This is a genomic window from Rhizobium sp. BK112, from assembly GCF_014193215.1.
Classification (GTDB): Bacteria; Pseudomonadota; Alphaproteobacteria; order Rhizobiales; family Rhizobiaceae; genus Rhizobium; species Rhizobium anhuiense.
Genome location: NZ_JACHYZ010000005.1, coordinates 168,706 through 278,562, shown reverse-complemented (window position 1 = coordinate 278,562; position 109,857 = coordinate 168,706). Strand labels below are relative to the sequence as shown.

The window sequence follows — 109,857 nt, the reverse complement described above, 5'->3', positions numbered from 1 at the left end:
TATCGGCAAGCACCTTGCCATCGTTTTCGATGACCAGGTAATGTCGTCACCGGTCATCGATGCGGCGATCACCGGCGGTGAGGGCCGGATTTCGGCAAACTTCTCCGAGGATGGCGTCCGCGACCTTGCCATCATGCTGCGCGGCGGCGCCTTGCCGGCGACGCTGACGAGCGTTGAGGAGCGTAGCGTCAGCCCGACATTCGGCGCCGATTCCATCTTCAGCGGCCTTATTGCCGGCCTCGTCGCCGTTGTGCTCGTCGCAGCGCTGATGATCGCGCTTTACCGTATTCTCGGCGTCATCGCCGTCGTCTCGCTCTTCTTCAACCTGATCCTCATCGTCGCGGTGCTCAGCCTTGCCGGCGCGACGCTCACCTTGCCGGGCATTGCCGGCATCGTGCTCATCGTCGGCATGGCCGTCGACTCGAACGTGCTGATCTACGAGCGCATCCGGGAAGAAGAGAAAACCACCCATTCCTTTGCGGAGGCCGTCGGCCGGGGTTTCTCGCGCGCATTCGCAACGATCGTCGACGCGAATGTCACGATCTTCATCGCCGCCATTATCCTCTTCTTCCTCGGCAGCGAAACCATCCGCGGTTTCGCGGTGACGCTGGCGGTCGGCATCCTGACGACCGTCTTCACGGCTTTCACGCTGACGCGCTCGATCGTCGGCGCCTGGCTGAGACGGCGCCATCCCCGGCATCTGCCGAAGAGTGTCCTGACCCATCTTTTCGAGCATGCCAATATTCGTTTCATGGGGATCCGCCGTTATGTCTTCACGGCCTCGGCGGTTATTTCGCTGATCGCCATGGCCGCTTTTGCCACCGTCGGTCTGCATCTCGGCATCGATTTCACCGGCGGCTCGCTGATCGAGGTAACGGCGAAGCAGGGCAATGCCGACATCGCCGATCTCAGCTCGCGTCTGAATGATCTCAATCTTGGCGATATCAGTGTCGAGCGTACCGGCGGCCCGGCGAACGCGCGGATCCGCATCGCTTCCCAGGGCGGCGGCGAGAATGCCGAACAGTCGGCGGCGACGCTGGTGCGCGGCGAGCTCCAGGAGGATTATGATTTCCGCCGAGTCGAGGTCGTCGGCCCCGCCATCTCGGGCGAATTGACGATGATGGCGACGCTCGGCGTGCTGGCAGCGCTGGCGGCGATCCTGATCTACATCTGGATCCGCTTCGAATGGCAGTTCGCAGTCGGCGCCATCGTCGCAACGCTGCACGACGTCATCATCATGCTCGGTCTTTTCGTCCTCACCGGCATCGAGTTCAATCTGACGAGCATCGCCGCGGTCCTGACCATCGTCGGTTATTCCCTGAACGACACGGTCGTGGTCTATGACCGCATGCGCGAGAATCTCAAGCGATACAAGAAGATGCCGCTGCCGATCCTGATCGATGCCTCGATCAACCAGACGCTGTCGCGCACCGTTCTGACCGCGGCGACGACGCTGCTCGCCTTGCTCGCACTCTATCTCTTCGGGGGCGACGTCATCCGCTCCTTCACCTTTACGATGCTCTTCGGCGTCGCTCTCGGCACTTTCTCTTCGATCTATATCGCCGCTCCTGTATTGATCGTCTTCCGGCTGCGGCCGGAGGCTCCCGACGGGGAAGAGAGCAACAAGACGGATGCTGGTGTAAAATCCGGCACGGTGGTTTGAAAACATGGCAAAAGGCATAGAAATCCGCGCTGCGCATTTCCCCGGGCGCGCCCCGATCGACACTTACGGCAATGGCGGTTTCCGTTTTGCCGACATGTCGCATCGCGGCTCGATCCTTTGCCTGCCTTCCGGCATTCATGGCTGGGACATGGATATGTCGAAACCGCTGTCGCCGGAAAATTTCCGCCGTGTGCTGGATGAGGCTAGTGATATCGAAGTTTTGCTCGTCGGCACCGGAACCGAGCTTCGCCGTCTGCCCGAGGAATTGAAGCTGGCGCTGAAATCGCGCGGCATCTCCTCCGATCCGATGAGCACCGGGGCTGCGGTGCGCACCTTCAATATCATGCTCTCGGAGCAGCGCGCCGTCGCCGCGGCATTGATCGCGGTCTGACGATGACGGAAGCGAATAGTACGACGAACCAGGAGATCTGCCTGGCGATGCTGCGTGACAGCGATCGCGACCGCTATCTCGCCTGTCTGCTGTCGCCGGAGGAAAAGCGCGGCGCGCTTGCAGCGCTCTATGTCTTTAATGCCGAGCTTGCCCGCGTCCGCGATCTCGTGCACGAGCCGTTGCCTGGCGAAGTCAGGCTGCAATATTGGCACGATCTGCTGGAAGGCAGCGCACATGGCTCGACGGCGGCCAATCCCGTCGCCTCTGCACTTCTGGCCGCGATCGAAACGCACCGTCTGCCGCGCAAGACGCTGATCGACATGATCGAGGCCCGCACTTTCGATCTCTATGACGATCCGATGGAGACCCGTCTCTCGCTTGAAGGTTACGCCGGCGAGACGGCATCCGCCCTGATCCAGCTGGCAAGCCTCGTGCTTTCGCCTGAGGAGGCCGCACGATCGGCCGACGCTGCCGGCCATGCCGGCGTTGCCCAGGCCGTCGCCGGGCTATTGCTGCTGATGCCGCTGCATCGCCGCCGCGGCCAGGTCTATATTCCGCTGCAGATCCTGTCGGCAACCGGTCTCGACCGCGATACCTTCCTTGCCGGCGACGACAGGGCGTGCATCTCCGCCGCCATCGAGGCTTTTGCCGGTCTTGGTCGCGAACATCTGGCGAAGGCGAGAGCGGCAGGGCCGATTGCGGCAGCCGTGTTTCCAGCCTTCCTGCCGACGGTGCTCGCCGAACCGGTGCTCGTCAAGGCGCAAAAACGCGGCGCCTCGCTGTTCGACCATCCGCTGCAGCCGCCGCAATGGCGCCGCCAGCTGCGGATGGGGCTGGCTGCGGCACGCCGGAAAATCTGACATCGGTCAAATTCGCGCAAGTCTCGCGCGGTACAACACTTCCACCGCTACCCTTTGATCGGAGACTCGGCGTGGGCATTATCGTCTGGTGCGTTCTTTTCGCCATCGTTGTTTTCTTTGCTTTTGTGGCCACACGCATGGCCGCGCAGAACAAGGAAGATGGCCTGCATGACACGGGCCTCGCCATCATCGAGTTCGGCCGCGCCTTTCCGACCGAGGCGATCCGCCAGTTGCAGGCGACGGAAAACGGCCAGGCAATCTTCGTACGCCTGCACGATAACAAGGCGGGCTTCATGCGCAACATGTCGCGCCACTTCGCCTGCCATCTGATCGAGCCGGGCCGCGTGCGTGTCGTCGGTTCGGAAACGGGCAGGGGACTGATGGTCGACTTCCTCGATGCGCCCCATCACAATGGTGATTTTGAATTCGCTTCCGCCAAGGAGGCTTCCGAAGTGTCGCTCTGGCTGCTCGGCAATTATATTGCCGAGCCGGATAAGGACCTGCCATCCGGCAATCTGCCGGCGGCGAACAAGCAGTAGAAGCGCCGGTCAGGCGCTCTCGGCAAGCGTCAGACTCTGGCCAAGCCAGGCGGCGCAGTCTGCCAGCGCGCGGCGCGCGATCAGTTGCCGCTTCATGATCGTCTTGTCCTTGCCGCGGAAACGCTTGACGCCTTCGGGTTTTACGATCGAACCGGGTTGGAGCTCCGGAAACAGCCCGAAATTGATGTTCATCGGCTGGAACGATCGTTTACCCGGCTCCTCGTCGGTGACGATATGACCACCGGTGATATGGCCGAGCAGCGAGCCGAGCGCCGTCGTCGCCGGCGGCAGCGAGATCGCTTCGCCCTTGCGTTCGGCGGCGGCGAAACGCCCGGCCAGCAGCCCGACGCTGGCGCTTTCGACATAACCCTCGCAACCGGTGATCTGACCGGCAAAGCGCAGGCCGGGCCGCGATTTCAGCGTCAGCGACGGGTCGAGCAGGGTGGGGGAGTTCATATAGGTGTTGCGGTGCAGGCCGCCGAGACGGGCAAATTCTGCATTTTGCAGACCCGGGATCATCCGGAAGATGTCCGCCTGTGCGCCATATTTCAGTTTCGTCTGAAAGCCGACCATATTGTAGAGCGTGCCGAGCGCATTGTCCTGCCGCAGCTGCACGACGGCATAGGCCTTGACCGTCGGATTATGCGCGTTCGTCAGCCCCATCGGCTTCATCGGCCCGTGGCGCAGCGTCTCGCGGCCGCGTTCGGCCATCACTTCGATCGGCAGACAGCCGTCGAAATAGGGCGTGCCTTCCCATTCCTTGAAACCGACCGTGTCGCCTGATACCAGCGCGTCGACGAAGGCATTGTACTGCGCCTCGTCCATCGGACAGTTGATGTAATCCTTGCCGGTGCCGCCGGGACCGACCTTGTCGTAGCGCGACTGATACCAGCAGATATCCATGTCGATGCTCTCGCGGTAGACGATCGGCGCGATGGCGTCGAAGAAGGCGAGCGAATCCTCGCCCGTTTCCGCCTGGATAGCGTTTGCGAGCGACGGCGCCGTCAGCGGTCCGGTGGCGACGATGGCGAGATCCCAGTCGCGGGGCGGCAGGCCGGTGATCTCTTCCCGCACGACCGTGATGAGCGGGTGCTCGTGGATTGCCTTGGTCACGGCCTCAGAGAAGCCATCGCGATCGACGGCGAGTGCGCCGCCGGCCGGCACCTGGCATCGATCGGCAGCGGCCATGATCAGCGAGCCCGCCATGCGCATTTCGGCATGGATGACGCCGACGGCATTGCTAGTCGCATCGTCGGAGCGGAAGGAGTTGGAGCAGACGAGTTCGGCCAGGCCGTCGGTCTTGTGCGCATCGGTGCCGCGTACGCCGCGCATTTCATGCAGGATGACGGGAATGCCGGAACTGGCGATCTGCCAGGCGGCTTCCGAACCGGCAAGCCCGCCGCCGACGACGTGGATGGGGGAATAGGAGGAGGTCGTGTTCATCCCGGGCTGATATCATGTCGGCAGGTGCGATCCAACACCCCGGAATCAAAAACGGCGCCTGATGGCGCCGTCTTGGAAGCATCGTGCCCGTTATTAACGGAACGAGCGGGATGCGATATTGCGGATGTCGTAGCGGCTGACGCCGATATCGGACAGGGTCTGGTTGGAAAGGCCGCCGAGTTCGTTGAGCGTACGGCGGTAGCTGAGCCAGCTTTTTGCAATGCGGATCGGGTTCATCGTTTTCTTCCTATGTCCGCGGGACGGCGGGATCGCCTGTCTCTCTGCGGTTGGTGTTTATATAGGCGATATCGGTCCTATTGTGCAGTGCAAATAAAAGGCGTCTGCCATGCAATTGTGCAATGTGATGCTCGTAAATTGGGCGGTGAATATTTTTTGAGCGGGCTAAAGAAGCGGAAAAACATGCAACCGCGGTGCCAGCCGCATGCAGACAAAAGAAAACGCCCGCTGTGGGTACAGCGGGCGTTTCAATCGAGAACAATCGCGCTTGGGAGGAGCCGCGATCGCCTGGAATTAGCGGGCAGAAGCCTCACGGGCAACGCGATGGATATCCGAACGGTCGATGCCGAGATCATGCAATTCGCGGTTGGTCATGCGGCCAAGTTCCGTGACGGTCTGACGATACTTGCGCCAGTTATTGAAAGAGCGAGAGAAGTTCATGTTAAGCCCCTTTCCGAGGGTTTCATCTGCCGGCAGCCACCGATCGGCGCTGACCTCTATTTGATGACTGGAATATATGTTGCGGCGCAAAAGACTAAAACAGCCAAGTTTTCAAATCACCTATGCGGCATACGCAATGCTCCAGGGGTATTTGACGCAGACTTACCGTTTTTTGGTCAACGAATAGGCAGAATGACTCTTGGGGAAGCAATCCGGTTGAGAGCGACCAATGGCGTGCCGTTGTCGAAAAACGCCGCGCTCTCCGGTGAAGCCGCCCGCCCAGCCGGAGCAAAGAAGTGTTTCGCTTCAAATTGGAAGCCGCCCATTTGTCTGCAGGCTCGGTGGGGCGGTGTGGCGATAATGTGGCGCGACGGCGCCATGCGAGGGAAAGCCCCGGACCGTCAATGCTTTAATCGGGCTGTCGCTCAACAAAAACGCCCGCCGGGGGAGGATCCGGCGGGCGTGTTATGGTGACTGGCAACTGGGAGGAGGAGTGTTGCCAGCCTATCGCAGCGCGCTGGGAGGAGGAGTGCGCAGCTGCGAATCTCGTCACGGACAAGCATCCGCGGGCGTCCGGCTGATGCCGGGCCGGGGCGCCATCCCCGTGCTTCGATACCTCAAACAAATAGTATGACTAATGATTATTTTGCAGTGCAATAAATTCATGAGTGGTATGCGTAATGCGCATGCCTCTCCGTTCATATGTCTATATTAGCGCTTCTGACGTTAGCGGCCGGTTAACACTCGATACAAGTTAGACCAATGAGGAACTTGTATATTTGCCGCAGGAGCGTTTGCGAACACCTCTGCTGCGTCTATAACGGCGAGAGCCGCAGTGCCGGCGTCGCGGAAATAAGGGGTGGAGCATGTATCGCGGCAGATTGGAGCGGGATCTCTCCCTCTGGGTGGGCAAGGGCCTGCTCGGTCAGGAAACGGCAAGCGCACTTCTCGCCGAATATGACAGCCGCCCGGCAAGTTTCAGCCTCGGCAGGGTGCTGATGGCGCTGGCGGCGGTGCTGCTTGCCGCTGCCATCCTGCTGGTCGTCGCCTCCAACTGGGAGGCCATCCCGCGCCTTGTCCGCGTCGGCGGCATCCTCGCGCTGATCTGGGTGGTGCACATCGCCGCCGCCCGGATGCTTGCCCGCGGTTCGACAGCGGCCGCAAGCGGCTTGCTGGTCATCGGCGCGATGAGTTTCGGCGGCGCCATCTCACTTGTCGGGCAGATGTATCATCTCTCCGGCGACGAGCAGACGGTGATGTATCTCTGGTTCGCCATCGCGACGATCTCGGCAATCCTGTTCCGTTCGGGCGCCGTGACCATCGTCGCCGGCTTCCTCTCCTGGGCGTCGTTCGCCGTCTACCTGCAGAATAACGACACGCATTGGATAGGCTTCGATCCCTGGATGGCGCCCATCATGGCGGCGATCACAATCGCCCTGGTGCGGTATACCGGCGCCGAGCGGGCCCGCCATCTGGCCTATCTGCTTTTGATCGGCTGGCTCGCCTGGCTCTATACTCTCTATGAGGAGATCGCCGTGGCGCTCGCCTTCGCGATCGGCGGCATGGTGGCCTTCGTCCTGACGGCGTTGCCGCTCCCGCGGATCGCCTCCCTGGTCAGGAGCGCCGGTGCGGCCCCGGCCTTCTACAGCTTCCTTGTCGCCGCGATCGGCTTCCTGCTGCTGCATATCGAGATCGAGGACGGCTGGCGGCTGGTGGTGCTTGGCGTGGCGACGCTTGCCGCTTCCGTGCTGGCAATCGCCCTGCATGGCAGGAATAACGGCGCGGTGCGTTATCTCGCCTACACCACCTTTGCCGCCGAGATGCTGTATCTTGCCTCCGTCACCGTCGGCTCGATCCTCGGTACGTCGAGCCTCTTCCTGTTCTCCGGTCTCGTGGTGGCACTTGTCGCGTGGATCGTCATCCGTCTCGAGCGGCGTTTTTCGGCGAATGCACAGTCGGCGAATGGACAGGGGGAGCGCGCATGAGCTCGTTCATGGCAAGGCTGCAATCCGGTAGGGGTTATCTCTTTTCGGCGATCATCGTCGCCGGTCTGCAGACCCTTATCCTCGGCACGATCATCCAGAGCCGGGCGTCTATCCTCAGCAATGGCGCCGAGGTGCTGCTGAAGACGGCGCCCGTCGACCCGCGCGATTTCCTGCGCGGCGATTACGTCGTCTTGAACTACGACATTTCTTCGGTGCCGGTGCAGACGGTTTCCGGTGGCATTCCGGCCGAGCCCGGCGAACGCGTATTATGGGTTCGGTTGAAGAAGCAGGAGGACGGTTTCTGGACGGTGATCGAATCGTCCTTTCATGAACTGTCGCCGCAGCCGGAGACCGTGATCCTGCGCAGCCAGCCATTCTACAGCGGCGGACTTGCCGCCGGCGACAGCATCCGTGTCGAATACGGCATCGAGCGCTATTACGTTCCGGAAGGCGAGGGCAAGCCGATCGAGGAGGCCCGCAATGACGGCAATGTCGCTATATCAGTGCGGGTTTCGCCTGATGGAAGCCCGCAGATTCGCAGCCTTCTCGTTGACGGCAAGCCGGTTTACGACGAGCCGCTTTACTGATCCGGCGGCACTTCTTAGCAGGGCGGCTTCTGAAGCGCAGATCGCTGTCATTGACCGTTCATTTTTCCTTTGCCTCGGCCAAATCGGGTGATATAGAGACGCCGCGCTCCGGAAGGCCTCATGCGCAGGCATAGGCATGCGGTTTTGTGAACGCGGGTATGGTGAAATTGGTAGACACGCCAGATTTAGGTTCTGGTGCCGCAAGGCGTGGGAGTTCAAGTCTCTCTACCCGCACCAAGCTGTTTGCAGGCGGGAGACTGAGAATCGGTTGTTCCAGAACAATTGAAAGTTGTCCCGAATAGCCCGCGAGTGCCGTTCCGCTTTGGGCGGAATGATACGGAATTGGAAAAGCCACGCGCGGCACGCTGCCGGCGTCGTGCTCATTGAAACGAACGGCGTCTGGGCACGGCCGCCACGACATGAAGGTAGGAAGACATGCAGGTTATCGAAACGCTCGCTGAAGGGCTGAAGCGCGAAATCAAGGTCGTTATCCCGGCCAAGGACATGGAAGACAAGATGAATGAGCGTCTTGCCGATGTGAAGGACAAGGTTCGCATCAACGGCTTCCGTCCGGGCAAGGTCCCCGCTGCTCACCTGAAGAAGGTCTATGGCAAGTCGATCATGGCCGACCTCGTCAACGAGATCGTCCGCGAGCAGCCGGCCGCCATCCTGTCCAGCCGCGGCGAAAAGTCGGCCACGCAGCCGGAAATCGCCATGACGGAAGACAAGGACGAAGCCGACAAGATCCTCGCCGCCCAGCAGGATTTCGAATTCACGCTCTCCTATGAAGTGCTGCCGCCGATCGAACTGAAGTCGGTCAAGGGCATCAAGGTCACGCGCGAAGTCATCGACATCTCGGACGACGAAGTCAACGAGCAGGTCCTGAAGGTCGCCGAAAGCGCTCGCGCCTACGAGACCAAGACCGGCAAGGCCGCCAACGGCGACCGCATCACCATGGATTACGTCGGCAAGGTCGACGGTGAAGCCTTCGAAGGCGGCACCGACCAGGGCGCCGAACTGGTGCTCGGCTCCGGCCGTTTCATTCCTGGCTTCGAAGACCAGCTCGTCGGCGTCAAGGCTGGCGATGAGAAGACCATCACCGTGACCTTCCCGGCCGACTATCCGGCCAAGAACCTCGCCGGCAAGGAAGCGACCTTTGATGTCACCGTCAAGGATGTCGCAGCCCCCGGCGCTGTCGAGATCAACGACGAACTCGCCTCCAAGCTCGGCATCGAATCCGCCGACCGCCTGAAGGAAATCGTTCGTGGCCAGATCGAATCGCAGTACGGCTCGCTGACCCGCCAGAAGCTGAAGCGTCAGATTCTCGACCAGCTCGATGAGATGTACAAGTTCGAGACCCCGAACTCACTCGTCGACGCCGAATATAACGGCATCTGGAGCCAGGTGAACAACGACCTCGCCCAGTCCGGCAAGACCTTCGAGGACGAAGACACGACCGAAGAAAAGGCACGTGAGGAATACAAGACGCTCGCCGAGCGTCGCGTCCGCCTCGGCCTCGTTCTCTCCGAAATCGGCGAAAAGGCCGGCGTCGAAGTCAGCGAAGACGAAATGCAGCGCGCCATCTACGATCAGCTGCGTCAGTATCCGGGCCAGGAAAAGCAGATCCTCGAATTCTTCCGCAGCCAGCCGGGTGCCGCCGCTTCGATCCGCGCGCCGATCTTCGAAGAAAAGGTCATCGATCACCTGCTGACCGAAATCGACGTTACCGACAAGAAGGTGACGAAGGAAGAACTGCTCGCCGAGGAAGAAGGCGAGGCTAAGGCCGAGACCAAGAAGGCCGCGCCGAAGAAGAAGGCTGCCGCCAAGGCCGAAGCAGTTGACGCCGGTGAAGGCGAAGAAGCCGCACCGAAGAAGAAGGCTGCTCCGAAGAAGAAGGCGGCTGACGAAAGCGCCGAATAATCGCTTTTCAGTTCAGAAGTTTGGAAGGCCTCGCCATCGTGCGGGGCCTTTTTCTATTATCTGGGGCAGTTTCATTCTCGCCGCCTGCTCCATTGTGCCTATTCATCCGGAACAACAAAGAGTTGCAATAAAGTATAATTCGATGCAGATTTCGCTGATGGTGGGGAGGACCTGAAGATGACTGCAAAGCATGACATGAAGAAGCTTGTGGAGGAAATCTATGCTGTGCGTGACCGCGGCGATATCGAGGGCACGCTGGCGCTGATCGGCGAGGGGTGCACCTTTCGCATGGCCGGTAATACACGGCTGGCGCCCTTTTCGACTGAAGCAAGCGGGCATGCCTTTCGCCAAGCGATAACGCAGCTCATCACGGTATGGGATCTATCGAATATCAAGACATCAGGCATCTATGTCGACGAAGATGAGCACATGGTCTTTGCCCACCGCGAAGGCGAGGTCAGGCACATCCCATCGGGCGTGAGCTTCCATACGGAATTCGTCGACAAGATCCATTTCCGGGATGGGAAACCGGTCAAGATCGTCGAATTCGTCGACACGCTGCAAGTGGCCGAGACGAGCCGGATCATCCAGCTCGCTTAAACGGCCTCCAAAGTCCGAGCGCTTCAAAGCGCGTTGTCAAACTTGATTTGGGGTTTGGTGCGGCCGACAGGGCGTCGGCCGCCGTTAAGATTTAGCGCTCAATGCGCTGTCAGTTGCGCGACTTTCCTGACATGGTTGACGGCTGCTGCGCCGCCGGCGGTCTGGGTGAAGAGGTGGAGCGTTTCCTCTTCGTCGTCGGCGACAGGCGTCAGGGCCTGATCCATATAGGTCTTCGACTTGGCATCCCTTGAAATCAGGAATGCCGAAATCGTCAGGCCAATGATCGTGCCGGCGAGCGAGGCATGTTTGCGGAAGGTTTCCCAGGCGAAGCGCGGCCAGAACACCAGCGGATTTTCGCGCGGCAGGTCCGGGCGACGCTCCGACGGCGTCTTCAGGCGCAGCAGGCCGCTTTGCAGTGGATGCACGTTTTCCAGCGGCACGGTGGTCGCGAAGGAGACGAGAACCTTGACGAGCCTTGCAAGCGGGACGCCGGTTGCCACGGCGCGGCGCAGCAGCGTCTTCATATGATCAGGCGAATAATAGAGCGACCAGGCCTCGTGGTAGATGTCTTCCCACTGCTGCTTGCTCATCTTGGGATGCGCGGTGCAGACATGCTCGACATCGTAGATGTTGAGATCGGCATCCATCTCGACGCCCTTCTTCCATAGGACCTGATGGTCCTCGGAGCCCGGCAACGGCGTCAGGATGAAGAATTCGATGACGTCGAGCGGCAGCTCTTCCTGGATGATCGTAATGTCGCGGCGGATCGATTCCGGCGTATCGGCGGGGAAGCCCAGGATATAACCGGCAAGCGTCATGATGCCCTGCGCCTTCCAGGCGAGCAGCATCTTGCGGTATTCGGTGATCTTGTTCTGGTTCTTCTTGGCGGCGGTCAGATTGTCCGGATTGACGTTTTCGAGGCCGATGAAGACACGGGTGACACCGGCGCGGCGGGATTTCTCGATGAAATTCGGGATCTTGTGGCAGAGCGTGTCGACCTGGATCATCAAGCCGAGCGGAATGCCGTCGCGCTCCTTGAGCTCGATCAACCGGTCGAAGATCGCTTCCCAATCCTTGTTGCGGGCGAAATTGTCGTCAGTGATGAAGAATTTGTGGATGCCCTGCGCCCAGTTCATCCGCACCAGCTTTTCGACGTCGTCGGCCGAGCGGAAGCGCGATTTGCGTCCCTGCACGTTGATGATGGTGCAGAACGAGCACTGATAGGGACAGCCGCGTCCGGCATCGAAGCTGGTGCTGAGCCCGAGCGTGCGCTGGATATTGTCTTTCGGCAGGAAGGGAACCGGCGTGCCGCCGATACCGGGAAGGTCGTTCATGAAATTGTAGAGCGGCTTCAGCTCGCCGGCGGCGGCGTCGCGCAGCACCATGTCGAGCCGGCCCTCGGCCTCGCCGGCAAACATCGAGATGCCCATGTCGCGGCAGGCATCGAGCCCGACCGCCTTGCCATCCAGCATCGACAGGCAGCCGGAAACATGGAAGCCGCCGATGGAAACCGGCAGGCCGGCATCGCGGAAGGGCCGGGCGATATCGAGGGCGCGCGGATACTGGTTGGTCTGGACACCGACGAGCGCGATCATCCCGAAATTGTCGTGACGCTTGAACTGCGCCAGCAGTCCGGCAAAATCGATCCGCGTATTGGTCTCGTCAATCACGGTGATGTCGATCGCCGTATCGTCTCCGAGCACCTTGCGCTCGGCGCATTCCGCGGCGATGCCATAGAGTGCCGCGAGCGAATTGGAGGGAATCATCGCCCGCCACCAGCGGATGACATAACCGTCATCGTCATAATGCGACGGCTTGATCAGGATCAGCTGAAAACGTCTGCGGGCAGCTTCCAAGACTTGGGACAAGAGTATCTATCTTTCTTTAGAAGCTTTTGCCCGAAGGCAAAATGGATTTGAAGACATCTATCAGGCACGGCGTATCAATGCGATTTAGGCGGTCAAACTAAGGCGTAAAAAAAGACACGGCGCGTAAACGCTTTCGCGAAACTTGTCATTCCTCAATATACTACCCGATATCGAGCAGCAATGCGCGGTGGTCGGAGACCTCAGGCGCCTCGACCACCTCGAATTTGGCAACCTTCACCGCCGGTGTAACCAGCATGTAGTCGGCAAAGCGGCCCTGCTTCAGATAGTAGGAGGTTCGCGTGTCTACAAGGCCGTTTCCGGTGACGAGATCGGAAAGCCCGAGTCTGGCGAGCATGGTGAAGGTCGCGCTGTCGGGCAACACATTGAAATCGCCGCAGACGATCAGCCCTTCGTCACCGGGCCAGACGCGCTCGATGAGCCCGACCAGCGCTGCGGCCTGCGCCTCGCGCGCCGCCGTGTCATCCTTGCCTGCGGGATCGCGCAGGCCATGCATGTGGGCGATGGTGACGGTCGAAGCGTGCTCATGGCTGAAGAGGCGGATGCAATGGGCGTTTCGCGGCCGGGGATGGTCGCCCCAGCCATCAGCGGAAAAATGGCCATGCACGAAGTCCAGCCCCTGGGCAATGACGGAATGGGTCTTGCGCACGAAGGTCGCAAGCCCGAATTCGGCGGCAATGGCGGTATCGCCGTCGGACAGCTCGCCTCTCGATGTCGGGCAGAAGAAGCCGTCGTGGCCGGGCAGGGCGGCGCTGACCTCCGTGAATAGATTGAGGCGCTGTGGCAGCTCCAGCCCTGCATCCCGATAGATCGACCATCCGCAGCCCGTACCCGGCGCCCGCAGCACCTCCTGCAGGCACAGCACGTCCGGATCTGTCTGCCTGACATAGCCGATCAGGGCCTCATGCAGCCTGCCGCCCCACGCGTTCAGCGAAATGATGCGCAATGTCGTTCGGCTCCGTTTGGCGGCCGGATCTGCTGTCTACACGGCGAGCTTTAGAGTTCCGACTTGATGTCGCCCATCCGGTTCCAGGCATCGAGGCCGGCGATCTTGTAGGCTTCGGCAAGCGTCGGATAGTTGAAGGTGTTTTCGACGAAATATTCGACCGTCCCTTTGAGATTGAGCACCGCCTGGCCGATATGGACCAGCTCGGTGGCGCCTTCGCCGACGATATGCACGCCGAGCAGACGGCGAGTCTTCAGCGAGAAGATCAGCTTCAAAAGGCCGGTGTCGAGGCCCATGATATGACCGCGCGAGGTTTCGCGGAACCGGGCGATGCCGCACTCATAGGGAATACCGCGCTCCTTCATCTCCTCTTCGGTCAGGCCGCAGGTCGAAATCTCCGGCACGGCATAGATGCCGTAGGGGAAATATTTCGGCGGCTCCTTGGCGACCGCGCCGATCGCGACGCGGGCGGCGATGCGGCCCTGTTCCATCGAGGTCGAGGCAAGGCTCGGAAAGCCGACGACGTCGCCGGCGGCGTAGACGTTGGCAACCGATGTCTGGAACGTCTCCGGATTGACCTTGAGACGGCCGCGGCTATCGGCTTCGAGGCCGATGGCCGGAAGGTTCAGCGCGTCAGTCGCCCCCATGCGGCCGGCGGCGAAAAGCACCATGTCGGTCGTCAGGCGTCGGCCACTGTCGAGCGTCAGCTCGACCTTGCCGTTGTCGAGCGTCTCAACCTTGTCGGCCTTCTGGCCGAGCAGCAGCTTCATGTTGCGGTCGCGCAGCTGATAGGTGAAGTCCTCGACGATTTCCTTGTCGATGAAGTCGAGCATCGTCGCCTTCGGGTCGATGACGGTGACGGCCGTGTCGAGCGCGCTGAAGATCGTCGCATATTCGATGCCGATGACGCCGGCGCCGATGACGACCATCGATCGCGGCAACTCCTGGATGTCGAGCAACTCGTCGCTGTCGAGTACAGTCTTGCCGTCGAAAGGTATGTAATCGGGACGGAACGGCTTTGTGCCGACGGCGAGCAGCACGCTGGCGGCGGTGACCTGCGTGGTCTCGCCGTCATCCTTGATCACCTGCAGCGTCGACGCATCGATGAAGCTCGCCTTGCCGCGAATGTGCTGCACGCGGTTGCGGGCGAACTGGTGTTCCAGCACCTCGACCTCGTGGTTCAGCGTGATCAGCAGGCGGCGGCGCAAATCATCTGCGCTGATCTCTTCCTTGACGCGGTAAGACCGGCCGTAGAAACCGCGTTCGCGCCAGCCGGAGAGGTTGAGCGCGGTCTCGCGCAGCGTTTTGGAGGGGATGGTGCCGGTATGGACGGACACGCCTCCGACGCGTTTGCCCTGCTCGATAACAAGCACTTTCTTGCCGAGTTTTGCAGCTTGGATGGCGCCGCGGCGCCCTGCGGGACCGCTGCCCACCACAACGAGATCGTACTGAAGCATCATCAAGCCCCGGATTGGAAAGGAATCATTTTGCGACGCAAAATGTCGCCCGTCCATCGTTAGCCGGTCAATGTTACAGATTGTTTTACGGCCGCCTGATTGGTCCTGACGGGCGCTTTTTCGGGCAAGTGAGCCCTTCGGGAAACAGCTTTACGCCATGATGTCGGCGCGCGACGGTTTTCATGCGCGGGTGATGTAGTCCGCGGAAATATCGCTGACCTTGGTAACGCCGAGCAACGCCATATTGCTGTGCAGTTCCGTCTTCAGGATGTCCGCCGCCTTAAGCACGCCCGGTAACCCCGCGACGGCTGCGGCATAAAGGAACGGCCTGCCCACGAACACGAAACGGGCCCCGAGCGCGAGAGCCTTCATGATATCAGTTCCACGCCTGAAACCGCCATCGACCATGACGGCAACGCTGTCTCCGACACGTGCTGCAATCTCCGGAAGCACCTGAAGCGGTGAAGCGGTGCCGTCAAGCTGGCGGCCGCCATGGTTGGAGACGATCACTCCATCCGCCCCGGTGTCGGCAGCCCGGGCCGCGTCGTCAGGATGCATGATCCCCTTGACCACAAGTTTGCCGGACCACCTGTTGCGTATCCGCTCCAAATGATTCCAGTTGAGGTGGTCGCGCCTGCCGAAATCGCGCGTGACGTTCGAGGAGATGATCGGCGCGCCTCTTGTGGCATAGGAATTTTCAAAATGCGGAATGCCGTGCCGAACGATCGTGCGCAAGAATGTGCCGGTGGTCCAACGCGGGTGCGAGATGCCCTGCCATGCCAGGCGCAGACCTGGACGCAAAGGCGTCGAAAATCCGGCCCTTACATTGTTTTCCCGATTTGGCAGCGTGGCTGTGTCCACGGTCAGCAGAAGTGTGCGCAAGCCGGCGGCGCCGACGCGATCGATCAGAGCATCGATACGATCGGGTTCGCCGGGGAGATAGGCCTGAAACCACGCTTGTGGCGAAACCGCAGCGATCTCTTCCAAGGGGATAAGTGAGGAACCGCTTATAATCATCGGGATTCCCGACTGTTCCGCTCCCCGCGCGAGCACGATGTCACCTCGATAGGCCATCAGCGCGCTGATACCCATCGGCGCGATGCCGAATGGTGCGGCATGGGTCTTGCCGAAGAGGCTCGTCTCGGTGCTGCGTTTCGAGACGTCCCGAAGGACACGAGGCCGGAAGGCATAGGCCTGGAAAGCTTCCGCGTTATGCCGCAGCGACGCATTGGTCTCGGTCGCGCCGGCGATATAACCGAACAGAGGCTTTGGCAGATGTCGCCGCGCCTTCATTTCAAAATCATCGAGGCAGAGCACGTCGCGGCAGAGCCGGGTCGATCGATCGGTGTTGCCGCTGCGGATCGTCATGGAGCTTCATCTTCTCGGTATTTCGGGCGGGCATTGTTCAGACATGGTGGTTGCAGGATTGCATACAATCCCGCACGACCAACTGCTGTCAACTCCAGCATTCCGCAGTCTTCCCACGCCGATGGGCCGCCGCAGGATCGACGTGCGGCGGCCTTGCACCTCGTCGGCGGTCGGTCCTGGCTTTTGTTCAGATCAGCTTCAGCCCCTTCAGGCTGACATGGCCGTCCTTGCCGATGATGACATGGTCGTGAACGGTGATATCGAGCGCCTTGGCGGCATCGATGATCACCTTCGTCATGTCGATGTCGGCGCGCGACGGTGTCGGGTCGCCGGAGGGGTGGTTGTGGACGAGGATCATCGCCGTTGCCGAAAGCTCCAGCGCGCGTTTCACCACCTCACGCGGATAGACCGGCGTGTGGTCGACCGTGCCGCGCCCTTGCACCTCATCGGCGATCAGCACATTGCGTTTGTCGAGAAAGAGGATGCGAAACTGTTCGCGGGTTTCGTGCGCCATGGCGGCATGGCAATACTGGATGACCGAAGACCACGAGGACAGGACCTGTTTGCTCCTGAGCTCGCTCTTCAGGGTCCGATGGGTCACAGTCGAGATCAGCTTCAGGTCGAGCGCCACGGCCTCGCCGACGCCCTTCACCTCCGTCAGCAGCGCTGCTGGCGCACCGAAGACGCCGGAAAGCGAGCCGAATCGCTCGATCAGCGCCTTGGCGATCGGCTTGGTATCACGCCGCGGGATCAGCCGGAAAAGCAAGAGCTCGAGGATTTCGTAGTCGGCAAGCGCGGTGTCGCCCAGTTCGCGGAAGCGGTCACGCAACCGCTCGCGATGACCATGATAATGTTCTTGCGCGGCGAGCGAGGCGGGCAGGGCGGTCCTGCCATTCGCCGCGGACGGCTTTTGCGGTCGTCCGCCGAAGAACGAGCGTTCGTCGGCGGCAATGGGCTCTTGCGTTGGGAAAGGCAACTCGTCGTCGGAAGATGTCGCAACAGGTCCCTTCGCCATCGGATCGTTACCCGTTGTGCGACGGCAGGCCCGGGCGGTCGAGCCCGCCCGGCGACAGCGTGAAGATCTCGCAGCCATCGGAGGTGACGCCGACCGTATGTTCGTACTGGGCCGAAAGCGAGCGGTCGCGGGTCACCGCCGTCCAGCCGTCGGCCAGCACCTTCACATGCGGTCGGCCGAGGTTGATCATCGGCTCGATGGTGAAGATCATGCCTTCGCGCAGTTCCGGCCCCTCATTGGCGCGGCCGTAATGCAGGATGTTCGGCGAATCATGGAACAGCCGGCCGACACCGTGGCCGCAGAAATCGCGCACCACCGAACAGCGCTCGGCCTCGGCATAGGTCTGGATCGCCTCGCCGATCGCGCCGGTGCGGGCGCCCGGCCTGACGGCTGATATGCCGCGCATCAGCGATTCATAGGTGACCTCGAGCAGGCGCTCGGCGGCGCGCTTGATCGTGCCAACAGGATACATCCGGCTCGAATCGCCGTGCCAGCCGTCGAGCACGAAGGTAACGTCGATATTGACGATATCGCCTTCGCGCAGCGGCTTGTCGTTCGGAATGCCATGGCAGACGACGTGATTGATCGAGGTGCAGGTCGATTTGGTATAGCCGCGATAGTTCAGCGTCGCCGGATAGGCGCCGTGCTCCAGACCGAAATCGAAGACGAATCGGTCGATCTCATCGGTCAGCATGCCGGGTTTGACGATGTCGGCAAGCGCATCGAGGCAGCGCGCGGTCAGCTGGCATGCCCTGCGCATACCCTCGAATGCTTCAGCGTCATAAAGCCGGATGGCGCCGGTATTCTTCGGCGGCGCGGAAGAGGCTTCGATATAGTTCACCATTGCAGGGCCTTAGCGGAGATTATTAGATTTGTTCATAATGCAGCTATGCCGGGTTCGTCCATCGCGATCAACCGCCAGGACGAGATTTCTGACCGGATCGGATCCGTTTGGCGTGCAGCTTTCCAAATCGGTCCGAGGCCAAATCGTTGGACCGGATGGAATATCCACAATCTTCCCAAGGGGATAGGATTGATTGCCTGAAATCTCCCCGTTACTCACCGATTGGTGACAGCGGGGAAGGGGCATTCATGCTGAACGAAGCGATTAATCTTGAGATCTTACCGGAGGCCGCCGGCGAGCCGGAACGGCGCGTGCGTGATCGCGGCGCCACCGAACGCGCCATCCTTGCCGCCGCCAAGGGTCTGCTGGCCGAGCAAGGCTTCCAGAATTTCGGCATCAACGCGGTCGCCCGCCGCGCCGGCTGCGACAAGCAGCTGATCTATCGCTACTATGGCGGCCTCGACGGCCTGGTCGAAGCGATCGGCGCCGATCTCGGCACATGGGTGAAGGATCGCATTCCGGAAGACACCGGCGGCATGTTCCTGCTCACCTATGGCGACCTGATGGAGCGGCTGTCGCTTCTTCTTCTCGATGCCTTGAGAGATGATCCGTTGATGCGCCGCATCCTCGCCTGGGAAATATCGGAAAACACCGAGCAGGTGAGGCGGCTGTCCGAAGCGCGTTCGAAGGCGCTCGCTCTCTGGCTGGAGCGCATGCGCGGCTCGCTGGCGCCGCCGAAGGGCGTGGATGCAGCAGCCGTCAACGCCGTCGTCATCGCGGCGATCCAGCACCTCGTGCTCGCTGCTGCAGCCGGCGGGCAGTGCGTCGGCCTGTCGCTGAAGACATCCAAGGATTGGGAAAAGGCGGCGACGGCGCTGAAGCGCATCGTGCGCGGCGTCTACGGTTGAGATCTGCTCATCCACAGGGGGCGGGTTTCGCGTTAACCTTAACAAATGGTTTGCGTTGCGCGGGCCTGGTTAAGCCGACAGTGTGGCGGTGAGCAGAGATGGTATGAGTGAGAGTGCCCGAGTTGACGCCCATGGGAACGAAGATCGCTAAAGCCGCGTTTCTGGTGACGGCGATGATGTTTTTCGCAGTCCTGGCGCTGGATATTGCAATTCCGACGCTGGTGCTTTGCATCATGGCATTGTCAACCTGGTTGGTCTCCCTCGATCTGCCCGTCGCGCGCAAGCATGGAGGAGAGGCCGCATGAAGTGGTTTCTGATCTTCTGGGCCGGCCCCATCGTCTTTCTGGGCGGATGGTACTGGCTCTCCTATTACGACATGAATTTCGGCATCTTCATGCTGTCGCGGCAGGTCCATGACCTGACGTTCGAGCTTTACGGAAAGGCGCTCGGCATTCCGCCGGAGACGATCCCACCGCTCGTGGCCCGCGCGATCGCGGTCGACAGCCTCGTCGTCTTTGCCATCCTCGGCTTCAGAAAGCGCAAGTCGATCATCGCCTGGTGGACGGCGCGTCAAGCGCTGAATTCGTCTCCCGACCTTGCCAGCAAGGAAAGCCTGTCGAGCGCGCCCTGAAGGATGAAACTTGCCGCGGCCGAATCGATCCGTTCGGCCCGCTTGGCGCGCGAGACGTCCATTTCGAGCAGCGTCCGTTCGGCCGCGACCGTGGAAAGCCGCTCGTCCCAATAGACGAAGGGCAGCGCCGTCTTCTGCTCCATGTTGCGCACGAAGGCGCGCGTCGCCTGTACGCGCGGACCCGCCGATCCGTCCATATTCATCGGCAGGCCGATGATGAAGCCTGCGACCTTTTCCGATTGTGCAAAGTCCAGCAGCGTCTGCGCATCGATGGTGAACTTGACGCGCCGGATCACCGTGCGCGGCGTGGCGAAGCGCCGCCCGAGATCGGACATCGACAGCCCGATCGTCTTGGTGCCGAGATCGAGGCCGGCAATCGCCTGTCGCGGGGCAAGCGTCTCGGCCATTTCCTCGATCGTCAGCACCGTCATCGCCATGTCATCCCGTCAAAAGAAATTGAAGTCGCCGCCGCTTTTCTTTGCGGCCGCATAAGATATGTCCTTAGAGCATGATGTTGAAAAGCGTGAGCGCTTTTCGGACCTGTTTTTACATCACGTAATAAAGGAGACATTTCATGAAGATCACCTGGCTCGGCCATTCCGCCTTCCGCATCGAGACATCAAAGGCGAAGATCCTGCTCGACCCGTTCCTCAGCTATAACGCCTCCTTTTCCGGCCAGGATATCAAGGATGTTTCGGCAGGCGTCACCCACATCCTGCTGACCCATGGCCATGGCGATCACGTCGGCGACACCGTGGCGCTTGCCAAGGAAACCGGCGCCGTCGTTCTCGCCAATGCCGATCTCGCCGCCTGGCTCGGCTCCAAGGGTGTCGACAAGATCGAGATGGGCAATACCGGCGGCACGATCGCGCTCGGCAGCTTCTCGGCGACCTTCACCAATGCGCTGCACTCATCTGCCCAGATCACCGAAGACGGCGTCTCGCACGCGCTCGGCAACGCCAACGGCCTGATGCTGCACTTCGACGACGAAGCCTCGATCCTTGCCATGGGCGATACCGACATCTTCTCCGACATGGCGCTGATCAATGAATTGCACCAGCCCGATATCGGCCTCGTGCCGGTCGGCGACCGCTTCACCATGGGTGGCGCGGTGGCGGCACTTGCCTGCCGGCGTTATTTCAACTTCAAGACCGCGATCCCCTGCCACTATGGCACCTTCCCGATCATCGACCAGACGGCCGAAAAATTCGTTGCCGGCATGGAGGGATCGCAGACGGATGTGAAGGCGATCAAGCCCTCCGAGAGCCTGTCGATCTAGCAAAACCCCGTTGCGTAAGGCGGACATGGCCTTTATAGCGGGTAGGAAAAATCCTATCCGGAGAATGCCATGTCCGTCGATCTTGCCACCGTGAAGCGCGTCGCCCGCCTTGCCCGTATTGCCGTCTCCGAGGATGAGGCAAATCGCATGGTCGGCGAGCTGAACGGTATCCTTGGCTTCGTCGAGCAACTCTCCGAAGTGAATGTCGATGGCGTCGAGGCGATGACGTCAGTCACCCCGATGGCGATGAAGAAGCGGAGCGATGAGGTGACAGACGGCGGCAAGGCGGCCGATATCGTCGCCAATGCGCCCGTCACCGATCATAATTTTTTCCTGGTGCCGAAAGTCGTCGAATAAGGCTTCGAAGCCTCTTTCCGACCCTGTTGCCATTTCCAGATCTGAAGCGAAAACACGATGAGCGAACTCACCAGCCTGACCATTGCCGAAGCCCGCCAGAAGCTGCGCGCCAAGGAAATCACCGCGACCGAACTGACCGAAGCCTATATCTCGGCGATCGATGCGGCCAATGGTCAGCTGAATGCCTACATAAAGGTCACGCCGGATCTCGCCCGCCTCATGGCGAAGAATTCCGACGCGCGCATCGCCGCCGGCAAGGCGGGCGATCTCGAAGGCATTCCGCTCGGCATCAAGGATCTCTTTGCCACCGTCGGTGTGCACACCCAGGCCTGCAGCCACATTCTCGATGGTTTCGAGCCCCGTTATGAATCGACCGTGACGCAGAACCTCTGGGATGACGGCGCCGTCATGCTCGGCAAGCTTAACATGGACGAGTTCGCCATGGGCTCCTCCAACGAGACGTCGTATTACGGCGCGGTCATCAACCCCTGGCGCTCCGCGGGTTCCAACCAGCAGCTCGTGCCCGGTGGCTCCTCCGGCGGCTCGGCCGCAGCCGTCGCCGCTCACCTTTGCGCCGGCGCCACCGCGACCGATACCGGCGGCTCGATCCGCCAGCCGGCAGCCTTCACCGGCACCGTCGGCATCAAGCCGACCTATGGCCGCTGCTCGCGCTGGGGCACCGTCGCTTTCGCTTCCTCGCTCGACCAGGCGGGCCCGATCGCCCGCGACGTGCGCGATGCCGCCATCCTTTTGAAGTCGATGGCAAGCGTCGATGCCAAGGACACGACGTCGGTCGATCTGCCGGTGCCGGATTATGAAGCCGCGATCGGCCAGTCGCTGAAGGGCATGAAGATCGGTATTCCCAACGAATACCGCGTCGATGGCATGCCGGATGAGATCGAAGCCATCTGGCGCCAGGGCATCGCCTGGCTGAAGGAAGCCGGCGCCGAGATCGTCGACATCTCGCTGCCGCACACCAAATACGCCCTTCCGGCCTATTACATCGTCGCTCCCGCCGAGGCATCCTCGAACCTCGCCCGTTACGACGGCGTGCGCTACGGCCTGCGTGTCGACGGCAAGGATATCGTCGACATGTACGAGAAGACACGTGCCGCGGGCTTCGGCAAGGAAGTCAAGCGCCGCATCATGATCGGCACCTATGTGCTGTCCGCCGGCTATTACGACGCCTATTATATCCGCGCCCAGAAGGTCCGCACGCTGATCAAGCGCGATTTCGAACTCGCTTTCGATGCCGGCGTCGACGCCATCCTGACGCCGGCAACACCGTCGTCGGCCTTCGGCGTCGCCGATGAGAACCTCGCCGCCGATCCGGTGAAGATGTATCTGAACGACATCTTCACGGTGACGGTCAACATGGCGGGCCTGCCCGGCATCGCCGTGCCGGCCGGCCTCGACCAGAAGGGCCTGCCACTCGGCCTGCAACTGATCGGCAAGCCCTTTGATGAGGAAACCCTCTTCAAGACCGCCCATGTCATCGAGCAGGCGGCCGGCCGGTTTACGCCCGCCAAGTGGTGGTAACCGACTTAACGATCCATTTGCGCCGATCGCAAGGCGGTCGGCGCCCGGCCTTTTTCCTGATCGACAGGCCATTTTTTCATATTTGTTCCTTCGAGCCGGAACTCAGCGCCTCGCGTTGTCCGTAACCATCATTCAGTCGATCTGACGGAGGCCGGTGCGAACTTGTCGGCTAACGCTGATAAGACCTGCTGTCGATGAGGAGGACTTCCCGCTCGTTGATATGTCCGTGAAGAAACCTTGTACCTTTAGGGATCGGTATCAGGCCGCAAAATCGGTGCATGTTGACCTCGCGCCAGATGCTCAAGCAGTTGACGCGTGATGGGTTGGAGTTCTTCAACGGCTCGAGAGCAAAGCAGAAGTCGTCGCGTCGCCCAGGCGTCAGTGAGTCTGACAAATGCGATCGGCATGGTGCGACGGCAGCGGCGCGCGGCGATCTCGGGAACAATGCCAAAACCCACGCCATCCGCCGCCATCCTGCAAATGCCCTCAAAGGTTCTGAGATGCACGCGCGGCTGCAACCTATGGCCCGCGCGGGCCGCGTGGTCATCGACATGCTGCTGAAGCGCACCTGCAAAGCCGATCTGGTCCTCGCCGAGGAGTTGAGAAAAGGCGATCCGCCTTTCCCCAGCCATGGGGTGAGTGCTTGACATGACGGCGACGAGACGATCGACCGCAAATGGCGATGTTGTCAGCGGTGACGTCTCGATCGCATCGGAGACGATCCCAATCTCCGCCAGTCCGCCTGCTATTGCCTTGACGATCTCGGAACTCGGCCGCTCGGAGAGATCGACGTCGATGCGGGGATGCGCCGCCAGCCACGGTCCAAGACGGCCGGGTAGAAATTCGGCCATTGCCGCGGTATTGGCGAGGAGCCTGATCGTGGCCCGGACTCCGCGCGCATGCTCTGACAATTCCGCCTGCATCGTTGCCACTTGGCGCAAAACGAGACGGGCATGATGCGCCAATGCTTCTCCGGCCCGCGTCGCGCTGACGCCCCGCCGCCCGCGATCCAGAAGCGATACGCCGCCGGATGCTTCCATCTGACGGAGTCGCTCGCTTGCCGCAGCCAAAGAAAGATTGGCCGCCGAAGCGCCATGCGTGATGCTGCCAGCCTCCACAACGGCGAGAAAGAGACGTAAATCTGCAAGATCGAAGCGCATGGCGCAAAGATAACACACGGTCAGGCTTCGGAAAAACCGAAGCCTGACGATGGAAGTTCCCGATTGTGGCCAAGCGTCGTATTGCTCTAAGTGGCAGCATGGAGCAGATCAATTTCACCACTGTCGCAATCGCCGTCATTTTCTTTGTTGCCGGTTTCGTCAAAGGCGTCACGGGCATGGGCTTGCCCACAGTGGCCATGGGTGCACTCGGCGCGCTCCTTAATCCATTGACGGCGGCCGCGCTGCTGCTCGCGCCATCCTTCGTCACGAATGTTTGGCAGCTTCTTGCCGGTCCACGATTTGGGGCGCTTCTGCTGCGACTGTGGCGCATGATGGCGATGATCGTCATTGGCACGCTGGCCAGCTCCACCCTGCTTGCAGGCGGTAATGCCGGCCGCACCACAATAGCTCTCGGGCTCGCGCTGGTTTTCTACTCAGGCTACACGCTCCTTGCTCATCAGCACCGCGTGCCCTCCCATTGGCAGCCTTGGGCATCGCCTCTGATTGGGCTGGCAACGGGCGTCATGACAGGTGCTACGGGCGTATTCGTCATTCCCGCCGTTCCGTATCTTCAGGCGCTCGGTTTCGAGCGGGACGAACTGGTTCAGGCATTGGGCCTATCCTTCAGCATTTCGACCATTGCGCTTGCTATCGCCCTTCTCTCCCATGGGACTCTGCCAATCAGCGCACTGACGACGTCGGTGCTTGCCGTCATCCCCGCCCTAGTTGGCATGGTGGCTGGGCAGGCGATCCGCACGCGGATCAGTCAAGATGTCTTTCGGCGTGGATTTCTCGTCTGTCTCCTGATTCTGGGACTGGAAATGGCGCTTCGGCCCCTTCTGTCGCAATGACCGCTTGTGGTGGCACGAGGTGGATGTCAGTTGCTGACAACCCGGTCACGCTGCGTCTGAAGGACCTCGGGGGCCTTGAAACCCTTGCCGGCAAGGCAGGTCACCTGACCATTTGCTTCGCGACTGAAGAAGGCGGGTGCCGTCTCGGATTTCGAGGTGGCGCCTGTTATAGAAAGAAGACTTTGCGGGGAGGGCCTCATGCCGAACAATGATCTTGCGCGATTGATCGAGGCAGCCGATCGCCTCGCTGCCGGTGGGTTCACCATGGGCGCGGATTGGCAGGCGGTACACGAAATCTGCCAGCGTCACGAAGGTGAACAGCCGTTCGACTGGGGTCACGCGCTCTGCCATCGCATCGAGGGCGACGACTGGAATGCCGATTACTGGTATCGTCGCGCCGGAAAGAGACGAGGCGCCGGCTCGATGGCCGACGAGTGGTCGGCGATGCGGACGGAACTCTCTGCAAAGGCTGGAGGCTAACACCCTGACTACGCCGGTTGGAGCATAGTCAGGGTGGGTTGCCCGATTACCTGTTATTTAGTTGCGACCTGACCAGCCTCAATCCTTTTTCGGTGATCCGGTAGGGTTGGCCGCTCGAGGACTTGATGGCCCTCAGCTGCTTCAGCCTGCGGAAGAGATCGAGATCGACGCCGGGATAGAGCCAGCCATCGCGGGTGAAGCAACTGACTGCCTCGATCTTCCTGTTGTCGTCGCGAGAAATTTCGATGCGGCCGCCTTGGGCCATGAGATGCAGGATGCGCTGCTCCGTGCGAGAAATGTCCATGTGTTGAGATCCGGTATCGCGCCCGGCAGGGCGCACAAAAACGATCTGGCGCTCATTCGAACGTCAGGGCTTCGTTTTTTTCGGGCCCATGCGCGCAAGAAAACTTGCGGGCAGGGCCTTTACCGGGTCTCAGGCAGGCTCAACATAAAACACCTCGATAAGCTTTATTATTCAGCCGGGAAAATTCGGTCAAGAGCGTGCTCTCAGGTTAAAACCGGTCGAAAACCGCAATTTCCAGCCATCATCTCCTTGGAGCCACTGGTAAATTTCGCGACTCAATGGTCTAGTTGAGGGGTAACGCGGAGGTGTCGTTGATCCACATTCGCAATGCCCGCGATGGTGAAGCGGAGCTATTGAGCGAGATCGGGCTCAGGGCCTGGCAAAATGCGATGGCGTCGATCGGCGAATCGGACGCGATGATCGATGCAGCGCGCAACGCCTTTCGGAACTTCGTGGAAAACGACTGGCTGACCATCACCGTCGTCGAGCAGAACGGCCAGGTCGCAGGCTGGGCGGCGCGCGAGCGATTGGACGAAACCATCTCGGATTTCTGGATCGATCCTGCCTTCACCCGCCAGGGGCTTGGTTCGGCGCTTCTCGTCCGCATCGAAAAGGAAATCTCCGATCAGGGCTTCGAGAAGGCGGCGATGCAGACCCATTCCGGCAATAGCGAGGCGATCGGCTTCTTCCGGAAACACGGCTACAGCATCCACTGGCTCTCGGTCGCCTATAATCCGAAGCTCGACCGCGACGTGCCCTCTCTTGGACTGACGAAACAGCTCGTTTCCGATGGCGGCGGATACGGGCAGGAATTCTGACGTTTGAAAGGTGCTGCAGGAGGCGGAGGATTGCTTACTGCCGCCGGGCGTGGTTCTCGGCTCATAGCGGGCTATTCGGACGTCACGCAAAAATTGTTGCCTTCGGGATCATTCAATACGCTGTAGGCATCCGTCTCGCGGACGAATGTCGCCCCGAGGGATAGGAGCCGTTCCACTTCTTTTTGCCGGTCCGGAGCGGCGATATCGAGATGAACACGGTTGCGGGCGGTACGCTCTCCCTGGCGAAGGTGGAAGCAGAGGCGTGTTCCGGGACCATCGACCATCACCGTCGGATCCGTTTCCGGTGTCAGCCCCAATGCGGCAAGGCGGGCCAGCTCGGCATCGTCATAAGGCATCACTTCGTAGCCATCGAGCGCCGCCGCCCAGAAACGAGCAACTCGCCAGGGATTGTCGCAGTCGATGACGATTTCTTTCAGCCTTGCCATGACGCTTCTAAAACTTACCGGATCGACGCTCGGAGACGCGCTCAGCGATCGCCCCGCCGATGGCCGGCAGCAATGCGAAAAGCATGAGCTGTGGTGTTCCCTGCAACGTCAACAGGCCGGAAATGGTGAGCGCGAGCAGCAACCCTGCCAGCGTCCCGACCAGATAGGGCAGATAACCCTTCAATAACGCCTCCGTGTCGCGATGGTCCAAATCCAAGCGGCATTCGGACTCAAGATAGAGATCACAATGGTGTCGACAACTGGGGCGGTCGAAATTCGTCTCGATCGCTCGGCTTATGCGGATGTCGCCGCCCCCGGTGCAGACGGCATCTTGGCACAGACAGAAGCCGCCGACGGCAACTCTTGCGCAAGGGAAAGCCTTGCACCGCTACGCCATTTCCGTTACCTCACCAGTGGAAAAGAACAGCCTGCAAAGAGTATCAGATGACCCTTGTCGACGTCCGCACGCCTGATCCGAAACGCTTCATCCCCGGCGCCACCGGCGACTGGGAAGTCATCGTCGGCATGGAAGTCCATGCCCAGGTTCTGTCCAATTCGAAGCTCTTTTCCGGCGCTTCGACGGAATTCGGCAAGCCGCAGAATTCGAACGTCTCGCTGGTCGATGCCGCCATGCCCGGCATGCTGCCCGTCATCAACGAGGAATGCGTCAGGCAGGCGGTGCGCACCGGCCTCGGCCTGAAGGCCGAAATCAACAAGCGCTCGCTCTTCGACCGCAAGAATTATTTCTATCCCGACCTGCCGCAGGGCTATCAGATCTCGCAGTTCAAGGATCCGATCGTCGGTGAGGGCAAGATCGTCATTTCGCTCGGGCCGGATCGCCAGGGCCAGTTCGAGGATATCGAAATCGGCATCGAGCGCCTGCACCTGGAGCAGGATGCCGGCAAGTCGATGCATGACCAGCACGCGACCATGTCCTATGTCGACCTGAACCGTTCCGGCGTCGCGCTGATGGAGATCGTCTCCAAGCCCGACATGCGCTCGTCCGACGAGGCCAAGGCCTATATGACCAAGCTGCGCTCGATCGTGCGCTACCTCGGCACCTGCGACGGTAACATGGACGAAGGTTCGATGCGCGCCGACGTCAACGTCTCGGTCCGCCGCCCGGGCGAGGGTTTCGGCACGCGCTGCGAAATCAAGAACGTCAACTCCATCCGCTTCATCGGCCAGGCGATCGAATATGAAGCCCGCCGCCAGATCGGCATTCTGGAGGATGGCGGCACGATCGATCAGGAGACACGCCTCTTCGACCCGAACAAGGGCGAGACGCGCTCCATGCGCTCCAAGGAGGATGCTCACGACTATCGTTACTTCCCCGATCCGGACCTGCTGCCGCTCGAATTCGACGATGCCTTCATCAAGACGCTCGAAGCCGATCTTCCCGAGCTGCCCGACGACAAGAAGGAGCGCTTCGTGCGCGAGCTCGGCCTGTCGATCTATGACGCTTCGGTGCTCGTCTCCGAGAAGGCGATTGCCGATTATTTCGAAGCGGTCGCCGCAGGCCGTGACGGCAAGACGGCGGCAAACTGGGTGATCAACGATCTGCTCGGCGCCTTGAACCGCACCGGCAAGGATATCGAGCAGACGCCGGTTTCGCCGACCCAGCTCGGCGCCATCATCGATCTCATCAAGGCGGGAACCATCTCCGGCAAGATCGCCAAGGATCTCTTCGAGATCGTGCTCACCGAAGGCGGCGATCCCGCCGAGATCGTCGAGACGCGCGGCATGAAGCAGGTGACGGATACCGGCGCGATCGAGAAGGCCGTTGACGAGATCATCGCCGCCAATCCCGATCAGGTCGAAAAGGTCAAGGCGAAGCCGACCATGGCGGCATGGTTCGTCGGCCAGGTGATGAAGGCGACCGGCGGCAAAGCCAATCCGCAGGCTGTCCAGGCCCTCGTCAAGGCGAAGCTCGGCATCGAGGAATAAGCGGTGTACTTCGTCCGCACCGCCGGCGAACGCGACGTGGAGAAGGTGCGCGCCCTGCTGGCGGAGAGCTTTCATGCTACCTATGACGACCTCCATGGCGCAGCAAAGGTGGATGATCTCATCGCCCATCTCTTTGCGGCGGCGGCGCTGAAGGCGCGGCTGGCGCGGAAGGATGCCGAATTCCTCGTTGCCGATGACGGCCGCAATATTGGCGGCATGGGTTATGCGGCAATGTCGCAGCAATTGACGAAGACGGTCATGCTGCATCTCCTCTACGTCAGGCCGGCGCTGCAGCGCCAGGGTATCGGCCGCGATATCTTCGCCGAGCTCGAAACCTGCTTTCCGGATGCGGAGATCATGCGTCTCGAAGTCGAACCCCAGAATGCAGCGGCGATCGCCTTCTATCTCACGCACGGCTTCACCGAGGTCGGCCGCAATGAGAACAGTGGGGCCGGGCAATCCGGCATTCCCGCGCTGATCTTCGAAAAACCGCTCGAAGGGCATTGAGGCCGTGGCGGGGGAATTGCCCGACATACTCATTCGTCAGTGCCGGCGCTCGTGGCAATCTTTGCCGCCGATGCGCTCGGCGGTCATGGCGATACCACGGAAGCTGAAGCCTTCCCGGATTATGCCAGGGCCTTTGCCGCAATCGAAGCTTCGCCAGACCAGATGCTTTACGTTGCAGAGCGCGGCGGTGAGGTGGTTGGCACGTTCCAGACGATGGTGACGACGTCGCTGACCAGGCGTGGCTCCTCGGCGATGATTATCGAGGCGGTGCAGACGCGGGCCGATCTGCGCGGGCAGGGGATCGGTGCCGCGATGATCGAATTCGCCATTGCCGAGGCAAAAGGCCGCGGCATGCGGCTGGTGCAGCTGACCTCGAATGCCCTGCGTAGGGATGCCCACCGTTTCTACGAAAGGCTGGGCTTCAGGGCCTCGCATCTGGGCTTCAAGATGGCTTTGAAATGACCCGTGGCTGTCGTGGAATCGCTGGACAATTCGGCTTCGCGACGGCATAAGCGAGGGAATGAATTCTGGTTTGGCCCGCACCCGGCGGGCACAAGGAAAAGACATGTGGAATCTTCTGGTTCAAACCTTCACCTGGTGGAACAGTCAGACGATGGGCACGCGTTTTGCGACCTGGCGTTTTGGCAAGCGTGTCGGCGAGGATGAATTCGGTAACGTCTATTACGAAGGCGGCATGTCTTCCTACGGTCTGCCGAAGCGCTGGGTGATCTACAAGGGTTATGCCGAAGCCTCCGCCATTCCGCCGGGCTGGCATGGCTGGATGCATCATCGCACCGACGTTCCCCCGTCCAAGGAAAACTACGTCGCCAAGGAATGGCAGAAGGGGCATCGCCCCAACCTCACCGGTTCGCCGCAGGCTTACCGTCCGCCGGGCTCCATCGCCGTTCCGGGTGAGCGGCCGCGCGTCACCGGCGATTACGACGCCTGGACGCCCGGCAACTGAGACGGCTCGAACGGGCAATCCCAGGCCCGGCTTTTGGCCACAATTGACCTTTACCCGCAGGTTGGCCGCGCTTGACCGCGGCCGTGAACTGAAAATGTCTGGAGACGGGTACATGAAGCTCTTCACGCGGAACATGGTGCTGCGTGCCGCCGGATCGCTGCTGGCGCTCTCGGCCCTGCTTCCGCCAGTTGCGGCAAATGCCGCACGCATCGAAAATCCGGTTGCCGTCTTCTCCGGCCTCGACAAGATCACCGGCCGCATCACGACCTTCGACGTCTATGTCAACGAGACGGTGCAGTTCGGCGCGCTGCAAGTGACACCGAAGGCCTGTTATTCGCGCGACCAGGCCGAAGCGCAGAAGATCGACGGTTTTGTTGAGGTCGATGAAATCACCCTCGACCGCAAGATCCGCCGCATTTTCACCGGCTGGATGTTCGCCGCCAGCCCCGGCCTCAATGCCGTCGAGCACCCGATCTACGACGTCTGGCTGAAGGACTGCAAGACGAGCTCGGACGTCCCGGCGCCTGACGGCGCCAAGGCGACAGCCCGCTAACGCGACCTGACGGCCGCGTTATGCTGTGGGTGTCTTGTTCCCCTTGAAAAGACCCTTGGCAAAGCGAAGCGCACCGGCGAGCACGATGAAGACGAGAACGCCGGCCTTCTTGAAGAAGGCGAGAGCGAGTGCCAGCAATCCTACCTTCGCGGCAATCTTGGCGCCCGCGCCCGCAGCGATCATTCCCGCCATCCCATAGGCCGCGATCTTGTCGCCCTCGACATAGTCGCCATAAGCCATTCCCTTGTCGAACTGTACGAGCTTGGTGACGGTCGGAATGACGCCTTCGATCTCTTTCAACTGATCGACGCCGGCGACGAAGTTGAATTGAAATACGCCCTGGCGGCCGAACACACGCACGGAATAATTCAGTGTGTGCTGCGGCTGCGTGTCGTCGCCGAAGATCAGATCCCGAGCCCAGTGCATCGCATGCGCAGATCTGTCATAGTGCGGCGTGGAGGCCCAGCCGACAAGCGTGATCTTCTGAAACCCCTGCTTTTCGCGTTCGGCGTTGTTTTCGCGGATCGCGTCTTTGATGTTCTGCAGCAATTCGTCGTAGTTGGTCGTGGCGGCATCGGCGTCGGAAACATAACCGTCAGCATTGTATTCGACGGTGGAACCCCAGGCCTCGATATCGGTCGGCGCGTATTTTGCCGGGAAGATCATCCCCATCGTTCCCGCCGCCGCCGGCGGGTTTCCCCAGATATCGACGAGCACCGTCTTCGCGTCGGCAGGGCTGAGATAGTAGAAGTCGGCGGGTACGTTCAGCGTTGCCTTGGCTTCAGGCAGCTTGATCACGCCCTGCTGAAAATCGAGCTTCTCAAGCAATGGCTTTTCTGCGTCGGAAAAATCGCTCCTGTTCGCAAACATCTCTTGGTAAGGGCGTGCGCCGGCCTGACTCGTCAACAAGGCGAAAAGAATCGCGGCTGCAAAATATCGTTTCAAAATTCTATCCCCCGTTGCATTCCGGAGCCTAGCCAAACCAGGTGGAAAATCAACGTTTGGATGAATCAATCGGGCTTAAAACTTAAGGTGCGGCGACTCCATCGCCGTCGCAAGCATTACGGCATAATCGGCCTTCGGAACGTCGATCGCTCCGAACGTCTTCAGGTGCTCGGTGGTGAATTGCGTGTCGAGCAGGGTGAAGTCCCTTTCCCGTAGCCGGTCGACCAGATGCACGAGGCAGATCTTCGAGGCATCCGTGCGGCGCGAAAACATACTTTCGCCGAAGAAGGCCGAGCCGAGGGAGACACCGTAGAGACCGCCGACCAGTTCGTCGCCGTCCCAGGCTTCGACGGTATGGGCATGGCCCATGTCGAAGAGCGTCGCGTAAAGTGATCGAATCGTCTTGTTGATCCAGGTGCTCGGGCGCCCGGATGTCTCCTCCGCGCAAGCCGCGATCACCTGATCGAAAGCGTGATCGAAACGGATCTCGAAGGGTTTCCTGCGCACCGTCTTGGCAAGACTCTTCGACACATGGAAATGGTCGAGCGGCAGCACGCCGCGCAGTTCCGGTTCGACCCAGAAGATCTCCGGGTCGTCGGCGGATTCGGCCATCGGGAAGAGGCCGATGGAATAGGCGCGCAGGAGAATGTCAGGGGTGATGCCTGGTGACTTCCTGCGCGATCCTGCCATTCCTGCCCTATGCCGCCGGTGTGTTGGCGAGGTAGTGTTCCAGCCAGTGGATGTCGTAGTCGCCGTTGGCGATATCCTGGTTGGAGACGAGGTCCTGGAACAACGGCAGCGTCGTATTGATGCCGTCGACGACAAATTCGTCGAGCGCCCGGCGCAGGCGCATCATGCATTCGACGCGGGTACGGCCGTGCACGATGAGCTTGCCGATGAGGCTGTCGTAATAGGGCGGAATCTTGTAGCCCTGATAGGCACCGGAATCGATGCGCACACCGAGGCCGCCCGGCGCGTGGAAATGCGTGATCGTGCCGGGCGAGGGCACGAAGGTGCGCGGGTGCTCGGCATTGATGCGGCATTCGATGGCGTGACCGGAAAAATGCACTTCGTCCTGCGTCACCGAGAGACCGCCGCCGGAAGCGACACGGATCTGCTCATGCACCAGGTCGATGCCGGTGATCGCTTCGGTGATCGGATGCTCCACCTGCAGACGGGTGTTCATTTCGATGAAATAGAACTCGCCATTCTCATAGAGGAATTCGATCGTGCCGGCGCCGCGATATTTCAGCTTCTTCATGGCGTCGGCGCAGATCTGGCCGATTTTCATGCGCTGCTCGACGTTGAGTGCCGGCGAATTCGCCTCTTCCCAAACCTTCTGGTGGCGGCGCTGCAGCGAGCAGTCGCGCTCGCCGAGATGGATGGCATTGCCTTCGCCGTCACCGAACACCTGGATTTCGATGTGGCGCGGCTTGCCGAGATATTTTTCCATGTAGACGGCATCGTTGCCGAAGGCGGCTGCCGCTTCCGTGCGCGCCGTCGACCAGGCTTCGATCAGGTCGGCCTCGCTCTTGGCGACCTTCATGCCGCGTCCGCCACCGCCGGCGGTGGCCTTGATCAGCACGGGATAGCCGATTTCGGCGGCCGTCTTCAGCGCGTCCTCTTCGGTCTTCACTTCGCCGTCCGAGCCCGGAACGACGGGAATGCCGAGTTCGAGCGCCGTCGTCTTGGCGGTGATCTTGTCGCCCATGATGCGGATATGGTCCGCCGTCGGCCCGATGAAGGTGATGCCATGGGCATCGAGGATATCGGCGAACTTGGCGTTCTCCGACAGAAAGCCGTAACCCGGATGCACGGCATCGGCGCCGGTGATCTCGCAGGCGGCGACGATCTGGTGGATGTTGAGATAGCTCTCGCGCGAGGAGGGCGGGCCGATGCAGACACTTTCGTCGGCAAGGCGCACATGCATGGCATCGGCGTCGGCAGTGGAATGAACCACGACGCAGGCGATGCCGAGCTCCTTGCAGGCCCGGAGCACGCGAAGGGCGATTTCCCCGCGATTGGCGATGAGGATTTTCGAAATCATGGGCATCGGCCTATTCGATGACCACGAGGGCTTGGCCGTATTCGACGGGATGTCCGTCATCGACGAGGATCTCGGTCACCTTGCCGGACTTCGGCGAGGGGATTTGGTTCATCGTCTTCATTGCTTCGATGATGATGAGCGTCTGGCCTTCCTTGACGGTCGCGCCGACCTCGATGAACGGACGCGCGCCCGGAGCCGGCGCCATGTAGACGGTGCCGACCATCGGAGCATTGACGACGTTGGCGGGGTTACGGGCGGGCGCTGCGGCCGGCGCGGCAGCGGCTGCCGGCGCAGCGGCTGCGGCATAGCTGGGTGCTGCGATCGGCGCCTGGACGTATTGCGGCGTACCGGCGCGCGAAACGCGGATGCGCAGGTCGTCCTGCTCGACCTCGATCTCTGTCAGATCCGTATCGTTGAGAATATTGGCGAGATCGCGGATCAGTGCCTGATCGATACCCGATTTCTTTTCAGCCATGGTGTTGCCCTGTCTTCTTCTTATGCCGTGATGTTCTTCAGCGCGTGGAGCGCCAGGATGTAGCTGTGAGTCCCGAAGCCGCAGATCACGCCCTTGCATGCCGGCGCGATCATCGACTTGTGACGGAATTCTTCCCGTGCATGCACGTTGGATATGTGGAGCTCGATGACGGGAATGGAAATGGCGCGGATCGCATCATGCAGCGCGACCGATGTATGCGTATAGGCGCCCGCGTTGATGGCAACGCCGGCGGCCTTTTCATCTGCCTCGTGGAGCCAGTCCACAAGCGTGCCTTCGTGGTTGCTCTGCCGGAAATCGATATCAAACCCGAACTCGCGGCCGGCGGCCTTGCAGTCGGCTTCGATGTCCTTCAGCGTCTTGCCGCCATAAATGCCGGGCTCTCGTTTACCCAGCATGTTCAGGTTGGGGCCGTTCAGGACGAAAATCGTTTGCGTCATCGAATGTTCCGTAAAATGTACGACGGCAACCTATAGACTCCGCGAAGGCTGAATGAAAGCCCTTACGGGTTGGCCAGCGGGAATCACGCCACATTTGTCCACATGGCTGAAACGCTTCGATTTTGGCGATTTGATGGGCGGCCGACCGGCGGCTGGTTTGCTCAGCAGGCAGTCTTGCCGCAACTGCGCATGTTCTTGACCTTGGCTTCGAGATCGTCGAGCCCGACGGCGCCCGGCACCAGTTCGTTGCCGATCACATAGGAGGGCGTGCCGCTGATGCCGAGGCTGGAGGCGAGCTGGTAGGTCGCCTGGACGATGCCGTCATTCGGGCTCTTTGCCATCTCGGCGCGGATCTTGTCCTCGCTGACGCCGAGCGAAGCGGCGACCGCGATCGCTGTTTCGTCGGAAGCGCGGCCCTCGGTGCCGAGAAGGGCGACATGGAAATCGGCATATTTCTCCGGCGCCAGCTTGCGGAAGGCATCGGCTACCTTGTGGGCGGCGACCGAATCCGGTCCGAGGATCGGAAACTCCTTGAGCACGAAGCGGACGTTCTTGTCCTTCTTCAGCATCGCCTGCATGTCGGGAAGTGCGTGCCGGCAATAGCTGCAATTGTAATCGAAGAATTCGACGACGGTGACATCGCCCTTGGGATTGCCGAGCGTGACGTCGTTCTTCGAATCGAAGATGTCGGCGGTGTTCTCTTCGATCGCCATATTGGCCTTCACCAGCCGCTGGGCTTCCTGCTTTTTCTGCAGCGCATCCTGGACTTCGATCATGATCTCGGGATTCTCGATCAGATATTGCTTGATGAATTCGCCGAACTCCTTCTTCTGCTGGTCGTCGAGCGCCGCCGCCGGAAGCGGAAGGGCGATCGATGCGGCAAGCGCCAGTGCGGTGAAGGTTTTCGGGAAGAATGCCATGATATCCTCGTCAGCGGCGGTGTGGCCGTCTCTTTGTCGAGAAGACCGTCGTCGGGTTAATGGACTTGAATGCGTCGCGTCAAGGTACGGCGCGTCCGGTTCTCATCAAACAGGAATTTTTCATCCCCGCGCGGCCCTCGCGGGATTGTGATGAGCCGATTAATACGGCAATTGTCGGGCCGTCATTGAAGAAGCCGAGTGAGAAGCGATCTTGTTTTCCATATCGAAACGCAGCGAAGTCGAGCCTTTTCACGCTATGGACGTTCTGGCGGAGGCGACGAAACGGCGTGCAAGAGGTCATCCCGTGATTTCGATGGCGGTCGGTCAGCCCTCGCATCCGGCGCCTCAGGCAGCCCTCGAGGCGGCGCGCGCCGCACTTTCTGACGGCCGGATCGGTTATACCGATGCGTTGGGGACGGCGCGGTTGAAATCCGCACTTGCCTGGCACTATAGGGATCGCCACGGACTGGAGATCGATCCCGCGCGCATTGCCATCACCACCGGCTCCTCGGCGGGCTTCAATCTGGCCTTCCTGTCGCTCTTCGATGCCGGCGATGCGGTGGCGATCGCAAGGCCCGGTTATCCCGCCTATCGCAACATTCTCGGCGCGCTGGGTCTGAAGGTTCTCGAAGTGCCTGTCACGGCCGAGACCCACTTTACGCTCACCCCTGAGAGCCTGGAAGTGGCGCAGAAGGAAAGCGGCCTGACGCTGAAAGGCGTGCTGCTTGCAAGCCCCGCCAACCCGACCGGCACGGTGACCGGCCGCGAGGGGCTGAAGGCGCTTTCGGATTATTGCGCCGCCCATTCCATCGCCTTCATCTCTGATGAAATCTATCACGGGCTGACCTTTGCCGGCGAGGAGGCGAGCGCGCTGGAGCTGACAGACGAGGCGATCGTCATCAATTCCTTCTCCAAATATTATTGCATGACCGGCTGGCGGATAGGCTGGATGGTGCTGCCGGAACGGCTGGTGCGGCCGATAGAGCGGGTGGCGCAGAGCCTTTATATTTCCCCGCCCGAGCTCTCCCAGATCGCCGCCACCGCCGCTCTCGGCGCCGGTGCCGAGCTGGATCGTTACAAGGCGAGCTATGCCGCCAACCGCGAGCTGCTGATGCGGCGCCTGCCGCAGATCGGCCTTTCGATCGCCTCGCCGATGGACGGCGCCTTCTACGCCTACCTCGACGTCACCCGCTTTTCCAATGACAGCATGGGCTTTGCCAAACGCATGCTCGCGGAAATCGACGTCGCGGCAACGCCCGGCCTTGACTTCGATCCCCTGGAAGGAAATCGAACCCTGCGTCTATCCTATGCGGGCTCGGAAGCCGAGATCGCCGAGGCGGTGGAACGAATCGCAGCCTGGTTGAAGTAGCGCGCCGGCAGCCGGCTGCTCGCTCTCCTATCGGCTAGCTTCGCGATGAAAACAGCGAGGCGAGCGTCGAAGCCGGTTTGTTGTTCAGCCGCGGCACCACCACGAGCTGCTTGATGTCGCCGCGCTTGTAGGCGGCGAGGAAGCGCTTGTAATCCTTGAACGAGACGCAGCCGTTGGAATCGCCGTTCCTGCCGAGCATGTAGGTGTGGGCCAGCAGGCCGACGCGGTCAAAGATGGCGTCCGAACCCTCGACCGGCGTCAGGCGCAGCGCCTCGACGCCGTGGAAAAGGGCTTCGCGCATGGTGAGGACATAGGTGTGCGGCGGTGTCGGTCCGCGCATCTTCTTGTCCACGTAGCGCGGGTTGTCGCGCATCTTGCCGAGGCCGGAATGGGCTTCCAGCCGTTCGCCGTTCGGCAGATAGACGGTGCTGTTCTCGATGTCGTAGATCGCCACGCCTGCGCGCAGTTTGGGCGAAAAGACCGGCTTGTCGTAACGCGGCACGGCATCGTCTTCGTCATCTTCGATCGGCGAGTTCGGCTGGGCGTAGGCAAGTGCCGGCTCGCCAGCGCGCTGCGAACCCTTGGCGGTCGGCGCCGGTTTGCCGACGAGGCCATCGGGACGCGCCATCGGCAGCGGCACGGAACCTTCATCCGGGGCCAGGACGAGATCGAAGGGCGGCGCTTCTTCCGCGGCGGCAACCACGACAGGTGCGGGTTCTGAGGCGGGAATGGAGGCGGTTCTGACGGGAGATGCGGCCGGCTCGACCGGGGCCGGCGCGATCTGCCGGGGTCCGGCATCGGCAAGCGCAAGCAGGGCCGGGACTTCGGCTGCGGCGATGGCCTCTTTCGAGGGAATAATGATCCGGTCGCTATCGCCTGCTTCTGGCTTTACCGAGGCAAGCTCGAGCGGCGGCGGCGCGATCACATCATCCTTGCGGAATTTGGCGCTGTCGGAAATCGCGGCGACGACCGGTTGCTCGGCAGCTATGGTGAGCCGATTGTTCTTTGTCAGAGCGGCCAGCGCCGTTGCCGCGGCGGCGGTCTTTTCGGCATGGGATTGGATGAGGCTCGCCGTTAGCGGCATCTTCGGTTTCGCGTCAAAGGGAGCCAGCCGATCGGCCTTGCCGACATGAATCAGCCGCTCATGGTGTGACGGCGGCGCCAGCTTCGGCGCGGTCCCGACCTGTGTCAGGCGATCAGACGGAGAATAGGGCACGGCCATCGAATGCATCGTCGCGAAAGTCGCGATCAGCCATGTGGAGGTCAGAAATCCGGCGCCGACGACACCGCAAAGAAAACCGCGAGATCTGCGCCAACGGAAAGCAGATCCGCCAAGAGGGGTGACGTTATCGAACGTCCCGACCGCAAACGCCATACTACACTCGTCTTTCAAACTCGCTACGCAGGCCGGCGGCACTGACTGACTAAACTTCGCCGGGGCCGGTAAAGGCGCAAATGGGCCGAATTTAGACCAGTTGCGACATCCGACTGTTTCGCAAGGATGACGAATTATGGTTTCTAATTTATTTACGCGGCGTCGCTCTTTCTCTCGACGTCTCACAAAGAGATGCTTTGGGCCTTCTCAGGCGCGCTCCATCACATAACTTCCCGGCGCTTCCTCGATCGCGTTCAACGCGTCGCCGCCGGGTTTGCGCGCCGGCACGCGTCTGCCGTCATGCGTCTCGATCCAGGCCTGCCAATGCGGCCACCACGATCCCGGCGTCTCGGTCGCCTGGTCGAGCCAGGTCTCGTAGTCGCCCTTGGCGGGGCCGCCGGTCCAATATTGATACTTCTTCTTGTCGGGCGGGTTGACGACGCCCGCGATGTGTCCCGAGCCGGTGACGACGAACTCCACTTTGCCGCCGAAGAACTGGCTGCCGAGGAAGACGGACTTGGCAGGCGCGATGTGATCCTCGCGGGTGGCGAGATTATAGATCGGGATCTTCACGTCCCTGAGCGACACCGGCTTGCCGTCGAGGATCATCTCGTTTCGCGTCAGCGCATTCCGGAGATAGCAGTTGCGTAGGTAGAAGGCATGGTTTGCCGCTGCCATGCGGGTCGAATCGGCGTTCCAGAACAAGAGGTCGAAGGGCAGGGGATCCTGGCCCTTCAGGTAGTTGTTGACAAAATAGGGCCAGATCAGCTCGGAGGCGCGCAGCATGTTGAAGGCCATCGACATCTTCGTGCCGTCGAGATAGCCGGCCGCCTGCATATGCTCTTCGAGCGCCGTAAGCTGCTCCTCGTCGACGAAAACCTTGAGATCGCCGGCATGGGTGAAGTCGACCTGGGTGGTGAAGAGGGTCGCGGTCTTGATGCGCTTGTTCTTTTCCTTGGCATGCAGCGCCAGTGTCGCCGCCAGCAGCGTGCCGCCGACGCAGTAACCGACGGCGTTGACGTCTTTCTCGCCGGTCGCCTTCTCGATTGTCGCAAGCGCGAAATCGATGCCCTCGCGGGCATAGGCCGCCCAGTCCTTATCGGCGTGGCGCGCATCCGGATTGACCCAGGAAATGACGAAGACGGTCTGACCCTGGTCGACGCACCATTTGATGAAGGATTTCTGCGGGTTGAGGTCGAGAATATAGAATTTGTTGATCCAGGGCGGGCAGATCAGCAGCGGCCGCTTCAGCACCGTTTCGGTCGAAGCCTCGTACTGGATGATCTGGCAGATGTCGTTCTGGGCGATCACCTTGCCTGGTGTCAGCGCCATGTCGCGGCCAACGGCAAATTTCGTCATGTCGGTCTGGCGAAGGCGAAGATCGCCATGTCCGGCGGCGATATCCTCGGCGAGCATTTTCATTCCCCGCACCAGATTGGCGCCGCTGGTGGCGATCGTCTCGCGGTAGAGCTGCGGATTGGTGGCGACGAAGTTGGTCGGCGATAGCGCAGCCGTAATCTGCTTCACATAGAATCCGGCCTTGTGCTTGGTGTGCTCGTCGAGGCCGTCGGTCTCCGACACCAGCTTTTCCGCCCAGTCTGATGTGACGAAATAGACCTGGCGGAGAAAATCGAAGAACGGATTCTTCTGCCAGTCCTCGTCCGAGAAGCGCTTGTCCTTGCGGGTATCCGGCTCCGGCGGCGTGGGGCCGCCCTGCAGGCCGCTCGCGCCTTGCATGCGCTGCATCGATCGCATCCAGATACCGAAGAACGAGGACATCAGCTGGGTCTGCGCCTCGAAGGTCCGGCGCGGATCGGAAATCCAGTATTCGGTGACCTTGGAGAGCGTCTTGACCATGTCGGTCATCGGATCGATGGCGCTTTCGGTGATCTCGCCGCGTTCGCGCGGCGCAAGCCAGGCAGACGCTGCCTGTCCGAGATTTTCGAGCGCCCGGGCGAAATTCATCGCCATGGCCTCGGGATCCTTCAGCAGATAGGGATCGAGATCGGTCGCGTCGATACCGGCCTTGCCGCCACTCTCCTTCTTGCTGTCGGTCACCATTTCCTCCGGCGGCAGCACTCTTTTTATCCAATCGTTGTACATCGTGATTGAACGAGAAAACAAGTTCCACGCGCGTCGGCTCATGCTATTGCTTTGTGGCTGCGACAAATTTAACAGTCGAAGCAGTCAGAACTGGATTTTTGAGGCATGACGAAGAACGGCATTTTGCGCATCGCAACCTTCAACCGCACCGCACTGATCTGCGCCGCGGCGGCGATGGCCCTTGCCGGATGCAATCTGACGGCGGAACAGAAGGCCGCCGCCGCCGCCAAGCGAGCGGCGCCGACCGCCGTCGTCATGCCGGCGACCAAGGGCGAGGCGGTCGAAGGCGGCCTTGCTAAGTCGCCGGACGGTTATCCGAATTTCGGCGCGCCGCTGACGGCCGCCAACGTCCAGATGAGCGACGAGCAGGCGGCCAACCTGCAGCATCAGCTGACCGCACTTGCCGCCCAGCGCAAGGCCGGCACCCTCTCGGAAGCCGATTATCAGGCCAAGGTCGCCGAAATGCGGCGCCTGGCCGCCGAGCACGGCACCGATACGCTCTCCGAAATCTCCAAATAGACCTTGCCTTTCAGGCAATTTGGACGCAAAGCCTTCCGGATGGATCGGAAGACATAATTTTCCCGATAAAGCGCGTTACGCGGCCTTTCCGTCAAAGATTTGCCGCGTGGCTTGGGTCTGATGAATACGGCGTTGCGATTCTGAAGTTCGTGTCGCAGCCGCCGGGAGACGGAACGAACTTCGACTGCGGCCCGAAAAGCCGCCTTTCCATGGGGAATGAAATGGAAGAGTTTCACAAAGTCCGGCGTTTGCCGCCTTATGTTTTCGAACAGGTCAACCGTTTGAAAGCAAGCGCGCGAGCGGGCGGCGCCGATATCATCGATCTCGGCATGGGAAACCCTGACCTTCCGACTCCCCAGTCGATCGTCGACAAGCTGTGCGAGGTCGTGCAGGATCCGCGCACGCACCGTTATTCGTCGTCCAAGGGCATTCCGGGGCTGCGCCGCGCCCAGGCCGCCTATTACGCCCGCCGTTTCGGCGTCAAGCTCAACCCGGATACGCAGGTGGTCGCCACCTTGGGCTCCAAGGAAGGCTTCGCCAACATGGCGCAGGCGATCACCGCGCCTGGCGACGTGATCCTCTGCCCGAACCCCACCTATCCGATCCACGCCTTCGGCTTTCTGATGGCAGGCGGCGTGATTCGCTCCATGTCGGTGGAGCCGGATGCGAGCTTCTTCGAGCCGCTCGAACGCGCGGTCCGGCATTCGATCCCGAAGCCCTTGGCGCTGATTCTCAACTACCCCTCGAACCCGACAGCCTTTGTCGCGACGCTCGATTTCTACAAGGACGTCGTCGCCTTCGCCAAGAAACACGACATCATCGTGCTTTCCGACCTCGCCTATTCCGAGATCTACTTCGACGGCGCCCCGCCGCCGTCGGTTCTCGAAGTACCGGGTGCGATCGACGTCACGGTCGAGTTCACCTCGATGTCGAAGACCTTCTCCATGCCCGGCTGGCGCATGGGCTTTGCCGTCGGCAACGAGCGGCTGATCGCGGCGCTGACCCGCGTCAAGTCCTACCTCGACTACGGCGCCTTCACGCCGATCCAGGTGGCGGCGACGCATGCGCTGAACGGCGACGGCTCCGACATTGCGGAAGTCCGCAACGTCTATAAACGTCGCCGCGACGTCATGGTCGAAAGCTTCGGCAAGGCCGGCTTCGACGTGCCGCCGCCGGCTGCCACCATGTTCGCCTGGGCGAAGATCCCGGAAAAGTTCCGTCATCTCGGTTCGCTGGAGTTCTCCAAGCTGCTGGTCGAGAAGGCCGACGTCGCCGTTGCCCCGGGCATCGGCTTCGGCGAAATGGGCGACGACTATGTCCGTCTGGCGCTTGTCGAGAACGAACACCGCATCCGCCAGGCTGCGCGCAACATCAAGAAGTTCATGTCGACGGCAGACGAGACGATGCATAACGTCATCTCGCTGAACGCGCACCGCTAATCCAACTCTCCGGCAGCCGTGTTTTACGGCTGCCGCCACACAGACATTCAGGATCGATCCATGGCAGATGCCCTCAAAATCGGCATTGCGGGCTTGGGCACCGTTGGCGCCTCGCTAGTCCGCATCATTCAGCAGAAGAGCAACGAGCTTGCCGTCACCTGCGGGCGTCCGATCACCATCACCGCGGTCTCCGCGCGTGACAGGACGAGGGACCGCGGCATCGATCTTTCCGCTGTTACCTGGTTCGACCGCCCGGAAGACCTTGCCGAAAAGGGCGATATCGACGTCTTCGTCGAGTTGATGGGTGGCGCCGAAGGGGCGGCCAACGTCTCGGTGCGCGCCGCACTCCAGCGTGGTCTCCATGTGGTGACAGCCAACAAGGCGCTGCTTGCCTATCACGGCGTCGAGCTTGCGATGATCGCCGAGGAGAAGGGCGCGCTGTTGAACTTCGAGGCGGCAGTCGCCGGCGGCATCCCGGTCATCAAGGCGCTGCGCGAATCGCTGACGGGCAATGCCGTCTCGCGCATCTACGGCATCATGAACGGCACCTGCAATTACATCCTGACCAAGATGGAGAAGGAGGGGCTTTCCTTCGCCGAATGCCTCAAGGAAGCGCAGCGGCTGGGTTATGCCGAGGCCGATCCGGCCTTCGATATCGAGGGCAACGACACGGCCCACAAGCTGTCCATCCTGACGACGCTCGCCTTCGGCAATCGCATTGCGGCCGACGATATCTATCTGGAAGGCATCACCAACATTTCGATCGAGGATATCCACGCCGCCGCCGAGCTCGGTTATCGCATCAAGCTCCTGGGTGTTGCCCAGCGCACCGATACCGGCATCGAGCAGCGCGTCCATCCGACAATGGTGCCTGTAGATTCGGTCATTGCCCAGGTCGACGGCGTCACCAATGCGGTGGCGATCGAATCCGACGTGCTCGGCGAGCTGCTGATGGTCGGCCCCGGCGCCGGCGGCAATGCCACGGCCTCGTCGGTGCTCGGCGACATCGCCGATATCGCCAAGAGCCAGCCGGGCGCCCAGCGCGTACCGGTGCTCGGCCATCCCGCAACGACGCTGGAGCCCTACCGCAAGGCGCAGATGCAGAGCCATGAAGGCGGCTATTTCATCCGCCTGACCGTGCTCGACCGCACCGGCGTCTTTGCCAGCGTCGCAACCCGCATGGCAGAAAACAACATCTCGCTGGAATCGATCGTCCAGCGCTCCAAGCAGCATCTGGCCCCCTCGCATCACCAGACGATCATTCTCGTCACCCACGCGACGATGGAGGAGTCGGTGCGCAGGGCGGTCGCCTCGATCAAGTCGGAAGGTTATCTCTTCGGCGAGCCGCAGGTCATTCGCATCGAGCGGCCGAAAGAGGAAGGCTGAGCCATTCTTCCCGTGCGGAATAGTTGAGCCGCCCCGCCTCTGGCAGGGCGGTTTTTTCTGCTATCTATGCAACCTTTCGTTACGGAAGCCTATATTAACAGATACCGAAATATTGATATAACTAAACCAGAGATGGTGAGTCGTCTGGGTGGAGAATTTCATGAGCAAGGACAGCCACGCCGGGAAGGGGTATGGCCGCCCGAGCGAGGTGCCGCCAGGCCGTCCTGATATGCTTGAGCAAACTCTCAAGCCGGCCTACCATGAAATTCGCCAGGAGGTCCCTGAGGAGGTTGACGGCGACGAACACACGGAAGGCCGTAACTGGGCCATTCTGCTGACGCTGTTTTCGGTCATACTGGTGCAACTGGCCGGCATCGCCCTGATCGTCTGGGCGGTATTCTAAAGCGTGTCGCGATCTTTCAGATTCGCTCGCGCTTTAGAGTTTTTGCTTGCACGCATGTCGTTTTCGCAAAACCGCCGCACACTTTTGCGCGACATGCTTTGGTAAATATCCGTGTCTGTAAATCCATCGCTATGTTATCTCCGCTGCTCCTGTAGAAAGAGCAGATGAAGTCAGCGGAGTGTGGCATGGCAGATCCCGTCGATCCGGTACAGCGCGCGTTTCTCGGCGTGGAGAAATCCGCGCTCGACAATCGCTGGGTCGCGCGGCTCGACCAGGCCGGGCAGAACCGCGCGCTGGCCATGTCGCAGATTCACGGACTGCCGGATCTGATCGCCCGCGTGCTGGCCGGGCGCGGCGTCACGGTGGACGAGGCGATCGAATTCCTCGATCCGACGATCCGCAGCCTGATGCCCGATCCTCACACATTGACCGATTGCGAAAAGGCCGCAGTCCGCCTCGTGAGCGCCATCGAGCGCGGCGAGAGCGTCGCGATCTTCGGCGACTATGATGTCGATGGCGCGGCGTCCTCGGCGCTGATGTATCGCTTTCTCAGCCATTTCGGCGTCAAGGTGAACATCTATATTCCCGACCGCGTCTTCGAAGGTTACGGCCCCAATCCGGCGGCGATCAACCAGTTGATCGACAATGGCGCCCAGCTGATCGTCACCGTCGATTGCGGCTCCACCAGTCACGAGGCGCTTTCAGCCGCTGCCGCGCGCAATGTCGATGTCGTCGTCATCGATCACCACCAGGTGACACATGAGCTGCCGCGCTGCCATGCATTGGTCAACCCGAACCGCGAGGACGATCTCTCGGGGCAGGGGCATCTTTGCGCAGCCGGCGTGGTTTTCATGGTGCTGGTCGCAACGCTGAGGCTGCTGCGTGCGGCCGGCAACAAGCGCATCCTGGCGATCGATCTGCTGCAATGGCTGGATATCGTGGCGCTGGCGACGGTCTGCGATGTCGTGCCGCTGAAGGGCCTTAACCGCGCCTATGTGGTGAAGGGGCTGGTCGCCGCTCGCCACCAGAGCAATGCCGGGCTTGCGGCACTCTTCCGCAAGGCGGGGCTCGCAGGTCCGGTGACACCCTATCATTTCGGCTTCCTGATCGGACCGCGCATCAATGCCGGCGGGCGGATCGGCGATGCGGCGCTCGGAAGCCGCCTGCTGACGCTCGACGACGCCGGTGAGGCAGAAATGATCGCGCAGCGCCTCGACGAGCTCAACCGCGAACGCCAGGCGATGGAGGCCATCATGCTGCAGGAGGCGGAAGCCGAGGCGCTCGCCGAATATGGCGACGGCGAGGGGGCCTCCGTCATCGTCACTGCCCATGAGAAATGGCATCCCGGCATCGTCGGGCTGATCGCGGCGCGGCTGAAGGAGAAATTCAAACGGCCGGCCTTCGCCATCGCCTTCGATCCCTCCGGCCGCGGCACCGGCTCGGGCCGCTCGATCAACGGCTTCGACATGGGCAGGATGGTGCGGTCTGCGGTCGACGAGGGGATTCTCGTCAAGGGCGGCGGCCACGCCATGGCCGCCGGGCTGACGGTCGAGCGCGCCAATCTCGGCAGGCTGAGAAGCTTCTTCACGGAGAAGGCCGAAAGGACGGTGGCCAGCCTCGTCGCCAACGAGACGCTGAAGATCGACGGCGCGATCGGCGCAAGCGGCGCCACTCTCGAACTCATCGACCGCCTGGAGGCCGCCGGCCCCTATGGCTCCGGTCACGCCCAGCCGCTCTTTGCCGTGCCGGCACATCGCGTGCGCGATGCCCGCCTCGTCGGCGAGAAACATGTGAAGGTGACGCTGGAGGCAATGGACGGATCGCGGCTCGACGGCATCGCCTTCCGCGCCGCCGATACGGCACTCGGCAATCTTCTCATCAATTCACGCGGCGCCAGCCTGCATGTCGCGGGTTCGCTCGGGGCCGAGCATTACCAGGGTTCACGCCGCATCCAGCTGCGCGTCTGCGACGCGGCTCCGGCGCGGTAATCTTCTGCGAATTTCATCAGCTGCCGGCGGTCATGACGCTCATCAGCATCTCCGCTTGCGATCGGCTCTTCATGGCCGCAAAGCCCTTCGCGGCGATGGAATCGCGCTCGGCGGTATCTCCGATCAGCTTATGGCAGCGCTCTATCATCTTGTCATAGGGCTCGACCGCCAGGCCGCCGCTGAAGGGCTGGAGATCCGGGTCGCGGATATCGCCTTCGGTCAGCACACAGACGCGATTGGCGAGCAGATAGGAAATGCGCACGATCTCGAAGACGCCGCTCGTATAATGATGGATGTTGATGACGATCTTGGAACGGGCGATCGCCGCGTCGCGTTCCGCGCCATAGATGTTGAAGAGGTGCGCGACCTTGAGCCCGCCTTGCTCCAGCGTCTTCAGGATATGGTGGCGGCGTTCGTTCATCGAGCCGTAGAAGAGCACGTCGATATCTTTGACGGGGGCATGCTGTATCTGGCTGAGGCAGCGGCTATAGCCGACCTCGAGCACGCCGGCATGGTCAATGCCCTTGGCGGCGAGATTTTCCCGGTTGCGCGGGCTGTAGTCGAGAACCGGAAGCGACTTCAGGATCGAGGTGTAGCGCGAATTGATCCAGATGCTTTCTTCCGACACCTGCTCGAGATTGATGATGACGCTGTCCTGCGGCAGATGGCCGACGATTTCGGCGGGGAGAAGATTGCCGCCGTAGATGATCGGCGCGCGGCCGGCGAACGCATTCATGTCGCGGACGATCGGTGCCGAGCCGCCGAGTTCCTCGAAGGCGCCCTGCAGGCCGAGCGCGACTTCGTCGAAGGCGTGGCTATGACTGTAGTTGGCCGGCGTCACGATCCAGATGCAATGACGGTCCTTGTGCGCCTGCCATCCGCCGGCAAAGGGCTGCAACGGGTTGCGGAGCGGCTGCTCGATCTTCGGCGCGGCTGGCAGAGCGGGCCTTTCGGTCCGTACCGGCTGCTGCGGCGCCGCAGAGGCGCCTGAAGCCTGCGAAGCATAGGCGCGCATCAATTCGCGGCCGCCGATGAATTGGCCGCGCGGCATCCAGGCGGGCGGATCATCAGTCCCCCAGATCAGATGCGGCTGCTTGATGAGCGGCTGGCGGCCTTCCTGCCACGAGGTCAGGAGAGCCTGGTCACGGCTGCGCAGAAAGGCTTCCTTGGTGGTGAAAAGACCATGCAGCATACGGCCGAGGCGGACACCGAACTTCCATTCGAAATCGGCAACGGTCGGTACGAAGGCGGCGATCTTCAATCCGGCGGCGGCAGCCTGCTGGACATAAAGCCCGAGCAGACGTTCGATCACGAAGGGGCGCATCTTCGCGTTGGCATCGCGTGAATAGTGAGCCTCACCGGCATAGGCGGTACCCGCCGGGGTGCCGACGCGCGCTTGATTTTCGAGCGATTCGAGAATGCGTTCGCAAAAGGCGAAATAGCCGGACCAGAATTTCCGGTTGCCGCAGAAATAGTTGCAGAACATGAAGGCAGTCTTGTCCTGCGGCGGCGCAATCGGATAGCCGAGCTCCTGGATATGCAGGAAGATCGGCTCCATGCCGGGATGGCCGCCAAGCAGCGAATGTTCCCAAACGTTGCTGTAAATCGCCGCGTGGCCGATCAGCGGATTGTAAAGATAGGCGTCTGCACCTTCGGCCCTGGCTTTTTCCGCCTCGGTGACAAAGGACGGGAAGCTGGTCACCGATTTAATCTCGAATTTGCTGGAGAGCAGCCCCCAGAACACGTCGTCACCGAGGCCGATCGCCTCGTGATGCTGATGCAGGATGTGGAAGAGCTCATATTCGCGGGTTGTCGCCTGCGTATTGAACGAGATGTCGAGCGGCACGGCAGCCGCGTCGAGCTGGCTGCGCTGCGAAGGATCGAGATAGGGCTGATAGACGATGACCGATCCCGTGCCGGCCGCTTTTTCCGTGAGAAGCGCCAGATCAGGAAGACCGGCCGGCAGAGCGGAAATGGGCTGATTGATCGTCAAGGCATCGTCCTTCGTGCATGGCCGCCGTCTCCGTGATTCACGAAACGGCATTCGGGCTGGTTTGGGGCCGACTATTGGACGTGAAGCTTGCGCCACACTGTTGGCACGAGTTTCGCTAGACCAGGGGAAAGGTTAAGCCGCGATGTTCGTACGTAGAGCGCGGACGCTACGAGAGGTTTGCGCCGAAGGAGAGGTGCGAGCGGCAAACAAGGCCGCGAATCTGGCTCGAATAGACGGATGATTTTTGGGGAGAGAAGTGGCACGCCCTAGGGGAGTCGAACCCCTCTTCCCAGAATGAAAATCTGGTGTCCTAACCGATAGACGAAGGGCGCTTCCTTCGTGGTGGCGCCCTTATAGTCAGCACCTTCGAAGGCCGCAAGCGCCAAGGCGTGAAAAAATCATCGTTTTCGCCGATTTTTTTCGACTGTGGAAAAACCTGGTATCGTCAGGCGACGGGGCCGGGAAAGATAAGCCAGCGGGCTGGTTTGGGCGCCATTGCGCAATCCAGTGGTACGCCCTAGGGGAGTCGAACCCCTCTTTACAGAATGAGAATCTGTCGTCCTAACCGATAGACGAAGGGCGCAGGCAACTTTACTGAAATAGGAATGCGCACCGGCTTCTGCAAGCGGATGTGATGGCTTCTATATGGAGAGAAAGTGGCACGCCCTAGGGGAGTCGAACCCCTCTTCCCAGAATGAAAATCTGGTGTCCTAACCGATAGACGAAGGGCGCTTCCTTCGTGGTGGCGCCCTTATAGTCAGGCGTTTTGAATCCCGCAAGCGGAATTGCGGTTTTTCTTTCAAAAAAGTGACAAGAAATCCGGGCGTGTTCGAAAAGCCGATTATTGAAGCCGAATCAACGGGCTGCCGGCTGTTTCTTTAACGAGGCGAGGTGGTGCTGCCGTAACGTAATGCGAAAATCGCGCGGTCGTCAGATTGCTCTTGCGGTCGTTATCGGCGCGCGTTTGCCGCCGCAGCCCCAGTTCCAGTCACGGGTTTTGCCGGTATCGAGGTGGACCGAATCCGTATGGCAATAGGTGCCGACGCCGCCGCGGTTCGGGAGCGAACGGATATAGGCGGCGATATCCCATTTCGTTACGCCGTCGATCTGGATGTCGGCCGCCTCGCAGCTCTTGTGCATCGATTCGTCGGCGCCACCGACCAGGCGGTTGTGCTCTTCGTCGCGGTAGCCTGACGTGACAATAACCGGCCGGCCGAAATGGTTTTCGACCGTCTTGATCACTTTCAGCAGGTCGGGCTTGAAGCAGCCGACCTCGACCTTGTCGTTCTGCACATGCAGGCCATTCGGCGCGATACGCGTCATGCCGGGCAGGGCGGCCTTTTGCAGCAGGCCGGAAAGACTGCCGAGCAGGTTCTGCTTCGGCGCGCTGTAGAGCGCATTCATCGTCGAGGTCGGAATGCTGCCCGTGGCGAGCGACGCTGTTTGAACTGGCGCAAGCTGGGTGCTGTTGTTCTGTGAGGATTGCTGCGGCAGCACCGGCTCCGCCGGCGGCTGCGGCACGTATGGCTGGCTGTAGACGCTGCTTCGCGCGGGTGCCGCCCCTTGCACCGGCGCATAGGCCTGCGGCTGGATGACGGTTGACGTGCTGTTGTTTTGCGGCGCCGGCTGATGATCGGAAAAAATGCTCATCGCCTGCGCGTTGATCCGGGTCGACTGCAGGACGAGCCCGCCGATATTGGCAGGTGCTGTGCTCGCCGGATCGGCCGGCGGGACGGCGGCATTCGGATCCTGCGCGACGAGCTGAGGCGCGGCCTGGGCGCCGGAGACGTTGACGAGTCGAGGGTCCGTGTAGCCCGAACGAGGGACAGAGCCTGCGGGCGCTACCGTGGCAAGCTGAGGGACTGTGGCCGACGCCGCCGGAGCAACTGCGGCGGAATCGAGCGCCTTCTTGTCCGACGCGCAGCCGGACAGCGCCAGCACCGAGGTGGCGATCAGCAAAGCGCCCGTCACGGGCATCCGCATCTGCATGTTACGCAAGCGAGCAGTCTCCAGTTGATGCGGAAAATGGGCATAAACGCCGCCTTCCGCTTCGAGTCATCGGGAGATTGCCTGCGGGGCCGGATCGCGGCAAGCGGCAAGGCGCCGGCCGGACCCGAAATCGCAAAAGCCGCAAGTTTCGCAAAAGCCTTGCGGCGAAAAACCCTTACCAGGCGCCGGTATTGCCCATCGAGGCCCAGGGTTCGGCGGGCGGAAGCGGGCTGCCTTTCTGCAGGATTTCGATCGAGATGCCGTCGGGCGAGCGCACGAAGGCCATGTTCCCATCGCGCGGCGGCCGGTTGATGGTGACGCCATTGTCCATCAACTTCTGGCAGATCGCATAAATATCGTCGACCTCATAAGCGAGGTGGCCGAAATTGCGTCCTCCGCTATAATCCTCTGTATCCCAGTTGTAAGTCAGTTCGAGGCAGGGAGCTTTTTCGTTGCGTGCACGGTCGAGATCGTCGCGAGCGGCCAGGAAAACCAGGGTGAAGCGGCCCTTTTCGTTTTCGTGGCGGCGAATCTCCTCCAGCCCGAACAGCGTGGTGTAAAAGGCGAGGGAGGCATCCAGGTCTTTGACCCGTACCATTGTGTGGAGATAACGCATTCTATCTACTCCTTTATTGGGGCTGGCTTTTTTCAGCAAGCCGAGGTCAGCTTCGGGCAAGTCAACTTTATAAAATGTGCAGCTGGGAATAACCGAAAACTAGGACTTGCGCTTATCCGTTACCAAGATGTTAATCTTGATTTCAAGAATCAGTTAACCGTAACAGTGTGACGCGTATTCGAGGGGCTGGCGACAATGGCTGACAGGATTTCATCGAACGAATACTCCGATCTCGACGAGCTATCAGGAGAGGCGGTCGATCTTGTTGAAATCACCGGCGTCGTCAAGTGGTTCGACGTCGCCAAGGGTTTCGGCTTTATCGTACCCGACAACGGCATGCAGGATGTTCTCCTGCACGTGACCTGTTTGCGCCGCGACGGTTACCAGACCATCCTCGAGGGAACGCGCATCGTCGCCCTCATCCAGCGCCGCGAGCGCGGCTACCAGGCTTTCAAGATCCTCTCGATGGACCAGTCGACCGCGGTTCATCCGTCGCAGCTGCCGCCGGTGCGCACCCATGTGCAGGTCACCGCGACGAGCGGGCTCGAGCGTGCGCTGGTCAAATGGTTCAACCGCACCAAGGGCTTCGGCTTCCTGACGCGCGGCGAGGGCACGGAAGATATCTTCGTGCATATGGAGACGCTCCGTCGCTTCGGCCTGACGGAACTGCGTCCCGGCCAGGTGGTGCTTGTCCGCTTCGGCGACGGCGAAAAGGGCCTGATGGCCGCAGAGATCCATCCTGATGTTCCGAGCCCGGCAAGCCGGTCGCACTGACATGCGTGGCCTGTCCCTGTTTCATGCCATCCGAAGCGCCATCCTGGCGCTTTTTTTCATGGCTGCGCTGCCGGCCTTGGCCGAGGAGCAGATGCGGTTCGACAAGGAGCCGCTGCTCATCCAGACCGCCGCGGGCAAGGTGCTGCATTTCACCGTAGAGATCGCCTCGACCCCCGATCAGCGCGCCCGCGGGCTGATGTTTCGCAAGACGATGGCCGATGATGCCGGCATGATCTTCGATTTCGACGAGCCGCGGCGCGTCACCATGTGGATGGAAAACACCATTCTGCCGCTCGACATGCTCTTTGCCGACGACACCGGCACGATCCGCCACATCAAGGAAAACGCAAAGCCCTATTCGCGCGATATCATCGATTCGATGGGCGAGGTGAAATACGTCGTCGAACTCAATGCAGGCGTCGTCGCCAAGCTTGGAATCAAGTCCGGCGACAGGATCGTCAGCGCCACGACGACAAGCAAGGCGAAGTGACGGCGGCAGGGTCGCGCGCAGGCGGCTGCGAGGGAATTCAGGAATATCAGGATATTGAATGGTCGGAGTGGAGAGATTCGAACTCCCGACCCTCTGGTCCCAAACCAGATGCGCTACCAGACTGCGCTACACTCCGTGCCGTGAATGGCAGGGGAGATACACGGTTCACTTCGCCGTCGCAACCCATAAATCCAGCGCTGGTCGAAGATTCCTCGCCTGCCCTGTGGATGCTATAGAAAAATCTTGATGGGTCGCACGTCTGCCGTGCCGGGCGCATTGAACGTCAGGACAAGGCTGCCTCAGCCGTGGGCGATCAGGCCGAGATATTGGGCGTAGCTGATGACGACGTAGAAGAAAGCCGTGATACCAGCTCCTAACGCAATGGCATTGAACTCTGGCGAACGTTTCATCATGAGTGCAAATCCACTGAAACCGATGGAGCCGTAGATAGTGCCAGGGACCGGCTGCGGCAATCAGCTTGTAATCACAACATGCGACGATCGGTAACATTGCGCAATTCGGCCTGAGGTCCCTCGGCCATGAAGAGAGGGCTGGATCGACAGGTGGGAAGACGACCCAAAGCCGCTTCGCCCGCCGATAGCCTTGTTTCCCCAATGCATCGGCTTGTCATGAGATGGAGCAGGCAGCGTGCGTCGCGCACCGCCTTTTTTCTTGAAAAGCCGCGGATTCGCGGATAAGCAAAATTCATCTCTTCGCGCTATCTCAAGCGATGAAGCAAAAGACCCGGCAACCGGGATTGAGACCATGAAAGCCGGGCACTGCCCGCATAGTCGGAGACGCCGCAGTCATGTCTGCCAAGATCTATCGTCCAGCCAAGACCGCCATGCAGTCCGGCAAGGCCAAGACCCATCTCTGGGTGCTTGAGTTCGATCAGGAGTCGCCGCGCAAGATCGATCCGATCATGGGCTACACCTCCTCGGGCGACATGCGCCAGCAGGTGAAGCTGACCTTCGAAACGCAGGAACTCGCCGAGGCCTATGCCCAGCGCAACGGCGTCGAATACCGCGTCATTGCGCCGAAGGATGCGGCCCGCCAGGTGGTCGCCTATCCCGACAATTTCCGCTATACCCGCACGCAGCCCTGGACGCATTGAGATTTCTCGTCCAAATATGCCGCATTCGGTCGCGCGCCTTGAACGCGACCGCCGGACGGCCCCTTAGCTCAGCTGGATAGAGCACCTGCCTTCTAAGCAGGTTGTCGCAGGTTCGATTCCTGCAGGGGTCGCCATCAATTTTCAAGTATTTGTTTTTGCTTTGTTTTCAGGCGTTAACCCCTCAATGGATTTGGTTTGAGGGGTTAGGCTGTTCTCGTTCAGTTTCGCAGCGCTCGAAATAGCGAGCTTCCGCTTGTCGGCCTTCCGCGTGTAATGGTTGACCATAGAAACGCTTCTCCAGCCAAAACGGGCCTTGAGTTTGCTGTTGCTGTTGCCGCTTTCGACCAGGAGCTGGGCGAGCGTTTTCCTTAGGTCGTGCGCCCGGCCATCCACGCCCGTCTCAGCGCACATTTGACCGAACCAATTCCCGAACGCGGCCGCGCTCTTAAATGGCCGGCCATGAACCGGCGTCACCAGATAAGCCAGATGCTCTTTCTTCACCGCATCGAGAATGGCTCTAAGATCTGGGTGAATAGGAATATAAACCCACTCGTCATTCTTGCCTGCGCGGTACTCGATGATGTTATCTTTGACGTGCTGCGGGCCGATCTGGAAGATGTCCGAGCGGCGCAGGCCAGTGAAAGGCAGCATGTCCATGGCGAGTCGCTCCTGCGAGCCTTCCGGGTGCGTGGCATAGAACTTTTCGACGTCGGCCGCTTCCCAAGGCTTGAAGCCTTCAGTCTTCGCCTTTGGCATTTTCACATCTCGGACGGGATTGTTTTTCACGATACCCGCGTCCACAGCGTAGACGCGCAATGACACGATCAGATTCATAGTCCAGTGGATGGAGAAGAACACCCCTATCTCCCGGTGCACAACCTCGATGAAGACGGCGACGTGGATGGGTCGGCATGAATTTCGATAACCCAAAATCCGTATTCGGGATGTCGGCGTCAGTGTCGCTCGAGCGTCCTTGGGAACATCAAGACAGTCCGCGCGCACTCGGCTTGCCTGAACGAGCTTTTGCATCAATAGCCCACCCCGCAGAGCGAATTCCCACGGCCCCAGTTTGTAAAGAGACCACAGGAGATAACAGTGTCCAAATCAGTGCTCTTCATGTCCATGTCACTGGACGGGTATATCGCGGGGCCTAACGATGAAGTGGGCAATCCCGGCGGCGACGACTTTATGCGGTTGCACGAGTGGTACGGGGATTTTTCCCGACCGACCGGACCGGTCGGACAATTGTGGGACGAATGGAACGCGCCAGGTGCGATTCTGGCGGGTCGGCGAACCGTGGAGCAGGTCGATCACTGGGGTGGTGACAATCACGGTGTCGCGATTTTCGTACCCAGTCACAGGCCGCCCGGGCCATCCGTCGCGAATTATCCCTTGGTCAAATACGTGAGCGACGGGATCGCGAGCGCAATGGCGCAGGCGAAGGCCGCCGCCGGGGACCGGGACGTGTTGATGCTTGGCGCGTACACGGCGCAGCGGGCGCTGGAAGCTGGCGTGCTCGACGAACTGCAAATACACCAGGTTCCAGTCTTGTTCGGAGGTGGCCGCCGAATGTTCGAAGTCTTAGCATCGCGCGTCGAGTTGGAGATCGTTCGGGTGATCGATACACCCGAGGCCACGCACATCCGCTACCGCGTCCGCCGCTGAGCCCGCCGGTCCAGCCATCACTCGTTTGTGGTCGTCAGCATCAAGGACACGGAGGGACCACGTGGCCGTTATTCCGACGGTTTGGAGAAGCCGCGGTAAAAGCGTGTCGGCTGCAGCAGCGAACTGACGATGTTGGCCACGATCGGCCCATCCGCCTCGCTCTTCGCCTTCGCTTCCCGCCACTCCCGATCGGCGATGAACTCGGCCCATTTCTGCTCGCGCTCCGCCAGCGACCGCCATTCGAGCAGGTAGGTCAGATCGTTGCTGGAAGAACCGATCATCGTCGTCCAGAAGCCGAGTGAGCGGATGCCGAGACGTTCCCAGATCGCCAGCGTTGCGGTCTCGAAACGCTGTTGCAGGCCGGCAGCCTCTCCGGCACACATGTATAGATGCGCAATTCGTGGATCATCGGATGCTCCTCATGCTGGATGTCCTTTGGAGCGTCCTCAATCCGCTCTCGGAAATGAGGGGCAGCTTATAAAATTCCATAAGGTAATCAATACTTGCGCGGCGCCCCTCAGATCAAACAATTTCATTGAAATTACAGCATAATTTCAGAGTTTTGGCATTCCTGCAGGGGTCGCCATTATCTCCCAACGTTTTTGCGGTTCGCAGAATGGCCCACGGCAAGCAGGGGTTGCCGGGAGACTTGATGGTTTTACATGTGCTTCGAACCCGGCCCGGTCGGATTTCGGATCACGCTTGCCACCCGGCCAATCGGCATGGACATCGGTGCGCGTCGTTTACATCGCGGGCGTCGTCGCCTAGTGATTGCGCGAAACCTTAGAGTTTGTGGGTGAACGGCCATGTTGATCAAGCAGAGCGACTACCATCGGATTTACCGCATTATCAATAGCCTGCTCATCAACGAAAATGCCGACCCTGCCACGGCCTGTATGTACTTCAGCACCTTCGGGGCTTTCATCCTCGAACAACACTACAAAATCAAGGCCACGCCTAAGGGCGGGCTTGCTGCTTACAATCTCGGGGGCACGCTCATACTGTTCGCAGACTATCGCGAAGACGGCTATGTGACTGGCGCTGGGGAAAATTTCCACTGCTGGGTGGAGGCGGATGGTTGGGTTATCGATTTCATGGCTCCGGCATTTTCCGAGACTGCCCGAGAGCTTTCGGTGCCTCCGAAAATGTTTCAACGTCCGCTCTCATCAATGGCTTCGTCGATCAACAATCTTGGCCAATCCGGTGATTTCTTTTATCAAGCCGAACCCGAGGCGACTGCCCGGCGTTTCGCAGCCTGGCACAAACACGCGATGATCGGTGATATGGCGACGATCGCCGCGAACTGGTTTCGAAAGTCGCCGAAGCAATTGCTGACGTCGATATCGGTTGCCGATCAAAACGGAAAGCTGAAAAAGGTTCCGCTTTCGGGCAACGCGCTCGTTGGCGCGTGGTGATCGCTCCTGACGTCTTGGCCAAGAGAACGCCGCTATATGTGTTATCCGGGTTGTAACGCCCAACACCGTCACCAGAAACTTGTTTTAAACACATTGCCGGCCTATCGATTCTTCCATCGAAATTGCTTGTCGAGCTTTGGTTCGCGCCTCAGGCGGCCCAGCTGATCTTTCCTTTCAAAATCGATTTCTACGCCGTCCGGCAGTCGCCGGAGGGCGATTGTTTATGCGCTTGAGAGGAGACCGTCATGAACACAGGCACGGTTAAATTCTTTGATCCGACGCGGGGCTTCGGCTTCATTCAGCCGGACAACGGCTCGACCGATATCTTCGTCCATATTTCAGCCGTCGAGCAGGCTGGCATGGCGTCCCTTGATAAGGGGCAGAAGGTTGGCTTCGACGTCATCCAGGATAGCCGTTCCGGCAAAAGCTCCGCCGGCAACATCGTCGCTGCCTGACATGCCGCTGGTCTTTGACCGCGGATGCAGGCGACAGCATTTCGGCTGGGTTTTCCGGCCATTGAGGAGAATGTCATGAGCAAGACCAATGCAGAGGCGCTGTTGCGCAGAGCGCAGCGCCAGGTCGCCAACACCAGTGGCGGCGGTCATCTCGGCGGCACCAACTTCGGTCAGGGCAACGATGCCAAGACCGCGTCCGGGAGCGGCAATCGCCAGACGGGCAAGGGCCGGCCGCCAGGCGGCGCCAAACGCTGACATCTGCCAGCCGTGTTAATACAGCCCCGCCAAATTGGCGGGGTTTGTGTTTCATGCGTGAGACGCTGCGGCAGATTGGAACTGATTAGCTCTTCTTAGCGATCCAGGAAATGATCGAAGTAGACCTGAGGGATGGGGTAGGCGTAGACGCCTCTGTCGACAAAGCTGCGCCTGTAGAGGCAATTTCTGAGCACCGCGTTGTAATCTAGGCTTCGTGGATCCGGCGAGCCGCGTCGCCATGACCCTGCCTCCGGCACGCACCGCTGGAGAGCTTTTTCGTATCGAGCCAGAAGAACCGGGTCGGTATCGACCCGAATGCCGCTGTAGGATTGATAGTTTGAAGGAGATTCTGCGGCCGAAATACAGCCCAAGCTAAGTGCAAGACCAACGACTGCCATCAATCTCATCGGATTTATTCTCCCTGATCGATTTATCGAAGTATCGAGCGGAACGTTATTGGTTCCAGTGCCTGCGGGCAAGGGGACGCCTTGTTTCGCGGTCTGCTCCGGCTGTGATCTCTCTGGCGGCTGGATAGCCGCCGCCATATCATGGCGGCAGCCATTCGCTGCGTTCAATCCAGGAGATCGGCCGGGACCTTGCCGCCATTTTCCGAAAGCCGCTTCATTAGGGCCTTGTGCAGCCACATATTCATTTTTGCGGAATCGTTGGTGTCGCCGGTATAGCCGAGTTCAGCGGCGAGTTCCTTGCGCTCAGTCAGGCTTGCATCCATCCCGACGGCTTTCATCAGGTCCACGATCGAGCGACGCCAATCGAGTTTCTGGCCGCTTTTCTTCACCGCTGCGTCAAGGAGGGGCACGATATCGACTGTGACCGTGGCGGGCTTGCTCTGAGCGGGAGCGGCTGCAGGCGTCGGACTGGGCGCCGCCGACGGTGAGGCAGGCGCTTGCGCCGGCTCTGTCTGTTGCGGGCTGACAGCGACGGGTTCGGCTGCTTTCGCCTCTCCGAAGATTGCATGTTTGATCTTGTCGAAAATGCCCATTCTAAACCTCCAGTTCCATTAAATGAGAACATGCTGAAACATGGAATTCTCGCCCGATATATCCAGGCGGAACGGGAGTTATTTTTACCGGTCTCAATCGACGATGGAAAAGCCAAATCCGGGGCAGGGGCAGCCGATCGGCGACTGCAAATGGATCTCGCCGTCAATCGCATCGAGAACGGCGCTTTGCTTGCAGGTTCTGCAACTGCCTGAAGATTGCTGGCGCGATTGCGAGGGAAATGACTTCGTCGGCTCTCCAATCGCCGCCAGACATGGCCGTTTTCGGCACAGTCGGTCGGACAATTCGTATTTCGATAAGCATGTAACATCATTGCCGGCCGCCGGACCGACTTGCCGTGCCGTGTGGCGAAACATTCGCCAACCCTTCACGTTGCTTTGCCATGGACGCCCTGCAGGTTGCAGGCATCCAACGATCGAAGGTACGCGCGTTCCTCGATTTTCGACTGCCGGACAGATCGTTCGGCGAATGGAAACGGAGGAAAACCATGAGTGAGAACCATCATAGACTGTCCCTTGCAGTGCTCGCATCCACCTGCGCATTGCTTGCCATGCCGGCAAGCGATGCGCATGCGATCGATGTCGGCGTGTCGGTGAATGCAGGCAATGCCGTCAGCGCTGATGTCGGGACTTCGCTTGGCGGCGGGCGCGGCGTCAGCGCCGATGCTTCCGTCGGCGGCTCGAACGGCGTCAATGCCGATGCGACTGCCAATGCCGGCGGCGGCCAGGGCATCGATGCCGATGTCAACGCCGGCGTCGGCAACGGTCTCGACGCAAGCGCCAATGCCAGGATCGGCGGCGGACGCGGCGTCAATGCCGATCTCAACGCACGTGCCGGCGGTTCAGATGGGGCCGATGCCAACGCCACGGCCTCGATCGGAGGCGGTAGTGGCGTCGATGCCAATCTCGCCGTCGGTAGGGTAGGCGGGGTGGACGGGGCTGGCGCGGCAAGTGGCGGTGACGGATCCGTGCCTGGCGGCGGTCTCAGCCCGTCGCAGGTCCGCACTCTGGAGGCCTTCCGGGCGAGGCCCGTCAACGAGCAGCGCAAGATGCTTGTCCGTTGCGCCGATATCTCCGCCTCAAGCGGCTCTGCTTCCGGCGGTTCCGATTCCGGTCTTGTCGGTCTCTGCAGTCTGTTGCAGGCGACAGCCTCTCGCTGAACGTAAAAAGACCCGCCGAACCGGAAGGCGCGGCGGGTCCTTTAAAAAGCTTCGGCTCCCAAGCTTAGTGCAGGATCTGGCTGAGGAACAACTTGGTGCGTTCGTGCTGCGGATTGTCGAAGAACTCGGCCGGCGAATTCTGCTCGACGATCTGACCCTGGTCCATGAAGATGACGCGGTTGGCAACCTGACGGGCAAAGCCCATTTCATGGGTGACGCAGAGCATGGTCATGCCTTCCTCGGCAAGGCCCACCATGGTGTCGAGCACTTCCTTGATCATTTCCGGATCGAGCGCCGAGGTCGGCTCATCGAACAGCATGATCTTCGGATTCATGCAGAGCGAGCGGGCGATCGCCACGCGCTGCTGCTGGCCGCCGGAGAGCTGGCCCGGATATTTGTTGGCCTGTTCCGGGATCTTGACCCGCTTCAGGAAGTGCATGGCGATCTCTTCCGCCTGCTTCTTCGGCATCTTGCGCACCCAGATCGGCGCCAGCGTGCAGTTTTCGAGGATCGTCAGGTGCGGGAAGAGGTTGAAATGCTGGAACACCATGCCGACTTCGCGCCTGACCTCGTCGATCTTCTTCAGATCGTTGGTCAGCTCGGTGCCGTCGACGATGATCTTGCCCTTCTGATGCTCTTCCAGACGGTTGATGCAGCGGATCATCGTCGACTTGCCCGAGCCCGACGGCCCGGCGATGACGATGCGCTCGCCGCGCATGACCTTCAGGTTGATGTCGCGCAGCACGTGGAAATCACCGTACCACTTGTTCATGTTGACGATCTCGACCGCCACTTCCGTTGCGGAAACGGTGAGTTTTTTCGCTGGAGCTTCAGCCATGACTATTTTCCCTCATTCTTATCGTTTTAGCGTTCTTATCGTTTGTGGCCGGTATCGAGATGGCGTTCCATGAAGCCTGAATAGCGCGACATGCCGAAGCAGAACAGCCAGAAGATGAAGCCGGCAAAGATCAGGCCGGTGATCGGCGTGACGGCGCTTGCCCAATTGGCATCGGAGAAGTTCAGCTTGACGATACCGAGCAGGTCGAACATGCCGATAATGGTGACCAGCGACGTGTCCTTGAACGTTCCGATGAAGGTGTTCACGATGCTCGGGATGACGAGCTTGATGGCCTGCGGCATGATGATCAGCCGTGTCTTCTGCCAATAACCGAGGCCAAGCGAATCGGCGCCCTCGAACTGTCCCTTCGGGATCGCCTGAAGGCCGCCGCGGATCACTTCAGCCATATAGGCCGAGGTGAAGATCGAAACACCGATCAGCGCCCGCAGAAGCTTGTCCACGTTCCAGCCGGTGGGAAGGAAGAGCGGCAGCATGACACTGGCCATGAACAGGACGGTGATCAGCGGAACGCCTCGAATGACCTCGATGAAGGTAACGCAAAGCATCCGGATGACGGGCATCTTCGAGCGGCGCCCCAGCGCAAGCAGAATACCGCAGGGCAGGGAAACGGCAATGCCGACGAAGGACAGGACAAGGGTCACCATCAACCCGCCCCAGAGCGGAGTATCCACCACTTCGAGGCCGAAGCCCCCGTGAAGAAGCCAGAAGGCGATGACCGGCAGGACGGCGAACAGAAGAATGGCGTTCAGTCCCTTGCGCGGCGCCGACGGGATCAGCATCGGAACCAGAAGCACAATGAACAGGATCCCGACGATCGCCGGCCTCCAACGCTCGTCGAGCGGATAGCGGCCGAATATAAACTGATCGTATTTGGCACTGACGAAGGCCCAGCATGCTCCACTCCAGCCATCAGGCTGGATACCGCCCTGGATCGTCGTCGCGCAGAATGTGCGGTCCGGGCCGGACCATACGGCCTGGATGAACAGCCAGTTGACCAGTTGCGGCACGGCCCATGCGATCAGCGCAACAGCCAGGATCGTCAGGATTATGTCTTTCGGGGTTGCAAGAAGATTACGGCGTATCCAGGCGACGGCTCCGCGCTCCCCGGGGGGCGGCGGTTCGGCCGCAAGGATGGACGTTCTGACGAAGGGTTTATCGGCGACCGACATCTTATCTCTCCACCAGTGCCATCTTGGCGTTGAACCAATTCATGAACAGCGACGTGAGAATGCTCAAGCCGAGATAGACGATACCCCAGATGCAAACGATCTCGATCGCTTGACCGCTCTGATTGAGGATTGTGCCGCCGACGGCAACGAGATCCGAAAAACCGATCGCGATGGCGAGGGAGGAGTTCTTGGTCAGGTTCAGGTACTGGCTCGTCAGCGGCGGGATGATGATGCGCAGCGCCTGCGGCACCACGACAAGTCTCGTCACGCTCGACGGATGCAGCCCCAGCGCGCCGGCTGCCTCGGATTGTCCCTTCGCAACGCCGCGAATGCCGCCGCGAACGATCTCGGCGATAAAGGATGCGGTATAGAAGGACAGAGCGAGAAACAGCGACATGAATTCCGGGCCGACGACCGAGCCGCCCGTCAGATTGAATTTACCGGCGATCGGAACATCGAAGGTGAGCGGAAAGCCGGAAGCAATGAAAACCAGCAATGGCAAACCGACGATCAGCGCGATCGACGCCCATACCGTATGGAACGGCTGGCCAGTTGCGGCCTGGCGTTTATGGGCCCAGCGCGCCATGATGATGGTGGCGACAATCGCAATCACCAGGGCGATGCCGACCGCGATCATGCCTGTCTCGAAGATCGGCTTCGGGAAGGCTAGTCCTCTGTTGTTGAGGAACATATTGAACGGCAGCCCCACCGATTCGCGCGGCTGTGGCAGGACGGAGAGAACGCCGAGATACCAGAAGAAGATGACGAGCAGCGGCGGAATGTTGCGGAAGATTTCGACATAGACCGTGCAGAGCTTGGAAATCAGCCAGTTCCGCGACAGCCGGCCGATCCCGATAATGAAACCGATGATGGTCGCCGTGATGATGCCCGTCACCGCCACCAGCAAAGTATTCAGAATGCCGACGAGAAGTGCGCGTGCATAAGTCGAGTCGCTTGAATAGCCGATCAGCGACTGGCCGATTTCGAAACCGGCGCGACCGCTGAGAAAGCCGAAACCAGATGCCGTATTGCTGCGGGCAAGGTTTACGGCCGTGTTATGGGCAACCCACCACACAAACGCCACGAGGGCAACAATTGTCAAAACCTGGAAAAATATGCTCCGGTATTTCGGGTCGTACATTGCCGACCGGAAACTCCAGCCGGTGTTATGCAAAGGTGTCCTATCCACAGCCTCATGCGTCATGCCGCGCCAATCCCCTTGTGCCCGTTTTCGGGCTTTCTTTTTAACTTTTTGGAAGTGGGAAGGCAGCTGGCCGCCTTCCCGGCATTTCATGCTGGTGCTCGATTAACGAACCGGCGGTGCGTACTGGATGCCGCCCTTGTTCCACAGAGCATTCAAGCCGCGTGCGATCTTGAGCGGGCTACCCTGGCCGATATTGCGCTCGAAGATTTCGCCATAGTTGCCGACGCCCTTGATGATATTGGCGGCCCAATCATTGGTCAGGCCGAGATCGGTACCAATCTTGGTGTCGGCCTCGCTGCCGAGGAAGCGCTTGATGTCCGGGTTCGGCGAGTTCTTCATCTCGTCGACATTTGCCTGGGTGATGCCGAACTCTTCGGCATTGATCAGCGCATAAGCCGTCCAGGAAACGATGTCGAACCACTGATCGTCACCCTGACGGACGGCCGGGCCAAGCGGCTCCTTGGAGATGATCTCAGGAAGGATGACGTGTTCGTCGGGATTCTTGAGCGTCAGACGCAACGAATAGAGACCGGATTGGTCGGTCGTGTAAACGTCGCAACGACCGGCGTCATAGGCCGCGTTGACCTCAGGAAGATTCTCGAAGACGACCGGATTGTACTGCAGATTGTTCGTCTTGAAGTAATCGGCGAGGTTCAGTTCCGTGGTCGTGCCCGACTGTACGCAGACCGCGGCGCCGGAGAGTTCGAGAGCCGACTTCACGTTCAGGCTTTTGCGAACCATGAAGCCCTGACCATCATAATAGGTGACAGGACGGAAGTTGAAGCCGAGTGCGGTGTCGCGGTTGATCGTCCACGTGGTGTTGCGCGAGAGAACATCGATTTCGCCGGACTGAAGGGCAGTAAAGCGCTCCTTCGCGTTTGTCGGCGTGTACTTGACCTTGGTGGGGTCGCCGAAGACAGCCGAGGCGACCGCCTTGCAGAAGTCGACGTCGAAGCCGGCCCAATTGCCGGAAGCGTCAGGTGCGGCAAAGCCGGTAAGGCCGGTATTGACGCCGCACTGAACGAAACCCTTTGCCTTTACATCTTCGAGTGTCGTGGCCGAAGCAGCCGAAGCGCCAAGAGCGAAAACTGCTGCGCCGATTGAGGCCGACAGAAGCTTGTTCTTCATTTTTTTTCCCAACCTTTTCCGTTGTCTTGTATTTTCTTGTGGGAAGTTCCGGCGAAATCTGCCGCCTCCCCATTTGCTCGACACCCTCCCGGCGCGAGTTGTTCTATCACAGTCGCAAATGTCACCATGGTCAAGTGTCGCGGTCAATAATTGCGGCAAATTTCAGCATTTTGGCAGATTGCGCCGCGTTGATGGGCACTTGGTTATGAAATAGGCGGCTAGTTGCGGAAAATTAACGCGAAATCGTGAGTTCCGCCGCTTTGGTCCGTCGCTGGCGATCCATCTCCAAGGGGTTGACCGGATATTACGGGGCGTCCAAAAGTCTGGTTTCGCGACCCTTCGCCAAAGGCTATTTCCGACATGAAAGACAAAGACAGCTTGCTGCAGAATGCCGGCATCAACACCCGCCTGACCCATATCGGCAACGACCCCTTCGACTATCACGGCTTCGTCAATCCCCCGGTCGTGCACGCCTCGACGGTGTTGTTTCCGAATGCGCAGGTGATGAAGACACACGCGCAGAAATACACTTACGGGACGCGCGGCACGCCGACGACCGATGCGCTCTGCGAGGCGATTGACGCGCTCGAAGGGTCAGCCGGCACGATCCTCGTGCCCTCGGGTCTCGCGGCCGTCACCATTCCCTTCCTGGGCTTTTCCGCCGCCGGCGATCATGCGCTTGTCGTCGATTCGGTCTACGGTCCGACCCGGCATTTCTGCGATACGATGCTGAAGCGTCTCGGCGTCGAGGTGGAATATTACGATCCGACGATCGGCGCCGGCATCGAGGCGTTGTTTCGGCCGAATACCAAGATCGTCCACACCGAGGCTCCCGGCTCCAACACTTTCGAAATGCAGGACATTCCGGCGATATCGGCCGTTGCGCACCGCCTTGGCGCCATCGTCATGATGGACAATACCTGGGCGACGCCGCTCTATTTCAGGCCGCTCGATCACGGCGTCGACATCTCCATCCATGCGGCGACGAAATATCCGTCCGGCCATTCCGATATTCTGCTCGGAACGGTTTCGGCCAATGCCGAGCACTGGGAGCGGCTGAAGGAATCGAACGGCGTGCTCGGCATCTGCGGCGCACCCGATGATGCCTACCAGATCCTGCGCGGATTGCGCACCATGGGCCTGCGCCTCGAGCGGCATTATGAAAGCGCGCTTGATATCGCCGAATGGCTGGAGGGCAGGGAGGACGTCGCCCGCGTGTTGCATCCGGCCCTGCCGAGTTTCCCCTCTCACCATCTTTGGAAGCGCGATTTCAAGGGCGCCAGCGGCATCTTTTCCTTCGTGCTTGCGGCCGACAGCCCCGAGAAATTCACGGCAAAGGCGCATGCCTTCCTTGATGCGCTGAGGATTTTTGGGCTCGGCTATTCCTGGGGCGGCTTTGAAAGCCTCGCCTTGCACGCCCATCTCAACGATCGCAAGGTCGCCAAGGCCCCGCCGGATGGCCCTGTCATCCGCCTGCAGATTGGCATCGAGGATGTGGCCGACCTCAAGGCCGATATCGAGCGGGGTTTTGCTGCTGCAAGTGCCGTCTGAGCGGCATCGCCGGGCGATGCTGCCGCTTGCAGCGCTCTATGGCAACTGCACGGACCGATAGCCGTAGATCCAGTCGAGATCCGCCGCCAGGCTTTGCGGCGGCTTGAGGCCGAGCACGAGATCGCGGCCGATCCGGATCGGCCCTTTCGCATGATAGGCAAACCGGTTGAAGGCGCCACGCTGGCGAAGTTTCGCGATACGCGGCGCCCGATGTCTTTCGAACAGCGCCAGCGCTTCCGACACGGGATGGTTCGAGAGAAAGGCCGCGAGTTCATAGGCGTCTTCGATCGCCATCGCCGCTCCCTGGGCGGCAAAAGGCATCATCGCATGCGCGGCGTCCCCGATCAGAATCGTCTTTCGGCCGTCCTGCCAAGCGCCTGATGTGGTTTCGAACAGCGGCCAGAACGTCAGCTTCGGGTGTTTTTCGAGCAGCGAGACGATTGCGGCGTTCCAGCCGGCAAGCCGCGTCCGCAGCTGCGTGCGCTGTTCGGCCGTCGGCTCGCTTTGCCAGGCCTGCGGTGCGATGTTACCGGCGGTGATCGCCACCATGTTGAAGCTGCCGGTCTCCTTCAGCGGATAGCAGACGAGATGCGCCGAACCGCCGAGGAAAGCCGAAACGCTTGCCCGGTCGAGGAAAGCCGGCGCTTCATCCTCTGCAATGGTGAAGCGGTAGGCGATATTGCCGGAAAAGTGCGGCGAGGGGCTGCCCGGAACGGATTGCCGCAGCTTCGACCAGACACCATCCGCACCGATCACGACATCGGCGGTCCGCTCGAAAGGCGGCAGCGTCGATTCCATCCGCACACCCAGATGAAGCCGGCAGAGCGGGTCGGCCGCGACTGCAGCCAGAAGGGCTTTCTGCAATGTGGTGCGGTGCAGGACGCCATAGGGCGCACCCCAGCGTTGCCGCGCGAATTTGCCCGCCGGCACCGCCGCGAGTTGGCGCAGTGAACTGCCCGATATCAGCCGGATCGCGTCCGGCTCGAGCCAGAGCTTCGACAGGCCTTCAAGAATACCGAGTTCGGCAAGGATGCGCGAGGCGTTCGGCGAGATCTGCAATCCGGCGCCGATGTCGGCGAGTTCGCCCGCCTGCTCGAAAATCTCCGAGCTGATACCCCGGCGCGAAAGCGCAAGGGCGGCTGTCAGCCCTGAGATCCCCGCGCCGATGATGGCGGCATGTTCGACCGGCATGGTTCGCCCGATCCGGATCTGGACCGACTACGCCGCCTTCACGTGGAAAACGCAACCGGCCGGATTGGTCTGGCTGGGCTTGAGCGCCGAATTGAAGCGATAGAGCGTCGAGCAGTAGGAACAGACTTTTTCGTTGTCGTCGCCCATATCGATGAAGATGTGCGGATGATCGAAGGGAGCCGAAGCGCCGGTGCACATGAATTCCTTGACGCCGACTTCGATAACGCGGTGACCGCCGTCGTTCTGGAAGTGGGGAATGTTGTGGCCGGCCATGTCGCTCTCCGAATGCTTTGAAATGTGCGCGAACCTTATAAGCCTTCGCCGCAAATGTGTAGAGCCAAAGCGCCGCGCCAATCACAGTTTTCAGGCGCAGTTTTCAGCCACAGTTTTTGGCTTCACGATGAAAGGCCGCTCGATTATGGTCGCGCCAAAAGGAAGACCTGATGAATCTGAATACGCCCGCATTTTCAAGCTTCACTCATGATGGATTGCAGCTCGCCTTCTTCGATGAGGGCGATCCGGCCGGTGTCCCCGTCTTGTTGATCCACGGCTTTGCCTCGACGGCAAACGTCAACTGGGTGCATCCGGGCTGGCTGAAGACGCTGGGTGATGCCGGCTACCGGGTGATCGCCATCGACAATCGCGGCCATGGCGCAAGCGACAAGCCGCACGATGCCGAAGCCTACCGTCCCTGGGTCATGGCCGGCGATGCGATCGCGTTGCTCGATCATCTCGGCATCCCCGAAGCCAATGTCATGGGCTATTCGATGGGGGCGCGCATTTCCGTCTTTGCCGCACTTGCCAATCCGCATCGCGTCCGTTCGCTGGTGCTCGGCGGCCTCGGCATCGGCATGACCGACGGTGTCGGCGACTGGGACCCGATCGCCGATGCGCTGCTGGCGCCCTCGCTGGAGGCGGTGACGCATAGCCGCGGTCGCATGTTCCGCGCCTTCGCCGAGCAGACGAAGAGTGACCGCACTGCCCTTGCCGTCTGCATCCGCGGCTCACGCGATCTCGTCGCCCGTTCTGACATGGCCAAGCTCGACATGCCAACGCTGATCGGCGTCGGCACCAAGGACGATATCGCCGGCTCACCGCAGGAATTGGCGGCGCTGATGCCCAATGCCGAAGCACTCGATATTCCGGGCCGCGATCATATGCTCGCCGTCGGCGACAGGGTTTTCAAGCATGCGGTGCTGGCCTTCTATGCAAGGGTCGCCCATCGCTGACATCATCGTGATGGCGAAAAACCATGCTAAAAAACCATGGCGACGGCACCCATTTATGTTATTGGCGTTTTCCTCTATATATTGGCATTTCGAAAACGGCATTCCGGCTGGCAACGAGGAGAGCGGCGATGGTCGCAAAGACTGACATCCGTGCTTTTGACACAGGCCATCCCGTGAAGGTGATGGATCCCATCTGGGACAGCCTGCGCGAGGAAGCCCGGCTCGCCGCCGAACGGGACCCCGTTCTCGCCGCCTTCCTCTATTCGACGGTGATCAACTACCATTCGCTCGAGGAATGTGTCATCCACCGCATCTGCGAACGTCTCGATCACCCCGACATGCAGGCGAACCTGCTTCGCCAGACCTTTGAGGAGATGCTCCTCGACTGGCCGGAATGGAGCTCCATTCTGCGCGTCGATATCCAGGCCATCTACGACCGCGATCCCGCCTGCCTGCGCTTCATGGAGGCGGTGCTCTATTTCAAGGGCTTCCACGCGCTGCAGACGCATCGTCTGGCCCATTGGCTGCTGAACCGCGGCCGGCGTGATTTCGCGCTCTATCTGCAGAGCCGCTCCTCCAGCGTCTTCCAGACCGACATCAATCCCGCCGCCCGTATCGGCAAGGGCATCTTCCTCGATCACGCCACCGGCCTCGTCGTCGGCGAGACGGCCGTTATCGGCGACAACGTCTCGATCCTGCATGGCGTGACACTCGGCGGCACCGGCAAAGAGGGCGCTGACCGCCATCCGAAGATCGGCAGCGGCGTCATGATCGGCGCCGGCGCGAAGATCCTCGGCAATATCGAGATCGGCTACTGCTCACGCGTCGCCGCCGGTTCCGTCGTATTGAAGGCGGTGCCGCCCAAGAAGACGGTCGCGGGCGTGCCGGCCAAGGTTGTCGGCGAAGCCGGTTGTTCAGAGCCGTCGCGCAACATGGATCAGGTAATCGGCGCTGATATCTGAGCGCCTGTTGGATAAAGGATAGGAACAGTCGGCGGAGTGTGAGCGGGGACAGAATCGCCAAGCGGCAACCCTTGCCTTTACACCGCTGCTTTTCCTGTGCAAGAAGCGGCCAATCAAGACTGCTTACGGAGATGACAGAGTGAAGCCAGAAGAAATCAAGAAGCTCGACGCCTACTTCAAACGCATGTTCAACCCGCAGATCATCGTCAAGGCGCGTCCGCGCAAGAATGATTCTGCGGAAGTCTATCTCGGCGAAGAATTTCTGGGCGTCGTCTATATCGATGACGAGGACGGCGACCGCTCCTACAACTTTTCGATGGCGATCCTCGACGTCGATCTCTGATCGTTCTCGAAAACTTCAAGGGACCGGGCGGCGCGATCCGCCCGGTCTTTTTTTGTTTTTTTGCTGCCGAGTCAAAATTTTTTTAAAGCCTCCGGTTGTGGCTTTGTGATATATATTAGCAAAATCAACTAAAGACGTACGTGCCCCGGCGCGCATGCTTTGTTATCTTTTTGTAATGCAACCTTTGGATGTTTTGCAGCGCACAAGACTACTTGACTATTTGTGCATTGCAGCTACCCTGCCGCCAGCCACAGCCCAACGGAGGATGCCTCATGTTCAACTTTGACGATGCCAACAAAAAGAGCAAGGAAGCCGTCGACACGGCGTTGAAAACCTATTCCGAGACGGCCAAGGGCTTTCAGGCGATCGCCGCCGAAGCCGCTGAATATTCGAAGAAATCCTTCCAGGATGCGGTGACGCACTTCGAAACGCTGGCCGGCGCCAAGAGCTTCGAGGCAGCTTTCGAGCTGCAGACGAGCTATGTCAAGTCGTACTATGAGAACCTTGTCTCCGAGACGACGAAGCTCGGCGAGATGTATGCCGATCTCGCCAAGTCCGCTTACAAGCCCTACGAGGCTCCGATCGCCGCTGCCGTCGCCAAGGCCACCAAGTCGGCGCCGGCGGCGACATCAGCCGCCGCGTGAATTGATTCTCCCGGCGCAACCTGCGCTACATATTGAAATATGAGGACCGGCTACGCATCTGTGGCCGGTCTTTTTGTTTCCACTTTCGCTGCAGCGCTTCCATGGGATGGGCTAAGGCGCGGCGCAATCTTTTAGATTCGCTCTTCGCGCTTCAGGTCTTTGTTTTTAGGCATGTCGTTGCCGCAAAACCGCTGCACGGTTTGCGCGACATGCTTTGGGGACTTTTTTGGTTGCCGGCCATTTCTTGATTGCAGTGACTGACAGGGGGCTTAAAATCAGCCTATTATGAACTAAGTTAGTGTTTCAGATATTCGGCGGGAAAAGCACCCTCCCATGCTCCGCCGGATTGCTTGAGGAATGAATGACAATGATCGCAACGCCGATCCGGATGCAGAACGACAGCGAAAGGAACGGGGACAACGCAAATCGAACCTCGGTCATCACACGCACTAAGCCGAAGACCAAGAAGCCCAATCTTTATCGTGTGCTGCTTTTGAATGACGACTACACTCCCATGGAATTCGTCATCCATATTCTGGAGCGTTTTTTTCAGAAGGATCGTGAAAGTGCCACCCGCATCATGCTCCATGTCCATAACCACGGCGTCGGCGAATGCGGAATATTCACATACGAGGTAGCGGAAACGAAGGTCAGCCAGGTGATGGACTTCGCCCGGCAGCACCAGCATCCGCTGCAATGCGTCATGGAAAAGAAGTGAGGATCTGAACGTGCCAACATTTTCGCCTAGTTTAGAGAAGGCGCTCCATCAGGCACTGACCTTTGCCAACGAGCGGCACCACGAATATGCGACGCTCGAGCATCTGCTGCTCGCCCTGATCGACGATGCCGATGCGGCCGCGGTCATGGGCGCCTGCAATGTCGATCTCGACGCGCTGCGCAAGACGCTCGTCGAATATGTCGATAATGAACTGTCCAATCTGATCACCGGTTATGACGAGGATTCGAAGCCGACCTCCGGCTTCCAGCGCGTCATCCAACGTGCCGTCATCCATGTGCAATCCTCCGGCCGCGAAGAGGTGACCGGCGCCAACGTGCTCGTCGCGATCTTCGCCGAGCGCGAGAGCCATGCTGCCTATTTCCTGCAGGAGCAGGAGATGACCCGCTACGACGCCGTCAACTACATCTCCCATGGCATCGGCAAGCGGCCTGGCGCTTCGGAGGCTCGCCCGCCGCGCGGCGCCGAGGACGAAGCCGAAAGCAGCAAGCCGACGGCGCGCGGCGGCGAAGAAGAGGGCGGCCCCAAGAAGCAGCAGGATGCGCTGAAAGCCTATTGCGTCAATCTCAACGAGAAGGCCAAGGGCGGCAAGATCGATCCGCTGATCGGCCGTCACGCCGAGGTGAGCCGCACCATCCAGATCCTGTGCCGTCGTTCGAAGAACAATCCGCTCTACGTCGGTGATCCCGGCGTCGGCAAGACGGCGATCGCCGAAGGCCTTGCCAAGCGCATCGTCGAAGGCAAGGTTCCGGAAGCGCTCGCCGATGCGACGATTTTCTCGCTCGACATGGGCACGCTGCTCGCCGGCACGCGCTACCGCGGCGATTTCGAAGAACGCCTGAAGCAGGTCGTCAAGGAACTGGAAGAATATCCGGGCGCCGTGCTCTTCATCGATGAGATCCACACGGTGATCGGCGCCGGCGCCACCTCGGGCGGCGCGATGGATGCCTCGAACCTCCTGAAGCCGGCCCTGTCATCGGGCGCGATCCGCTGCATCGGTTCGACCACCTACAAGGAATATCGCCAGTTCTTCGAGAAGGACCGGGCGCTGGTGCGTCGTTTCCAGAAGATCGACGTCAGCGAACCGTCGATCGATGATGCAATCGAAATCATGAAGGGCCTGAAGCCCTATTTCGAAGAGTATCACCATCTGCGTTATTCGAACGACGCCATCAAGTCGGCCGTCGAATTGTCGGCCCGCTACATCTCCGACCGCAAGCTGCCCGACAAGGCGATCGACGTGATCGACGAAACGGGTGCGGCCCAGATGCTGCTGCCGCCGTCGAAGCGCCGCAAGCTGATCACTGAAAAGGAGATCGAGGCGACGGTCGCGACGATGGCGCGTATTCCGCCGAAGACCGTCTCCAAGGACGACGAAGCCGTGCTCGCCAATCTCGAGCAGGAACTGCGGTCGGTCGTCTATGGCCAGGATATCGCGATCGAAGCCCTTTCGACGTCGATCAAACTGGCGCGCGCCGGTCTTCGCGAACCGAACAAGCCGATCGGCGCCTATGTCTTCTCCGGTCCGACCGGTGTCGGCAAGACCGAGGTGGCAAAGCAGCTGGCCTCGTCGCTCGGCGTCGAACTCCTGCGCTTCGACATGTCGGAATATATGGAGCGGCACACGGTTTCGCGTCTGCTCGGCGCACCTCCCGGCTATGTCGGCTTCGACCAGGGCGGTCTTCTCACCGATGGCGTCGACCAGCACCCGCATTGCGTGGTCCTGCTCGACGAAATCGAGAAGGCGCATCCGGATATCTACAATATCCTGCTGCAGGTCATGGACCACGGCACGCTGACCGACCATAACGGCAAGAAGATCGACTTCCGCAACGTCATCCTGATCATGACGACCAATGCGGGCGCTTCCGAAATGGCCAAGGCGGCGATCGGCTTCGGCTCGTCCAAGCGCACCGGCGAGGACGAGGAGGCGTTGACCCGCCTCTTCACGCCGGAGTTCCGCAACCGTCTCGACGCGATCATTCCCTTCGCGGCGCTGCCGACGGCCGTTATCCACAAGGTCGTGCAGAAGTTCATCATGCAGCTGGAGGCCCAGCTTTCCGAAAGGAACGTCACCTTCGACCTGCATGAGGACGCGATCGCCTGGCTTTCGGAAAAGGGTTACGACGAGAAGATGGGCGCCCGCCCGCTTGCCCGTGTCATCCAGGACACGATCAAGAAGCCGCTTGCCAACGAGATTCTCTTCGGCAAGCTGAAGAAGGGCGGCGTCGTCAACGTCACCGTCGGCCCGAAGGAAGACGGCAAGTCCGGTATCGTGCTGGAAGCCATTCCGGATACGGCGCCGATCAAGCCGAAGCCGGAAGCTGAGGTCGTGCATCCCGAAGCCGGCGATGAGGGTGATGGCGAGCTGAAGACGAAGCCGGCTCCCAAGGCCCGCGCCAAGACCGTGCCGCAGGCCGAGCCTGAAGTCCGCGACGCTCCGAAGAAGGGAAGCACGGTTCCGAAGGTTCCGCGCAAGAAGTGAGCTTTCGTCCCACCAAATTGGAAAAGGCCGCGTCTTACACGCGGCCTTTTTCGTTTCTGGGCATCGCCAGGGATCGATGTTACGCCAGTGCCGCCCTGATCTTTTCGGCATGGGCGGCAAGCACGGCGCCATCCTCCATCTTGCCGGAATGCGGCTTGAGCGCAGCACCCTCATGGCGCGGGATGACGTGGAAATGCAGATGAAACACCGTTTGCCCGGCGGCCGGTTCGTTGAACTGGGCGATGAAGACGCCGTCAGCGTCGAAGACGTCCTTGACCGCAATGGCGACCTTCTGGACGACTGATATCGCATGGGCGAGGGTGGCTGGATCGGCATCGAGGATATTGCGCGACGCCGGTTTGGGAACGACGAGCACGTGGCCCGGCGCCTGCGGCATCACATCCATGAAGGCGATCGTGTGCGCGTCCTCGTAGATCCGGTGTGAGGGGATTTCGCCGCGCAGGATCTTGGCGAAGATGTTGTTGTCGTCATAGTCGGCCGGGTCGGTCATCGCGAAATCTCCTCGGTTCCTACCACGCCGCGCGTCTTTTCTGACGCCCCAAGGACGCTGTAGCATTTTAAACTACTGCATAACTCCTTAAATCGATTCCGATTTAAGGAGTTATGCAGGGTTGATCGGGTAACGCGCCCGGCAGGGCAGCGTCAATCCTCCTGCAGGCGCTCGCCCTTGCGGAAAGGACTGTGCTCACTCAGGACCTCGCTCATATGCTCGACATCGGCGCGCTCGCGCGCGAGATAGTCGCCGATTGCCCGGCGAAGGCCGGCATGGGCGACGTAGTGGGCCGAATGCGTCGTCACAGGGAGGTAACCGCGCGCAAGCTTGTGTTCGCCCTGCGCTCCGGCCTCGACGCGCTTCAGCCCTTTCGAAAGGGCGAAGTCGATCGCCTGGTGATAGCACACCTCGAAATGCAGGAAGGGATGATCCTCGATGCAGCCCCAGTGACGACCATAGAGTGTATCGCCGCCGATGAAGTTGATTGCGCCGGCGACATAACGCCCGTCGCGCTTGGCCATGACGAGCAGGATGTCATCGGCCATGCGCTCGCCGATCAGCGAGTAGAATTTGCGAGTGAGATAGGGCCGGCCCCATTTGCGGCCGCCGGTATCCATGTAGAATTTGAAGAACTGGTCCCAGATGCGCTCCGTCAGGTCGCGGCCGGTCAGCCAGTCGATGCTGATGCCGTTTTCGAGCGCGGCGCGGCGCTCCTTGCGCAACGCCTTGCGTTTGCGCGAGGCGAGCGTTTCGAGAAACGCCTCGTGATTGGCATAGCCGTCATTGATGAAATGGAATTGCTGGTCGGTGCGGTGCAGATAGCCGTCCATCTCGAAAACGCCGATCTCCTCGTCCGGCACGAAGGTGATATGGGCCGAGGAGATGCCGAGCCGGCGCACGACCTCCTTGAGACTTTCGGCGATGGCGCTCTGGATCGGCAGCCGCTGCAGCCCCTCGGCGACAAGAAGACGCGGACCTGTCGCCGGCGTGAACGGGATGGAGCACTGAAGTTTGGGGTAATAACGCCCGCCGGCCCGCTCGAAGGCGTCGGCCCAGCCGTGATCGAAGACATATTCGCCCTGGCTGTGGTTCTTGAGATAGCCGGGCAGGGCGCCGATCAGCTCGCCGCGATCGGTTTCGAGCAGCAGGTGGTGGCCGAGCCAGCCGGTCTCGGCGCTGGCTGAACCGGATTCCTCCAGCGACGACAAAAAGGCGTGCGAAACGAAGGGGTTGTAGGCAAGCGTGGCGCAAGTCTTCGAGGCCCCGGAAAGCCTGGACCAGCTCTCCGGGGAAATCGCGGGGAAGGAGCGTTCTACGCGAATGGACAGTTCATCAGTCATGGAGCAAATGCGAAGCCTGTGGGAGGATGGTTTCGGCTCTGCCTTACAGCGCCACGTGTCTTTCAGACGCGCAAAGGACGCTGTAACGCTTTGAGTTGCTGCACAATTTTAATCTTAAATCGATTCCGATCTAAGGAATTATGTGGCAGTTTGCGCATGATCTTGGTCAAAAAGCGAGCGTCAAACCGCCACGCGCGGATCGAAGCCTTCGAAAGTCATCTGGTCTGCGTGTGCGAATGTACGCCGGCGCGCCTCTTCGTCACGCACCGTCCAGGTAATGACGGGAATGCCCTTTTCGCGTTGACTTGTGATGAAGGCATTCGGCAGCTCGTCATAATAATAGGAGATGAAATCGAGGCCGATCTCCATCGCCTTCGCATGCGTCTTGAACTCCTCCGGCGTGTTGCCGTTGGCCGTCAGCCCGAGCGGGTAGGGTGAGCCAAGCGCCTTCAGATCGCGCAGCAGCCAGTGGTCGAAGCTCATCAGCGCCACCTTGCCCTCATAGTCTTCGAGCACTTCGAGAACGGCTTCGGCAAAACCCTCGTCATCGGCCTCGCGGCCCTTGAGCTCCAGCACCAGCGGCACCTTGCCCTCGACGAGGTCGAGGAGCTGGCGCAACGTCGGCACCTTGTCGCTGGTCCCGCCGACGGCGATCAGGCCAAGCTCCCGCGACGTGCGTTCGCGGATGTCGCCGTTGAGATTGCACAGGCGCTGCAGGTCCTCGTCGTGGAAGATGACCGGCACGCCGTCGGAGGCGTAATGCAGATCGCATTCGATCGCAAAGCCCGCTTCGACGGCACGCGAAAAGGCCGAAAGCGTGTTTTCCCAGACATGCTTGTCGAGGTCGTGATAGCCGCGATGGGCGACCGGCACGTCCTTGATCCAGGCAGCATTGGTGGTCATTCGGCGATTTCCATGATAGCATCTATCTCGACGGCGGCGTTCAGCGGCAGGGCAGCCATGCCGACGGCGGCGCGCGCATGTTTGCCGGCCTCGCCGAGTACGCCGGCAATCAGGTTCGAAGCGCCGTTGATGACGAGATGCTGCTCGACGAAGTCGGGCGCCGAGGCGACGAAGCCATTCAGTTTGATGACGCGCCGGATACGGCCGAGATCGCCGCCAAGTGCCGCCTTCGCCTGGGCGAGGATGTTGATGGCGCAGAGTTCGGCGCCGCGCTGGCCGCCCGCAACGTCGACGGTCTTGCCGAGATGGCCCGATACGGCGACCTTGCCGCCTTCGAGCGGCAGCTGGCCGGAGATGTAGAGAAGATTGCCGCTGATGACATAGGGAACGTAATTTGCAGCAGGTGCTGCGGCTTCGGGCAGGGTTATCCCCATCTCAGTCAGGCGTGCAGCAATTTCATCGGACATTTTCGTCTCCGCTTTTGTTGTCAATTCTTCAAAAATTATGCATCAAGACTAGAATCTTTAATATGACAGGTTCGAGCCTCGATTTGGCCGAAAGCGTTCTTATAACATCGCGACCGAGTCCAACAGGAGTTAATGAATGTTCCGATCGAGTCTTGTCGCTCTGCTTCTCGCCAGCGTTTCCGCCAATGCATGGGCGGCTGCGCCCGCGGTAAGCGCTGCGATCGCGACCGGCCTCGTCGCACATCGCGCGGTCTACGATCTGGAATTGAAGGACGCTTCGGACCGCTCCGGCATCGCCGGCATGTATGGTCGCATGGTCTATGAGTTCGACGGCAGCTATTGCCAGGGCTTCACGACCAACTTCCGCTTCGTCACGCAGATCGATACCGGCGACAGCGTGCGCGTCAGCGACCAGCAGACGAAGACCTTCGAGAACCTGAAGGATGGCAAGTTCACCTTCGACACCAAATCCTTCACCGACGACCAGCTCGATAAGGAGGTCAACGGTGCCGCGCAGGATCAGCCCGACGGTGTCAAGGTCGATCTCAAGCAGCCGTCGAGCCGCGAACTGCAGCTTGCCGAAAGCCGTTTTCCCACGGAACATATGCTCGACGTCATCCAGAACGCCAAGGACGGCAAGCGCTTCTTCGAGGCGCGCGTCTTCGACGGTTCCGATGACGGCGACAAATCGCTGGTGACGACGACGATCGTCGGCAAGCAGGAGACGCCGATTGCCGAGGAGGCCGATGCCGGCAATGCCGGGGCCTTCTCCAAGACGGCCTTCTGGCCGGTGACGATCGCCTATTTCAACGAGAATGCGAAATCGGATGCTTTGCCGGTCTACCGCATGTCGTTCAAGCTCTATGAGAACGGCATCACCCGCGACCTGACGATGGATTACGGCGATTTCGTCCTGACCGGCAAGCTCGCCAAGCTGGAGCTGCTCGAGCGCAAGGCCGAGGTCTGCAAGTAGGCGCGGGATTCCCGGCCAGCATAAAACTGTATCGTAAAATTCACCATGGTTCGGCGATCAGCGATGACCGAGGCGCCGTCTATCGTCCTGCTGCCGATGCCGGACGCAGCCGTCATGCTGTCGCTGCTGCCGACGCTGGCAAGCTGAGCGGCGGCCTTCTCGCGACCTTGCCGAGGAATGGGTCGGTTTTTTCGGCATAAGCCTTGCTTTTGTGCCAAATCGAATGTATGGGCACCGGCATTCCACACGTAAGGCATGGGATCGTCCGGGAGAAATCCGGGCTGTTCCGCCCGGTGGCATCCTCGAAGAGGGTGCTGTTCGCCTTGCGGAGGTTCAACCGGAAAAGGAGTAACAAGGCATGGCATTGCCTGATTTTTCTATGCGCCAGCTTCTCGAGGCAGGCGTCCACTTCGGCCACCAGACGCATCGCTGGAACCCGAAGATGAAGCCGTACATCTTCGGCGATCGCAACAACATTCACATCATCGATCTGGCCCAGACCGTTCCGATGCTGTCGCGCGCCCTTCAGGTCGTCAGCGACACCGTTGCCCGCGGCGGCCGCGTTCTCTTCGTCGGCACCAAGCGCCAGGCGTCTGAGATCATCGCCGACAGCGCCAAGCGTTCGGCCCAGTATTACGTCAACTCGCGCTGGCTCGGCGGCATGATGACGAACTGGAAGACGATCTCCAACTCGATCCAGCGCCTGCGCAAGCTCGACGAGATCCTGAACGGCGAAGCCCAAGGCTTCACCAAGAAGGAACGCCTGAACCTCGAGCGCGAGCGTGAAAAGCTCGACAAGGCTCTCGGCGGTATCCGCGATATGGGCGGCACCCCCGACCTGATGTTCATCATCGACACCAACAAGGAAAAGATCGCGATCGACGAAGCCAAGCGCCTCGGCATCCCGGTTGTCGCCATCATCGACTCGAACTGCGATCCGGACCTGATCGACTATCCGATCCCGGGTAACGACGACGCATCGCGCGCCATCGCTCTTTACTGCGAGCTGATCTCCCGCGCCGCCATCGATGGCATTGCGCGTCAGCAGAGCTCTTCCGGCCGCGATCTCGGCGCATCCTCCGAGGTTCCGGTCGAGCCGGCTCTCGAGGAAGCAGCCGAAGGCTGATGAAGGCGGGCGGATCGAAAGCTCCGCCAAAGCTTACAGAGACTGGGAAAGGCCGCTCGCGACTCATCGAAGTTCGGCGGCCTTGCCTGTTTCAGGGCGAGGGCGTCAGGCTCTTCGCCAGACTAAGTTTCGGTATGGCGCGTCTTCATCACGCTGTCATACATACAGGTACATTTCGTGCCTCAATCCGGTGCCGAGCCGCGCTCTGCGGCCCACCGTATGAACCGACAAGAGGAAGCTAATGAGCGAGATTACGGCTGCAATGGTGAAGGAACTGCGCGAAAAGACCGGCGCAGGCATGATGGACTGCAAGAAGGCTCTTGCTGAAACCGGTGGCGACATGGAAGCGGCGATCGACTGGCTGCGCGCCAAGGGCATCGCCAAGGCCGACAAGAAGTCCGGCCGCACCGCCGCTGAAGGCCTCATCGGCGTTTCGAGCCAGGGCACCAAGGCCGTCGTCGTCGAAGTCAATTCCGAAACCGACTTCGTCGCCCGTAACGACGCCTTCCAGGATCTCGTCCGCGGCATCGCCAAGGTCGCCGTCTCCACAGACGGTACCGTCGAAGCCGTTGCGGCTGCGACCTACCCGGCATCGGGCAAGTCCGTTTCCGACACGATCAAGGATGCGATCGCAACGATCGGCGAGAACATGAACCTGCGCCGTTCGACCGCTCTCTCCGTCGAGGACGGCGTCGTCGCCACCTATATCCACAATGCTGTTTCCGACGGCCTCGGCAAGCTCGGCGTTCTCGTGGCGCTGAAGTCGACCGGCGACAAGGAAGCCCTGAACGCAATCGGCCGCCAGGTCGCCATGCACATCGCTGCGACCGCGCCGCTGGCGATCCGCCCGGAAGAAGTCGATGCCGCCGTCGCCGAGCGCGAGCGCAACGTCTTCATCGAGCAGTCGCGCGCTTCCGGCAAGCCTGACAACATCATCGAGAAGATGGTCGAAGGCCGTATGCGCAAGTTCTTCGAGGAAGTCGCCCTTCTCTCGCAGGCTTTCGTCATCAATCCGGATCTGACCGTCGCAGCCGCCATCAAGGAAGCTGAAAAGGCCGTTGGTGCGCCGATCGAAGTCGCCGGCATGGCCCGTCTTCTGCTCGGCGAAGGCGTCGAAAAGGAAGAGACCGATTTCGCAGCCGAAGTTGCGGCTGCCGTCAAGGGTTGATCTTCCAGCCATAATTGGGAAAACACCAGGGCATCGCGTGACAACGCGATGCCCTTCGTGTATCGGGCATTCACGGCAATTTACGAGGAGCCAAGATGTCTTTAGAGCCTGTCTATAAACGCGTTCTACTCAAGGCCTCCGGCGAAGCGCTCATGGGTGGCCAGGGTTTCGGGATCGATGTCGCGGTGGCGGACCGCATTGCATCTGACATCGCCGAGGCAAGGCATATGGGCGTGGAAGTCGGCGTCGTCGTCGGTGGCGGCAACATTTTCCGCGGTGTCGCGGTAGCGTCCAAGGGCGGCGACCGGGTCACCGGCGACCATATGGGCATGCTCGGCACCATCATCAATGCTCTGGCGCTGGCGACCTCGCTGCGCAAGCTGAACATCGATACGGTGGTGCTTTCCGCCATCTCCATGCCGGAGATCTGCGAGAGCTTTTCGCAGCGTGCAACCCTTTATCATCTGTCGATGGGACGCGTGGTGATCTTTGCCGGCGGCACCGGCAATCCCTTCTTCACCACCGATTCTGCCGCAGCTCTCCGCGCCGCCGAAATGGGCGCACAAGCGATCTTCAAGGGCACGCAGGTGGACGGGATCTACACCGCCGACCCGAAGAAATATCCCGATGCGACCCGCCTCGACCGCCTGACGCACCAGGAAGTGCTGGACAGGGGACTAGCGGTGATGGACGTTGCCGCCGTCGCGCTCGCCAGGGAGAATTCCATTCCGATTATCGTCTTCTCGATCCACGAGAAGGGCGGTTTTGCTGAAATCTTGACGGGCGGTGGCCTCAAGACCATCGTCTCCGACAACTGATATAAGCTGCGCCGCTTTATCAGGCGCAGCCCTGGATAGAACATGATGATTTTAGGCCGGTTGGCCTGAAATCTGAATCATGTTCTACATTAAATAGTTAGAGCATGATGTCGTCCGAAAGCCGCTGACGCTTTTCGGCATCATGGTCTAGAGCATGTCGCGCAAAAGTGTGCAGCGGTTTTGCGATGACGGCATGCGCAAACCAAAGACCTAAAGCGCGGCAAGCGAATCTGAAAGATCGCGACGCGCTTTATACGGGAGCATCGACATGAGTGAAGGTATCGACATCAAGGAACTGAAGCGCCGCATGGATGGCGCGGTTTCCGCATTCAAGAGCGACATCGCATCGCTGCGCACCGGCCGGGCTTCGGCCAACATCCTCGATCCGGTAACGATCGAGGCCTACGGTTCGCGCATGCCGCTGAACCAGGTCGCCAACATCACCGTGCCTGAGCCGCGCATGCTGTCGGTTTCCGTCTGGGACAAGTCGATGGTCAGCGCCGTCGAGCGCGGTATCCGCGAATCCAATCTCGGTCTCAACCCGATCGTCGACGGCCAGAACCTGCGCATTCCGCTGCCGGAGCTGAACGAGGAGCGCCGCAAGTCGCTCGTCAAGGTGGCTCACGACTATGCTGAAAAGAGCAAGGTCGCGATTCGCCACGTCCGCCGCGACGGCATGGACGGCCTCAAGAAGGCCGAAAAGGATGGTGTAATCGGCCAGGACGAGAGCAGGGCGCAGTCGGAACGTGTACAGAAGATGACGGACGAGACGATTTCCGAAATCGACCGCTTGCTTGGCGAGAAGGAAAAGGAAATCATGCAGGTCTAGTGGATCTGTGCCTTTGCCTGGAAAGACCGGACGGGAAATGTCGGAATCTGTATTTGTGACCGTGCCTGAGCATGTTGCCATCATCATGGACGGCAATGGCCGTTGGGCCAAGCAGCGTGGCCTGCCGCGCACGATGGGCCATCGCAAGGGCGTCGAGGCGGTCCGCGAGACAGTGCGCGCCGCCGGTGCCGTCGGCATAAAATATCTGACCCTCTTTGCCTTCTCCTCGGAGAACTGGCGCCGGCCCGAGGCCGAGGTTTCCGATCTGCTCGGCCTGCTCAAGGCTTTCATTCGGCGCGACCTCGCCGAGCTTCATCGCCAGAATGTGCGCATCAAGGTGATCGGCGACCGCCACAGCCTGCGCAGCGACATTCTCGGTCTGCTGCTCGAGGCGGAGGAAACGACCAAGGACAACACGGCGCTGACGCTGGTCATCGCTTTCAACTATGGCTCGCGCGACGAGATCGCCCGCGCCGTGGTGAGTTTGGCCCGGGATGTCGAGGCCGGCTGCCTGAGGGCGCAGGACATCACCCCCGCGCTCATCAACGCACGTCTCGACACGGCAGGCATCCCCGATCCGGATCTCATCATCCGCACCAGCGGCGAGGAGCGGCTTTCCAACTTCCTGCTCTGGCAGGCCGCCTATTCGGAATTCATCTTCCTTCCGGAATACTGGCCGGATTTCAGCCCCGAGATCTTCCGCCAGGCGCTCGAGAAATTCGCCTCTCGTGACCGGCGCTTCGGCGGCCTGTCGTCGCAGGCAGCCGCGGTCGGCACCTGATGCAGAGGGAATTGAAGCTCCGCATCGTTTCAGGACTGATTCTTGCGGTCATCGTTCTTGCCGCCACCTGGTATGGCGGTCTTGCCTTCCGTATCCTGGCGGCCGCGATCGGCCTGCTGATCTATTATGAATGGTCGAAAATAACAGGCATCGCGCGTGATTGGGTCGCCAATGCCGTCGGCTGGATCGGCGAGGCGGCGGTCGCCTTTCTCGTGCTTGTCGGCAATTTCGAATTCGCCGCCGGGATGCTGGCCGGCGTCACCGCCGTCGGCATCGCCCTGATCATCCTGCACGGTACGAGCCGCTGGTTTCCGGCTGGCCTGTTTTATGCCGGCGCCACCGGCCTGGCGCTCGCCGCCATCAGAAGCGATGACCGGCCTGGCCTTTATGCCATGCTCTTCGTCTTTGCCGTCGTCTGGGCAACCGATATCCTCGCCTATTTCGTCGGCAGGGCGCTCGGCGGACCGAAGCTTGCCCCTTCGATCTCGCCTGGAAAGACGTGGTCGGGCGCAATCGGCGGGGCCGTTTCAGCCGTCGCTGCCGGCGTCGTTCTCGTCCATTTTCTCCTTCCGGGCACTGAAATCATCGCCGCCGGCGTAGCGCTCGTTCTGTCGGTTTGCAGCCAGTCGGGCGATCTTTTCGAATCTTTCATCAAAAGGAAATTCGGCGTCAAGGATTCAAGCCATCTCATTCCGGGCCATGGCGGGGTCATGGACCGTGTCGACGGACTGATTTTTGCCTGTTTTTCGGCGTTCTTGCTAGCTGGGCTTTTTTCCCTGATAAAGGGGGCTGAGATGACCTCGCTCGGCGCGGCATTGTTCGGCCTCTGATGACGCGGCAGCTTGACGGAAGGGACTCATGGAAACGGTGACCGGCATATACGGATTCTTGATGGGGAATATCGTCACCTTCATCCTCGTGCTCTCGCTGCTCGTCTTCGTGCATGAGATGGGCCACTATCTCGTCGGGCGCTGGAGCGGCATTCGCATCCTTGCCTTTTCCGTCGGCTTCGGTCCGGAGATCTTCGGCTTCACCGACCGCCACGGAACACGCTGGAAGATTTCGGTGATCCCGCTGGGCGGTTATGTCCGGTTCTTCGGCGACGAAGACGCCTCGAGCAAGCCAGACGCCGACAAACTCGCCGCCATGTCCGAGGAAGACAGGGCGCGCTCCTTTGCCGGCGCCAAGCTGTGGAAGCGCGCTGCCACCGTCGCAGCCGGCCCGATCGCCAATTTTCTGCTGGCGATCGCCATCTTCACCGTTCTTTTTTCTGTCTATGGCCGCATGATCGCCGATCCTGTCGTTGCCGAGGTCAAGCCGGATGGCGCCGCTGCTGCCGCCGGCATCCTTCCCGGCGACCTGCTGGTCGCCATCGACGGCAACAAGGTCGAGACCTTCGACGACGTGCGCCGCTATGTCAGCATCCGCCCGAGCCAGAAGATCGTCGTGACGATCGAGCGTGGCGGCGAGAAGCTCGATCTGCCGATGGTGCCGCAACGCACCGACCAGACCGACCAGTTCGGCAACAAGATCGAGCTGGGCCAGATCGGCATCGTCACCAATCAGCAGGCTGGCAATTTCCGCCTGAAGACCTATACGCCTCTCGAGGCGCTGCAGGAGGGCGTGATCCAGACTCGCGACATCGTCACCGGCACTTTCAAATATATCGGCAACATCTTCGCCGGAACGATGCGGGCCGACCAACTGGGTGGGCCGATCCGCGTGGCGCAAGCTTCGGGCCAGATGGCTACGCTTGGCATAGGCGCGGTGCTGCAACTTGCGGCAATGCTTTCGGTTTCGATAGGATTGCTTAACCTGATGCCGGTTCCGGTACTTGATGGCGGCCACCTGATGTTCTATGCGGTGGAAGCGGTAAGGGGGAAGCCGCTGGGCTCCACGGCTCAGGAAATTGCATTTCGCATCGGCTTGGCAATGATATTGACATTAATGGTTTTCACGACCTGGAACGACATCGGCTCGATCAGAGGGTAAACGGGCAAGGCGAGGGAATTACTGTTTATTTACGATGTTTCAAGGCTGTAGTGGCGAATGGGTCACGCTTGCAAATGAAGTAAACAGAAATTAACGACCTCGCTTGCTTGTATGTCAAAAGCGGGTAAAACGACACACGTGACCGGAATCGGGTTCTCCCGGAGCCGGGGACGAGGGAAACAAAGGTAATAGGTGAAATGAAGGCTGGTTCAAAGTTTTTGAACGCAGTATCGGCGGTTGCGCTGTCTGCTAGTGTTGTTGCTTCGGGCGCAGGTGCTTTGACGTTCGTTTCCGCTACGGCTGCTGAGGCCGCCGTCATCCAGCGTATCGATGTGCGCGGCGCAAGCCGCGTCGGCGCGGAGGCCGTCCGGTCGAACCTCACCATCTCTCCCGGGAAGAGTTTTTCCAACAGCGATATCGATGCTTCGGTCAAGCAGCTTTACGGTACGGGTTACTTCTCCGACGTGAAGATCTCGGTCTCCGGAAGCACGCTCGTCGTCAACGTTCAGGAAGCTCAGCTCGTCAATCAGGTCGTCTTCAACGGCAACCGCAAGATCAAGGACGACAAGCTCGCGACCATCGTCCAGACCCACGCCGCCGGTCCCTACAGCGACACCCAGATCCAGTCCGACATTCAGTCGATCAAGGATGCCTACGCTGCCACCGGCCGCAGTGAAGTCGAAGTGACGACGCAGGTGGTGCCGCTCGGCGAAGGCCGCGTCAACCTTGCCTTCGTCATCAACGAAGGTGATCGCACCAAGATCGATTCGATCAACTTCGTCGGCAACAATGCCTACAGCGCCGGCCGCCTGGCTGCCGTCATCAATACCAAGCGTTCGAACTTCCTTTCGTTCCTGACCCGCAAGGACGTCTATAACGAAGACAAGCTCCACGCCGACGAAGAAGCGCTGCGCCAGTTCTATTACAATCGCGGCTACGCCGACATGCGCATCGTCTCTTCCGATGCCACCTTCGACGACGCGACCAACAAATACACGCTCACCTTCAACATCGAGGAAGGCCAGCGCTACGATTTCGGACCAGTGACCGTCCAGTCGACCGTCGAAGGCGTCGGTTCCGATCAGTTGCTGCCGCTCGTGCGCACCCATGAAGGTCGTGTTTACAGCGCCAAGGACGTGCAGAAGTCGATCGAGGCGATCTCCGACCAGGTGGCGTCTGCCGGTTATCCTTTTGCGCGCGTCACGCCGCGCGGCAACCGCGACCTCAACAACAATACGATCGGTGTCGAATATCTGGTCGACCAGGGCGAACGCGCCTATGTTGAGCGCATCGAGATCCGCGGCAACAGCCGCACGCGCGACTACGTGATCCGCCGCGAATTCGACATGAGCGAAGGCGACGCCTTCAATCAGCAGATGATCACCAAGGCCAAGCGTCGCCTCGAAGCGCTGGGTTACTTCTCTTCCGTCAATATCTCCACCCAGCCGGGCAGCTCGCCCGACCGTGTCGTGGTGGTCGTCGACGTGCAGGATCAGTCGACTGGTTCGTTCGGTGTCGGCGCGGGTTATGCCGCCGGCGGCGACGGTCTGCTGCTCGAAGCATCGATCGAGGAAAAGAACTTTCTCGGCCGCGGCCAGTATATCCGCATTTCGGCCGGCGGCGGTCAGGAAGGCTCGCGCGCCTACGGCGTCAGCTTCACCGAACCCTATTTCCTCGGCTATCGCCTGGCGGCAGGCTTCGACGTCAACCGCAGCGAAACGTCGAGCAACGACGACTATGACTACGAGGAAACCAGCGTCGTTCTGCGTGTGACCGCACCGATCACCGAAGATCTGGCGACGACCTTCCGCTATAACTACAAGCAGATGAAGTATGACGGCGATACCTCCGATCTTTCGGCGACCTATGCCAATCTGGTCGATGAGAGCCCGTGGACGCGCTCTTCCGTCTCGCAGACGCTAACCTACAACACGCTTGATGACACCGTCCTGCCGCGTGAAGGCATCTATGCGACGGCGACGCAGGAACTTGCCGGCCTCGGCGGCGACTCGCAGTTCTACAAGATCTACGGCAAGGCGCGTTACTACCATCTGCTCGCCGACGATGCCGATATCATCGGCTCGGTCTCGGCTTCGGCGGGTTATGTCGTCCCACTCGGCGACCACCTGAATGTCTTCGATCAGTTCACCCTGACCAACGGCGATATTCGTGGCTTCGAGAACAAGGGGATCGGCCCACGCATCAGCGGCGATAATGATGACCCGCTCGGTGGCACGACCTATTTCACGGCGTCGGCGGAAGCGACCTTCCCGATGCCTGGCTTCCCGCGTGACTTCAACCTGCGCGGCGCCGTCTTTGCCGATGCCGGCACGCTGTTTGGCAATGATGTCGAGCTTCTCGGCTCCGATCAAGCGGAGGGCACCAGTGCTTCGCTGCGCGCTTCCGTTGGTGTCGGTGTTGTCTGGCAGTCTCCCTTCGGTGCATTGCGTCTGGATTACGCAATCCCGGTCCTCAAGGAAGACTTCGACAAGACGCAGAACTTCAAGTTTGGCATCAACAACCAATTCTGATATCGGCAGTCCGGAACTGTAAGACTCAATTCCGTTCTGGAGCATTGCCGATGGAGCAAAACGTTTTTTTTCTGCCCCATGAAGGTCTGAAGCTCGCTGAGCTGGCAGAGTTTCTTGGGGCAGAACTCGCCAATCCCGATCATGCCGATGTCATCGTCAGATCCGTGGCTCCCCTCAACCGGGCCCGGGCAGGCGATGTCTGCTATATCCTGTCGCGCCGCAGCCGCGATGAGCTGGCGACATGCGAAGCCTCGGCGGTGATCTGCGACAAGGCGCTCGTCGATCTCATCCCCGAGCACATTCCGGTCATTCTGTCGTCCAATCCGCACGCAGCCTTTGCGATGGCGGGCGGTCTGTTTTATCCCGCGGCCTTGCGCCCGGTCGTCTTTTCCAGTGAAAGCGAGATCGCGCCAAGTGCTGTGATCGATCCGAGCGCCAAGCTCGAAAAAGGTGTGATCGTCGAGCCGATGGCCGTCATCGGTGCGCATGCCGAGATCGGCGAGGGGACGCGCATCGGTGCGCACAGCATCATCGGCCCGGGCGTCAAGATCGGCCGGGATTGTTCGATTGCGGCCGGCGCGAGCATTCTCTGCGCGCTGATCGGCAATGGCGTCATCATTCACAACGGCGCCCGCATCGGCCAGGATGGTTTCGGCTATGCCCCGGGCCCGCGCGGTATGATCAAGATCGTCCAGATCGGCCGGGTGATCATCCAGGACAATGTCGAGATCGGCGCCAACACCACGATCGATCGCGGCGCCATGGACGATACGGTGATCGGCGAAGGCACCAAAATCGACAACCAGGTTCAGATCGGCCACAACGTTCAGATCGGCCGCCACTGTGCCGTCGTCGCCCAGGTCGGCATCGCCGGCAGCACAAAGATCGGCAATGGCGTGCAGATCGGCGGCCAGGTCGGCATCAAGGGGCATGTGACGATCGGCGACGGCGTGCAGATCGCCGCCAAAAGCGGTATCATGACCGACCTTGCCGCCGGCGGGCAATATGGCGGCGTACCCGCGCGCCCGCTAAAAGACTATCTGAGAGAGGCTGCGCAGCTGATGTCCAAGACCAAGCAGCGCGAGAGTAAACCTGGAGGCAAGCAAAATGACTGAGGAAGCCACGACAACGCTTTCTTCGGCTGACATCATCGAGATCATGAAGCTGCTGCCGCATCGTTACCCCTTCCTCTTGGTCGACAAGATCATCGAGATCGACGGCGACAACAGCGCGATCGGCATCAAGAACGTCACGGCGAACGAACCGCATTTCACCGGCCATTTTCCGGAAGCTCCGATCATGCCGGGCGTTCTCCTGATCGAAGGCATGGCTCAGACTGCGGGCGCGATCTGTGCCAAGAAGGAAGGCCAGCCGGGCAACCTCGTCTATTTCATGACCATCGAGAATGCGCGCTTCCGCAAGCCCGTCGTGCCCGGCGATCGCGTTGAATTCCATGTCAAGAAACACAAGCAGCGCGGCAATATCTGGAAATTCCATTGCGACGCCAAGGTTGACGGCGCGCTTGTCGCCGAGGCCGATATCGGCGCGATGATCGTTCGTAAGGATCAGGCATGAGCAATATCGCCGAAAGCGCCCTTATTCATCCGATGGCCGCCGTCGAAGACGGTGCCGTTATCGGTGAGGGCGTCAAGATCGGTCCCTTCTGCCATGTCGGGTCGCACGTCGTCCTGCATGCGAATGTCGAGCTTTTGTCGCATGCGGTCGTTACCGGCCGCACCGTGATCGGCAAGGGCACGCGCATCTTCCCGATGGCCGTCATCGGCGGCGATCCGCAGAGCGTGCATCACGGCGGTGAGGAGACGACGCTGACGGTCGGCGCCAACTGCACGATCCGCGAAGGCGTGACGATGAATACCGGCACCTCCGACTTCGGTGGCCAGACGATCGTCGGCGACAACAACCTCTTCCTCGCCAATTCCCACGTTGCGCATGACTGCCGCGTCGGCAATCACGTGATCATGTCGAACAACGTCATGCTCGCCGGCCACGTCGTCATCGAGGATCGTGTCATTCTGGGCGGCGGTTCTGCCGTTCACCAGTTCACCCGTGTCGGCCGTCAGGCCTTCGTCGGCGGGCTCTCGGCGGTCAGTTACGACGTCATTCCCTACGGCATGCTGAACGGCAATCCCGGGCTGCTGAGCGGCCTCAACGTCGTCGGCATGACGCGCGCCGGCATCGACCGCGCCGTCATTCACCGGGTGCGTCGCGCCTACAAGGCGATCTTTGAAGGAACGGGCTCCGTCCGCGAAAACGCCGCCGCCATCCGCGACGAATATGCCGATTGCGAGCAGGTGGTCCACATTCTCGACTTCATCGCCGCCGATAGCGACCGCGCCTTGTCCTCGCCGACCCGGGGGCAGAAGGGCTAGCCCGTGACATTTTCCGGCGAAACCGCTGCGGGCCGGCTGGCGATTATCGCCGGCGGCGGTCTTCTGCCTTCCTATGTCGCCGAAGCCGCGCGCGCCGCCGGCGAAAATCCGGTCATCGTCGCGCTGAAGGACGAAAGCGACCGGCGTTGGGAAGGCTATGACCACGCTGTCATCGGTATCGGCGATTTCGCCGCCCTCGATGGGTTGCTCAACCGGTATGGCATTGGCCGTGTCGTGATGTCGGGCAGTGTGCGCCGCCGCCCGGAATGGCGCGAGGTGCGCCCGACGCTGCGCATCCTGATGAAAGTGCCGGCCGCCATCCGCACCTTGCTGTCCGGCGGCGACGATACGGTTCTGCAGATGGTGATCCGCCTGATCGAGGGAAACGGCCGCCGCGTCGTTGGCGCCCATGAAATCGCCCCCGACCTGCTTGCCTCCGTCGGCCCGCTTGGTGCTGTGGCGCCCGGCGAGGACGACCGGCGTGATATCAGCCGTGCTGGCGAAGCCGCCGAAATGCTCGGCCGGCTCGATGTCGGGCAGGGCGCCGTCAGCATCGGCGGGCGTGTCGTCGCGCTGGAGGGTCTTGAAGGCACGGATGAGATGCTGGACCGCGTGACGGGTCTCAGAGCCGCCGGACGCATCTCGCCACGCCGCCGCGGCGCACTCGTCAAGCTCTGCAAGCCGCAGCAGGATATCCGCGCCGATCTGCCGGCGATCGGCGTATCCACGGTGCTGAACGCGAGGAAAGCCGGCCTTGCCGGTGTCGCCGTTGAGGCCGGCCGTTCACTGGTGCTCGATCGCGCCGCCGTCATCAAGGCCGCCGACGAGGCCGGGCTTTTCGTCTGCGGCATCGATCGCGGCCTGCCGGCATGGGGGCTTGTATGAACGGGGCGCCGCTGAAGATCGCCGTCATTGCCGGTGAGGTGTCGGGGGATCTGCTCGGCGCCGATCTCATCGCCGCCCTGAAACGGATTCATAGCGGACCGGTGGAACTGGTCGGCGTCGGCGGCGAGGCGCTGCAAGCAGAAGGCCTGAGATCGCTGTTCGATTTCTCCGAGTTGTCGATCATGGGCATCACCCAGGTGCTGAGCCGGCTGCCAAAACTCTATACCCTGATCCGCCGGACGACGGCTGAAATCATCGCCGCAAGGCCGGACATTCTTCTCATCATCGACAGCCCGGATTTCACCCATCGCGTTGCAAAGCGCGTCCGCACCGCGCTGCCCGATCTGCCTGTTGTCAATTATGTCTGTCCGAGCGTTTGGGCCTGGAAGGAATATCGCGCCACGCGCATGCTCGGCTATGTCGATCATGTGCTCGCCGTCCTGCCCTTCGAGCCGGAAGTGATGCGCACGCTCGGCGGCCCGGAGACGACTTATGTCGGCCATCGCCTGATTGCCGATCCGGCATTGCTCGAGGCGCGGCGGCTGCGCGCCGGCAGGCAGCCCGGCAACGGCCCGATCCTTCTTCTTCCCGGTTCGCGTTCATCCGAGATCAAGAATCTCGTGCCCTATTTCGAGGCCGCAGCGAAGGAGCTTGTTGCCCGCAATGGGCCGATGCGCTTCATTCTGCCGACGGTGACGCACAAGGAGGCGCTTGTCCGCGAAATGACGGCGGGGTGGGCGGTAAAACCGGAGATCGTCGTCGGCGCGGAAGCGAAATGGAAAGCCTTCTCCGAAGCCGATGCAGCCATGGCGGCGTCCGGAACTGTCATTCTTGAGCTGGCGCTTGCCGATGTGCCCGTCGTCTCCGCCTACAAGGTCGACTGGATCATGCGGTTGCTGACATCAACCATCAAGACCTGGACAGGCGCGCTGCCAAACCTGATCGCCGATTACGCGGTCGTGCCGGAATATCTCAACGATATCGTTCGCGGCGCCAGTCTCGCCCGCTGGATGGAAAGGCTGTCGGCCGACACCTACCAGCTGAAGGCGATGAAGGAAGGCTATGACCTTATCTGGCAGCGCATGCAGACCGAAAAGCCGCCCGGCGAGCATGCCGCCAAGATCCTTCTCGATGTCCTGAAAAAGAAAAAACCCGGCCGTTTCTGACCGGGTTTTCTTTTAGGCTTTGAAGCGATCAGCGCTTCGAAACCGGGATATAGTCGCGCTTGGGTTCGCCGACATAGAGCTGGCGCGGACGGCCGATGCGCTGTTCCGGATCCTCGATCATCTCGTTCCACTGTGCGATCCAGCCGACCGTGCGGGCGAGCGCGAAGAGCACGGTGAACATGGTCGTGGGGAAGCCCAGCGCCTTCAGAGTGATGCCGGAATAGAAGTCGATATTCGGATAGAGCTTCTTCTCGATGAAATATTCGTCGGTGAGCGCGATGCGCTCCAGCTCCATCGCCACTTCGAGCAACGGGTCGTCCTTGATGCCGAGTTCGCCCAGCACTTCATGCGTCGTCTTCTGCATGATCTTGGCGCGCGGATCATAGTTCTTGTAGACGCGGTGGCCGAAGCCCATCAGGCGGAACGGGTCGTTCTTGTCCTTGGCGCGGGCGATATATTCCGGGATGTGGTCGACTGTGCCGATTTCGTTCAGCATGTTGAGCGCTGCTTCGTTGGCGCCGCCATGTGCGGGCCCCCAGAGGCAGGCGATGCCGGCCGCGATGCAGGCGAACGGGTTGGCGCCCGACGAACCGGCGAGACGGACGGTCGAGGTCGAAGCGTTCTGCTCGTGATCGGCATGCAGGATGAAGATGCGGTCCATGGCGCGAGCAAGCACCGGATTGACCACATATTCCTCGCAAGGCACGGCAAAGCACATGCGCAGGAAGTTCGACGCATAGTCGAGGTCGTTCTTCGGATAAACGAAGGGCTGGCCGATATGGTATTTGTAGGCCATGGCGGCGAGCGTCGGCATCTTCGCGATCATACGCAGGCTGGCGACCATGCGCTGGTGCGGATCGGTGATGTCCGTGGAGTCGTGATAGAAGGCCGACAGCGCGCCGACGCAGCCGCACATGACGGCCATCGGATGCGCATCGCGGCGGAAGCCGGTGAAGAAGCGGCTCATCTGCTCATGCACCATGGTGTGGTGCGTGACGCGATAATCGAAATCCTTCTTCTGCGCGGTGGTCGGCAGTTCGCCGTAGAGAAGCAGGTAGCAGACTTCCAGGAAGTCGCCATGCTCGGCGAGCTGCTCGATCGGATAGCCGCGATGCAGCAGAACACCTTCGTCGCCGTCGATGTAGGTGATTTTCGATTCACAGGATGCGGTCGAGGTAAAACCCGGATCGTACGTGAAGGAAGCCGTGTTCTTGTAGAGGGCACCGATATCGATGACGCTCGGGCCGATCGTGCCGCTCTTGACGGCAAGGTCGACAGATTTGTCACCGATTTTTATTGTAGCGCTTTGATCCGTCATGCTGATCCTCCGAAATGGCGGTGGCGCCTTAAAAGCGCCATAGGGGTTAAGCGTCCTCACCGATAGCTATATGATCGCGAAGCTAATGCCAAGTTACCGTGACGGCATTTTGTGCATTGCGGTATCACCTTTTAGGCACTGCAGCGATGAGCCGCGTGCATATCGGAAGCTGATGATTCGACTGGTCTTTTGGCACTCGCGATTTTCCCTCATATTTCAATCGATTATTCTTGCCGGATTTGATGGGAGGTTGCATTCTGGCCGCCTTGGCGGGTGAGCTTGGGCGGCGGATGCAGGAATTGACGACAGTCGAATTGCGGCCGGAAGCAGGCGCCGGCCTTGCCGATACCTCCGGTTTTTCTCCCCCTGCCGTGGTGTCGCGGCCGGCAAGGACGCAGTCGGCGACACCGTTGCGCCATCGCCTGCCGGCTTTGGCCTCGCAATCGCTGCGTGCCGGCAGGCGCATGCTGGGCGAGGAGGCGGATCATGGCCGCCGGCTGCTATTCTCGCCGGTCTTCCTCGGCGCCGGATCAGCCTTCTGGTTTCTTGGAGCATCGGATTTTCCGGTCATTGCACCGCTGCTCTGCCTGTTGGTGCTGACGACCGCGGTTCTGATCGCCAGCCGTATGCGGGCGGCATTGCGGACCGTCCTGCTGGCGCTTGCACTTATGGCCGGTGGCATGGTCTCGGCGGAGTTCGAAAGCTGGCGGGCTTCGACCGTGATCCTCGACTCCGCCGTGACGACGACGGTGACCGGCCGTGTCGAACGGCGCGAAGGCGATGGTCGCGGCCGGTGGCGCTACATTCTGGCCGTCACCGGCACCGAGGCGCCGCAGGTGAAGCGGCCGCCGGAACGGATAACCGCGATCGCCCGCGGCGCCGACGCGCCTTTCGAGATCGGTGACATCATCACCGGCAGGGCTCGGCTGACACCACCGTCAGGCCCAGCACTTCCAGAGCTCAACGACTTCTCTTTCGGGGCCTATTTCGATGGCATCGGCGCCAATGGTTTCTTCTACGGCGCGCCGACGAAAGTCGATTTGCAGGCAGGCCCGCAGGCTGCCAGATCGACGGCGGAAGCCCTGCTCGAATGGCTTTACCGGCTGCGCAGCGGCATCGGCGACCGCATCCGATCGATTCTGCCCGGCGACACCGGCGCTTTTGCCGCTGCTCTGGTGACGGACGAACGGCGCGCCATCTCGAATGCGACCACGGAGGCGCTGCGCCAGTCCGGTCTGGCGCATATCATCGCCATCTCAGGACTCAACATGGCGCTGTCGGCCGGCATCTTCTTCGTCGGCTTCCGGATGCTGCTCAGCCTCTTTCCCGGCGTCGCCCAGGCCTATCCGACGAAGAAGATCGCCGCCGCCGGCGCGCTCATCGCCGTCACGGCCTATTTCCTGATCTCCGGCTTCGCGGTCTCGGCCGAACGCGCCTTCATCATGATGGCCATCATGCTGATTGCCGTCTTCTTTGACCGGCCGTCGATCAGCCTGCGCAATGTCGCTCTCTCCGCGCTCGTCATCCTCGTCATTTCGCCCTCCGAAGTCCTGGGGCCGAGCTTCCAGATGTCCTTTGCCGCAACCTTGGCGCTCGTGTCGGGCTATCAGCTGTGGAAGGATCGGCGCGTCCGCGAGAATGCCTTCCTGAAGCTGCCGATCGTCAGGCCTTTCGTCGCGGTTGCGGGGTTCTTCGGCGGTGTCTTCCTGACCTCGCTGATCGGCGGTTTCTCCACCGCACTGTTTTCGATCGAGCATTTTCATCGCCTGACCGCCTACGGCCTGCCGGCAAACCTCGCGACGATGCCGATCATCTCCTTCATCATCATGCCGGCCGGGTTGCTGGCGATGCTGCTCATGCCTTTCGGTCTGGACGTTTTGCCTTGGAAGATTGTCGGATTCGGCCTCGATCTGGTGATCGCCGTCGCCAAGACCGTGTCCGGCTGGGGTGGCGACATCGGCATCGGCCGCTTGCCCGCCTGGTATTTCGCGGTCGCCGTGGCAGGCTTCCTGCTGCTGACGCTGCTCCGCACTCGGCTGCGCCATATGGGCACGTCGATCATGTCAGTCGCAACGCTCATCCTGCTGCTTCTGCCGGTTCCCCGGCCGCCGGATCTGGTGATTTCGGAAGATGGCAGTCTCGTCGCGGTCGTCGAGGCGGCGGCAATGGCCTCCAACCGTGAAAACCCGCCGGATTTCATCTTCGACCAATGGCAGCGCGCGCTGGTCCTGCCGGCGCATGACCCGCCGAAGATGCTGGATGGTCCTGCTGTCCCGCCAGCGGGAGAGGACCGCCGCGTCAAGCTCTCCCGCGATCAGCAGAACGAAGCGAGGGCGGCGATGCGGGCGGCTGCAGCCGGCGGTGACGCAAACCGCTTTTCCTGCGTCAAGAAGGCCTGGTGCATATCAAGGCTTGGCAACGGTCATGTGGTCGCCGTCATCGACAACGCCGCCTATCTCGCTCCGGCCTGCGATGCGGCCGATATCGTGGTAACGTCGGTCCGCCTGCGTTTCAACAGCTGCCGCTCAGGCGCGACGCTCTTCACCGGCGAGACGTTGCGCCGGACCGGTTCCGTCGAGCTGCGGTTCGCGGAGGCCGGCATGGAGGTCACAACCGCATTCGATGATCTGTGGCGGCCATGGATCCGCCATCGCGCCTATGACTGGCGCAGCAACAGCTTTGTCGAAACCGGCCTGCAGGGTGTCAGTGATAGCGGCGAATAAGGCCGACGAGTTTGCCCTGCACCTTGACGCGGTCTGGCCCGAAGATCCGGGTCTCGTAAGCCGGGTTGGCCGCTTCCAGCGCGATCGAGGCGCCCTTGCGGCGGAAGCGTTTGAGCGTCGCTTCTTCGTCGTCGACGAGAGCAACGACGATGTCGCCAGGGCTTGCGGTGCTGCCATTGCGGATGATCACGGTGTCGCCGTCGAAAATGCCGGCGTCGATCATCGAATCACCCTTGACCTCCAGCGCGTAGTGTTCACCGGAGCCGAGCATATCGGCCGGAACGACGATGTCGTGGGTGTTGTTCTGGATTGCCGAGATCGGAACGCCGGCGGCGATCCGGCCCATGACCGGCACGGAGACTGAGTTGCCATTGTCGGCGACGGGTTTTGCAGGAGCGGGAGTGGCGACCGGCTGGGGCTTGCCCAGGCTGCCCTCAATGACGCTCGGCGAAAAGCCGCGCCGGGGCTGGATGCTGGGGCTATAGGCCTCCGGAAGCTTGATGACCTCGAGTGCGCGGGCCCGGTTCGGTAGGCGGCGAATGAAGCCACGCTCCTCGAGCGCAGTAATCAGCCGGTGAATCCCGGACTTCGAAGCGAGATCCAGGGCGTCCTTCATTTCGTCGAAAGACGGCGGAACGCCGGATTCCTTCATGCGCTCATGAATGAAGAGGAGAAGCTCCTGTTGTTTGCGCGTGAGCATCGACGTTGTGACCCCGTGATTGAAACAAATCCAGAACAGACACTATATGTTCCATATGTGTTCCGCAAGTAGCTAAATTTCCGTAAAACTTGGCGCCAACTCGTTGAGATTTTTATTTTCATTCGCCGGATTGGCCGACAAGTCTTGCCTTGCGCGGCACTGTCGCACATCTCTGCCGTGTGAGGAGAGGGGATACCATGAACGAGCATTCCGCCAAACCACGCCCGCTGGATCATGTCGTGCTGCCGGTCGTCAATATCGATCTGGCGCGCGAGAGGCTCGGCAAGCTGGGCTTTACCGTTGCCGCCGATGCGCGTCATCCCTTCGGAACGGAGAATGCCTGCGTCTTTTTTGCCGATAAGACCTATCTGGAGCCGCTCGGGATTGCGAGCGTTAGGGAAAGTGAAGCATCGGCGCGGCAAGGCAATGTCTTCACCGCCCGCAACCGCGCCTTCCGATTCCGCTGCGGCGAGGAAGGGCTTTCGGCGGTGGCCTTCGGCAGCGAGGATGCCGATATCGATCATCGGAATTTCGTCGGCGACGGAGCGAGCGCCGGCGAGATGCTGGCGTTCAGCCGGCCGATGACGATGCCGGATGGTTCTGAGAGCATTGCCGGCTTCAGGCTGGCCTTTGCCGGCGACCTGCGCGCGCCCGATCTCTTTCTCTTCACCGTCGAGCGCGTCAATCCGCTGCCGGCCGACCGCGGCGCGCTGGAGGCGCATGCCAATGGCGTCACCGGCATTGCCGAGGTGGTGCTTTGCGCGCCCGATGCGGCTGCCTTCGCCGCCTTCGTCAGTCTTGCCAGCGCGCAATCGGCAGTCGAGAACACCGGTTTCGGCGTCAAGATCGCGGCGTCGAATGTGAAAATCAGCCTGATGACGCCGGAGGGTTTGGAGGCCTATTTCGAGGTCGCCGTCCCATCCGCCGACCGCGGCCTGCGCGGCCGGGCGATTCTCTTCGCTGTCGCCGATCTTGCCGTGACAGAAGCGCATTTGGCTGCTAACGGGGTGACATATACGCGCATGAACAATCGCATTCTGGTGAAGCCCGCGCCCGGGCAGGGCACGCTTTTCGCCTTCGAGGAAACACGATGAGCACAGATACGAATTCCCAAGTCAAGATCGGCGAGGGCCAGGGCCAGGTCACCTTTTCCAACACCGGCCGCCTGTCGCTGATTGCCGGCCCTTGCCAGATGGAGAGCCGCGACCACGCCTTCATGGTGGCCGGCACGCTGAAGGAGCTTTGCGGAAAGCTCGGCATCGGCCTCGTATACAAGAGCTCCTTCGACAAGGCGAACCGCACTTCGCTTTCGGCCGAACGCGGCATCGGCATTGAAAAGGGCATGGAGATCTTTGCCGACCTCAAGAAGGAATTCGGCTTTCCCGTCCTGACCGACGTTCATACCGCCGAACAATGCGCCGAGGTGGCAAAGACCGTCGATGTCCTGCAGATCCCGGCCTTCCTTTGCCGCCAGACCGATCTTCTCATCGCCGCCGCCAAGACCGGCCGCGTCGTCAATGTCAAGAAGGGCCAGTTCCTCGCTCCCTGGGATATGAAAAACGTCCTGAAGAAGCTCAACGCCAGCGGCAATCCGAACGTGCTGCTGTGCGAGCGCGGCGCCTCCTTTGGCTACAACACGCTGGTTTCCGACATGCGTTCGCTGCCGATCATGGCGTCGATGGGTGCTCCCGTTGTTTTCGACGCCACCCATTCCGTGGCGCAGCCGGGCGGGCAGGGCGATTCCTCGGGCGGCCAGCGGGAATTCGTGGAAACGCTGGCGCGCGCAGCGGTGGCGACCGGCATTGCCGGCGTCTTCCTCGAAACCCATCAGGACCCCGACAATGCGCCTTCCGACGGACCGAACATGGTCTATCTCAAGGACATGCCGCGGCTCCTCGAAAAGCTGCTTGCCTTCGATGCGGTCGCCAAGGCCTGATTACCCAGCTTGACGTTCAACAGTCTGACACGATCGCGCTATAAGCATGTCGCGCAAAACCAAAGAGCAAGGCGCGGACCAAGCGAATGTTAGAGATCGCGACGCGCTTTCGCCCACATCGGAACGCTGGTTCGAAGGCTGGCAATTGCGGCATTGTAATTTGCTCGCCTTCGATTAAGACAGGTTTCGAACGACTTATCACCCACTGAGCAGGAAGAACCCATGACTGCAATCACCGATATCATCGCCCGCGAGATTCTCGATAGCCGTGGCAATCCCACCGTCGAAGTCGATGTCTATCTCGAAGACGGCAGCATGGGCCGTGCGGCTGTTCCCTCGGGCGCCTCGACGGGCGCGCATGAGGCGGTCGAACTGCGCGACGGCGGCAAGCGCTACCTCGGCAAGGGCGTCCAGAAGGCGGTCGACGCCGCCAACACCGAGATCTTCGATGCGATCGGCGGCATCGACGCCGAAAACCAGATCCAGATCGACAACATCATGATCGAGCTGGACGGCACGCCGAACAAGTCGCGCCTGGGCGCCAACGCCATCCTCGGCGTGTCGCTCGCCGTCGCCAAGGCTGCCGCCCAGGCCTCCGGCCTGCCGCTCTACCGTTATGTCGGCGGCGCTTCCGCCAGCCTGCTGCCGGTGCCGATGATGAACATCATCAACGGCGGCGCCCATGCCGACAACCCGATCGATTTCCAGGAATTCATGATCCTGCCGGTCGGCGCCGATACGATCGCCGAAGCCGTGCGCATGGGTTCGGAAGTCTTCCATACGCTCCGCAAGGAACTTGCCGCACAGGGCCACAACACCAATGTCGGCGACGAAGGCGGTTTCGCACCGGGCCTGAAGAGCGCTTCCGAAGCCCTCGACTTCATCGTCAAGTCGGTCGAAAAAGCCGGCTACAAGCCGGGCGAGGACATCTACCTCGGCCTCGATTGCGCCTCGACGGAATTCTTCAAGGACGGCAAATATGTTCTCGAAGGGGAAGGCCGCACGCTCGAATCGGGCGCCATGGCCGAATATCTGGCCGAACTCGCCGCCAAGTACCCGATCATCTCGATCGAGGACGGCATGGCTGAGGACGACTGGGATGGCTGGAAGACGCTGACCGACCTGACCGGCAAGAAGACCCAGCTCGTCGGCGACGATCTCTTCGTCACCAACTCTGCCCGCCTTCGCGATGGCATCCGCATGGGTGTCGCCAACTCGATCCTCGTCAAGGTCAACCAGATCGGCTCGCTGACCGAAACCCTCGACGCCGTCAACACGGCGCACAAGGCAGCCTATACCGCCGTCATGTCTCACCGCTCCGGCGAAACGGAAGATTCGACCATCGCCGATCTCGCGGTCGCCACCAACTGCGGTCAGATCAAGACCGGCTCGCTGTCGCGTTCCGACCGTCTTGCCAAGTACAACCAGCTGATCCGTATCGAAGAAGGCCTCGGTCCTCAGGCCCAGTATGCCGGCCGCTCGATCATTCGCGGCTGATCGCATCTGATTTTCAACGGTTCGACCCGCGCCTCTCCGGCGCGGGTTTTTTGTTGCTCTTTTTTAGAGTCAACGAACGGTTAATCTCTGCGCTGTAGATTGAGCGAATTGGTAATGCGTTCAAGAGCATGCGTGTATGTGGACAAAGCATCATAAGAAGAGAAAGCTCGGCCGCTTCGTCATTCCGGCCATGACGGTCGCCTTCCTTTCCTATTTCGGTTATCACTGCATTCACGGCGATTACGGCCTGCGCGCGACGGAAGCGTTCGAGCACCAGCGTGTCGCGCGTGAAAAAGAGCTTGCAGTCTTGAAGACGAAGCGCGAACATCTGGAAAATCAGGTCGCGCTGCTCAGTGACGGCTCGCTCGACAAGGACATGCTGGACGAAAAAGCGCGCTATCAGCTCAATGTGTCGCGCGCGGACGAGATCGTCATATTCAACCATTATTCCAATTAACCGGAAACAGGTTAATTGGAATTCCCGGCGTTTTATCAATGATTTAGCGCCGAATACGAGCCATGCAATTATGGCATTGCTGTGGTCATATTTCTTCCCTATGGTACGCGCCACCAAGAACCGACAAACCCATAGGGAGGGTTGAATGGCGCCGCGAAAGACCGCGACCGTTTCCAGCCGCAAAACTGCAGCAAAACCCGCAGCCAAAGCATCGAATGGAGGCCCGGTAGCCGACTTCGATCGCGATGAGGAGCTCAAGGCCTATCGCGAAATGCTGCTGATCCGCCGCTTCGAGGAGAAGGCCGGTCAGCTTTACGGCATGGGCTTCATCGGCGGCTTTTGCCACCTCTACATCGGTCAGGAAGCTGTCGTCGTCGGCATGCAGATGGCGCAGAAGGAAGGCGACCAGGTCATCACCGCCTATCGCGACCACGGCCATATGCTGGCGACCGGCATGGAAGCGCGTGGCGTCATGGCGGAACTGACCGGGCGCCGCAGCGGCTATTCCCACGGGAAGGGCGGCTCGATGCACATGTTCTCGAAAGAGAAGCATTTCTACGGCGGTCACGGCATCGTCGGCGCCCAGGTCTCGCTCGGAACCGGTCTGGCTTTCGCAAACAGCTATCGCGGCAACGGCAATGTCTCGATCGCCTATTTCGGCGATGGCGCTGCCAACCAGGGCCAGGTTTACGAGAGCTTCAACATGGCGGCTCTCTGGAAACTGCCGATCGTCTATATCGTCGAGAACAACCGTTACGCCATGGGCACCTCGACCGCCCGCGCCACGGCGCAGTCGAACTATTCGCTACGCGGCTCGGGCTTCGGCATCCCCGGCATTCAGGTCGATGGCATGGACGTTCGCGCCGTCAAGGCGGCGGCCGACGAGGCGCTCGAACATTGCCGCTCCGGCAAGGGCCCGATCATTCTCGAAATGCTGACCTATCGTTATCGCGGCCACTCCATGTCCGATCCGGCGAAGTATCGCTCCAAGGACGAAGTGCAGAAGATGCGCTCCGAGCATGACCCGATCGAACAGGTCAAGGCGCGCCTCATCGAAAAGGGCTGGGCCTCCGAAGACGATCTGAAGGCGATCGACAAGGATGTCCGCGACATCGTCGCCGACAGCGCCGACTTCGCCCAGGCCGATCCGGAGCCGGATGCATCCGAGCTCTACACCGACATTCTGCTCTAATCGGGGGAGGGAACCCATGCCTATCGATATCCTCATGCCCGCCCTCTCTCCGACGATGGAAGAAGGCACGCTGTCCAAATGGCTGAAGCAGGAAGGTGACAAGGTCACCTCGGGCGACGTGATCGCCGAAATCGAAACCGACAAGGCGACGATGGAAGTCGAAGCCGTCGATGAAGGTGTCATCGGCAAGCTGCTCGTCGATGCCGGCACCGAAGGTGTCAAGGTCAACACCAAGATCGCCGTGCTGCTGCAGGATGGCGAATCCGCCGCCGATCTCTCCGCCGCCAAGCCGGCCGCAGCAGCCGCGCCTGCCGTTGCCCAGGAAGAGAAGCCGACCGAAACCGGTTCGGCCTCCGCGCCGCTTCCGGCCGAGCCGAAGGCCGTCGTTCCGAATGACCCCGAAATTCCTGCCGGCACCGAAATGGTGTCGACGACCGTGCGCGAAGCGCTCCGCGACGCCATGGCCGAGGAAATGCGCGCCAATGAAGACGTCTTCGTCATGGGCGAAGAAGTTGCCGAATATCAGGGCGCCTACAAGGTCACGCAGGGCCTGCTGCAGGAATTCGGCCCCCGCCGCGTCATCGATACGCCGATCACCGAGCACGGCTTTGCCGGCGTCGGCGTCGGCGCTGCCATGGCTGGCCTTCGCCCGATCGTCGAATTCATGACCTTCAACTTCGCCATGCAGGCGATCGACCACATCATCAACTCCGCCGCCAAGACGCTCTATATGTCCGGCGGCCAGATGGGCGCTCCGATCGTCTTCCGCGGCCCGAACGGTGCCGCAGCTCGCGTCGGCGCCCAGCACAGCCAGGACTATGCTGCCTGGTACTCCGCAATCCCCGGCCTGAAGGTCGTCATGCCTTACACGGCATCCGACGCCAAGGGCCTGCTGAAGGCTGCGATCCGCGATCCGAATCCGGTGATCTTCCTCGAGAACGAAATTCTCTACGGTCAGCACTTCGATGTGCCGAAGCTCGACAATTTCGTCCTGCCGATCGGCAAGGCCCGCATCCATCGCCCGGGCAAGGACGTGACGGTGGTCTCCTTCGGCATCGGCATGACTTATGCGACCAAGGCGGCGGCCGAACTCGAAAAGATCGGCATCGACGTCGAACTGATCGACCTTCGCACCATTCGCCCGATGGACCTGCCGACCGTTATCGAATCGGTGAAGAAGACCGGCCGTCTGGTCACCGTCGAGGAAGGTTATCCGCAATCGTCGGTCGGCACCGAAATCGCCACCCGCGTCATGCAGCAGGCCTTCGATTATCTCGATGCGCCGATCCTGACGATTGCGGGCAAGGACGTTCCGATGCCCTACGCCGCCAATCTCGAAAAGCTCGCACTTCCGAACGTCGGCGAAGTCGTCGATGCGGTGAAGGCTGTTTGCTACAAATAAGGGGAGGGCAGCTCGATGCCGATCAATATCACGATGCCCGCCCTCTCTCCGACCATGGAAGAAGGCAATCTTTCCAAGTGGCTGGTCAAGGAAGGCGACAAGGTCAAATCAGGCGATGTGATCGCCGAGATCGAGACCGACAAGGCGACGATGGAAGTCGAAGCCGTCGATGAAGGCACGGTCGCCAAGCTCGTCGTTGCCGCCGGCACCGAAGGCGTCAAGGTCAACGCGCTGATTGCGGTTCTCGCCGCCGATGGCGAGGATGTCGCCGCTGCCGCAAACGGTGCGGGTTCTGCCGCTCCGGCGCCCAAGGCTGAAGCCGCGCCTGCGCCGAAGGCCGAGGCTGCACCGGCTCCGGCCCAAACCGCTCCGGCTGCAGCACCGGCACCTGCCGCTGCACCCGCATCGGTTTCGGCTGATGGCAACCGCACCTTCTCGTCGCCGCTCGCCCGCCGTCTGGCCAAGGAAGCCGGCATCGACCTTTCGGCAGTGACAGGCTCCGGCCCGCATGGCCGCGTCGTCAAGAGCGACATCGAGGCGGCTGTTGCCGGCGGTGGCGCCAAGGCTGCTGCTGCGCCTGCACCCGCTGCCGCCCCGCAGGCTGCTGCGCCGGCTCCGGCCGCTGCCGCACCGAAGGGCGCCTCTGAGGAAGCCGTGCTCAAGCTCTTCGAGCCGGGCTCCTACGAGCTCGTGCCGCATGACGGCATGCGCAAGACGATCGCCAGGCGCCTGGTCGAATCCAAGCAGACGATCCCGCATTTCTACGTCAGCGTCGATTGCGAGCTCGATGCGCTGCTGGCGCTGCGCGCCCAGTTGAACGATGCGGCGCCGCGCAAGGACAACGCTCCGGCCTACAAGCTCTCGGTCAACGACATGGTCATCAAGGCCATGGCGCTGGCGCTGCGCGACGTTCCGGATGCCAATGTCTCCTGGACCGACAGCAACATGGTCAAGCACAAGCACGCCGATGTCGGCGTCGCCGTCTCGATCCCCGGCGGCCTGATCACGCCGATCATCCGCAAGGCCGAGGAAAAGACCCTGTCGACGATCTCCAACGAGATGCGCGATCTCGGCAAGCGGGCCAAGGACCGCAAGCTGAAGCCTGAGGAATATCAGGGCGGCACCAGCTCGGTCTCGAACATGGGCATGATGGGCGTGAAGAACTTCGCTGCCGTCGTCAACCCGCCGCATGCGACGATCCTCGCGGTCGGCGCAGGCGAACAGCGGGTCGTCGTCAGGAAGGGCGAAATGGCGATCGCCACCGTGATGTCGGTCACGCTCTCGACCGACCATCGCTGCGTCGATGGTGCACTCGGCGCCGAGCTGCTCCAGGCCTTCAAGGGCTACATCGAAAACCCGATGGGCATGCTTGTCTGATAGCAGCGCGGAGGCGGAAATGACCAAGACCGTTCTTTGCTATGGTGACTCGCTGACCTGGGGTTATGACGCCGAGACGATCGGCCGTCATGAGTACAAGAATCGCTGGCCGAGCGTGCTTCAGGCAGCGCTCGGCAGCGAGGCGCGCGTCATCGCCGAAGGCCTGAATGGGCGCACGACCGCTTTCGACGACCACCTCGCCGATTGTGACCGCAACGGTGCGCGCATCCTGCCGACGATCCTGCAGACGCATGCACCGCTCGACCTCGTCATCCTTCTGCTCGGCACCAACGACATGAAGCCGGTCGTGGCGGGGTCCGCCTTTGCCGCCTGCCAGGGCATCAGCCGTCTCGTGCGGCTCATCCGCAATCATGCCTGGCCCTTCGAATTCGATGGGCCGGAGATCTTGATCGTGGCGCCGCCGGCGATCTGCGCGACGGGCAATGTGCCCTTCGCCGCATCCTTTCCCGGCGGCATCGAGGAATCGGCCAAGCTCGCAACGCTTTATCGTGATCTTGCCGACGAACTCGGCTGCGGCTTCTTCGACGGCAACTCCGTCGCCAAGACCACGCCGATCGATGGCATTCACCTTGATGCGGATAATACGCGTGCGCTCGGACGCGGGCTGGAATCGATCGTGCGGATGATGCTGGGGATCTGACCATGACCTCCTTCATCGCCCTCCGGCAGGCCTCACGGCGGGATGCTTCGGAGCTGGCGATTCTGGCGGATATCGCCTCGCGCGGTTTTGCCTCCTGGCTCTGGTTCGCCGATGTGGCGACCGGCATGAGTGACACGCCGCTGGAGCGGGGCCGGCTGAAGATGAGCGAGGAAGAGGCTGTCGGCGGCTGGCGGGATGCCGTCATCGCCGAGGCCTCTGGCGAGGTCGCAGGCGTGGCGATCGGCCACGCGCTGGAGGAAGGCATAGATAAGATCGAGGCGACAGTTCCGGCGACCGAGCCGATGCTCGCCTTGCAGAAAACGGTTGTGGGTAGCTGGTTCATCGGCAGTCTCGGCGTCTATCGCCACCTGCGCGGCATCGGCATCGGACGCAGATTGCTGGAGGATCAGATCGAAAGGGCCGATCGCCGCTCCGTCAGTCTCATTACCGCAAGTGATAACGAAGCGGCTTTGTCGCTTTATGGAAGAAACGGATTCTTGGAGGCTGCGCGTGCCGATGCCGTGCCGCTCTTCGATAACAGCAAGAGACACGCGTGGGTGCTCATGACCCGCAGCGCAGCGTAACAAAGGCAGGAAACACATGGCTGAATCCTACGACGTCATCATCATCGGTTCGGGTCCCGGCGGCTATGTCGCCGCTATTCGCGCCAGCCAGCTTGGCCTCAAGACCGCGATCGTCGAGCGCGAGCATATGGGCGGCATCTGCTTGAACTGGGGCTGCATACCCACAAAGGCGCTGCTGCGCTCGGCCGAAGTCCTCGATCATGCAAATCACTTCAAAGATTACGGTCTCGTTCTCGAGGGCACGGTCAAGCCGGATGCCAAGGCCGTCGTTGGCCGCTCGCGCGCCGTCTCTGCCCGTCTCAACGCGGGCGTCGGCTTCCTGATGAAGAAGAACAAGATCGACATCATCTGGGGCGAAGGAAAGCTTTCCAAGCCCGGCGAGATCGTCGTCGGCAAGTCGTCGAAGGCCGTCGTCGAGCCGCAGCACCCGCTGCCGAAGAACGTCAAGGGCGAGGGCACCTATACCGCCAAGCACATCATCATCGCCACCGGCGCCCGCCCGCGCGCGCTGCCCGGCATCGAGCCGGACGGCAAGCTGATCTGGACCTATTTCGAGGCGCTGAAGCCGGATGCGCTGCCGAAGTCGCTGATCGTCATGGGCTCGGGCGCGATCGGCATCGAATTCGCAAGCTTCTATCGCTCGATGGGCGTCGACGTGACGGTCGTCGAAGTCATGCCGACCATCATGCCGGTCGAAGATGCCGAAATCACCGCGATTGCCCGCAAGCAGCTTGAAAAGCGTGGCCTCAAGATCTTCACCAGCGCCAAGGTTTCGAAGGTCGAGAAGGGCGCCGGCAGCGTCACCGCACATGTCGAGACGTCCGATGGTAAAGTACAGCAGATCACTGCCGACCGGTTGATTTCGGCCGTCGGCGTTCAGGGCAACATCGAAAATCTTGGCCTCGAGGCGCTTGGTGTGAAGACCGACCGCGGCTGCGTCGTCGTCGACGGTTACGGCAAGACCAATGTCGCCGGCATCTATGCGATCGGCGATGTCGCCGGCCCGCCGATGCTGGCGCACAAGGCAGAGCATGAGGGCGTCGTCTGCGTCGAAAAGATCGCCGGCTTGCCGAACGTTCATCCCACAGACAAGGGCAAGGTCCCGGGCTGCACCTATTGCAATCCGCAGGTCGCCTCCGTCGGCCTCACCGAAGCCAAAGCCAAGGAGCTGGGCCGTGACATCCGCGTCGGTCGCTTCTCCTTTGCGGCAAACGGCAAGGCGATCGCGCTTGGCGAAGACCAGGGCATGGTGAAGGTGATCTTCGATAAGAAGACCGGCGAACTGCTCGGCGCCCATATGGTTGGCGCTGAAGTCACCGAGCTCATCCAGGGCTTCGTCGTCGCGATGAACCTCGAAACAACCGAGGAAGAGCTGATGCACACGATCTTCCCGCATCCCACCGTGTCGGAAACGATGAAGGAAGCGGTGCTTGATGCCTACGGCCGTGTATTGAATGCTTGATAATTTCCCAATCCGCCCTGTATCACGGGGTGGAAAAAACGAAAGGAAATCATCATGTCTATGGAGACGCAGGCGTTGCTGGTATTTCTGCTGATCGGCCTGGTTGCAGGCTTCCTCGCAAGTCTGGTCGTCGGCGGCGGCGGGTTGATAAGATGCCTGCTGAGCGGCATCATCGGCGCCTTCGTCGGCGGTTATCTGTTCAGCGCGCTCGGCATTTCGCTGGGCATCGAGAACGCGCTGGTTGTGCAGATCATCCACGCCACGGTCGGCGCCATTATCGTGGTTCTGATCGCAAGAGCGGTCGCTTAAGGGGCAAAAGAGGGCAGGAATGGAAGGCGTCGGCTGGATTTCGGCAATCATCATCGGCGGACTTGCGGGCTGGCTCGCCGGCAAGCTGATGGAAGCGCGATACGGGATTTTCCTGAACATCGTGCTCGGCATCGTCGGCTCGGTCGTCGCCAGCGCCGTCCTCGCGCAGTTCCATGTCCAGGTGGTCGGCGGACGGCTCGGTTACTTCGTGACGGGTTTCCTCGGCGCCTGCCTGTTGATATTCCTTGTGCGACTGGTGCGGCGCTAGATCCGAATGATGTGCCGCATAGAGGCGGTAGAAAGCTGAAACTGCAATGGTGACCATCCTCGACACGATCAATCCCGACGCCAAGCGTGTGCGCCATCCGGAGAAGGCGCATCGCCCGGACACGGAAGTCATGCGCAAGCCGGACTGGATTCGCGTCAAGGCGCCGACCTCCAAGGGTTATGCCGAGACGCGTGCGATCGTGAAGGAGCACAAGCTCGTCACCGTCTGCGAAGAGGCCGGTTGCCCGAATATCGGCGAGTGCTGGGACAAGAAGCACGCGACCTTCATGATCATGGGCGAGATTTGTACCCGCGCCTGCGCCTTCTGCAATGTCGCCACCGGCAAGCCGAATGCCCTCGACATGGCCGAGCCTGAGAATGTCGCCAAGGCAGTCAAGGAGATGGGCCTCAGCCACGTCGTCATCACCTCGGTCGACCGTGACGACCTGGCAGACGGCGGCGCCGAGCACTTCGAAAAGGTGATCTGGGCAATCCGGGCGGCCTCGCCGATGACGACGATCGAGATCCTGACGCCGGACTTCCTGAAGAAGCCTGGAGCGCTGGAACGGGTCGTCGCCGCCAAGCCCGACGTCTTCAACCACAATATGGAGACCGTGCCCGGCAATTATCTGACGGTTCGCCCCGGCGCCCGCTACTTCCATTCCATTCGCCTGCTGCAGCGGGTGAAGGAACTCGATCCCACCATGTTCACCAAATCAGGCATCATGGTCGGCCTCGGCGAAGAACGAAACGAAGTCCTCCAGCTGATGGACGATCTGCGCACCGCCGACGTCGATTTCCTGACGATCGGCCAGTACCTGCAGCCGACCCGCAAGCACCACAAGGTCATGAGCTTCGTCACGCCCGACGAGTTCAAGTCCTACGAGACCGTCGCCTACAGCAAGGGTTTCCTGATGGTCGCCTCGAGCCCCCTGACCCGCTCCTCGCACCATGCCGGCGACGACTTCGCGCGATTGCGGGCGGCACGGGAGAAGAAGCTGCTGATGGCCGCCGAGTAAGATCCGGTACTTGCTTTTTGAATGAACCGCGGCGATTTTTGCCGCGGTTTTTCTTTAAGCAATCGACGATGAACGGCACATCCGGATTGAAATCGACGCTGGTCGAAGCCGACCGTATCCTGGTGATCGGCTGTCCCGGCAGCGGCAAGAGCACGCTGGCAAAGCGGCTGTCGCAAGCGCTCGGCCTTGATTACATATCGATGGATCGCGACTTCTACTGGCTACCGGGGTGGCGAAAGAGGCAGCGCGACGAGATCGACAGCCTGATCGCCAAGGCGGTGGCGAAAGAACGCTGGATCATGGATGGAACCGGGCTCAGTTCCTTCCATTTGCGCCTTCCGCGTGCCGAAACCGTCATTTGGCTTCGGTTGCCCAGATCTGCCTGCCTGTACGGAGCAATATCGAGAGGCTTGCGCTATTTCGGGCGCAACCGTCCCGAGCTGCCTGCCGGCTGTCCCGAACACCTCTCGCTGGGCTTACTTGCCTATATCTGGAATTTCGAGCGGGATGCCGCCCCCTTGATCGAAGCAGCACTTCGGGATTATCGGCTTCTCAATTCCACTGTCATCATAAGATCGCGAAAGGCAGCTCGCCGCTTCGCCGTTCTCGCGCATGGGCTCAAGGGAGTTGCATGATGGACCTGAGGGCAGAGCTGACACCGCGACAGCAGATCGCCGATCTCAGACTGGCTGCGCAGCATATCGGTACAGCACGCCGCATCCTCGTCATGGGCTGCTCGGGCGGCGGTAAATCCACTCTGTCGTTGAAGATCGCCACACGCTTCCGGCTTTCCTATATTTCGCTTGACCGCGACGTCTTTTGGCTTCCCGGCTGGGTGACGCGCGACAGGGGCGAGCAGAGAAATATCATCGCCAGCCGGATACTCGAAGAACGTTGGATAATGGACGGCACGAACCCATCCTCCTTAGACATTCGGCTACCGCGCACCGATTTCGTCATCTGGGTGCGCATGCCGCGGCTTCTCTGCATCTGGGGCGTGGTCAGTCGGTGGGTGAGATGGATCGGCCGCACCCGGCCGGAAATGGCGGCGGGTTGCATTGAGAAGATCGATTGGGAGTTTCTCCGCTTCATCTGGACCTTCGAAGACAAGTTCGTGCCTCGCATTATCTCCGGCATGGCCGAGCACGGCCCTGATGTGCCCGTTCTCCAGCTAAAATCCCGTCGTGAGGTGCGCGAGCTTCTTGATCTTCTCCACGCGCCCGCTTAATTGCCGCCTATGCCGCAATTCGAAACGCACCGTCCCGTCCCGCACACGCCCGAACAGATGTTCGATCTCGTCGCCGATGTCGAGCGCTATCCGGAATTCCTGCCGCTCTGCGAAGCGCTGACCATTCGAAGCCGCAAGGAGCGCGACGGCAAGATCCTGCTCGTCGCCGACATGACGGTTGGCTACAAGGCGATCCGCGAGACCTTCACCACACAGGTGCTTCTGAACCGGGCCGAGCAGGTCATCGAGGTCAAATATATCGATGGCCCCTTCAAATATCTCGACAATCGCTGGCACTTCTCGGAGATGCCGACTGGCGGCTGCACCGTCGATTTCTTCATCGATTACGAGTTCAAGAGCCGCATTCTCGGCGCGTTGATGGGTTCGATGTTCGACCGCGCCTTCCGCATGTTCACCGAAGCCTTCGAGACCAGGGCAAACAGGATCTACGCTGCGGCCTGACGGGACGATTACCCTTTCAGCCGGCGAAGAGCGAATGCACCATCTCCAGCGCCGTCCTGACCGTCGCCAGCCGAACCTCGCCGCGGCCGATTTCGCCATAGAGCATCTTTCGGTGGATGAGCGCGCCGGCGCGCGATTTGGCGGCGAGATGCACGAGGCCGACCGGTTTTTCCGCCGATCCACCGCCGGGGCCGGCAATACCGGTGACGGCAACGGCGATCTCGGCGCGCGAGCGGAAGAGGGCGCCATGCACCATCTGCCGCGCCGTTTCCTCGGAGACCGCCCCGAAGCGCTGCAGCGTTTCCGCCTGCACGCCGAGCATGTCCACCTTGGCGCTATTCGTATAGGTGACGAAGCCGCGATCGACGACGGCGGAGGAGCCCGATATCTCAGTCAGCGCCCCGGCGATCAGCCCGCCGGTGCAGGATTCGGCTGTGGACAGCATCAGCCCGGCGGCCGTGAACTCACGGATGATCGTCTCCGCCGTCGAAATGATATCCGGAGGAAACAGGCTCATCACTTTCTCCCGCGATAGACGACGGTTGCCGTCGCAATCGCCGCAATGCCTTCGCGCCGGCCGAC

117 protein-coding genes, 6 tRNA genes and 2 pseudogenes (2 of these 125 cut by a window edge) are annotated in these 109,857 nt (G+C 60.8%); 78 read left to right on the top strand and 47 right to left on the bottom strand.

Annotated elements, in window-relative coordinates:
• From secDF to FHT75_RS16790, 4 genes are all read left to right on the top strand, one after another.
• On the top strand, positions 1 to 1,663 hold the 3' portion of the coding sequence (secDF, locus tag FHT75_RS16805) for a protein translocase subunit SecDF (RefSeq protein ID WP_097623109.1). 878 nt of this gene lie to the left of the window's left edge; only the last 1,663 of its 2,541 coding nucleotides appear in the window; its start codon lies beyond the left edge, outside the window; the stop codon is at positions 1,661 to 1,663.
• Between the two features lie 4 nt (positions 1,664 to 1,667).
• Positions 1,668 to 2,054 (top strand): Mth938-like domain-containing protein, encoded by a 387-nt coding sequence (locus tag FHT75_RS16800; protein WP_047614799.1) that lies wholly within the window; start codon positions 1,668 to 1,670, stop codon positions 2,052 to 2,054.
• A 2-nt stretch (positions 2,055 to 2,056) separates the two neighbouring features.
• Positions 2,057 to 2,914: a phytoene/squalene synthase family protein gene (locus FHT75_RS16795; RefSeq protein WP_183845038.1), complete on the top strand. Its 858-nt coding sequence runs from the start codon at positions 2,057 to 2,059 to the stop codon at positions 2,912 to 2,914.
• Between the two features lie 71 nt (positions 2,915 to 2,985).
• Positions 2,986 to 3,453 (top strand): hypothetical protein, encoded by a 468-nt coding sequence (locus tag FHT75_RS16790; RefSeq protein WP_063475463.1) that lies wholly within the window; start codon positions 2,986 to 2,988, stop codon positions 3,451 to 3,453.
• Positions 3,454 to 3,462: 9 nt separating this feature from the next.
• Here FHT75_RS16790 and trmFO read toward each other — a convergent pair whose 3' ends face one another.
• The 3 genes from trmFO to FHT75_RS16775 form a co-directional block, all read right to left on the bottom strand.
• Positions 3,463 to 4,896: a methylenetetrahydrofolate--tRNA-(uracil(54)-C(5))-methyltransferase (FADH(2)-oxidizing) TrmFO gene (trmFO, locus tag FHT75_RS16785; protein ID WP_063475464.1), complete on the bottom strand. Its 1,434-nt coding sequence runs from the start codon at positions 4,894 to 4,896 to the stop codon at positions 3,463 to 3,465.
• A 93-nt stretch (positions 4,897 to 4,989) separates the two neighbouring features.
• Positions 4,990 to 5,133 carry a DUF1127 domain-containing protein gene (locus tag FHT75_RS16780; RefSeq protein WP_003573524.1) on the bottom strand — a complete coding sequence of 48 codons (144 nt, stop codon included), beginning with the start codon at positions 5,131 to 5,133 and terminating at the stop codon, positions 4,990 to 4,992.
• A gap of 294 nt (positions 5,134 to 5,427) precedes the next feature.
• Complete coding sequence (locus FHT75_RS16775) at positions 5,428 to 5,574, bottom strand: DUF1127 domain-containing protein (RefSeq protein ID WP_003558908.1); 147 nt, start codon at positions 5,572 to 5,574, stop codon at positions 5,428 to 5,430.
• A gap of 866 nt (positions 5,575 to 6,440) precedes the next feature.
• On the opposite strand from FHT75_RS16775, the gene FHT75_RS16770 reads away from it, so the two are divergent.
• The 5 genes from FHT75_RS16770 to FHT75_RS16750 all read left to right on the top strand — a co-directional run bounded on the left by FHT75_RS16770 (position 6,441) and on the right by FHT75_RS16750 (position 10,666).
• On the top strand, positions 6,441 to 7,559 hold the full coding sequence (locus tag FHT75_RS16770; protein WP_063475465.1) for a DUF2157 domain-containing protein: 1,119 nt from the start codon (positions 6,441 to 6,443) through the stop codon (positions 7,557 to 7,559).
• Positions 7,556 to 8,146, top strand: a complete 591-nt coding sequence (locus FHT75_RS16765) for a GDYXXLXY domain-containing protein (protein WP_047615681.1) — start codon at positions 7,556 to 7,558, stop codon at positions 8,144 to 8,146. The genes FHT75_RS16770 and FHT75_RS16765 overlap by 4 nt, the downstream gene beginning before the upstream one ends.
• A 152-nt stretch (positions 8,147 to 8,298) precedes the next feature.
• Positions 8,299 to 8,383 (top strand) — tRNA-Leu (locus tag FHT75_RS16760).
• 198 nt (positions 8,384 to 8,581) lie between these two features.
• On the top strand, positions 8,582 to 10,066 hold the full coding sequence (gene tig / locus FHT75_RS16755; RefSeq protein WP_047614811.1) for a trigger factor: 1,485 nt from the start codon (positions 8,582 to 8,584) through the stop codon (positions 10,064 to 10,066).
• Positions 10,067 to 10,243: 177 nt separating this feature from the next.
• Positions 10,244 to 10,666 carry a nuclear transport factor 2 family protein gene (locus FHT75_RS16750; protein WP_047614813.1) on the top strand — a complete coding sequence of 141 codons (423 nt, stop codon included), beginning with the start codon at positions 10,244 to 10,246 and terminating at the stop codon, positions 10,664 to 10,666.
• A 98-nt stretch (positions 10,667 to 10,764) separates the two neighbouring features.
• Here FHT75_RS16750 and FHT75_RS16745 read toward each other — a convergent pair whose 3' ends face one another.
• The 6 genes from FHT75_RS16745 to map all read right to left on the bottom strand — a co-directional run bounded on the left by FHT75_RS16745 (position 10,765) and on the right by map (position 18,182).
• Positions 10,765 to 12,534 carry a B12-binding domain-containing radical SAM protein gene (locus FHT75_RS16745; protein WP_063475466.1) on the bottom strand — a complete coding sequence of 590 codons (1,770 nt, stop codon included), beginning with the start codon at positions 12,532 to 12,534 and terminating at the stop codon, positions 10,765 to 10,767.
• Between the two features lie 160 nt (positions 12,535 to 12,694).
• Positions 12,695 to 13,498, bottom strand: a complete 804-nt coding sequence (locus FHT75_RS16740; protein WP_063475467.1) for an endonuclease/exonuclease/phosphatase family protein — start codon at positions 13,496 to 13,498, stop codon at positions 12,695 to 12,697.
• A gap of 50 nt (positions 13,499 to 13,548) precedes the next feature.
• The gene (sthA, locus tag FHT75_RS16735) at positions 13,549 to 14,955 is read right to left on the bottom strand and encodes a Si-specific NAD(P)(+) transhydrogenase (protein WP_047615374.1); all 1,407 of its coding nucleotides are present in this window, start codon (positions 14,953 to 14,955) and stop codon (positions 13,549 to 13,551) included.
• A gap of 180 nt (positions 14,956 to 15,135) precedes the next feature.
• On the bottom strand, positions 15,136 to 16,323 hold the full coding sequence (locus FHT75_RS16730) for an alpha-hydroxy acid oxidase (RefSeq protein WP_047614818.1): 1,188 nt from the start codon (positions 16,321 to 16,323) through the stop codon (positions 15,136 to 15,138).
• Between the two features lie 187 nt (positions 16,324 to 16,510).
• Positions 16,511 to 17,338, bottom strand: a complete 828-nt coding sequence (gene radC, locus FHT75_RS16725; protein ID WP_063475468.1) for a RadC family protein — start codon at positions 17,336 to 17,338, stop codon at positions 16,511 to 16,513.
• A 7-nt stretch (positions 17,339 to 17,345) separates the two neighbouring features.
• Positions 17,346 to 18,182 (bottom strand): type I methionyl aminopeptidase, encoded by an 837-nt coding sequence (gene map / locus FHT75_RS16720; protein ID WP_063475469.1) that lies wholly within the window; start codon positions 18,180 to 18,182, stop codon positions 17,346 to 17,348.
• 248 nt (positions 18,183 to 18,430) lie between these two features.
• Between map and FHT75_RS16715 the strand changes: the two genes are divergently transcribed.
• From FHT75_RS16715 to FHT75_RS16705, 3 genes are all read left to right on the top strand, one after another.
• Positions 18,431 to 19,090, top strand: coding sequence for a TetR/AcrR family transcriptional regulator (locus FHT75_RS16715; protein ID WP_183845039.1), 660 nt, complete (start codon positions 18,431 to 18,433; stop codon positions 19,088 to 19,090).
• 131 nt (positions 19,091 to 19,221) lie between these two features.
• The gene (locus tag FHT75_RS16710; RefSeq protein ID WP_003539039.1) at positions 19,222 to 19,395 is read left to right on the top strand and encodes a hypothetical protein; all 174 of its coding nucleotides are present in this window, start codon (positions 19,222 to 19,224) and stop codon (positions 19,393 to 19,395) included.
• Positions 19,392 to 19,721: a DUF6105 family protein gene (locus FHT75_RS16705; RefSeq protein WP_063475471.1), complete on the top strand. Its 330-nt coding sequence runs from the start codon at positions 19,392 to 19,394 to the stop codon at positions 19,719 to 19,721. Before FHT75_RS16710 ends, FHT75_RS16705 begins: the two co-directional genes overlap by 4 nt.
• Here FHT75_RS16705 and ruvX read toward each other — a convergent pair.
• Positions 19,661 to 20,152: a Holliday junction resolvase RuvX gene (gene ruvX / locus FHT75_RS16700; RefSeq protein WP_097630888.1), complete on the bottom strand. Its 492-nt coding sequence runs from the start codon at positions 20,150 to 20,152 to the stop codon at positions 19,661 to 19,663. The genes FHT75_RS16705 and ruvX overlap by 61 nt on opposite strands.
• Positions 20,153 to 20,295: 143 nt before the next feature.
• On the opposite strand from ruvX, the gene FHT75_RS16695 reads away from it, so the two are divergent.
• From FHT75_RS16695 to gatA, 3 genes are all read left to right on the top strand, one after another.
• Positions 20,296 to 21,000: a metal-dependent hydrolase gene (locus FHT75_RS16695; RefSeq protein ID WP_063475472.1), complete on the top strand. Its 705-nt coding sequence runs from the start codon at positions 20,296 to 20,298 to the stop codon at positions 20,998 to 21,000.
• 69 nt (positions 21,001 to 21,069) lie between these two features.
• On the top strand, positions 21,070 to 21,357 hold the full coding sequence (gene gatC / locus FHT75_RS16690) for an Asp-tRNA(Asn)/Glu-tRNA(Gln) amidotransferase subunit GatC (protein WP_047614828.1): 288 nt from the start codon (positions 21,070 to 21,072) through the stop codon (positions 21,355 to 21,357).
• A gap of 57 nt (positions 21,358 to 21,414) precedes the next feature.
• Positions 21,415 to 22,896 (top strand): Asp-tRNA(Asn)/Glu-tRNA(Gln) amidotransferase subunit GatA, encoded by a 1,482-nt coding sequence (gene gatA, locus FHT75_RS16685; protein ID WP_063475473.1) that lies wholly within the window; start codon positions 21,415 to 21,417, stop codon positions 22,894 to 22,896.
• A gap of 245 nt (positions 22,897 to 23,141) precedes the next feature.
• On the opposite strand, the gene FHT75_RS16680 is transcribed toward gatA, so the two are convergent.
• Positions 23,142 to 24,056, bottom strand: a complete 915-nt coding sequence (locus tag FHT75_RS16680) for a LysR substrate-binding domain-containing protein (RefSeq protein WP_063475474.1) — start codon at positions 24,054 to 24,056, stop codon at positions 23,142 to 23,144.
• A gap of 98 nt (positions 24,057 to 24,154) precedes the next feature.
• Between FHT75_RS16680 and FHT75_RS16675 the strand changes: the two genes are divergently transcribed.
• Together FHT75_RS16675 and FHT75_RS16670 are read left to right on the top strand one after the other, a co-directional pair.
• Complete coding sequence (locus FHT75_RS16675; RefSeq protein WP_183845040.1) at positions 24,155 to 24,907, top strand: sulfite exporter TauE/SafE family protein; 753 nt, start codon at positions 24,155 to 24,157, stop codon at positions 24,905 to 24,907.
• 198 nt (positions 24,908 to 25,105) lie between these two features.
• Complete coding sequence (locus tag FHT75_RS16670; RefSeq protein ID WP_047614833.1) at positions 25,106 to 25,387, top strand: hypothetical protein; 282 nt, start codon at positions 25,106 to 25,108, stop codon at positions 25,385 to 25,387.
• A gap of 46 nt (positions 25,388 to 25,433) precedes the next feature.
• Here FHT75_RS16670 and FHT75_RS16665 read toward each other — a convergent pair whose 3' ends face one another.
• Positions 25,434 to 25,691, bottom strand: coding sequence for a YjhX family toxin (locus FHT75_RS16665; protein ID WP_047614835.1), 258 nt, complete (start codon positions 25,689 to 25,691; stop codon positions 25,434 to 25,436).
• Between the two features lie 311 nt (positions 25,692 to 26,002).
• Here FHT75_RS16665 and FHT75_RS16660 point away from each other — a divergent pair, with 311 nt between their 5' ends.
• Entirely contained in the window at positions 26,003 to 26,509 is a 507-nt protein-coding gene (locus tag FHT75_RS16660) for a GNAT family N-acetyltransferase (RefSeq protein ID WP_183845041.1), read from the top strand.
• 71 nt (positions 26,510 to 26,580) lie between these two features.
• On the opposite strand, the gene FHT75_RS16655 is transcribed toward FHT75_RS16660, so the two are convergent.
• Positions 26,581 to 26,955 (bottom strand): VOC family protein, encoded by a 375-nt coding sequence (locus tag FHT75_RS16655; RefSeq protein ID WP_097630867.1) that lies wholly within the window; start codon positions 26,953 to 26,955, stop codon positions 26,581 to 26,583.
• Positions 26,956 to 26,962: 7 nt separating this feature from the next.
• On the bottom strand, positions 26,963 to 27,139 hold the full coding sequence (locus FHT75_RS16650) for a hypothetical protein (RefSeq protein ID WP_164735965.1): 177 nt from the start codon (positions 27,137 to 27,139) through the stop codon (positions 26,963 to 26,965).
• 260 nt (positions 27,140 to 27,399) lie between these two features.
• Between FHT75_RS16650 and gatB the strand changes: the two genes are divergently transcribed.
• From gatB to FHT75_RS16625, 5 genes are all read left to right on the top strand, one after another.
• Positions 27,400 to 28,902 (top strand): Asp-tRNA(Asn)/Glu-tRNA(Gln) amidotransferase subunit GatB, encoded by a 1,503-nt coding sequence (gene gatB, locus FHT75_RS16645; RefSeq protein WP_183845042.1) that lies wholly within the window; start codon positions 27,400 to 27,402, stop codon positions 28,900 to 28,902.
• A 3-nt stretch (positions 28,903 to 28,905) separates the two neighbouring features.
• Entirely contained in the window at positions 28,906 to 29,409 is a 504-nt protein-coding gene (locus FHT75_RS16640) for a GNAT family N-acetyltransferase (protein WP_047614841.1), read from the top strand.
• A 51-nt stretch (positions 29,410 to 29,460) separates the two neighbouring features.
• The gene (locus FHT75_RS16635; protein ID WP_097623178.1) at positions 29,461 to 29,871 is read left to right on the top strand and encodes a GNAT family N-acetyltransferase; all 411 of its coding nucleotides are present in this window, start codon (positions 29,461 to 29,463) and stop codon (positions 29,869 to 29,871) included.
• A 103-nt stretch (positions 29,872 to 29,974) separates the two neighbouring features.
• Complete coding sequence (locus FHT75_RS16630; protein WP_047614845.1) at positions 29,975 to 30,373, top strand: NADH:ubiquinone oxidoreductase subunit NDUFA12; 399 nt, start codon at positions 29,975 to 29,977, stop codon at positions 30,371 to 30,373.
• A gap of 112 nt (positions 30,374 to 30,485) precedes the next feature.
• Positions 30,486 to 30,926, top strand: coding sequence for a DUF2155 domain-containing protein (locus tag FHT75_RS16625; RefSeq protein ID WP_047614847.1), 441 nt, complete (start codon positions 30,486 to 30,488; stop codon positions 30,924 to 30,926).
• An 18-nt stretch (positions 30,927 to 30,944) separates the two neighbouring features.
• Here the strand turns inward: FHT75_RS16625 and FHT75_RS16620 are convergent, their stop codons facing one another.
• The 6 genes from FHT75_RS16620 to FHT75_RS16595 form a co-directional block, all read right to left on the bottom strand.
• Positions 30,945 to 31,871: a DUF2167 domain-containing protein gene (locus FHT75_RS16620; protein WP_183845043.1), complete on the bottom strand. Its 927-nt coding sequence runs from the start codon at positions 31,869 to 31,871 to the stop codon at positions 30,945 to 30,947.
• Between the two features lie 75 nt (positions 31,872 to 31,946).
• Positions 31,947 to 32,561, bottom strand: a complete 615-nt coding sequence (aat, locus tag FHT75_RS16615; protein ID WP_063475481.1) for a leucyl/phenylalanyl-tRNA--protein transferase — start codon at positions 32,559 to 32,561, stop codon at positions 31,947 to 31,949.
• Positions 32,562 to 32,568: 7 nt separating this feature from the next.
• Positions 32,569 to 33,924: an acetyl-CoA carboxylase biotin carboxylase subunit gene (gene accC / locus FHT75_RS16610; protein WP_174824496.1), complete on the bottom strand. Its 1,356-nt coding sequence runs from the start codon at positions 33,922 to 33,924 to the stop codon at positions 32,569 to 32,571.
• 4 nt (positions 33,925 to 33,928) lie between these two features.
• Entirely contained in the window at positions 33,929 to 34,393 is a 465-nt protein-coding gene (accB, locus tag FHT75_RS16605) for an acetyl-CoA carboxylase biotin carboxyl carrier protein (RefSeq protein ID WP_063475482.1), read from the bottom strand.
• 20 nt (positions 34,394 to 34,413) lie between these two features.
• A complete protein-coding gene (aroQ, locus tag FHT75_RS16600) occupies positions 34,414 to 34,851 on the bottom strand; it encodes a type II 3-dehydroquinate dehydratase (RefSeq protein ID WP_047615706.1) in 438 nt (145 codons plus the stop codon).
• 161 nt (positions 34,852 to 35,012) lie between these two features.
• Positions 35,013 to 35,771 carry a DsbA family protein gene (locus FHT75_RS16595; protein ID WP_047615707.1) on the bottom strand — a complete coding sequence of 253 codons (759 nt, stop codon included), beginning with the start codon at positions 35,769 to 35,771 and terminating at the stop codon, positions 35,013 to 35,015.
• A 211-nt stretch (positions 35,772 to 35,982) separates the two neighbouring features.
• Between FHT75_RS16595 and FHT75_RS16590 the strand changes: the two genes are divergently transcribed.
• Complete coding sequence (locus FHT75_RS16590) at positions 35,983 to 37,140, top strand: pyridoxal phosphate-dependent aminotransferase (protein ID WP_063475483.1); 1,158 nt, start codon at positions 35,983 to 35,985, stop codon at positions 37,138 to 37,140.
• 34 nt (positions 37,141 to 37,174) lie between these two features.
• Here the strand turns inward: FHT75_RS16590 and FHT75_RS16585 are convergent, their stop codons facing one another.
• Positions 37,175 to 38,515 carry a DUF2778 domain-containing protein gene (locus FHT75_RS16585; protein ID WP_063475484.1) on the bottom strand — a complete coding sequence of 447 codons (1,341 nt, stop codon included), beginning with the start codon at positions 38,513 to 38,515 and terminating at the stop codon, positions 37,175 to 37,177.
• 207 nt (positions 38,516 to 38,722) lie between these two features.
• A complete protein-coding gene (locus FHT75_RS16580; protein WP_373289141.1) occupies positions 38,723 to 40,576 on the bottom strand; it encodes a PHA/PHB synthase family protein in 1,854 nt (617 codons plus the stop codon).
• Between the two features lie 147 nt (positions 40,577 to 40,723).
• On the opposite strand from FHT75_RS16580, the gene FHT75_RS16575 reads away from it, so the two are divergent.
• From FHT75_RS16575 to recJ, 5 genes are all read left to right on the top strand, one after another.
• Positions 40,724 to 41,137: a hypothetical protein gene (locus FHT75_RS16575; protein ID WP_047614864.1), complete on the top strand. Its 414-nt coding sequence runs from the start codon at positions 40,724 to 40,726 to the stop codon at positions 41,135 to 41,137.
• A 221-nt stretch (positions 41,138 to 41,358) separates the two neighbouring features.
• Entirely contained in the window at positions 41,359 to 42,576 is a 1,218-nt protein-coding gene (locus FHT75_RS16570; protein WP_047614866.1) for an LL-diaminopimelate aminotransferase, read from the top strand.
• A 60-nt stretch (positions 42,577 to 42,636) separates the two neighbouring features.
• Positions 42,637 to 43,962 carry a homoserine dehydrogenase gene (locus FHT75_RS16565; RefSeq protein ID WP_063475486.1) on the top strand — a complete coding sequence of 442 codons (1,326 nt, stop codon included), beginning with the start codon at positions 42,637 to 42,639 and terminating at the stop codon, positions 43,960 to 43,962.
• 160 nt (positions 43,963 to 44,122) lie between these two features.
• Positions 44,123 to 44,365, top strand: coding sequence for a hypothetical protein (locus FHT75_RS16560; protein ID WP_063475487.1), 243 nt, complete (start codon positions 44,123 to 44,125; stop codon positions 44,363 to 44,365).
• 185 nt (positions 44,366 to 44,550) lie between these two features.
• The gene (recJ, locus tag FHT75_RS16555) at positions 44,551 to 46,353 is read left to right on the top strand and encodes a single-stranded-DNA-specific exonuclease RecJ (protein ID WP_063475488.1); all 1,803 of its coding nucleotides are present in this window, start codon (positions 44,551 to 44,553) and stop codon (positions 46,351 to 46,353) included.
• A gap of 16 nt (positions 46,354 to 46,369) precedes the next feature.
• Here recJ and FHT75_RS16550 read toward each other — a convergent pair whose 3' ends face one another.
• From FHT75_RS16550 to gloA, 6 genes are all read right to left on the bottom strand, one after another.
• Positions 46,370 to 48,346, bottom strand: coding sequence for a hypothetical protein (locus tag FHT75_RS16550; protein ID WP_063475489.1), 1,977 nt, complete (start codon positions 48,344 to 48,346; stop codon positions 46,370 to 46,372).
• Positions 48,347 to 48,603: 257 nt separating this feature from the next.
• Positions 48,604 to 48,678, bottom strand: a tRNA-Glu gene (locus FHT75_RS16545).
• A 176-nt stretch (positions 48,679 to 48,854) separates the two neighbouring features.
• Positions 48,855 to 48,929, bottom strand: a tRNA-Glu gene (locus FHT75_RS16540).
• Positions 48,930 to 49,003: 74 nt separating this feature from the next.
• Positions 49,004 to 49,078 (bottom strand) — tRNA-Glu (locus FHT75_RS16535).
• A gap of 198 nt (positions 49,079 to 49,276) precedes the next feature.
• A complete protein-coding gene (locus FHT75_RS16530; RefSeq protein ID WP_047615721.1) occupies positions 49,277 to 50,344 on the bottom strand; it encodes a YcbK family protein in 1,068 nt (355 codons plus the stop codon).
• A gap of 166 nt (positions 50,345 to 50,510) precedes the next feature.
• Entirely contained in the window at positions 50,511 to 50,951 is a 441-nt protein-coding gene (gene gloA / locus FHT75_RS16525) for a lactoylglutathione lyase (protein ID WP_063475490.1), read from the bottom strand.
• A 195-nt stretch (positions 50,952 to 51,146) separates the two neighbouring features.
• Between gloA and FHT75_RS16520 the strand changes: the two genes are divergently transcribed.
• Both FHT75_RS16520 and FHT75_RS16515 read left to right on the top strand, forming a co-directional pair.
• The gene (locus FHT75_RS16520) at positions 51,147 to 51,725 is read left to right on the top strand and encodes a cold-shock protein (protein WP_012757289.1); all 579 of its coding nucleotides are present in this window, start codon (positions 51,147 to 51,149) and stop codon (positions 51,723 to 51,725) included.
• 1 nt (position 51,726) lies between these two features.
• Positions 51,727 to 52,215 (top strand): DUF192 domain-containing protein, encoded by a 489-nt coding sequence (locus tag FHT75_RS16515; RefSeq protein WP_063475491.1) that lies wholly within the window; start codon positions 51,727 to 51,729, stop codon positions 52,213 to 52,215.
• A gap of 59 nt (positions 52,216 to 52,274) precedes the next feature.
• Here the strand turns inward: FHT75_RS16515 and FHT75_RS16510 are convergent.
• A tRNA-Pro gene (locus FHT75_RS16510) sits at positions 52,275 to 52,351 on the bottom strand.
• Between the two features lie 672 nt (positions 52,352 to 53,023).
• Here FHT75_RS16510 and FHT75_RS16505 point away from each other — a divergent pair.
• On the top strand, positions 53,024 to 53,329 hold the full coding sequence (locus tag FHT75_RS16505; RefSeq protein WP_063475492.1) for an ETC complex I subunit: 306 nt from the start codon (positions 53,024 to 53,026) through the stop codon (positions 53,327 to 53,329).
• A 57-nt stretch (positions 53,330 to 53,386) separates the two neighbouring features.
• A tRNA-Arg gene (locus FHT75_RS16500) sits at positions 53,387 to 53,463 on the top strand.
• 7 nt (positions 53,464 to 53,470) lie between these two features.
• On the opposite strand, the gene FHT75_RS16495 is transcribed toward FHT75_RS16500, so the two are convergent.
• Entirely contained in the window at positions 53,471 to 54,085 is a 615-nt protein-coding gene (locus tag FHT75_RS16495; protein WP_280178106.1) for a tyrosine-type recombinase/integrase, read from the bottom strand.
• A gap of 52 nt (positions 54,086 to 54,137) precedes the next feature.
• Between FHT75_RS16495 and FHT75_RS35865 the strand changes: the two are divergent.
• Positions 54,138 to 54,244, top strand: a pseudogene (locus FHT75_RS35865) (CopG family transcriptional regulator); the annotation flags it as partial.
• Between the two features lie 192 nt (positions 54,245 to 54,436).
• A complete protein-coding gene (locus tag FHT75_RS16490) occupies positions 54,437 to 54,994 on the top strand; it encodes a dihydrofolate reductase family protein (RefSeq protein ID WP_183845055.1) in 558 nt (185 codons plus the stop codon).
• Positions 54,995 to 55,062: 68 nt separating this feature from the next.
• Here the strand turns inward: FHT75_RS16490 and FHT75_RS16485 are convergent.
• Positions 55,063 to 55,403, bottom strand: a pseudogene (locus FHT75_RS16485) (NIPSNAP family protein).
• 397 nt (positions 55,404 to 55,800) lie between these two features.
• On the opposite strand from FHT75_RS16485, the gene FHT75_RS16480 reads away from it, so the two are divergent.
• From FHT75_RS16480 to FHT75_RS16470, 3 genes are all read left to right on the top strand, one after another.
• Positions 55,801 to 56,409, top strand: coding sequence for a DUF2026 family protein (locus tag FHT75_RS16480; RefSeq protein WP_047614883.1), 609 nt, complete (start codon positions 55,801 to 55,803; stop codon positions 56,407 to 56,409).
• A gap of 245 nt (positions 56,410 to 56,654) precedes the next feature.
• Positions 56,655 to 56,864: a cold-shock protein gene (locus tag FHT75_RS16475; RefSeq protein WP_047614884.1), complete on the top strand. Its 210-nt coding sequence runs from the start codon at positions 56,655 to 56,657 to the stop codon at positions 56,862 to 56,864.
• 75 nt (positions 56,865 to 56,939) lie between these two features.
• On the top strand, positions 56,940 to 57,119 hold the full coding sequence (locus FHT75_RS16470; protein ID WP_063475497.1) for a hypothetical protein: 180 nt from the start codon (positions 56,940 to 56,942) through the stop codon (positions 57,117 to 57,119).
• Positions 57,120 to 57,214: 95 nt separating this feature from the next.
• On the opposite strand, the gene FHT75_RS16465 is transcribed toward FHT75_RS16470, so the two are convergent.
• Entirely contained in the window at positions 57,215 to 57,526 is a 312-nt protein-coding gene (locus FHT75_RS16465) for a hypothetical protein (RefSeq protein WP_082849734.1), read from the bottom strand.
• A gap of 164 nt (positions 57,527 to 57,690) precedes the next feature.
• Positions 57,691 to 58,119, bottom strand: coding sequence for a DUF3597 domain-containing protein (locus FHT75_RS16460; RefSeq protein ID WP_063475498.1), 429 nt, complete (start codon positions 58,117 to 58,119; stop codon positions 57,691 to 57,693).
• On the opposite strand from FHT75_RS16460, the gene FHT75_RS16455 reads away from it, so the two are divergent.
• The gene (locus tag FHT75_RS16455) at positions 58,093 to 58,332 is read left to right on the top strand and encodes a hypothetical protein (protein ID WP_125853751.1); all 240 of its coding nucleotides are present in this window, start codon (positions 58,093 to 58,095) and stop codon (positions 58,330 to 58,332) included. The two genes, FHT75_RS16460 and FHT75_RS16455, sit on opposite strands and share 27 nt — an antisense overlap.
• 293 nt (positions 58,333 to 58,625) lie before the next feature.
• Entirely contained in the window at positions 58,626 to 59,297 is a 672-nt protein-coding gene (locus FHT75_RS16450) for a hypothetical protein (protein ID WP_063475660.1), read from the top strand.
• A 64-nt stretch (positions 59,298 to 59,361) separates the two neighbouring features.
• Here FHT75_RS16450 and FHT75_RS16445 read toward each other — a convergent pair whose 3' ends face one another.
• From FHT75_RS16445 to FHT75_RS16430, 4 genes are all read right to left on the bottom strand, one after another.
• Positions 59,362 to 60,135: an amino acid ABC transporter ATP-binding protein gene (locus tag FHT75_RS16445; protein WP_063475500.1), complete on the bottom strand. Its 774-nt coding sequence runs from the start codon at positions 60,133 to 60,135 to the stop codon at positions 59,362 to 59,364.
• A gap of 35 nt (positions 60,136 to 60,170) precedes the next feature.
• A complete protein-coding gene (locus FHT75_RS16440) occupies positions 60,171 to 61,325 on the bottom strand; it encodes an amino acid ABC transporter permease (protein WP_047614889.1) in 1,155 nt (384 codons plus the stop codon).
• A 1-nt stretch (position 61,326) separates the two neighbouring features.
• Positions 61,327 to 62,529 carry an amino acid ABC transporter permease gene (locus FHT75_RS16435; protein ID WP_047614891.1) on the bottom strand — a complete coding sequence of 401 codons (1,203 nt, stop codon included), beginning with the start codon at positions 62,527 to 62,529 and terminating at the stop codon, positions 61,327 to 61,329.
• Between the two features lie 102 nt (positions 62,530 to 62,631).
• On the bottom strand, positions 62,632 to 63,657 hold the full coding sequence (locus FHT75_RS16430; protein ID WP_047614893.1) for an amino acid ABC transporter substrate-binding protein: 1,026 nt from the start codon (positions 63,655 to 63,657) through the stop codon (positions 62,632 to 62,634).
• A gap of 360 nt (positions 63,658 to 64,017) precedes the next feature.
• On the opposite strand from FHT75_RS16430, the gene FHT75_RS16425 reads away from it, so the two are divergent.
• A complete protein-coding gene (locus FHT75_RS16425; protein ID WP_063475501.1) occupies positions 64,018 to 65,208 on the top strand; it encodes a cystathionine beta-lyase in 1,191 nt (396 codons plus the stop codon).
• A gap of 36 nt (positions 65,209 to 65,244) precedes the next feature.
• Here FHT75_RS16425 and FHT75_RS16420 read toward each other — a convergent pair whose 3' ends face one another.
• Together FHT75_RS16420 and FHT75_RS16415 are read right to left on the bottom strand one after the other, a co-directional pair.
• Positions 65,245 to 66,399, bottom strand: coding sequence for an FAD-dependent monooxygenase (locus tag FHT75_RS16420; protein ID WP_063475502.1), 1,155 nt, complete (start codon positions 66,397 to 66,399; stop codon positions 65,245 to 65,247).
• A 27-nt stretch (positions 66,400 to 66,426) separates the two neighbouring features.
• The gene (locus FHT75_RS16415) at positions 66,427 to 66,672 is read right to left on the bottom strand and encodes a zinc-finger domain-containing protein (RefSeq protein ID WP_003539274.1); all 246 of its coding nucleotides are present in this window, start codon (positions 66,670 to 66,672) and stop codon (positions 66,427 to 66,429) included.
• Between the two features lie 170 nt (positions 66,673 to 66,842).
• Between FHT75_RS16415 and FHT75_RS16410 the strand changes: the two genes are divergently transcribed.
• From FHT75_RS16410 to clpA, 6 genes are all read left to right on the top strand, one after another.
• Positions 66,843 to 67,628 carry an alpha/beta fold hydrolase gene (locus FHT75_RS16410; RefSeq protein WP_047614918.1) on the top strand — a complete coding sequence of 262 codons (786 nt, stop codon included), beginning with the start codon at positions 66,843 to 66,845 and terminating at the stop codon, positions 67,626 to 67,628.
• Between the two features lie 128 nt (positions 67,629 to 67,756).
• Positions 67,757 to 68,590 carry a serine O-acetyltransferase gene (gene cysE, locus FHT75_RS16405; RefSeq protein ID WP_047614921.1) on the top strand — a complete coding sequence of 278 codons (834 nt, stop codon included), beginning with the start codon at positions 67,757 to 67,759 and terminating at the stop codon, positions 68,588 to 68,590.
• Positions 68,591 to 68,729: 139 nt separating this feature from the next.
• Positions 68,730 to 68,933 carry a DUF3126 family protein gene (locus FHT75_RS35860; protein ID WP_010021897.1) on the top strand — a complete coding sequence of 68 codons (204 nt, stop codon included), beginning with the start codon at positions 68,730 to 68,732 and terminating at the stop codon, positions 68,931 to 68,933.
• 272 nt (positions 68,934 to 69,205) lie between these two features.
• Complete coding sequence (locus tag FHT75_RS16395) at positions 69,206 to 69,577, top strand: phasin family protein (protein ID WP_047614944.1); 372 nt, start codon at positions 69,206 to 69,208, stop codon at positions 69,575 to 69,577.
• Between the two features lie 367 nt (positions 69,578 to 69,944).
• Positions 69,945 to 70,295: an ATP-dependent Clp protease adapter ClpS gene (clpS, locus tag FHT75_RS16390; protein ID WP_063475503.1), complete on the top strand. Its 351-nt coding sequence runs from the start codon at positions 69,945 to 69,947 to the stop codon at positions 70,293 to 70,295.
• Positions 70,296 to 70,305: 10 nt separating this feature from the next.
• The gene (gene clpA / locus FHT75_RS16385; protein WP_063475504.1) at positions 70,306 to 72,798 is read left to right on the top strand and encodes an ATP-dependent Clp protease ATP-binding subunit ClpA; all 2,493 of its coding nucleotides are present in this window, start codon (positions 70,306 to 70,308) and stop codon (positions 72,796 to 72,798) included.
• Between the two features lie 79 nt (positions 72,799 to 72,877).
• On the opposite strand, the gene FHT75_RS16380 is transcribed toward clpA, so the two are convergent.
• The 4 genes from FHT75_RS16380 to FHT75_RS16365 all read right to left on the bottom strand — a co-directional run bounded on the left by FHT75_RS16380 (position 72,878) and on the right by FHT75_RS16365 (position 76,022).
• Complete coding sequence (locus tag FHT75_RS16380; protein ID WP_063475505.1) at positions 72,878 to 73,309, bottom strand: HIT family protein; 432 nt, start codon at positions 73,307 to 73,309, stop codon at positions 72,878 to 72,880.
• A gap of 152 nt (positions 73,310 to 73,461) precedes the next feature.
• Positions 73,462 to 74,652, bottom strand: coding sequence for a GNAT family N-acetyltransferase (locus FHT75_RS16375; RefSeq protein ID WP_183845044.1), 1,191 nt, complete (start codon positions 74,650 to 74,652; stop codon positions 73,462 to 73,464).
• A 180-nt stretch (positions 74,653 to 74,832) separates the two neighbouring features.
• The gene (locus FHT75_RS16370) at positions 74,833 to 75,555 is read right to left on the bottom strand and encodes a glycerophosphodiester phosphodiesterase (protein WP_063475506.1); all 723 of its coding nucleotides are present in this window, start codon (positions 75,553 to 75,555) and stop codon (positions 74,833 to 74,835) included.
• On the bottom strand, positions 75,552 to 76,022 hold the full coding sequence (locus FHT75_RS16365) for a RidA family protein (protein WP_063475507.1): 471 nt from the start codon (positions 76,020 to 76,022) through the stop codon (positions 75,552 to 75,554). The genes FHT75_RS16370 and FHT75_RS16365 overlap by 4 nt, the downstream gene beginning before the upstream one ends.
• Positions 76,023 to 76,158: 136 nt before the next feature.
• Here FHT75_RS16365 and FHT75_RS16360 point away from each other — a divergent pair, with 136 nt between their 5' ends.
• The 14 genes from FHT75_RS16360 to lpxB all read left to right on the top strand — a co-directional run bounded on the left by FHT75_RS16360 (position 76,159) and on the right by lpxB (position 90,681).
• Positions 76,159 to 76,995 carry a cell envelope integrity EipB family protein gene (locus FHT75_RS16360; protein WP_047614955.1) on the top strand — a complete coding sequence of 279 codons (837 nt, stop codon included), beginning with the start codon at positions 76,159 to 76,161 and terminating at the stop codon, positions 76,993 to 76,995.
• A 358-nt stretch (positions 76,996 to 77,353) separates the two neighbouring features.
• Positions 77,354 to 78,121 (top strand): 30S ribosomal protein S2, encoded by a 768-nt coding sequence (gene rpsB, locus FHT75_RS16355; RefSeq protein WP_003573382.1) that lies wholly within the window; start codon positions 77,354 to 77,356, stop codon positions 78,119 to 78,121.
• A 241-nt stretch (positions 78,122 to 78,362) separates the two neighbouring features.
• Positions 78,363 to 79,289 (top strand): translation elongation factor Ts, encoded by a 927-nt coding sequence (gene tsf / locus FHT75_RS16350; RefSeq protein WP_047614958.1) that lies wholly within the window; start codon positions 78,363 to 78,365, stop codon positions 79,287 to 79,289.
• Positions 79,290 to 79,384: 95 nt separating this feature from the next.
• Positions 79,385 to 80,107, top strand: coding sequence for a UMP kinase (pyrH, locus tag FHT75_RS16345; protein WP_047614960.1), 723 nt, complete (start codon positions 79,385 to 79,387; stop codon positions 80,105 to 80,107).
• 268 nt (positions 80,108 to 80,375) lie between these two features.
• Entirely contained in the window at positions 80,376 to 80,936 is a 561-nt protein-coding gene (frr, locus tag FHT75_RS16340) for a ribosome recycling factor (RefSeq protein WP_028757647.1), read from the top strand.
• Positions 80,937 to 80,973: 37 nt separating this feature from the next.
• On the top strand, positions 80,974 to 81,717 hold the full coding sequence (locus FHT75_RS16335; protein WP_028757646.1) for an isoprenyl transferase: 744 nt from the start codon (positions 80,974 to 80,976) through the stop codon (positions 81,715 to 81,717).
• A complete protein-coding gene (locus tag FHT75_RS16330; RefSeq protein WP_047614962.1) occupies positions 81,717 to 82,547 on the top strand; it encodes a phosphatidate cytidylyltransferase in 831 nt (276 codons plus the stop codon). The genes FHT75_RS16335 and FHT75_RS16330 overlap by 1 nt, the downstream gene beginning before the upstream one ends.
• Before the next feature lie 28 nt (positions 82,548 to 82,575).
• Positions 82,576 to 83,709, top strand: a complete 1,134-nt coding sequence (gene rseP / locus FHT75_RS16325; RefSeq protein WP_047614964.1) for an RIP metalloprotease RseP — start codon at positions 82,576 to 82,578, stop codon at positions 83,707 to 83,709.
• Between the two features lie 197 nt (positions 83,710 to 83,906).
• Complete coding sequence (bamA, locus tag FHT75_RS16320) at positions 83,907 to 86,240, top strand: outer membrane protein assembly factor BamA (RefSeq protein ID WP_047614966.1); 2,334 nt, start codon at positions 83,907 to 83,909, stop codon at positions 86,238 to 86,240.
• A 50-nt stretch (positions 86,241 to 86,290) separates the two neighbouring features.
• On the top strand, positions 86,291 to 87,355 hold the full coding sequence (gene lpxD, locus FHT75_RS16315) for a UDP-3-O-(3-hydroxymyristoyl)glucosamine N-acyltransferase (RefSeq protein ID WP_047614968.1): 1,065 nt from the start codon (positions 86,291 to 86,293) through the stop codon (positions 87,353 to 87,355).
• Entirely contained in the window at positions 87,348 to 87,815 is a 468-nt protein-coding gene (gene fabZ, locus FHT75_RS16310; protein ID WP_047614969.1) for a 3-hydroxyacyl-ACP dehydratase FabZ, read from the top strand. Before lpxD ends, fabZ begins: the two co-directional genes overlap by 8 nt.
• A complete protein-coding gene (lpxA, locus tag FHT75_RS16305; protein ID WP_047614971.1) occupies positions 87,812 to 88,630 on the top strand; it encodes an acyl-ACP--UDP-N-acetylglucosamine O-acyltransferase in 819 nt (272 codons plus the stop codon). The genes fabZ and lpxA overlap by 4 nt, the downstream gene beginning before the upstream one ends.
• A gap of 3 nt (positions 88,631 to 88,633) precedes the next feature.
• Entirely contained in the window at positions 88,634 to 89,515 is an 882-nt protein-coding gene (locus tag FHT75_RS16300; RefSeq protein ID WP_063475508.1) for an LpxI family protein, read from the top strand.
• Positions 89,512 to 90,681, top strand: a complete 1,170-nt coding sequence (gene lpxB, locus FHT75_RS16295; RefSeq protein WP_063475509.1) for a lipid-A-disaccharide synthase — start codon at positions 89,512 to 89,514, stop codon at positions 90,679 to 90,681. The genes FHT75_RS16300 and lpxB overlap by 4 nt, the downstream gene beginning before the upstream one ends.
• 28 nt (positions 90,682 to 90,709) lie before the next feature.
• Here the strand turns inward: lpxB and gltA are convergent, their stop codons facing one another.
• Positions 90,710 to 91,999, bottom strand: coding sequence for a citrate synthase (gene gltA, locus FHT75_RS16290; RefSeq protein WP_047614976.1), 1,290 nt, complete (start codon positions 91,997 to 91,999; stop codon positions 90,710 to 90,712).
• A 290-nt stretch (positions 92,000 to 92,289) separates the two neighbouring features.
• On the opposite strand from gltA, the gene FHT75_RS16285 reads away from it, so the two are divergent.
• A complete protein-coding gene (locus tag FHT75_RS16285) occupies positions 92,290 to 94,722 on the top strand; it encodes a ComEC/Rec2 family competence protein (protein WP_063475510.1) in 2,433 nt (810 codons plus the stop codon).
• On the opposite strand, the gene lexA is transcribed toward FHT75_RS16285, so the two are convergent.
• On the bottom strand, positions 94,703 to 95,422 hold the full coding sequence (gene lexA, locus FHT75_RS16280) for a transcriptional repressor LexA (RefSeq protein WP_003539306.1): 720 nt from the start codon (positions 95,420 to 95,422) through the stop codon (positions 94,703 to 94,705). The genes FHT75_RS16285 and lexA overlap by 20 nt on opposite strands.
• A 197-nt stretch (positions 95,423 to 95,619) precedes the next feature.
• On the opposite strand from lexA, the gene FHT75_RS16275 reads away from it, so the two are divergent.
• The 16 genes from FHT75_RS16275 to FHT75_RS16200 all read left to right on the top strand — a co-directional run bounded on the left by FHT75_RS16275 (position 95,620) and on the right by FHT75_RS16200 (position 109,275).
• Positions 95,620 to 96,516: a VOC family protein gene (locus FHT75_RS16275; RefSeq protein ID WP_063475511.1), complete on the top strand. Its 897-nt coding sequence runs from the start codon at positions 95,620 to 95,622 to the stop codon at positions 96,514 to 96,516.
• Positions 96,513 to 97,358 carry a 3-deoxy-8-phosphooctulonate synthase gene (kdsA, locus tag FHT75_RS16270; protein ID WP_063475512.1) on the top strand — a complete coding sequence of 282 codons (846 nt, stop codon included), beginning with the start codon at positions 96,513 to 96,515 and terminating at the stop codon, positions 97,356 to 97,358. The genes FHT75_RS16275 and kdsA overlap by 4 nt, the downstream gene beginning before the upstream one ends.
• Before the next feature lie 222 nt (positions 97,359 to 97,580).
• A complete protein-coding gene (gene eno, locus FHT75_RS16265) occupies positions 97,581 to 98,855 on the top strand; it encodes a phosphopyruvate hydratase (protein ID WP_047615742.1) in 1,275 nt (424 codons plus the stop codon).
• Positions 98,856 to 98,991: 136 nt separating this feature from the next.
• Positions 98,992 to 99,312: an FtsB family cell division protein gene (locus FHT75_RS16260; RefSeq protein WP_047614982.1), complete on the top strand. Its 321-nt coding sequence runs from the start codon at positions 98,992 to 98,994 to the stop codon at positions 99,310 to 99,312.
• Positions 99,313 to 99,457: 145 nt separating this feature from the next.
• A complete protein-coding gene (gene pdhA / locus FHT75_RS16255; RefSeq protein ID WP_047614983.1) occupies positions 99,458 to 100,504 on the top strand; it encodes a pyruvate dehydrogenase (acetyl-transferring) E1 component subunit alpha in 1,047 nt (348 codons plus the stop codon).
• Between the two features lie 16 nt (positions 100,505 to 100,520).
• A complete protein-coding gene (locus FHT75_RS16250) occupies positions 100,521 to 101,906 on the top strand; it encodes a pyruvate dehydrogenase complex E1 component subunit beta (RefSeq protein WP_063475513.1) in 1,386 nt (461 codons plus the stop codon).
• 15 nt (positions 101,907 to 101,921) lie between these two features.
• The gene (locus FHT75_RS16245) at positions 101,922 to 103,283 is read left to right on the top strand and encodes a pyruvate dehydrogenase complex dihydrolipoamide acetyltransferase (protein WP_047614985.1); all 1,362 of its coding nucleotides are present in this window, start codon (positions 101,922 to 101,924) and stop codon (positions 103,281 to 103,283) included.
• Positions 103,284 to 103,302: 19 nt separating this feature from the next.
• The gene (locus FHT75_RS16240; protein WP_047614987.1) at positions 103,303 to 103,944 is read left to right on the top strand and encodes an SGNH/GDSL hydrolase family protein; all 642 of its coding nucleotides are present in this window, start codon (positions 103,303 to 103,305) and stop codon (positions 103,942 to 103,944) included.
• Positions 103,945 to 103,946: 2 nt separating this feature from the next.
• Positions 103,947 to 104,528 (top strand): GNAT family N-acetyltransferase, encoded by a 582-nt coding sequence (locus tag FHT75_RS16235; RefSeq protein ID WP_183845045.1) that lies wholly within the window; start codon positions 103,947 to 103,949, stop codon positions 104,526 to 104,528.
• 16 nt (positions 104,529 to 104,544) lie between these two features.
• Positions 104,545 to 105,990: a dihydrolipoyl dehydrogenase gene (lpdA, locus tag FHT75_RS16230; protein WP_063475515.1), complete on the top strand. Its 1,446-nt coding sequence runs from the start codon at positions 104,545 to 104,547 to the stop codon at positions 105,988 to 105,990.
• A gap of 54 nt (positions 105,991 to 106,044) precedes the next feature.
• Positions 106,045 to 106,299, top strand: coding sequence for a GlsB/YeaQ/YmgE family stress response membrane protein (locus FHT75_RS16225; RefSeq protein WP_003539329.1), 255 nt, complete (start codon positions 106,045 to 106,047; stop codon positions 106,297 to 106,299).
• A 19-nt stretch (positions 106,300 to 106,318) separates the two neighbouring features.
• A complete protein-coding gene (locus FHT75_RS16220) occupies positions 106,319 to 106,567 on the top strand; it encodes a GlsB/YeaQ/YmgE family stress response membrane protein (RefSeq protein WP_047614990.1) in 249 nt (82 codons plus the stop codon).
• A 46-nt stretch (positions 106,568 to 106,613) separates the two neighbouring features.
• On the top strand, positions 106,614 to 107,585 hold the full coding sequence (gene lipA, locus FHT75_RS16215) for a lipoyl synthase (protein WP_063475516.1): 972 nt from the start codon (positions 106,614 to 106,616) through the stop codon (positions 107,583 to 107,585).
• A gap of 68 nt (positions 107,586 to 107,653) precedes the next feature.
• Complete coding sequence (locus FHT75_RS16210) at positions 107,654 to 108,220, top strand: AAA family ATPase (protein ID WP_063475517.1); 567 nt, start codon at positions 107,654 to 107,656, stop codon at positions 108,218 to 108,220.
• Positions 108,217 to 108,813, top strand: coding sequence for a hypothetical protein (locus FHT75_RS16205; protein ID WP_063475518.1), 597 nt, complete (start codon positions 108,217 to 108,219; stop codon positions 108,811 to 108,813). Before FHT75_RS16210 ends, FHT75_RS16205 begins: the two co-directional genes overlap by 4 nt.
• Before the next feature lie 9 nt (positions 108,814 to 108,822).
• Positions 108,823 to 109,275, top strand: coding sequence for a type II toxin-antitoxin system RatA family toxin (locus tag FHT75_RS16200; RefSeq protein WP_047614994.1), 453 nt, complete (start codon positions 108,823 to 108,825; stop codon positions 109,273 to 109,275).
• Between the two features lie 16 nt (positions 109,276 to 109,291).
• On the opposite strand, the gene FHT75_RS16195 is transcribed toward FHT75_RS16200, so the two are convergent.
• Positions 109,292 to 109,792: a CinA family protein gene (locus tag FHT75_RS16195; RefSeq protein ID WP_063475519.1), complete on the bottom strand. Its 501-nt coding sequence runs from the start codon at positions 109,790 to 109,792 to the stop codon at positions 109,292 to 109,294.
• Positions 109,792 to 109,857: the 3' portion of a bifunctional 2-C-methyl-D-erythritol 4-phosphate cytidylyltransferase/2-C-methyl-D-erythritol 2,4-cyclodiphosphate synthase gene (locus FHT75_RS16190; RefSeq protein WP_063475520.1), read on the bottom strand. Its footprint extends 1,149 nt past the window's final position; the window shows 66 of its 1,215 coding nt (coding positions 1,150–1,215); its start codon lies beyond the right edge, outside the window; it ends in the stop codon at positions 109,792 to 109,794. The genes FHT75_RS16195 and FHT75_RS16190 overlap by 1 nt, the downstream gene beginning before the upstream one ends.

Excerpts from the sequence above, each read along its gene's own strand:
- FHT75_RS16730 (WP_047614818.1), bottom strand. The coding sequence starts at position 16,323 with ATGACGATCCGCAGCGGCAACACCGATCGATCGACCCGGCTCTGCCGC.
- FHT75_RS16630 (WP_047614845.1), top strand. The coding sequence starts at position 29,975 with ATGTGGAATCTTCTGGTTCAAACCTTCACCTGGTGGAACAGTCAGACG.
- FHT75_RS16455 (WP_125853751.1), top strand. The coding sequence starts at position 58,093 with ATGTTTGATCTTGTCGAAAATGCCCATTCTAAACCTCCAGTTCCATTA.
- FHT75_RS16375 (WP_183845044.1), bottom strand. The coding sequence starts at position 74,652 with ATGACTGATGAACTGTCCATTCGCGTAGAACGCTCCTTCCCCGCGATT.
- gatA (WP_063475473.1), top strand. The coding sequence starts at position 21,415 with ATGAGCGAACTCACCAGCCTGACCATTGCCGAAGCCCGCCAGAAGCTG.
- FHT75_RS16250 (WP_063475513.1), top strand. The coding sequence starts at position 100,521 with ATGCCTATCGATATCCTCATGCCCGCCCTCTCTCCGACGATGGAAGAA.
- FHT75_RS16465 (WP_082849734.1), bottom strand. The coding sequence starts at position 57,526 with ATGAGATTGATGGCAGTCGTTGGTCTTGCACTTAGCTTGGGCTGTATT.
- FHT75_RS16580 (WP_373289141.1), bottom strand. The coding sequence starts at position 40,576 with ATGGTGACCGACAGCAAGAAGGAGAGTGGCGGCAAGGCCGGTATCGAC.
- FHT75_RS16800 (WP_047614799.1), top strand. The coding sequence starts at position 1,668 with ATGGCAAAAGGCATAGAAATCCGCGCTGCGCATTTCCCCGGGCGCGCC.
- radC (WP_063475468.1), bottom strand. The coding sequence starts at position 17,338 with ATGGCGAAGGGACCTGTTGCGACATCTTCCGACGACGAGTTGCCTTTC.
- FHT75_RS16360 (WP_047614955.1), top strand. The coding sequence starts at position 76,159 with ATGTTCCGATCGAGTCTTGTCGCTCTGCTTCTCGCCAGCGTTTCCGCC.
- cysE (WP_047614921.1), top strand. The coding sequence starts at position 67,757 with ATGGTCGCAAAGACTGACATCCGTGCTTTTGACACAGGCCATCCCGTG.
- FHT75_RS16665 (WP_047614835.1), bottom strand. The coding sequence starts at position 25,691 with ATGGACATTTCTCGCACGGAGCAGCGCATCCTGCATCTCATGGCCCAA.
- FHT75_RS16715 (WP_183845039.1), top strand. The coding sequence starts at position 18,431 with ATGCTGAACGAAGCGATTAATCTTGAGATCTTACCGGAGGCCGCCGGC.
- FHT75_RS16200 (WP_047614994.1), top strand. The coding sequence starts at position 108,823 with ATGCCGCAATTCGAAACGCACCGTCCCGTCCCGCACACGCCCGAACAG.
- aat (WP_063475481.1), bottom strand. The coding sequence starts at position 32,561 with ATGGCAGGATCGCGCAGGAAGTCACCAGGCATCACCCCTGACATTCTC.
- FHT75_RS16480 (WP_047614883.1), top strand. The coding sequence starts at position 55,801 with ATGTTGATCAAGCAGAGCGACTACCATCGGATTTACCGCATTATCAAT.
- FHT75_RS16675 (WP_183845040.1), top strand. The coding sequence starts at position 24,155 with ATGGAGCAGATCAATTTCACCACTGTCGCAATCGCCGTCATTTTCTTT.
- gatC (WP_047614828.1), top strand. The coding sequence starts at position 21,070 with ATGTCCGTCGATCTTGCCACCGTGAAGCGCGTCGCCCGCCTTGCCCGT.
- FHT75_RS16795 (WP_183845038.1), top strand. The coding sequence starts at position 2,057 with ATGACGGAAGCGAATAGTACGACGAACCAGGAGATCTGCCTGGCGATG.
- gloA (WP_063475490.1), bottom strand. The coding sequence starts at position 50,951 with ATGCGTTATCTCCACACAATGGTACGGGTCAAAGACCTGGATGCCTCC.
- rseP (WP_047614964.1), top strand. The coding sequence starts at position 82,576 with ATGGAAACGGTGACCGGCATATACGGATTCTTGATGGGGAATATCGTC.
- lpdA (WP_063475515.1), top strand. The coding sequence starts at position 104,545 with ATGGCTGAATCCTACGACGTCATCATCATCGGTTCGGGTCCCGGCGGC.
- FHT75_RS16450 (WP_063475660.1), top strand. The coding sequence starts at position 58,626 with ATGAGTGAGAACCATCATAGACTGTCCCTTGCAGTGCTCGCATCCACC.
- FHT75_RS16335 (WP_028757646.1), top strand. The coding sequence starts at position 80,974 with ATGTCGGAATCTGTATTTGTGACCGTGCCTGAGCATGTTGCCATCATC.
- recJ (WP_063475488.1), top strand. The coding sequence starts at position 44,551 with ATGGCAGATCCCGTCGATCCGGTACAGCGCGCGTTTCTCGGCGTGGAG.
- aroQ (WP_047615706.1), bottom strand. The coding sequence starts at position 34,851 with ATGACGCAAACGATTTTCGTCCTGAACGGCCCCAACCTGAACATGCTG.
- FHT75_RS16775 (WP_003558908.1), bottom strand. The coding sequence starts at position 5,574 with ATGAACTTCTCTCGCTCTTTCAATAACTGGCGCAAGTATCGTCAGACC.
- FHT75_RS16695 (WP_063475472.1), top strand. The coding sequence starts at position 20,296 with ATGAAGATCACCTGGCTCGGCCATTCCGCCTTCCGCATCGAGACATCA.
- FHT75_RS16705 (WP_063475471.1), top strand. The coding sequence starts at position 19,392 with ATGAAGTGGTTTCTGATCTTCTGGGCCGGCCCCATCGTCTTTCTGGGC.
- sthA (WP_047615374.1), bottom strand. The coding sequence starts at position 14,955 with ATGCTTCAGTACGATCTCGTTGTGGTGGGCAGCGGTCCCGCAGGGCGC.
- fabZ (WP_047614969.1), top strand. The coding sequence starts at position 87,348 with ATGACTGAGGAAGCCACGACAACGCTTTCTTCGGCTGACATCATCGAG.
- bamA (WP_047614966.1), top strand. The coding sequence starts at position 83,907 with ATGAAGGCTGGTTCAAAGTTTTTGAACGCAGTATCGGCGGTTGCGCTG.
- FHT75_RS16220 (WP_047614990.1), top strand. The coding sequence starts at position 106,319 with ATGGAAGGCGTCGGCTGGATTTCGGCAATCATCATCGGCGGACTTGCG.
- FHT75_RS16750 (WP_047614813.1), top strand. The coding sequence starts at position 10,244 with ATGACTGCAAAGCATGACATGAAGAAGCTTGTGGAGGAAATCTATGCT.
- FHT75_RS16225 (WP_003539329.1), top strand. The coding sequence starts at position 106,045 with ATGTCTATGGAGACGCAGGCGTTGCTGGTATTTCTGCTGATCGGCCTG.
- tig (WP_047614811.1), top strand. The coding sequence starts at position 8,582 with ATGCAGGTTATCGAAACGCTCGCTGAAGGGCTGAAGCGCGAAATCAAG.
- FHT75_RS16285 (WP_063475510.1), top strand. The coding sequence starts at position 92,290 with ATGCAGGAATTGACGACAGTCGAATTGCGGCCGGAAGCAGGCGCCGGC.
- FHT75_RS16765 (WP_047615681.1), top strand. The coding sequence starts at position 7,556 with ATGAGCTCGTTCATGGCAAGGCTGCAATCCGGTAGGGGTTATCTCTTT.
- FHT75_RS16415 (WP_003539274.1), bottom strand. The coding sequence starts at position 66,672 with ATGGCCGGCCACAACATTCCCCACTTCCAGAACGACGGCGGTCACCGC.
- FHT75_RS16410 (WP_047614918.1), top strand. The coding sequence starts at position 66,843 with ATGAATCTGAATACGCCCGCATTTTCAAGCTTCACTCATGATGGATTG.
- kdsA (WP_063475512.1), top strand. The coding sequence starts at position 96,513 with ATGAGCACAGATACGAATTCCCAAGTCAAGATCGGCGAGGGCCAGGGC.
- FHT75_RS16595 (WP_047615707.1), bottom strand. The coding sequence starts at position 35,771 with ATGGCATTCTTCCCGAAAACCTTCACCGCACTGGCGCTTGCCGCATCG.
- FHT75_RS16430 (WP_047614893.1), bottom strand. The coding sequence starts at position 63,657 with ATGAAGAACAAGCTTCTGTCGGCCTCAATCGGCGCAGCAGTTTTCGCT.
- frr (WP_028757647.1), top strand. The coding sequence starts at position 80,376 with ATGAGTGAAGGTATCGACATCAAGGAACTGAAGCGCCGCATGGATGGC.
- lpxD (WP_047614968.1), top strand. The coding sequence starts at position 86,291 with ATGGAGCAAAACGTTTTTTTTCTGCCCCATGAAGGTCTGAAGCTCGCT.
- FHT75_RS16560 (WP_063475487.1), top strand. The coding sequence starts at position 44,123 with ATGAGCAAGGACAGCCACGCCGGGAAGGGGTATGGCCGCCCGAGCGAG.
- tsf (WP_047614958.1), top strand. The coding sequence starts at position 78,363 with ATGAGCGAGATTACGGCTGCAATGGTGAAGGAACTGCGCGAAAAGACC.
- FHT75_RS16210 (WP_063475517.1), top strand. The coding sequence starts at position 107,654 with ATGAACGGCACATCCGGATTGAAATCGACGCTGGTCGAAGCCGACCGT.
- lipA (WP_063475516.1), top strand. The coding sequence starts at position 106,614 with ATGGTGACCATCCTCGACACGATCAATCCCGACGCCAAGCGTGTGCGC.
- FHT75_RS16680 (WP_063475474.1), bottom strand. The coding sequence starts at position 24,056 with ATGCGCTTCGATCTTGCAGATTTACGTCTCTTTCTCGCCGTTGTGGAG.
- FHT75_RS16655 (WP_097630867.1), bottom strand. The coding sequence starts at position 26,955 with ATGGCAAGGCTGAAAGAAATCGTCATCGACTGCGACAATCCCTGGCGA.
- FHT75_RS16240 (WP_047614987.1), top strand. The coding sequence starts at position 103,303 with ATGACCAAGACCGTTCTTTGCTATGGTGACTCGCTGACCTGGGGTTAT.
- FHT75_RS16425 (WP_063475501.1), top strand. The coding sequence starts at position 64,018 with ATGAAAGACAAAGACAGCTTGCTGCAGAATGCCGGCATCAACACCCGC.
- FHT75_RS16565 (WP_063475486.1), top strand. The coding sequence starts at position 42,637 with ATGGCAGATGCCCTCAAAATCGGCATTGCGGGCTTGGGCACCGTTGGC.
- FHT75_RS16205 (WP_063475518.1), top strand. The coding sequence starts at position 108,217 with ATGATGGACCTGAGGGCAGAGCTGACACCGCGACAGCAGATCGCCGAT.
- accB (WP_063475482.1), bottom strand. The coding sequence starts at position 34,393 with ATGGCTGAAAAGAAATCGGGTATCGATCAGGCACTGATCCGCGATCTC.
- lpxB (WP_063475509.1), top strand. The coding sequence starts at position 89,512 with ATGAACGGGGCGCCGCTGAAGATCGCCGTCATTGCCGGTGAGGTGTCG.
- rpsB (WP_003573382.1), top strand. The coding sequence starts at position 77,354 with ATGGCATTGCCTGATTTTTCTATGCGCCAGCTTCTCGAGGCAGGCGTC.
- FHT75_RS16520 (WP_012757289.1), top strand. The coding sequence starts at position 51,147 with ATGGCTGACAGGATTTCATCGAACGAATACTCCGATCTCGACGAGCTA.
- FHT75_RS16585 (WP_063475484.1), bottom strand. The coding sequence starts at position 38,515 with ATGGCGTTTGCGGTCGGGACGTTCGATAACGTCACCCCTCTTGGCGGA.
- gltA (WP_047614976.1), bottom strand. The coding sequence starts at position 91,999 with ATGACGGATCAAAGCGCTACAATAAAAATCGGTGACAAATCTGTCGAC.
- FHT75_RS16625 (WP_047614847.1), top strand. The coding sequence starts at position 30,486 with ATGAAGCTCTTCACGCGGAACATGGTGCTGCGTGCCGCCGGATCGCTG.
- FHT75_RS16570 (WP_047614866.1), top strand. The coding sequence starts at position 41,359 with ATGGAAGAGTTTCACAAAGTCCGGCGTTTGCCGCCTTATGTTTTCGAA.
- FHT75_RS16670 (WP_047614833.1), top strand. The coding sequence starts at position 25,106 with ATGCCGAACAATGATCTTGCGCGATTGATCGAGGCAGCCGATCGCCTC.
- FHT75_RS16380 (WP_063475505.1), bottom strand. The coding sequence starts at position 73,309 with ATGACCGACCCGGCCGACTATGACGACAACAACATCTTCGCCAAGATC.
- FHT75_RS16195 (WP_063475519.1), bottom strand. The coding sequence starts at position 109,792 with ATGAGCCTGTTTCCTCCGGATATCATTTCGACGGCGGAGACGATCATC.
- lpxA (WP_047614971.1), top strand. The coding sequence starts at position 87,812 with ATGAGCAATATCGCCGAAAGCGCCCTTATTCATCCGATGGCCGCCGTC.
- FHT75_RS16495 (WP_280178106.1), bottom strand. The coding sequence starts at position 54,085 with ATGCCAAAGGCGAAGACTGAAGGCTTCAAGCCTTGGGAAGCGGCCGAC.
- lexA (WP_003539306.1), bottom strand. The coding sequence starts at position 95,422 with ATGCTCACGCGCAAACAACAGGAGCTTCTCCTCTTCATTCATGAGCGC.
- FHT75_RS16395 (WP_047614944.1), top strand. The coding sequence starts at position 69,206 with ATGTTCAACTTTGACGATGCCAACAAAAAGAGCAAGGAAGCCGTCGAC.
- FHT75_RS16445 (WP_063475500.1), bottom strand. The coding sequence starts at position 60,135 with ATGGCTGAAGCTCCAGCGAAAAAACTCACCGTTTCCGCAACGGAAGTG.
- FHT75_RS16780 (WP_003573524.1), bottom strand. The coding sequence starts at position 5,133 with ATGAACCCGATCCGCATTGCAAAAAGCTGGCTCAGCTACCGCCGTACG.
- accC (WP_174824496.1), bottom strand. The coding sequence starts at position 33,924 with ATGCCCATGATTTCGAAAATCCTCATCGCCAATCGCGGGGAAATCGCC.
- FHT75_RS16435 (WP_047614891.1), bottom strand. The coding sequence starts at position 62,529 with ATGACGCATGAGGCTGTGGATAGGACACCTTTGCATAACACCGGCTGG.
- pyrH (WP_047614960.1), top strand. The coding sequence starts at position 79,385 with ATGTCTTTAGAGCCTGTCTATAAACGCGTTCTACTCAAGGCCTCCGGC.
- FHT75_RS16460 (WP_063475498.1), bottom strand. The coding sequence starts at position 58,119 with ATGGGCATTTTCGACAAGATCAAACATGCAATCTTCGGAGAGGCGAAA.
- eno (WP_047615742.1), top strand. The coding sequence starts at position 97,581 with ATGACTGCAATCACCGATATCATCGCCCGCGAGATTCTCGATAGCCGT.
- FHT75_RS16235 (WP_183845045.1), top strand. The coding sequence starts at position 103,947 with ATGACCTCCTTCATCGCCCTCCGGCAGGCCTCACGGCGGGATGCTTCG.
- FHT75_RS16575 (WP_047614864.1), top strand. The coding sequence starts at position 40,724 with ATGACGAAGAACGGCATTTTGCGCATCGCAACCTTCAACCGCACCGCA.
- FHT75_RS16515 (WP_063475491.1), top strand. The coding sequence starts at position 51,727 with ATGCGTGGCCTGTCCCTGTTTCATGCCATCCGAAGCGCCATCCTGGCG.
- FHT75_RS16770 (WP_063475465.1), top strand. The coding sequence starts at position 6,441 with ATGTATCGCGGCAGATTGGAGCGGGATCTCTCCCTCTGGGTGGGCAAG.
- FHT75_RS16275 (WP_063475511.1), top strand. The coding sequence starts at position 95,620 with ATGAACGAGCATTCCGCCAAACCACGCCCGCTGGATCATGTCGTGCTG.
- clpS (WP_063475503.1), top strand. The coding sequence starts at position 69,945 with ATGATCGCAACGCCGATCCGGATGCAGAACGACAGCGAAAGGAACGGG.
- trmFO (WP_063475464.1), bottom strand. The coding sequence starts at position 4,896 with ATGAACACGACCTCCTCCTATTCCCCCATCCACGTCGTCGGCGGCGGG.
- FHT75_RS16370 (WP_063475506.1), bottom strand. The coding sequence starts at position 75,555 with ATGACCACCAATGCTGCCTGGATCAAGGACGTGCCGGTCGCCCATCGC.
- FHT75_RS16475 (WP_047614884.1), top strand. The coding sequence starts at position 56,655 with ATGAACACAGGCACGGTTAAATTCTTTGATCCGACGCGGGGCTTCGGC.
- FHT75_RS16440 (WP_047614889.1), bottom strand. The coding sequence starts at position 61,325 with ATGTCGGTCGCCGATAAACCCTTCGTCAGAACGTCCATCCTTGCGGCC.
- FHT75_RS16245 (WP_047614985.1), top strand. The coding sequence starts at position 101,922 with ATGCCGATCAATATCACGATGCCCGCCCTCTCTCCGACCATGGAAGAA.
- pdhA (WP_047614983.1), top strand. The coding sequence starts at position 99,458 with ATGGCGCCGCGAAAGACCGCGACCGTTTCCAGCCGCAAAACTGCAGCA.
- FHT75_RS16470 (WP_063475497.1), top strand. The coding sequence starts at position 56,940 with ATGAGCAAGACCAATGCAGAGGCGCTGTTGCGCAGAGCGCAGCGCCAG.
- FHT75_RS16260 (WP_047614982.1), top strand. The coding sequence starts at position 98,992 with ATGTGGACAAAGCATCATAAGAAGAGAAAGCTCGGCCGCTTCGTCATT.
- ruvX (WP_097630888.1), bottom strand. The coding sequence starts at position 20,152 with ATGACGGTGCTGACGATCGAGGAAATGGCCGAGACGCTTGCCCCGCGA.
- FHT75_RS16330 (WP_047614962.1), top strand. The coding sequence starts at position 81,717 with ATGCAGAGGGAATTGAAGCTCCGCATCGTTTCAGGACTGATTCTTGCG.
- gatB (WP_183845042.1), top strand. The coding sequence starts at position 27,400 with ATGACCCTTGTCGACGTCCGCACGCCTGATCCGAAACGCTTCATCCCC.
- FHT75_RS16420 (WP_063475502.1), bottom strand. The coding sequence starts at position 66,399 with ATGCCGGTCGAACATGCCGCCATCATCGGCGCGGGGATCTCAGGGCTG.
- FHT75_RS16365 (WP_063475507.1), bottom strand. The coding sequence starts at position 76,022 with ATGTCCGATGAAATTGCTGCACGCCTGACTGAGATGGGGATAACCCTG.
- FHT75_RS16505 (WP_063475492.1), top strand. The coding sequence starts at position 53,024 with ATGTCTGCCAAGATCTATCGTCCAGCCAAGACCGCCATGCAGTCCGGC.
- map (WP_063475469.1), bottom strand. The coding sequence starts at position 18,182 with ATGGTGAACTATATCGAAGCCTCTTCCGCGCCGCCGAAGAATACCGGC.
- FHT75_RS16710 (WP_003539039.1), top strand. The coding sequence starts at position 19,222 with ATGGGAACGAAGATCGCTAAAGCCGCGTTTCTGGTGACGGCGATGATG.